This window comes from Lacticaseibacillus zeae subsp. silagei (assembly GCF_030770335.1).
GTDB classification, from domain to species: domain Bacteria; phylum Bacillota; class Bacilli; order Lactobacillales; family Lactobacillaceae; genus Lacticaseibacillus; species Lacticaseibacillus zeae.
This window is the reverse complement of the sequence record NZ_CP132484.1, coordinates 2,478,464-2,593,806: the sequence shown is the minus strand read 5'-3', so window position 1 is coordinate 2,593,806 and position 115,343 is coordinate 2,478,464. Positions and strand designations below refer to the sequence as shown.

The 115,343-nt window shown below is 48.3% G+C and carries 93 protein-coding genes, 10 tRNA genes, 3 rRNA genes and 1 pseudogene (1 of these 107 cut by a window edge); 92 read left to right on the top strand and 15 right to left on the bottom strand.

Annotated features, from left to right (window positions below; genetic code table 11):
• Window positions 1-196: 196 nt before the first annotated feature.
• The 4 genes from acpS (at window position 197) to LACZS1_RS12035 (ending at window position 2,446) form a co-directional block, all read left to right on the top strand.
• Window positions 197-571: a holo-ACP synthase gene (gene acpS, locus LACZS1_RS12050; RefSeq protein WP_039639939.1), complete on the top strand. Its 375-nt coding sequence runs from the start codon at window positions 197-199 to the stop codon at window positions 569-571.
• Window positions 558-1,697, top strand: coding sequence for an alanine racemase (gene alr, locus LACZS1_RS12045; RefSeq protein ID WP_070650655.1), 1,140 nt, complete (start codon window positions 558-560; stop codon window positions 1,695-1,697). Before acpS ends, alr begins: the two co-directional genes overlap by 14 nt.
• A gap of 98 nt (window positions 1,698-1,795) precedes the next feature.
• Window positions 1,796-2,044, top strand: a complete 249-nt coding sequence (locus LACZS1_RS12040; protein ID WP_010491246.1) for an antitoxin — start codon at window positions 1,796-1,798, stop codon at window positions 2,042-2,044.
• 18 nt (window positions 2,045-2,062) lie between these two features.
• Window positions 2,063-2,446: a type II toxin-antitoxin system PemK/MazF family toxin gene (locus tag LACZS1_RS12035; protein ID WP_005686631.1), complete on the top strand. Its 384-nt coding sequence runs from the start codon at window positions 2,063-2,065 to the stop codon at window positions 2,444-2,446.
• 69 nt (window positions 2,447-2,515) lie between these two features.
• Here LACZS1_RS12035 and LACZS1_RS12030 read toward each other — a convergent pair whose 3' ends face one another.
• The 4 genes from LACZS1_RS12030 to LACZS1_RS12015 all read right to left on the bottom strand — a co-directional run bounded on the left by LACZS1_RS12030 (window position 2,516) and on the right by LACZS1_RS12015 (window position 7,101).
• Window positions 2,516-3,214, bottom strand: coding sequence for a L,D-transpeptidase (locus LACZS1_RS12030; protein ID WP_070650654.1), 699 nt, complete (start codon window positions 3,212-3,214; stop codon window positions 2,516-2,518).
• A 322-nt stretch (window positions 3,215-3,536) separates the two neighbouring features.
• Entirely contained in the window at window positions 3,537-4,202 is a 666-nt protein-coding gene (gene cbpA, locus LACZS1_RS12025) for a cyclic di-AMP binding protein CbpA (RefSeq protein ID WP_010491258.1), read from the bottom strand.
• 214 nt (window positions 4,203-4,416) lie between these two features.
• A complete protein-coding gene (locus LACZS1_RS12020; RefSeq protein WP_070650653.1) occupies window positions 4,417-5,787 on the bottom strand; it encodes a L,D-transpeptidase family protein in 1,371 nt (456 codons plus the stop codon).
• A 306-nt stretch (window positions 5,788-6,093) separates the two neighbouring features.
• Window positions 6,094-7,101, bottom strand: a complete 1,008-nt coding sequence (locus LACZS1_RS12015) for an L-lactate dehydrogenase (protein WP_003662706.1) — start codon at window positions 7,099-7,101, stop codon at window positions 6,094-6,096.
• 475 nt (window positions 7,102-7,576) lie between these two features.
• On the opposite strand from LACZS1_RS12015, the gene pth reads away from it, so the two are divergent.
• The 9 genes from pth (at window position 7,577) to ftsH (ending at window position 19,002) form a co-directional block, all read left to right on the top strand.
• Window positions 7,577-8,134 carry an aminoacyl-tRNA hydrolase gene (gene pth / locus LACZS1_RS12010; protein ID WP_070650652.1) on the top strand — a complete coding sequence of 186 codons (558 nt, stop codon included), beginning with the start codon at window positions 7,577-7,579 and terminating at the stop codon, window positions 8,132-8,134.
• A 73-nt stretch (window positions 8,135-8,207) separates the two neighbouring features.
• Window positions 8,208-11,735 carry a transcription-repair coupling factor gene (mfd, locus tag LACZS1_RS12005; protein WP_070650651.1) on the top strand — a complete coding sequence of 1,176 codons (3,528 nt, stop codon included), beginning with the start codon at window positions 8,208-8,210 and terminating at the stop codon, window positions 11,733-11,735.
• A gap of 71 nt (window positions 11,736-11,806) precedes the next feature.
• Window positions 11,807-13,381: a putative polysaccharide biosynthesis protein gene (locus tag LACZS1_RS12000; protein WP_070650650.1), complete on the top strand. Its 1,575-nt coding sequence runs from the start codon at window positions 11,807-11,809 to the stop codon at window positions 13,379-13,381.
• Between the two features lie 4 nt (window positions 13,382-13,385).
• Complete coding sequence (locus LACZS1_RS11995; protein WP_070650649.1) at window positions 13,386-13,649, top strand: RNA-binding S4 domain-containing protein; 264 nt, start codon at window positions 13,386-13,388, stop codon at window positions 13,647-13,649.
• Window positions 13,650-13,741: 92 nt separating this feature from the next.
• The gene (locus LACZS1_RS11990) at window positions 13,742-14,143 is read left to right on the top strand and encodes an FtsB family cell division protein (RefSeq protein WP_010491291.1); all 402 of its coding nucleotides are present in this window, start codon (window positions 13,742-13,744) and stop codon (window positions 14,141-14,143) included.
• Between the two features lie 208 nt (window positions 14,144-14,351).
• Window positions 14,352-14,837 (top strand): S1 domain-containing RNA-binding protein, encoded by a 486-nt coding sequence (locus tag LACZS1_RS11985; protein ID WP_010491293.1) that lies wholly within the window; start codon window positions 14,352-14,354, stop codon window positions 14,835-14,837.
• 103 nt (window positions 14,838-14,940) lie between these two features.
• Complete coding sequence (gene tilS / locus LACZS1_RS11980; protein WP_070650648.1) at window positions 14,941-16,248, top strand: tRNA lysidine(34) synthetase TilS; 1,308 nt, start codon at window positions 14,941-14,943, stop codon at window positions 16,246-16,248.
• Complete coding sequence (hpt, locus tag LACZS1_RS11975) at window positions 16,248-16,793, top strand: hypoxanthine phosphoribosyltransferase (RefSeq protein ID WP_047107160.1); 546 nt, start codon at window positions 16,248-16,250, stop codon at window positions 16,791-16,793. The genes tilS and hpt overlap by 1 nt, the downstream gene beginning before the upstream one ends.
• Window positions 16,794-16,854: 61 nt before the next feature.
• Complete coding sequence (gene ftsH / locus LACZS1_RS11970; protein WP_093997945.1) at window positions 16,855-19,002, top strand: ATP-dependent zinc metalloprotease FtsH; 2,148 nt, start codon at window positions 16,855-16,857, stop codon at window positions 19,000-19,002.
• A gap of 63 nt (window positions 19,003-19,065) precedes the next feature.
• Here the strand turns inward: ftsH and LACZS1_RS11965 are convergent, their stop codons facing one another.
• Window positions 19,066-19,719: an NADPH-dependent FMN reductase gene (locus tag LACZS1_RS11965; RefSeq protein WP_070650646.1), complete on the bottom strand. Its 654-nt coding sequence runs from the start codon at window positions 19,717-19,719 to the stop codon at window positions 19,066-19,068.
• Window positions 19,720-19,988: 269 nt separating this feature from the next.
• On the opposite strand from LACZS1_RS11965, the gene hslO reads away from it, so the two are divergent.
• The 20 genes from hslO (at window position 19,989) to rpoC (ending at window position 40,797) form a co-directional block, all read left to right on the top strand.
• The gene (gene hslO / locus LACZS1_RS11960; RefSeq protein ID WP_047107163.1) at window positions 19,989-20,873 is read left to right on the top strand and encodes an Hsp33 family molecular chaperone HslO; all 885 of its coding nucleotides are present in this window, start codon (window positions 19,989-19,991) and stop codon (window positions 20,871-20,873) included.
• A 62-nt stretch (window positions 20,874-20,935) separates the two neighbouring features.
• Window positions 20,936-21,937, top strand: coding sequence for a tRNA dihydrouridine synthase DusB (gene dusB / locus LACZS1_RS11955; RefSeq protein WP_010491304.1), 1,002 nt, complete (start codon window positions 20,936-20,938; stop codon window positions 21,935-21,937).
• Between the two features lie 148 nt (window positions 21,938-22,085).
• The gene (gene lysS / locus LACZS1_RS11950) at window positions 22,086-23,585 is read left to right on the top strand and encodes a lysine--tRNA ligase (RefSeq protein WP_172493483.1); all 1,500 of its coding nucleotides are present in this window, start codon (window positions 22,086-22,088) and stop codon (window positions 23,583-23,585) included.
• A 416-nt stretch (window positions 23,586-24,001) separates the two neighbouring features.
• A 16S ribosomal RNA gene (locus LACZS1_RS11945) occupies window positions 24,002-25,571 on the top strand.
• A gap of 90 nt (window positions 25,572-25,661) precedes the next feature.
• Window positions 25,662-25,735: transfer RNA gene (locus LACZS1_RS11940), tRNA-Ile, on the top strand.
• A gap of 34 nt (window positions 25,736-25,769) precedes the next feature.
• Window positions 25,770-25,842, top strand: a tRNA-Ala gene (locus tag LACZS1_RS11935).
• A gap of 161 nt (window positions 25,843-26,003) precedes the next feature.
• Window positions 26,004-28,921 (top strand): 23S ribosomal RNA (locus LACZS1_RS11930).
• A gap of 199 nt (window positions 28,922-29,120) precedes the next feature.
• Window positions 29,121-29,237: ribosomal RNA gene (rrf, locus tag LACZS1_RS11925) — 5S ribosomal RNA — on the top strand.
• Together the 16S, 23S and 5S rRNA genes with 10 tRNA genes alongside form the textbook arrangement of a ribosomal RNA operon.
• Window positions 29,238-29,245: 8 nt before the next feature.
• Window positions 29,246-29,318, top strand: a tRNA-Val gene (locus LACZS1_RS11920).
• 2 nt (window positions 29,319-29,320) lie between these two features.
• A tRNA-Lys gene (locus LACZS1_RS11915) sits at window positions 29,321-29,393 on the top strand.
• A 15-nt stretch (window positions 29,394-29,408) separates the two neighbouring features.
• Window positions 29,409-29,491 (top strand) — tRNA-Leu (locus tag LACZS1_RS11910).
• A gap of 69 nt (window positions 29,492-29,560) precedes the next feature.
• Window positions 29,561-29,632, top strand: a tRNA-Gly gene (locus tag LACZS1_RS11905).
• A gap of 11 nt (window positions 29,633-29,643) precedes the next feature.
• Window positions 29,644-29,729 (top strand) — tRNA-Leu (locus tag LACZS1_RS11900).
• A gap of 10 nt (window positions 29,730-29,739) precedes the next feature.
• A tRNA-Arg gene (locus LACZS1_RS11895) sits at window positions 29,740-29,813 on the top strand.
• Window positions 29,814-29,866: 53 nt separating this feature from the next.
• A tRNA-Gly gene (locus LACZS1_RS11890) sits at window positions 29,867-29,938 on the top strand.
• Between the two features lie 4 nt (window positions 29,939-29,942).
• A tRNA-Pro gene (locus LACZS1_RS11885) sits at window positions 29,943-30,016 on the top strand.
• Between the two features lie 125 nt (window positions 30,017-30,141).
• The gene (locus LACZS1_RS11880; RefSeq protein ID WP_010492678.1) at window positions 30,142-30,609 is read left to right on the top strand and encodes a CtsR family transcriptional regulator; all 468 of its coding nucleotides are present in this window, start codon (window positions 30,142-30,144) and stop codon (window positions 30,607-30,609) included.
• A 38-nt stretch (window positions 30,610-30,647) separates the two neighbouring features.
• Window positions 30,648-33,155 carry an ATP-dependent Clp protease ATP-binding subunit gene (locus tag LACZS1_RS11875; RefSeq protein WP_047105387.1) on the top strand — a complete coding sequence of 836 codons (2,508 nt, stop codon included), beginning with the start codon at window positions 30,648-30,650 and terminating at the stop codon, window positions 33,153-33,155.
• A 349-nt stretch (window positions 33,156-33,504) separates the two neighbouring features.
• Window positions 33,505-37,107, top strand: coding sequence for a DNA-directed RNA polymerase subunit beta (gene rpoB, locus LACZS1_RS11870; RefSeq protein WP_010492660.1), 3,603 nt, complete (start codon window positions 33,505-33,507; stop codon window positions 37,105-37,107).
• 12 nt (window positions 37,108-37,119) lie between these two features.
• Window positions 37,120-40,797: a DNA-directed RNA polymerase subunit beta' gene (gene rpoC / locus LACZS1_RS11865; protein ID WP_070652012.1), complete on the top strand. Its 3,678-nt coding sequence runs from the start codon at window positions 37,120-37,122 to the stop codon at window positions 40,795-40,797.
• A gap of 168 nt (window positions 40,798-40,965) precedes the next feature.
• On the opposite strand, the gene LACZS1_RS11860 is transcribed toward rpoC, so the two are convergent.
• The gene (locus tag LACZS1_RS11860; RefSeq protein ID WP_070652013.1) at window positions 40,966-41,463 is read right to left on the bottom strand and encodes a prepilin peptidase; all 498 of its coding nucleotides are present in this window, start codon (window positions 41,461-41,463) and stop codon (window positions 40,966-40,968) included.
• Window positions 41,464-41,841: 378 nt separating this feature from the next.
• On the opposite strand from LACZS1_RS11860, the gene LACZS1_RS11855 reads away from it, so the two are divergent.
• The 8 genes from LACZS1_RS11855 to LACZS1_RS11820 all read left to right on the top strand — a co-directional run bounded on the left by LACZS1_RS11855 (window position 41,842) and on the right by LACZS1_RS11820 (window position 59,590).
• On the top strand, window positions 41,842-50,106 hold the full coding sequence (locus tag LACZS1_RS11855) for a SpaA isopeptide-forming pilin-related protein (RefSeq protein WP_306402865.1): 8,265 nt from the start codon (window positions 41,842-41,844) through the stop codon (window positions 50,104-50,106).
• Window positions 50,107-50,592: 486 nt separating this feature from the next.
• Window positions 50,593-51,009, top strand: coding sequence for a 30S ribosomal protein S12 (rpsL, locus tag LACZS1_RS11850; RefSeq protein ID WP_010492654.1), 417 nt, complete (start codon window positions 50,593-50,595; stop codon window positions 51,007-51,009).
• Window positions 51,010-51,142: 133 nt separating this feature from the next.
• Window positions 51,143-51,613: a 30S ribosomal protein S7 gene (gene rpsG / locus LACZS1_RS11845; RefSeq protein WP_003567577.1), complete on the top strand. Its 471-nt coding sequence runs from the start codon at window positions 51,143-51,145 to the stop codon at window positions 51,611-51,613.
• Window positions 51,614-51,702: 89 nt separating this feature from the next.
• Window positions 51,703-53,805 (top strand): elongation factor G, encoded by a 2,103-nt coding sequence (fusA, locus tag LACZS1_RS11840; protein WP_010492653.1) that lies wholly within the window; start codon window positions 51,703-51,705, stop codon window positions 53,803-53,805.
• Window positions 53,806-54,002: 197 nt separating this feature from the next.
• Window positions 54,003-54,848: a Fic family protein gene (locus LACZS1_RS11835; RefSeq protein WP_070652015.1), complete on the top strand. Its 846-nt coding sequence runs from the start codon at window positions 54,003-54,005 to the stop codon at window positions 54,846-54,848.
• A gap of 144 nt (window positions 54,849-54,992) precedes the next feature.
• Window positions 54,993-56,039: a helix-turn-helix transcriptional regulator gene (locus LACZS1_RS11830; RefSeq protein WP_070652016.1), complete on the top strand. Its 1,047-nt coding sequence runs from the start codon at window positions 54,993-54,995 to the stop codon at window positions 56,037-56,039.
• 150 nt (window positions 56,040-56,189) lie between these two features.
• Entirely contained in the window at window positions 56,190-56,753 is a 564-nt protein-coding gene (gene ahpC / locus LACZS1_RS11825; protein WP_070652017.1) for an alkyl hydroperoxide reductase subunit C, read from the top strand.
• A 335-nt stretch (window positions 56,754-57,088) separates the two neighbouring features.
• Window positions 57,089-59,590 carry an SEC10/PgrA surface exclusion domain-containing protein gene (locus tag LACZS1_RS11820; protein WP_070652018.1) on the top strand — a complete coding sequence of 834 codons (2,502 nt, stop codon included), beginning with the start codon at window positions 57,089-57,091 and terminating at the stop codon, window positions 59,588-59,590.
• Window positions 59,591-60,011: 421 nt separating this feature from the next.
• On the opposite strand, the gene psiE is transcribed toward LACZS1_RS11820, so the two are convergent.
• On the bottom strand, window positions 60,012-60,449 hold the full coding sequence (psiE, locus tag LACZS1_RS11815; protein ID WP_047105400.1) for a phosphate-starvation-inducible protein PsiE: 438 nt from the start codon (window positions 60,447-60,449) through the stop codon (window positions 60,012-60,014).
• A gap of 402 nt (window positions 60,450-60,851) precedes the next feature.
• Between psiE and rpsJ the strand changes: the two genes are divergently transcribed.
• The 34 genes from rpsJ (at window position 60,852) to truA (ending at window position 79,674) form a co-directional block, all read left to right on the top strand.
• Window positions 60,852-61,160, top strand: coding sequence for a 30S ribosomal protein S10 (gene rpsJ, locus LACZS1_RS11810; protein WP_005686699.1), 309 nt, complete (start codon window positions 60,852-60,854; stop codon window positions 61,158-61,160).
• A 24-nt stretch (window positions 61,161-61,184) separates the two neighbouring features.
• Complete coding sequence (gene rplC / locus LACZS1_RS11805; protein WP_010492633.1) at window positions 61,185-61,817, top strand: 50S ribosomal protein L3; 633 nt, start codon at window positions 61,185-61,187, stop codon at window positions 61,815-61,817.
• A 22-nt stretch (window positions 61,818-61,839) separates the two neighbouring features.
• Complete coding sequence (rplD, locus tag LACZS1_RS11800; RefSeq protein ID WP_070652019.1) at window positions 61,840-62,463, top strand: 50S ribosomal protein L4; 624 nt, start codon at window positions 61,840-61,842, stop codon at window positions 62,461-62,463.
• Window positions 62,463-62,765, top strand: coding sequence for a 50S ribosomal protein L23 (gene rplW, locus LACZS1_RS11795; protein WP_010492629.1), 303 nt, complete (start codon window positions 62,463-62,465; stop codon window positions 62,763-62,765). Before rplD ends, rplW begins: the two co-directional genes overlap by 1 nt.
• A 28-nt stretch (window positions 62,766-62,793) precedes the next feature.
• A complete protein-coding gene (gene rplB / locus LACZS1_RS11790; protein ID WP_039639959.1) occupies window positions 62,794-63,630 on the top strand; it encodes a 50S ribosomal protein L2 in 837 nt (278 codons plus the stop codon).
• Window positions 63,631-63,669: 39 nt separating this feature from the next.
• Window positions 63,670-63,951, top strand: a complete 282-nt coding sequence (rpsS, locus tag LACZS1_RS11785; RefSeq protein ID WP_003567557.1) for a 30S ribosomal protein S19 — start codon at window positions 63,670-63,672, stop codon at window positions 63,949-63,951.
• Window positions 63,952-63,968: 17 nt separating this feature from the next.
• On the top strand, window positions 63,969-64,322 hold the full coding sequence (gene rplV, locus LACZS1_RS11780) for a 50S ribosomal protein L22 (protein ID WP_003567555.1): 354 nt from the start codon (window positions 63,969-63,971) through the stop codon (window positions 64,320-64,322).
• Between the two features lie 13 nt (window positions 64,323-64,335).
• Complete coding sequence (gene rpsC, locus LACZS1_RS11775; protein WP_010492622.1) at window positions 64,336-64,998, top strand: 30S ribosomal protein S3; 663 nt, start codon at window positions 64,336-64,338, stop codon at window positions 64,996-64,998.
• A gap of 3 nt (window positions 64,999-65,001) precedes the next feature.
• The gene (rplP, locus tag LACZS1_RS11770) at window positions 65,002-65,436 is read left to right on the top strand and encodes a 50S ribosomal protein L16 (RefSeq protein WP_005686719.1); all 435 of its coding nucleotides are present in this window, start codon (window positions 65,002-65,004) and stop codon (window positions 65,434-65,436) included.
• A complete protein-coding gene (gene rpmC / locus LACZS1_RS11765) occupies window positions 65,426-65,620 on the top strand; it encodes a 50S ribosomal protein L29 (RefSeq protein WP_005686721.1) in 195 nt (64 codons plus the stop codon). The genes rplP and rpmC overlap by 11 nt, the downstream gene beginning before the upstream one ends.
• 20 nt (window positions 65,621-65,640) lie before the next feature.
• Window positions 65,641-65,904, top strand: coding sequence for a 30S ribosomal protein S17 (rpsQ, locus tag LACZS1_RS11760; RefSeq protein ID WP_005699404.1), 264 nt, complete (start codon window positions 65,641-65,643; stop codon window positions 65,902-65,904).
• 31 nt (window positions 65,905-65,935) lie between these two features.
• Window positions 65,936-66,304 carry a 50S ribosomal protein L14 gene (gene rplN / locus LACZS1_RS11755; protein WP_010492614.1) on the top strand — a complete coding sequence of 123 codons (369 nt, stop codon included), beginning with the start codon at window positions 65,936-65,938 and terminating at the stop codon, window positions 66,302-66,304.
• A 29-nt stretch (window positions 66,305-66,333) separates the two neighbouring features.
• Window positions 66,334-66,645, top strand: coding sequence for a 50S ribosomal protein L24 (gene rplX, locus LACZS1_RS11750; RefSeq protein WP_010492612.1), 312 nt, complete (start codon window positions 66,334-66,336; stop codon window positions 66,643-66,645).
• Between the two features lie 24 nt (window positions 66,646-66,669).
• Window positions 66,670-67,212: a 50S ribosomal protein L5 gene (gene rplE / locus LACZS1_RS11745; protein ID WP_003567542.1), complete on the top strand. Its 543-nt coding sequence runs from the start codon at window positions 66,670-66,672 to the stop codon at window positions 67,210-67,212.
• Between the two features lie 14 nt (window positions 67,213-67,226).
• Window positions 67,227-67,412: a type Z 30S ribosomal protein S14 gene (locus LACZS1_RS11740; protein ID WP_306402864.1), complete on the top strand. Its 186-nt coding sequence runs from the start codon at window positions 67,227-67,229 to the stop codon at window positions 67,410-67,412.
• A gap of 25 nt (window positions 67,413-67,437) precedes the next feature.
• Window positions 67,438-67,836 (top strand): 30S ribosomal protein S8, encoded by a 399-nt coding sequence (gene rpsH, locus LACZS1_RS11735; protein WP_010492608.1) that lies wholly within the window; start codon window positions 67,438-67,440, stop codon window positions 67,834-67,836.
• A 30-nt stretch (window positions 67,837-67,866) separates the two neighbouring features.
• Window positions 67,867-68,397 carry a 50S ribosomal protein L6 gene (gene rplF, locus LACZS1_RS11730; RefSeq protein WP_010492606.1) on the top strand — a complete coding sequence of 177 codons (531 nt, stop codon included), beginning with the start codon at window positions 67,867-67,869 and terminating at the stop codon, window positions 68,395-68,397.
• A 37-nt stretch (window positions 68,398-68,434) separates the two neighbouring features.
• Complete coding sequence (gene rplR / locus LACZS1_RS11725) at window positions 68,435-68,794, top strand: 50S ribosomal protein L18 (protein ID WP_005686733.1); 360 nt, start codon at window positions 68,435-68,437, stop codon at window positions 68,792-68,794.
• Between the two features lie 22 nt (window positions 68,795-68,816).
• Window positions 68,817-69,320: a 30S ribosomal protein S5 gene (gene rpsE / locus LACZS1_RS11720; RefSeq protein ID WP_010492603.1), complete on the top strand. Its 504-nt coding sequence runs from the start codon at window positions 68,817-68,819 to the stop codon at window positions 69,318-69,320.
• A gap of 11 nt (window positions 69,321-69,331) precedes the next feature.
• Window positions 69,332-69,517, top strand: a complete 186-nt coding sequence (rpmD, locus tag LACZS1_RS11715; RefSeq protein WP_005686735.1) for a 50S ribosomal protein L30 — start codon at window positions 69,332-69,334, stop codon at window positions 69,515-69,517.
• Between the two features lie 32 nt (window positions 69,518-69,549).
• A complete protein-coding gene (gene rplO, locus LACZS1_RS11710) occupies window positions 69,550-69,990 on the top strand; it encodes a 50S ribosomal protein L15 (protein WP_005692118.1) in 441 nt (146 codons plus the stop codon).
• Entirely contained in the window at window positions 69,990-71,315 is a 1,326-nt protein-coding gene (gene secY / locus LACZS1_RS11705; RefSeq protein ID WP_047105401.1) for a preprotein translocase subunit SecY, read from the top strand. Before rplO ends, secY begins: the two co-directional genes overlap by 1 nt.
• 157 nt (window positions 71,316-71,472) lie before the next feature.
• A complete protein-coding gene (locus LACZS1_RS11700) occupies window positions 71,473-72,129 on the top strand; it encodes an adenylate kinase (protein WP_010492594.1) in 657 nt (218 codons plus the stop codon).
• A gap of 143 nt (window positions 72,130-72,272) precedes the next feature.
• On the top strand, window positions 72,273-72,491 hold the full coding sequence (gene infA, locus LACZS1_RS11695; protein ID WP_070652020.1) for a translation initiation factor IF-1: 219 nt from the start codon (window positions 72,273-72,275) through the stop codon (window positions 72,489-72,491).
• Between the two features lie 27 nt (window positions 72,492-72,518).
• Entirely contained in the window at window positions 72,519-72,635 is a 117-nt protein-coding gene (gene rpmJ, locus LACZS1_RS11690) for a 50S ribosomal protein L36 (protein WP_003567518.1), read from the top strand.
• Between the two features lie 33 nt (window positions 72,636-72,668).
• Window positions 72,669-73,034 (top strand): 30S ribosomal protein S13, encoded by a 366-nt coding sequence (gene rpsM / locus LACZS1_RS11685; RefSeq protein ID WP_010492591.1) that lies wholly within the window; start codon window positions 72,669-72,671, stop codon window positions 73,032-73,034.
• A 20-nt stretch (window positions 73,035-73,054) separates the two neighbouring features.
• Window positions 73,055-73,444 carry a 30S ribosomal protein S11 gene (gene rpsK / locus LACZS1_RS11680; RefSeq protein ID WP_003567514.1) on the top strand — a complete coding sequence of 130 codons (390 nt, stop codon included), beginning with the start codon at window positions 73,055-73,057 and terminating at the stop codon, window positions 73,442-73,444.
• A 74-nt stretch (window positions 73,445-73,518) separates the two neighbouring features.
• Window positions 73,519-74,457, top strand: a complete 939-nt coding sequence (locus tag LACZS1_RS11675) for a DNA-directed RNA polymerase subunit alpha (protein WP_047105402.1) — start codon at window positions 73,519-73,521, stop codon at window positions 74,455-74,457.
• 23 nt (window positions 74,458-74,480) lie between these two features.
• The gene (gene rplQ, locus LACZS1_RS11670) at window positions 74,481-74,861 is read left to right on the top strand and encodes a 50S ribosomal protein L17 (RefSeq protein WP_010492577.1); all 381 of its coding nucleotides are present in this window, start codon (window positions 74,481-74,483) and stop codon (window positions 74,859-74,861) included.
• Window positions 74,862-75,639: 778 nt separating this feature from the next.
• Window positions 75,640-76,311, top strand: a complete 672-nt coding sequence (locus LACZS1_RS11665; protein WP_274804381.1) for a hypothetical protein — start codon at window positions 75,640-75,642, stop codon at window positions 76,309-76,311.
• A gap of 134 nt (window positions 76,312-76,445) precedes the next feature.
• Window positions 76,446-77,282: an energy-coupling factor ABC transporter ATP-binding protein gene (locus tag LACZS1_RS11660; RefSeq protein ID WP_083311632.1), complete on the top strand. Its 837-nt coding sequence runs from the start codon at window positions 76,446-76,448 to the stop codon at window positions 77,280-77,282.
• A complete protein-coding gene (locus LACZS1_RS11655; RefSeq protein ID WP_010492570.1) occupies window positions 77,258-78,124 on the top strand; it encodes an energy-coupling factor ABC transporter ATP-binding protein in 867 nt (288 codons plus the stop codon). Before LACZS1_RS11660 ends, LACZS1_RS11655 begins: the two co-directional genes overlap by 25 nt.
• The gene (locus LACZS1_RS11650; RefSeq protein ID WP_070652023.1) at window positions 78,117-78,914 is read left to right on the top strand and encodes an energy-coupling factor transporter transmembrane component T family protein; all 798 of its coding nucleotides are present in this window, start codon (window positions 78,117-78,119) and stop codon (window positions 78,912-78,914) included. Before LACZS1_RS11655 ends, LACZS1_RS11650 begins: the two co-directional genes overlap by 8 nt.
• Window positions 78,915-78,930: 16 nt before the next feature.
• Window positions 78,931-79,674: a tRNA pseudouridine(38-40) synthase TruA gene (gene truA, locus LACZS1_RS11645; protein ID WP_010492567.1), complete on the top strand. Its 744-nt coding sequence runs from the start codon at window positions 78,931-78,933 to the stop codon at window positions 79,672-79,674.
• 117 nt (window positions 79,675-79,791) lie between these two features.
• Here truA and LACZS1_RS11640 read toward each other — a convergent pair.
• The 4 genes and pseudogenes from LACZS1_RS11640 to LACZS1_RS11625 form a co-directional block, all read right to left on the bottom strand.
• Window positions 79,792-80,307, bottom strand: a pseudogene (locus LACZS1_RS11640) (TipAS antibiotic-recognition domain-containing protein); the annotation flags it as partial.
• 59 nt (window positions 80,308-80,366) lie between these two features.
• On the bottom strand, window positions 80,367-80,588 hold the full coding sequence (locus LACZS1_RS11635) for a P8 family protein (RefSeq protein ID WP_003567496.1): 222 nt from the start codon (window positions 80,586-80,588) through the stop codon (window positions 80,367-80,369).
• 123 nt (window positions 80,589-80,711) lie between these two features.
• Window positions 80,712-81,422, bottom strand: a complete 711-nt coding sequence (locus tag LACZS1_RS11630) for an ABC transporter ATP-binding protein (protein ID WP_306402863.1) — start codon at window positions 81,420-81,422, stop codon at window positions 80,712-80,714.
• 1 nt (window position 81,423) lies between these two features.
• Window positions 81,424-82,485, bottom strand: a complete 1,062-nt coding sequence (locus LACZS1_RS11625; RefSeq protein ID WP_070652025.1) for an ABC transporter permease — start codon at window positions 82,483-82,485, stop codon at window positions 81,424-81,426.
• Between the two features lie 80 nt (window positions 82,486-82,565).
• Here LACZS1_RS11625 and LACZS1_RS11620 point away from each other — a divergent pair, with 80 nt between their 5' ends.
• The 10 genes from LACZS1_RS11620 to LACZS1_RS11575 all read left to right on the top strand — a co-directional run bounded on the left by LACZS1_RS11620 (window position 82,566) and on the right by LACZS1_RS11575 (window position 93,390).
• The gene (locus LACZS1_RS11620; RefSeq protein WP_070652026.1) at window positions 82,566-83,165 is read left to right on the top strand and encodes a TetR/AcrR family transcriptional regulator; all 600 of its coding nucleotides are present in this window, start codon (window positions 82,566-82,568) and stop codon (window positions 83,163-83,165) included.
• 130 nt (window positions 83,166-83,295) lie between these two features.
• A complete protein-coding gene (locus tag LACZS1_RS11615; RefSeq protein ID WP_306402862.1) occupies window positions 83,296-85,473 on the top strand; it encodes a peptide cleavage/export ABC transporter in 2,178 nt (725 codons plus the stop codon).
• Window positions 85,474-85,478: 5 nt separating this feature from the next.
• Window positions 85,479-86,849, top strand: a complete 1,371-nt coding sequence (locus LACZS1_RS11610) for an HlyD family secretion protein (RefSeq protein WP_070652028.1) — start codon at window positions 85,479-85,481, stop codon at window positions 86,847-86,849.
• Window positions 86,850-87,025: 176 nt separating this feature from the next.
• Window positions 87,026-87,472: a 50S ribosomal protein L13 gene (gene rplM, locus LACZS1_RS11605; protein ID WP_005686771.1), complete on the top strand. Its 447-nt coding sequence runs from the start codon at window positions 87,026-87,028 to the stop codon at window positions 87,470-87,472.
• Window positions 87,473-87,485: 13 nt separating this feature from the next.
• Window positions 87,486-87,878, top strand: a complete 393-nt coding sequence (gene rpsI, locus LACZS1_RS11600; RefSeq protein ID WP_010492533.1) for a 30S ribosomal protein S9 — start codon at window positions 87,486-87,488, stop codon at window positions 87,876-87,878.
• A 430-nt stretch (window positions 87,879-88,308) separates the two neighbouring features.
• Entirely contained in the window at window positions 88,309-88,896 is a 588-nt protein-coding gene (locus LACZS1_RS11595) for a type IV toxin-antitoxin system AbiEi family antitoxin domain-containing protein (protein ID WP_070652029.1), read from the top strand.
• Window positions 88,897-89,545: 649 nt separating this feature from the next.
• Complete coding sequence (locus LACZS1_RS11590; protein WP_070652031.1) at window positions 89,546-89,851, top strand: hypothetical protein; 306 nt, start codon at window positions 89,546-89,548, stop codon at window positions 89,849-89,851.
• A 283-nt stretch (window positions 89,852-90,134) separates the two neighbouring features.
• On the top strand, window positions 90,135-90,479 hold the full coding sequence (locus LACZS1_RS11585) for a YxeA family protein (protein WP_010492525.1): 345 nt from the start codon (window positions 90,135-90,137) through the stop codon (window positions 90,477-90,479).
• A gap of 325 nt (window positions 90,480-90,804) precedes the next feature.
• Window positions 90,805-91,563: an ABC transporter ATP-binding protein gene (locus LACZS1_RS11580; protein ID WP_070652032.1), complete on the top strand. Its 759-nt coding sequence runs from the start codon at window positions 90,805-90,807 to the stop codon at window positions 91,561-91,563.
• A 12-nt stretch (window positions 91,564-91,575) separates the two neighbouring features.
• Window positions 91,576-93,390, top strand: coding sequence for an FtsX-like permease family protein (locus tag LACZS1_RS11575; protein ID WP_070652033.1), 1,815 nt, complete (start codon window positions 91,576-91,578; stop codon window positions 93,388-93,390).
• 130 nt (window positions 93,391-93,520) lie between these two features.
• On the opposite strand, the gene LACZS1_RS11570 is transcribed toward LACZS1_RS11575, so the two are convergent.
• The 3 genes from LACZS1_RS11570 to LACZS1_RS11560 form a co-directional block, all read right to left on the bottom strand.
• Window positions 93,521-94,339 carry a Cof-type HAD-IIB family hydrolase gene (locus tag LACZS1_RS11570; RefSeq protein ID WP_070652059.1) on the bottom strand — a complete coding sequence of 273 codons (819 nt, stop codon included), beginning with the start codon at window positions 94,337-94,339 and terminating at the stop codon, window positions 93,521-93,523.
• Between the two features lie 270 nt (window positions 94,340-94,609).
• The gene (locus tag LACZS1_RS11565; RefSeq protein ID WP_070652034.1) at window positions 94,610-95,347 is read right to left on the bottom strand and encodes a hypothetical protein; all 738 of its coding nucleotides are present in this window, start codon (window positions 95,345-95,347) and stop codon (window positions 94,610-94,612) included.
• A 428-nt stretch (window positions 95,348-95,775) separates the two neighbouring features.
• Window positions 95,776-97,014 carry a YncE family protein gene (locus tag LACZS1_RS11560; RefSeq protein WP_070652035.1) on the bottom strand — a complete coding sequence of 413 codons (1,239 nt, stop codon included), beginning with the start codon at window positions 97,012-97,014 and terminating at the stop codon, window positions 95,776-95,778.
• 264 nt (window positions 97,015-97,278) lie between these two features.
• Between LACZS1_RS11560 and LACZS1_RS11555 the strand changes: the two genes are divergently transcribed.
• Window positions 97,279-97,755 carry a Dps family protein gene (locus LACZS1_RS11555; protein ID WP_025012590.1) on the top strand — a complete coding sequence of 159 codons (477 nt, stop codon included), beginning with the start codon at window positions 97,279-97,281 and terminating at the stop codon, window positions 97,753-97,755.
• A gap of 167 nt (window positions 97,756-97,922) precedes the next feature.
• Here the strand turns inward: LACZS1_RS11555 and LACZS1_RS11550 are convergent, their stop codons facing one another.
• Complete coding sequence (locus LACZS1_RS11550) at window positions 97,923-99,113, bottom strand: CPBP family glutamic-type intramembrane protease (protein ID WP_070652036.1); 1,191 nt, start codon at window positions 99,111-99,113, stop codon at window positions 97,923-97,925.
• A gap of 315 nt (window positions 99,114-99,428) precedes the next feature.
• On the opposite strand from LACZS1_RS11550, the gene LACZS1_RS11545 reads away from it, so the two are divergent.
• The 6 genes from LACZS1_RS11545 to LACZS1_RS11520 form a co-directional block, all read left to right on the top strand.
• The gene (locus LACZS1_RS11545) at window positions 99,429-100,436 is read left to right on the top strand and encodes a Gfo/Idh/MocA family protein (RefSeq protein WP_070652037.1); all 1,008 of its coding nucleotides are present in this window, start codon (window positions 99,429-99,431) and stop codon (window positions 100,434-100,436) included.
• A 238-nt stretch (window positions 100,437-100,674) separates the two neighbouring features.
• Complete coding sequence (locus LACZS1_RS11540; protein WP_070652038.1) at window positions 100,675-102,192, top strand: glycosyltransferase; 1,518 nt, start codon at window positions 100,675-100,677, stop codon at window positions 102,190-102,192.
• A 13-nt stretch (window positions 102,193-102,205) separates the two neighbouring features.
• Window positions 102,206-103,762, top strand: coding sequence for a glycosyltransferase family 4 protein (locus tag LACZS1_RS11535; RefSeq protein ID WP_070652039.1), 1,557 nt, complete (start codon window positions 102,206-102,208; stop codon window positions 103,760-103,762).
• 839 nt (window positions 103,763-104,601) lie between these two features.
• Complete coding sequence (locus LACZS1_RS11530) at window positions 104,602-112,719, top strand: Ser-Ala-175 repeat protein (protein WP_306402861.1); 8,118 nt, start codon at window positions 104,602-104,604, stop codon at window positions 112,717-112,719.
• Window positions 112,720-112,780: 61 nt separating this feature from the next.
• Complete coding sequence (locus LACZS1_RS11525; RefSeq protein WP_070652040.1) at window positions 112,781-115,192, top strand: KxYKxGKxW signal peptide domain-containing protein; 2,412 nt, start codon at window positions 112,781-112,783, stop codon at window positions 115,190-115,192.
• A 9-nt stretch (window positions 115,193-115,201) separates the two neighbouring features.
• On the top strand, window positions 115,202-115,343 hold the 5' portion of the coding sequence (locus LACZS1_RS11520) for a bacterial Ig-like domain-containing protein (protein WP_070652041.1). 104 nt of this gene lie beyond the right edge of the window; the window shows 142 of its 246 coding nt (coding positions 1-142); the start codon lies at window positions 115,202-115,204; its stop codon lies off the right edge, out of view.

Sequence of the window (115,343 nt, the reverse complement as noted above, 5' to 3'; positions counted from 1 at the left end):
AAAATAAAACAAGCACTGGGGCTGATCGAGTCCCAGTGCTTTTTTAATAGAAAGAAAATTGGTAGCACCAAAGGGACAAACCATCTGCAGCTAACCAAGCCAAAATAAGCAGATGAACTCGGCAATTTGCCGAACATGGCCGATTTTTAATCAAAGCATGCTAAAATGACTTTATCAAATGTATTGGAGGCCAAGTATGATTTATGGTATCGGGGTTGATGTGACAGATTTAGACCGAATTCAAGCCGCTCAGGAAAAGAACCATGGATTCGCCGCGAAGATTCTGACACCCGTAGAATTAGCAAACTATCAACAATTGGATGGCCGCCGTGCTGTTGAGTATCTTTCTGGCCGGTTTTCGGCTAAGGAATCTTATTCCAAAGCTTTTGGCACCGGATTGGGCAAAGTCGCTTTGCAGGATGTTGAAATTCTGAATAACGAACTTGGCAAGCCGATTCTGACGAAACACCCATTTGCCGGCAATGCATTTGTTTCCATTTCCCATAGTGAAACTTTGGTGTTCACCGAGGTAATTTTAGAAAAAGAAGGTCCTGAACGTGACGATCGGTAACTTCCGACCAGCAACAGTTTTGATTGATGAAACAGCTATTTTGCATAATGTCCAGCATGAGGTGGCGCGGTTAAAAAAGAAGACCCAACTTTTTGCCGTCGTCAAAGCGGATGCCTATGGCCACGGCATGTTGCGCGTGGCACGGGTTGCGAAGGCCGCTGGCGCAAGCGGCTTTTGTGTGGCGTTACTTGACGAAGCGTTAGATTTACGGGATGCGAATTTTGTTGAGCCGATTCTGGTTTTAGGCATTGTGCCAAGCCAGTATGCTGCGATTGCTGCGGCACAAACGATTTCGTTACCGATTAGCAGTGTCGAATGGCTCGAGCAGGCGTTACCGGTGTTGGAAGCCCAACCGGAGTTGCCGCGTCTACGCATTCATCTTGCGTTGGATACCGGCATGGGGCGGATTGGTTTCACGGAGGATCAGGCACTTTTGGATGCTCTTAAATTCATTCAGGCGCATCCGAAGCAACTTATGGTTGAGGGCATTTTCACCCATTTTGCCACAGCGGATGATCCAGACGATGCTTATTTCAAACAGCAAGTGGCCAAGTTTAATCACATGGTGGACTTATTGCCAACCCGGCCCCGGTACGTGCACGTCTCGAACTCGGCGACCAGTCTGTGGCATGCAGCATGTAATGGCAACATGATTCGCTATGGTGTGGCGATTTATGGCCTGAATCCATCTGGTGATGCGATTCCGACAACACCTTTCCCGCTGGAACCTGCCTTGTCACTGGAAAGTGAATTGACTTACTGCAAGCAGGTTCATGCCGGTGACGGTATTTCCTATGGTGTCACCTATCGCGCTAAAGGTGACGAGTTTATCGGTACCGTTCCAATTGGGTATGCTGATGGATGGCTGCGGCGGCTGCAAGGGTTCCATGTGTTGGTTGACGGCCATGCGTGCGAAATCGTCGGCCGAATCTGCATGGATCAGTTCATGATACGTCTGCCAAAAGCCTATCCGGCAGGCACTAAAGTCGTTTTAATCGGGCAAAGCGGCGATCAGGAAATCACGCTCTTAGATGTCGCCAAGTATAGCGACACGATTCATTACGAAATTGCCTGCAATTTGACGCCGCGGTTAAAACGGCAAAGCATCAATCCGATCGGCAAATAACAAGGCAGTTTTTCAGATGATTGGCTAAGTGCGGTAGCTCCTGAATCGATTTTGTGATAAAGTAGCAACATGAACTTGGGAAGTTGGAGGAAGTTGTCATGAAGAAGCAAACGTCAGTAACGGTAACGTTTGATGCTGCTATTAAGGCGCGGTTAGATGCCTATTGTGAGTTGAATGACACGGATACTCAAGATGTGATCACGACAGCAGTGGCCAAATTTTTGCAGTCACAAGCACCCGATATCAACCAGCTGATTTCCGGCTACGTTGCCATGGGACAGATCAATACAGAGATCAGTCATGCTTTCTCCGCCTGCGAAAGTGAGGCATACGCCCATATTCGATAAGCAACGGGGGGCAAAAGCATGGATGTAACCGTAAAACGCGGAGATGTATTCTTCGCCGATTTATCGCCGGTTGTCGGATCCGAACAGGGTGGCAATCGACCTGTACTTATTATTCAAAATAACGTTGGTAACCACTACAGCCCTACGGTTATTGTGGCGGCCATTACCTCCAAGATTCAGAAACCCAAGATGCCCACTCATGTTGGCTTACGGGCAAAACAAGATGGGGTTGAACGTAACTCGGTGATTTTGCTAGAACAGATTCGCACCATCGATAAGCAGCGATTACAGGCGCGCGTGACGGCTTTATCAAGCGCAAAAATGGCGGCCGTTGATCGTGCGTTAGCAATTTCAGTAGGGCTGGTTAGTTTGCCCAAGCCAAAAACATACAATAAAAATTAACGCAATATTTTGGCAAAAAACCGCACCCATCTCAGTGATAATTTGACTGAGATAGATGCGGTTTTTGGTTTATTCGATAACAACTGGCGTACCAGTTGGAACAGTTTCAAAAATCCATTTGGCATCCGGAATACTGAGGCGTACACAGCCATGTGAACCGGGTTTCTGGCCCAACTTGGCCGCTTCAGCTTCAATATATTGACCGTTGATGTCAGTCGGCACGGTGTGGAACAAATAGGTGCCGTGTAAGTAAAAGCTCGTGTAATAATGCGCGCCCATTTGCTCTTCAGGATTGAAAAAGTCATAGCCGCGTTCAGACTGAATCTTAAAGTGCCCATGCGGTGTCGAGTCGTCGATACCGGTTGAAGCATACATGGTGTAAAGGGTTTTAGCACCATCTTTAACAAATACCCGTTGCTTGTTCAAACTGACAACCAAGGAAAGATTAGGGTGTTGCGTCAAGTCGGGATAAGGCTGATCTTCAGACGGAGCTTGCCAGTCGATTTTCTTTGTAACGTTAAGCGCGACTTTGCTAGTAGGCTGATGTGAAGACTGGTTAACCTTCGCGAGTGTTGTTCCGGTGCGAAAAATGGTAGCAGCAGGAACCGGTTTTTCTACATGTTGGCCGGTGATGATGGTGACCAAACACACTGGCACCAAGACGGCGAAGAAAAACAGCTGCTTGCGAAATTTTGATTTGAAATGATGGCTACGAAGGAAACGAACAGTGAAGACGATTCGATCCCAAAAATGCGTCAGAGTTTTCATGCGAGGTTTTCCTCCCCCGTGTCACGATCATTAGACCTGGATACTTATGCCAACGTATTATAAAGGATCTGCACTGCTTAAACCAGTAAACCGAATTGGCGCCAATGCTAATAGGCGATCTAAGCAGCGAGAAATGCGCGCCATACGCGTTCACCGGCACAGAAGCTTGCGTGTGTAAGGACCTTGAAGCCTAGATGGCCAAAGCCCAGCCATTTAAGCTTCAAGGCCACTTACGTTCCAGCTTCTGACCGCGCCGGTTCACGCTCACCATATAAAAAAGCTCGGCAGTGGTCAAAACGTTGCCGGGCTTTTTAAAATCAGATTACAGTTCTTCATCTACCCGAATCGGCTGTCCGGATTGCAGATCGTCGATTTCAACCACGCGGAAACTCTTTTTCTCCAGGCGTGAGACAATTTCATTTAACGTGTTTTCATCGGTCCCTGCAGGTAATGTGAACAAGGTACGGCGGACGAATTCGTCGCGTTTGGCATCCAAGGTGATACAACCGGAAATGGACACATACTTAGCCAAAATCTTGCTCATTTTTGCCAGGTCGCCGCGTTCGCCGGTGGACATCACGGTCAGAACATAGGAGCCAACGTCAACGTTCCAAGCTTCAGACAGCATCCCAAGCAATTTGGCATGTGTGAGAATCCCGTAAAAGTTGGCATTTTCGTCCAAGACCGCGATGTAAGGCAGATCCTTGATGTTGAAGAAGACTTTGAAGAATGGGGCGTTCACCGGAATCGTCTTGGTTGCATTCTTCAGCAGATAAGTAACCGGCAGACTCATATCGCCGCCTTGGGACTTATGGCGATAGATATGCATCTTGTAAATATTGCCGCGGAAGATCGTGCCGCTTTCATCCAAGATCGGCACACAACGAAAGCCGGAGTCTTCAAGGATCTTCAATGCTTCTTCAAGGGTGACTGTTTCCTTGACAGTGGTCAGGAATTCCTTTTTTAATACTAACGACTTAATTAACATTCGTTTTCCTCCATCAAAGGTGCACACTTTATTAAAATGTTCTAATCTTGTCCTATGATACCATAGTTTTTTGACGGTGTAACGGTCTTTCCGAGTAAAAAGTCACCGCCGGATGCTGCTTCACAATTGGGTACAAAAAATCGGCTCAGCAGACGGGTGCGTCGCATGAGCCGATGTTAATTGTTGCTGACTAAGATGATACAGAGTAGAAATCTTAATAAACGATAACCGGCGTTCCTTCATCAACTGCGGCGTATAACTTCGCCATGAAATCAGGCGGGTTGTTGACACAGCCGTGAGAGCCGTGTTCCTTGTACCAGTCGCCACCGTATTTAGGTTGCCACGGGCTGTCGTGAAGACCGACACCCGTGTAATCGATTGGCATCCAGTAAGAAACCGGGCTGGCATAGGAGCTGCCGTCATCATTTTTACCGCGCAACGTTGCATTACGTTGCTTCGACCAAACATAGAAGACACCGGATGGGGTTTCCTGGCTCGGCTTACCGGTTACGATATCGGAATCCATGACGACCTTGCCATCTTTAATGAACCATTCGTGTTGTTTCTCTTTTGAAACTTCAACGTAGGTATTGCCGATGTCACCGTCAGTCGCATAACCAGAACCGCTGTGGATGATTTCTTTGTTAAGATCTTGCCCGGCTTTTACGCTGGCAAGAATCATCGCTGCAGTGGCGCTGACATTAATGCTCCAGCCATACGTGCCAGCGGGAACCGAAACTGTCCCTTGCTGTTGCGAGTTAAACTGACGGGTCTTATTAATGGTGCTGTACTGCTGTGATAGCGTCGAGACATAATTGGTAATGGCCTGACTGGAGACTGTTGCCTTGCCGTTGTCGTTGGTAACCCAGCTCATCACGGTTGCTTGAGGAACTGTGACGGTCTTGGACTGAATCTGCAAGGATACTTTGGTTCCGGCAAGCTTATTCATATCCCGTTCTGTCGTTTGCAGACTACTGTCAGACGCCTTAACGGTCGGCTTTTTGTACGTATCCGTTAAATTAACGGTTTGCCGATGATTATCCAAGGCGGTCGTTACCGTCTTGGCGAGCTTATCGGCGTCAATCTGATTACCGTTGACTTCTTTTTGAATCTTGAACTGGGTGCCATCTGCAACGAGTTTGGCATTGACCGGTTCCTGGCGTCCTTGGTTCAGTTTATTGGCAGTGGTGTCCGCAAACTGTTTTAGGGCAACACTGTTAATCGAAGGATCCTCATCAGCATGGGCTTTTTGACCCGCAAAAATCGAAGTGGTCCACAACCACGGATTTTGCTTATTCAGTGCCTGATTGAGACCCTTTTTGAAATCCTGGCTTAGCCCCAAGGCGCGGCCTTTGACCTTCATGACTTTTTTATTGCCTTCAACAAACGTATATTGGCGCTCATTGAACTGTTGTACCAGCTTCTTATTGGCCGCATTAACCGATTGACCTGACACATCAATTCCCAGAATTTCCGTGTTAGGTAAAAAATGATCGCGATAGTGCATGCTCCGGACGATATAAAAACCGCCTAGAAGAACGACTAGCGCGCCGACAACGAGGAGCCACCGTTTATTCTTATTCACTGATCGCTGCCTCCTGCTCCTTGTGTGTTCCTGTTTCGTAGCAAGCACTTCCTCAAAAAATGACATTGTTTCTGCTTATTATAAGGTAACAAGCCAAGAATTAAAAGCGGCACGCCTCGTTCAGCTACAGGCATTGTGGGGGCACCGCCCTTTAATGAAGCGGCATCTGGGAACTTAAAAAAAACATTATACTTTTACGTTGCTGCCAAGTGAAAGGAATCCCCAAAAGTTCTTAATTGTTTTTCGAGATTAAAAAAGAACAACCGGGCAGTTGCCCGGCTGTTCTAGACTCAGTCATGATGATGATTACTGACGGGTTTCGATGTCGTTCTTCGCGAAGGCATCAGTCAGAACCTTCTTCAATTGTGAAGCAGATTTCTGCATGGATTCCTCTTCGTGGTCGGTCAATGGGATTTCCAGAATGTTCTGGATACCATTGCGGTTGATCACAGCTGGGGTACCGATGTAGATGTCGTTCAAGCCATATTGACCATCCATGTAAACGGACAGTGGCAGAACAGCATTTTCATCGTTCAGGATAGCCTTGGAGATACGTGCCAAAGCAGTTGCGATACCATAGAAGGTTGCGCCCTTGAGTTTGATGATTTCGTAAGCAGCGTCACGAACGTCTTCAAACATCTTAACAAGCTTGTCTTCCTTGATTTCCGGATGTGCTTTAACCCATTCAGCAATGGTAACGCCACCGATGTTAGCGTGTGACCATACAGGGAATTCAGTGTCACCATGTTCACCCATGATGTAAGCGTGGACCGAACGTGCATCAACGTTAACCATTTCAGCAATGGACTGACGGAAACGTGCGGTATCCAATGAAGTACCTGAACCAACAACCCGGTTCTTCGGGAAGCCGGAAAGTTTCCAAGTTGCATAGGTCAAGATATCAACTGGGTTGGCAGCAACCAAGAAGATACCGTTAAAGCCGGAATCCACAATCGGATCAACAATGGACTTCAAGATCTTCAAGTTCTTGTTAACCAGATCCAAGCGGGTTTCGCCTGGCTTCTGAGGAGCACCAGCAGTGATAACAACCAGATCAGCATCCTTGGCATCGCTGTATTCAGCAGAATAAATCTTCTTTGGGCTGGTGAATGGCAGCGCGTTGCTTAAGTCAATCGCGTCACCCTTCGTCTTGTCCTTAAAAATGTCAACGATCCCGATTTCTTGTGCAATACCTTGCAATACCATTGCATAGGCATAACTTGAACCAACGGCGCCGTCACCAACGAGAATAACTTTTTGGTGATCCTTATCCGTAATACTTGCCACGGTGATATCATCCTTTCTTATGTGCATGCAAACTGCATTTCATTGTGAGTATAACACATTATCAATTCACCGAAACAAAATTGACAGACTTTTTCATAATTTTGCCATGGTTAAAAAGTCGCGCTCAGCCTTACAATAGCAAGGATTGTGAATCCTGCGACAAGCTCGCTTTCAGGAACGAAAACGCTTGCATGATCGATTTTCACGAGGGCCAAAAGCTTAACAGTTCACAAAAGAAATGTGCACAGTTAATCAGTTCTGATGTGTTATACTGCATACTAATAGAAATTCACGTCCCAGTATGTGGATGACGGCGTATAGCGAAGTGACACCAAGCACTTAACCTTGTGATGTTGGTTAGTGTTTGGTGTCCTTTGCTTGGCTTGGTTACGCAAGAATTGGCGCGTGAAAAAAGGCGGTAGCTTGCTGGTGTTGCAAAAAAGGTGCCAGTCGCGCGTAACCGGTAGCCGTTGAGAGAAAAGCTTTAATTTAAGGAGACAAAATGAAAATGATCGTTGGTCTGGGTAATCCCGGACGAAAATATGCAGGAACCAAACACAACATGGGTTTTATGGTCGTTGACGAATTGGCTAAACGTTTGGGACTCAAACTTGATAAGCTCGAATTTGATGCTGCCACGGCGACTACGCGGATTCATGATGAAAAAGTGTTTTTGGTGAAACCCCAGACTTATATGAACGCTTCAGGGCGAGCCGTACGCGAACTGATGATGTTTTATCAAATTCGGTTAGACGAAATCCTGGTGGTTCATGATGACATGGATCTGACGCTAGGCAAATTGCGGTTGCGGCAACGTGGTTCAGCTGGTGGCCATAATGGGATCAAGGATATTATCAGCGCGACTGGCAGCGACGAATTTTACCGGTTGAAAATCGGCATTCAACACCCTCAACGTCAGCGGGTTGTTGACTGGGTGCTCACGCCCTTTTCCCACGCCGATCAGCAAACGATCGATGAGGCCATTACCAGAGCAGATGATGCGTTGGAAGACTGGCTAAATGGCATGCCGTTTCCGCAACTGATGAATAAGTTTAATTAAAAGTCGGTGGCTTGATCGTGATCGCACGCGGCTGATTAGGTAAACTTAGTAGAAGAAAGAAGTAGGTGAAGCGATGAATTTGATCGACATGGTGCAGGCAGATCCAGAACTGTCGGCATTATGGCCTAAACTCAAAACCGGCCGTCATTTGGTGACAGGGCTTTCGGGTTCCGCCAAGACGGTCTTTTTTGGCGCGCTCTTGCAACAACGTCAACAACAGCTTCTGATTGTCGAGAATAATCGTTTTCACGCTGACGAATTAGCGGCAGACTTGAGCAGTTTGTTAGGCGATGCGCTGGTTTATGATTTTCCGGTTGAAGACGTGCTGGCTGCCGAAGTTGCAGTGAGCTCACCGGAGACCCGCAATGATCGGATTAATGCACTAACTTTCTTGCAAAGCGGTAAGCCTGGCATTATTGTGACCAGCCTGGCTGGGTACAAGCGTATTTTGCCGGCGCCAGCGGTTTGGGCGGCTAGTGAGCTGGTCATCGATATGGATTCAGAGCTTGAGCCACAAAATGTTGCCAAGCAACTGATTGCGATGGGGTATCGCCGCGATTCACTGGTTAGCGCGCCGGGGCAATTTGCCATTCGCGGTGGTATTATTGATACCTATCCACTCAATCAGGATGATCCGATTCGCATTGAATTATTTGATACGGCCATCGATTCGATTCGTACGTTTGACATTGCCACGCAACGTAGTTTGAAAAAGCTAACGCGCATCGTGATTTCACCGGCGACCGATATGATCGCATCAGATCAGGTACTGAGTGCGACTGGTGAGCGTCTTGTCAAGCAGGCAACGGCTTACAAGGCCAAGGTTAAAGATGCTGATACCAAGCAAGCGATTACCGACGGACTGTTAACCACTGGCCAGCAGTTGCAGGCACTGGAGCGGCCGGAGAATCTGGCTCTGTATGCACCGGAACTTTATCCGGAACATCAGCGCATCACTGACTACCTCACATCGGATGCACTCGTTGCTTTTGACGATTACAGCAGGTTACTGGATAGCGATACCCATTTAGTTCAGGAAACTGCAGAGTGGTACGCGCAATTGCAAACAGAAGGCCGACTGCTGCCCAAGACACCGAATCCTAAAATTCAAGAACTCAACCAGCACGAACCGCATCCGCGACTGTATTTGAGTCTTTTTCAAAAGGGAATGGGACAATTGCGGCTGGATAGCCTGACTAATGTTCCGAGTCGCAATGTCCAACAGTTCTTTAGTCAGATGCCATTGCTTAAAACAGAAACCGATCGCTGGGTGAAGCAAAAACAAACCGTGGTTTTCCTGATCGCAGACAAGAATCGGCTAGATAAGCTGAGCGGGACGTTGAAAGATTTTGAAATTAGCAATGTTCTGACCGAACCCAACCATTTGCTTCCGGGTCAAGTTCAATTGACGGAAGGCAGTTTGAAGAATGGCTTCGAGCTGCCGGACATGAAACTGGTCGTCGTCACTGAGCACGAGTTATTCAATGCACGGCAGCGACGGCGGGCACGGCACCAGACATTGGCCAATACGGAGCGGTTACGCAGCTACAATGAGCTGAAGCCTGGCGATTATGTGGTGCACGTTAATCATGGGATTGGGCAGTATACCGGGATGGAAACGATGGAAGTCGACGGGGTTCACCGCGACTACATCACCATCGTTTATCGGAATAACGACAAGCTCTTTATTCCGGTTGATCAGCTGAATCTGGTGCAAAAATATGTCTCCGCTGACGGCAAGGCGCCAAGCGTCAATAAGTTAGGCGGCACCGAATGGCAGAAGACCAAACGCAAAGTGGCGGCTCGCATTGAAGACATTGCGGATGAGTTGATTGATTTATACGCCAAGCGTGAAGCGGAAAAAGGCTATGCATTTGGGCCGGATGATGATTTGCAGCAGAAATTTGAAGACGAGTTTCCTTATCCGGAGACCCCGGATCAGTTGCGATCGGCCAAAGAAATCAAACGCGACATGGAAAAACCGAAGCCAATGGATCGCTTACTCGTGGGTGATGTCGGCTTTGGTAAAACCGAAGTTGCGTTGCGGGCGGCATTTAAAGCGATTGATTATGGCAAACAGGTAGCCATTTTGGTGCCCACGACGATTTTAGCGCAGCAACATTTTGACACCATGAAAGAGCGCTTTGCCGATTTTCCGATTAAAGTCGGGCTACTGTCCCGTTTCCAGACGCCGCATCAAAATAAAGAGACCATCAAAGGCCTGAAAAATGGCACGATTGACATTGTCGTCGGCACGCACCGGCTGTTGTCAAAAGATGTGGCTTTTCGTGATCTTGGTTTGCTGGTCATCGATGAAGAGCAGCGTTTTGGTGTTAAGCATAAGGAGCGTATCAAGCAGCTGAAAAGCAATGTGGACGTCTTAACGTTAACGGCGACTCCCATTCCGCGTACCTTGAATATGTCGATGCTGGGCGTGCGCGATCTGAGTGTCATCGAGACACCGCCGACCAATCGTTACCCGATTCAGACGTTTGTCATGGAGCAAAATCCCGGGGTGATTCGTGAGGCAATTGAACGCGAAATGGAGCGCGGCGGCCAGGTCTTTTACCTGCATAATCGGGTGGAAGATATGGAGCGCACCGTGAGTCAGTTGGAAGAGCTGGTGCCAGATGCCAGTATCGGCTACGCGCATGGGCAGATGACCGAAACGCAGCTGGAAAACGTCATTTATGATTTTCTGCACGGTGCCTATGATGTGCTGGTCACAACGACGATCATCGAAACCGGCGTTGATATGCCAAATGCAAATACGTTAATTATCGAAAATGCCGATCATTACGGCCTATCTCAGTTGTATCAACTGCGGGGACGGATCGGCCGATCGAGTCGGGTAGCGTATGCCTACTTCATGTATCAGCCGATGAAGGTGCTTAATGAGGAGGCGGAAAAACGACTGCAGGCGATTAAAGATTTTACGGAATTAGGCAGTGGCTTCAAAATTGCGATGCGTGACCTGTCGATTCGCGGTGCCGGTAATCTGTTGGGCAAGCAGCAACATGGCTTCATCGATTCGGTTGGCTATGATCTGTACACCCAGATGCTTCAAGAAGCGGTGAATAAACGGCGCGGGATTAAAACGGCACAGAAAACCGATGCTGAAATCGATCTGGGCTTGGAAGCTTATTTGCCGACCGACTATGTAGCTGATTCGCGGCAAAAAATCGAATTGTACAAGCGCATTCGTGAAGCGGATAGTGATGAAGCTGAAACGGAAATCAGCGAAGACTTGATTGATCGCTTCGGTGATTATCCGCAACCGGTGACTAACTTGCTTGCGATCGCGCACCTCAAACGGTTTGCCGACTTGGCTTGGGTCAATAGCGTACAAAAGACGGATCAAAAAATCGCAGTTGTGTTATCGCCGCAAGCCACCACTAAAGCGCAAGGCGAGCCGATTTTTAAGGCGTTGGCTGCAACGACGCTTAAAGCTCAGGTTGCGATTGCTGATGGTAAGCTGACCGTGACGTTGACAGTTCCTAAAACCATGCAGGCCGAGACCTGGTTGGCGCAACTGACAGCCTTTATGCAGGGATTGGTCAACGTTGTCAATCCCCAGCCGGAGAAAAAGCCGGCAGCTTAATGCCTCATGATTGGCCAGCCGGGTTTCGCGAATCGAGCGGTCAGCTGTGACCATGTTAACAGGAGACCACCATGCATAATCAACAAATGAAGTATTTAATGCGCGGTGCGTGGATCTTGAGCCTCAGCTCACTGATTGCCAAGATCCTCAGCGCAGTTTACCGGGTGCCATTTCAGAATATGGTTGGCGACACGGGGTTTTATGCTTATCAGCAAATCTACCCTATCTACGGGTTAGGGATGACGTTTGCGTTGTCCGGATTTCCGGTTTATATTTCCAAACTTGTTGCGGAAGCTGACGGTGACGAAGCCAAATTAACGGTGGCTCATCAAAGCAATGTGATTTTGAACTGGGTTTCATGGGCGTTGTTTTTGGGGCTTGAGTTTTTTGGTGAAGAAATTGCCCGCGCGATGGCTGATCCGGAACTATTACCGTTAATCCAAATCGTGGCGTTTATGTTCCTGACGATGCCGGTTTTGGCGACGGGACGCGGTTATTTTCAAGGGACGTTCGATATGGTGAAAACAGCCACGAGTCAGGTTGTTGAGCAGATTGTTCGGGTTGGCGTGATCTTATTGGCCGCGTGGTGGTTCGTCCAATATCATTGGAGCGTCTACCAGATGGGTGCCATTGCCATGAGCGGTGCCTTTTTTGGCGGCTTGGCAGCAGTGCTGACATTGTGGCGGCCGTATCACCGGATTTTTGGACACCGTCGCTTTCGTTTTCCTGGCGTGCAGGCATATGCCCACCTGATTAGTCGCTTCGTCAGGGAAGGCGGCGCGATTACACTGTATGCCGCACTGTTGATTTTGCTACAATTGGTTGACAGTTTCACAGTAACAAAGGGTTTGACCAGTTCCGGTATCGCTATGGCAACGGCCAAAAGTTTAAAAGGGGTCTACGATCGTGGCCAGCCTCTTGTTCAGTTAGGGCTTGTGGTGGCGTCCTCGTTATCCACGACGTTACTCCCTAGTTTGACGCAAGCACGCCAGCTACAGCAACGCCGCCAGTTTATTCAACGGGGTGCAGAATTGGTGCATTTTAATTTGGCCTTTGCCCTTGCAGCGACTTCCGGACTGGCGGTTTTGATGCCGGCAATTGATTTACTGCTGTTTGGCGATACTGCCGGCGCGTTTGTTTTACAACTGTATGCCATTGCGATCGCTGTTGTTGCCATGATCAATGCCTATAATGCCATCTTGCAGAGCCTAGATCGGTACAAGGGTATTAGCGTGGCGCTGCTGATCGGTATTTTGATCAAGGCCGGAATTAACCAGCCGCTGGTTGCTCGGTTTGGGACGGCCGGCGCCAGTGGTGCGACAATTCTTGCATTAGGTGTGATCCTTTGCTTGATTTATTATGCCGTTCCTGAGACGATCAAAGGCAGAAGCGCTCTGCGGCTGTTTGTGCCTAAATTGCTTGTGGTGACGGGGCTCATGGTGTTGACGGTTTACCTGGCAGTGGGGTGGATTCCGTTGAGTTCCCGGCTAGTTGCGCTTGGCGTCACCTTATTGGGCGTGATTCTTGGCGTCATCGTCTTCTTGCTGATAGGCACCTGGTTCAAACTCTTAACATTACGCGAAGTGCTTGACCTGCCTGGCGGTAAAAAGTATTTAAAATTTGTACGAAAAATAAAAGCGAGGTAACGATATGCGGTTAGACAAGTTTCTCAAAGTTTCCCGAATCATCAAACGACGCACTGTGGCAAAAGAGATTGCCGACAAAGGACGCATCACGATTAATGGTAAAGTTGCCAAATCCAGTACCGACGTCAGTGTAGGCGACACGCTGGTCATTAACTTTGGCAACAAAACACTGACGGTGCGCGCCGATGATTTGGTCGAAACAACCAAGAAAAACGATGCGGCAGACATGTACACGGTGCTGAAAGAAAATTATAAAGAAACATTTTAATGCGGATTTGTTGGTCTGTAGCCCCTTTGATTTGTTATACTTGATTTACTGAAGTCGTAACACGTAGCTGGTGAAAACGAGGGTGCGATCAGATGGCGAAGAATAATATCAGTCAATTAAATAATGCGTATACGCGTGAGCACACAGCAAAAAAGCAGCGTGCGCCCAAATCCCGGGCACACGCGGTACATATGAAACGCATTCGGAATTTGCTGATTCTGATGGTGGCAATTCTAGGGCTGGGCGGGTTTAGTTTGGTTCGCACCCAAATGACATTAGGTGAGACCAATCATGCGGTGACAAAGGCCAAAGCCAATTTGAACAAGCTGAAAGCCAACAAAGCGGCACTTAAAGTCCAGGTTGATCAGCTTCACAATGATGACTACACGGCCAAATTGATTCGGGAGAAATATCTGTATTCAAAACCCGGTGAGGTGATTTTTAACTTGCCGGATAAAGCCAATAAGATTCCGAATCTGAACGTCAGTCAATGAGCTTTTTGACCCTGATTGGCGCAGCTTTTGTGTCGACGAATGGATGTTGGCAGGTTTCGGTAGTTTGTTGGTTTGTGATTGAGTGGTATGCTTGATGGGTGCGCGAGTGGCATACAGTTTTGATTGTGACGGGTTCACGCGCTGCTTGCGTGTCTTGTTACCCATGCTATACTTATAGACACATTTAATTAGGAGGACTTCTTTTTTTATGGCAGTTGAAGTTGGTACGAAAGTGACTGGTAAGGTCACCGGGATCACGAAATTCGGTGCATTCGTTGAGTTGGGCGATGGCAAAACCGGATTGGTGCATATCAGCGAGGTCTCTGATGCTTATGTCAAAGATATTCACGATGTGTTGCATGTTGGCGAACCGGTGACGGTTAAAGTTCTTTCGATCCAAGATGGTAAGATTGGCCTGTCTATCCGGAAAGCGGTTGATAAGCCGCAACAGCGTGAACATGAGAATAATCATCATGAGGGTCGGCACGCACCGTCAGCGCATCCGGGCAATAATCGGTTCCAGGGTGGTGCTCGCAATGGCGGCAATCATTTTGGTCATAAAGCGCAACAACCGGCCAAAGGTGATTTTGACGCGATGATGTCTGGTTATTTGAAAGAAAGCGAAGATCGGTTAAGCGTTCTTCGCCGTAATACCGAAGGCAAACGCGGCGGCCGGGGCGGTCGGCGCAGTTAGAAATCGGGTCTGGGACAAATTATGATTTGTTCTGGGCCTATTTTCTTGGATTGCCTTGATTAGCTGATTTAATCGTGAAACGAGGTTAACGTGGAGGAGACTTATGAGCCCGAAACTTTTTCAAACATTCGGTTTTGCACCGCATACCCGGGTGCTTGTGGCCGTTTCCGGTGGCGTTGACTCGATGGTGCTGTTGGATCTGGCGGTTCGGGCACCGGATCTGGATGTGGTTGCGGCCACTTTTGATCATCGCTTGCGGCCGGAAAGTCAGCAGGAACAGGCATTTGTAGCGGCGGCTGCAGCGCAGTATCATGTTCCCGTTGTCACCGGGGTGTGGCACCGCAAGCCAACGGATACCGTGAGCGAAGCGGCAGCACGACAGGCACGCTATGATTTTTTGGCGGCAAGTGCCGAGACGCAACAGGCAGCTGTGGTCATGACTGCCCATCATGTCGATGACCAACTAGAGACAGTCTTATTTCGGCTGGGACGTTCCGGTGATCCGGCCGCGTTGGTTGGTATTCGGGCGGATCAGCCATGGCACGGAAAACGGCTGGTTCGTCCCTTGTTAGGCTATAGTAAGGCTGCGATTCAGGCGTATGCACAGGCGCACGACATTGACTTTCGTGATGATGTCTCAAATAACGATACGCGTTATGCCCGCAACCAGTTGCGCCATGAAGTCATTCCCGCTTATAAAAAGCAAAATCCGCAGTTGTTGGCGCATATACAGCGATTTACGGTGGAGCAAGCAGGGATGTTGGCACTGGCAGATGCTGAAGTCAGTCGATGGCAGCAGCGGTTGCAAGTGGATCCGGTGACGATTGACTGGCAAGCAGCGACGCGTGTGCCAAAAGCGGCACAGCTTGTGCTTTTAAAAAAGATGTTGCGGCAGTGGCAACCGGAAGTTGACGAAAAAATACTGCCAGAGGTTATGCACCATTTGTTTGCTCAAAGTGAACACCACTTTGACCTTGGCGCCGGTGTCACCATTGCCGTTCAGAACGGCCGTATCAGGGAGCTGGTTTTACAACCGGCAATGACCCCGGTGACGTTTACGCACATCGGCCAAACTGTAAAAACCCTGCGAGGAACGTTTAGCTTGCAGGCAGAAGCATCGCGGGATGACGGCGTCCCGGTACGGGTACAGTTGCCGGTGACATTGCGTACCCGTCAAGCCGGTGATCAAGTTCGGCTGCCAAATGGGGTGATCCAGAAATTGCGGCGTTTTTTTATTAATGAAAAAGTGCCGGCAAGTCAACGTGATCAATTACTTTTATTGGCGCAGGACCATCAGGTTTTTTGGATTGAAGGTCAGCCTTTAGAACGATTGTCGCCCCCCGCTCAAACTGATATACTCCATGTTGTACTGGTGCACTCGCCAGATGTTGACAGAAGTGAGGATAGATGATGAACCCCGATATTTTAAAGGTGTTGTACTCTCAAGACGACATCCATGCCATCACGGCGCGGCTCGGCGCTGAACTTAAGCGCGATTACGCAGGGAAGAATCCCTTAGTGGTGTGCATCTTAAAAGGTGCCATTATGTTCATGACTGATCTTGTCCGTGAGATTGATGACTATATGGAACTTGACTTTATGGATGTGTCTAGCTATGGTGACGCGACCGAATCTAGCGGCGAAGTCAAGATTATCAAGGATCTTGACGCAAGTGTGAAGGATCGGAACGTTTTGATCGTAGAAGATATTGTCGATACCGGTCGAACCCTGAAATACTTAACCGATATCTTTAAAACCCGTCAAGCGAAGTCTGTGCGGATTTGCGCCTTGATGGACAAGCCGGAGGGACGCGTGGTCGATGTTCAGGCAGATTACGTGGGAACCACCGTGCCTAACGAGTTTGTGGTCGGTTATGGTTTGGATTACGCAGAACGTTATCGTAATTTGCCTTATATTGGGGTATTAAAACCAGAAGTCTACGCGGCAAAATCTTAATCTGTGCGCCGGGTTTGTGGTAGTATATAAGGTACTAATTGAATGTTGCCGGAGGTTCTAAATGAAGAAAAAACAAAACGGCCTGTTCAGTAGCACACTAACGTATATCATCATTTTTGTGCTGCTGGTCACCGGTTTTGCGTATTATATGCGCGATAATGGGACAACATCGTCCCAAGAAATTGAAACAAGCACCTTCATGTCCGAATTAAAGAAGGACAATGTCAAGAGTTATTCGCTCCAGCCATCTGGCGGTGTTTACAAAGTCAGCGGTGAATATAAGAAGGCCCAGAAGTCTTCCGGTGCGAATAATTCACTGAGTTTATTTGGCAATCAGACGACCAAGGTGACGAAGTTCTCTACCTATATTCCGACGAACGACGCGACTTTGAGTCAGATTCAGAAGATGACCAGTGCTAACAATGTTAAAACGGATACCCAGGAAGAATCACAGTCCGGGGTCTGGTTTAGCCTACTGATCACGGTTGTGCCGATTGTCATCATGATGATCTTCTTCTACATGATGATGAATCAGGCCGGTCAAGGCGGTGGCTCTGGTCGGGTCATGAGTTTCGGCAAGTCACGTGCTAAGCAGGCAGATAAAAATGCCAACAAAGTGCGGTTTTCCGATGTTGCCGGTGCTGAAGAAGAGAAACAGGAACTGGTTGAAGTGGTTGAGTTCCTGAAAGATCCGCGGAAGTTCTCGGCATTGGGTGCCCGCATCCCAGCCGGTGTGCTGCTTGAGGGTCCTCCTGGTACTGGTAAAACCTTGCTAGCCAAGGCGGTTGCCGGTGAAGCCGGTGTACCGTTCTTCTCGATTTCCGGTTCTGACTTCGTTGAAATGTTCGTGGGTGTCGGGGCTTCCCGTGTTCGTGATCTTTTTGACCAAGCCAAGAAAGCAGCGCCTTCGATCATCTTCATCGATGAAATTGATGCGGTTGGTCGTCAGCGTGGTGCCGGAATGGGCGGCGGCCATGACGAACGTGAGCAGACATTGAACCAGTTGCTGGTTGAAATGGACGGGTTTACCGGTAATGAAGGCGTGATTGTCATTGCCGCAACCAACCGTTCCGACGTCTTGGATCCGGCGTTGCTGCGTCCAGGCCGATTTGACCGGAAGATTCTGGTTGGCCGTCCGGATGTTAAAGGCCGTGAAGCAATTTTGAAAGTGCACGCGAAGAACAAGCCGCTTGCACCGAATGTTGACCTTAAAGAAATTGCGCGGCAGACGCCTGGTTTTGTCGGCGCTGATTTGGAAAACCTGCTGAATGAAGCGGCCTTGGTTGCTGCAAGACGAAGCAAGAAAGCCATTGATGCTGCCGATGTGGATGAAGCGGAAGATCGGGTCATTGCCGGCCCAGCGAAGAAAGACCGGGTCATCAGTCCAAAAGAACGCAACATGGTGGCCTTCCACGAAGCCGGACACGCGATTGTCGGTCTGGTCTTAAGCGACTCGCGAACTGTGCGTAAGGTCACGATTATTCCGCGTGGCCGTGCTGGCGGATATGCGATTATGCTGCCAAAAGATGATCAATTCTTGCTGACCAAGAAAGAATTGACCGAACAGATTGTCGGCTTGCTTGGTGGCCGGACCGCCGAAGAAATTATCTTCGGGGTTGAATCCACCGGGGCGTCCAATGACTTCGAACAGGCAACCCAAATTGCCCGGAGCATGGTCACTCAGTACGGGATGTCCGATCGCCTGGGAACGGTTCAACTCGAAACCGAGGGCCAGCCATTCCTTGGTGCTCAGTATGGTCAGACACCACCGTATTCTGAAACCACCGCGACGGCGATTGATGATGAAGTGCGGCGGATCATTGACGAAGCTCATAAGCAGGCTTACGAGATTATTCAGGCCCACCGTCAGCAGCATAAGCTGATTGCTGAAGCTTTACTCAAGTACGAAACCTTAAACGAAAAGGAAATCCTCAGCTTGTTCAACGATGGCAAGATGCCAGAACGCGATCAAGTCGAATTCCCAAGCGAAAAGGCCGCTACTTTCGAAGAATCCAAAGCAGCGCTTGAGCACAAAGATAAAGAAAAGCAAGCGGATGAAGAAGCCAATGCTAAGTCCGAATCTGATTCCCAGGCCAGCCAAGATCAGGCCAGCCAGGATGATGATACAGGCGGTGTCGAAAAGCCAGACGATACGTCGGCTGACAGCGGTTCTTCAGACAACAATGAACATCAGGATCCGCAAGCGTAACAAAAAACACTGCCAATTTGGCGGTGTTTTTTTGTTACGCACCATTAGGACAAATTCCGGTAGTCAGCTATGCTTTGATTCACTTTGGCGCTGAGGTGTTTGGTTAGCTGATGAATCGTTACCTAGTGGTTGGTACGGATGTTCCTTAAGTAAGCGTGTGTAAAAGCCAATATCATGCATCGTCTCGTGCAAGCGTCGAGCAAAATGCTGGCTGTTCTCGGCAGCGGAATTGATCTGCCCGTTTTCGTCAAAACAAGGATCGGCCGACCAAAGTAACGTCGGGGTAGGGAGGACGATCATTTTCAGCATTTGTAAAATCGGCACTAAACTGGCTGCTGCCAGCATCCCGCCATCAGAAAAATGCGAATACCCAATGATTTGAACAGGTTTATGCTCAACTTCCGGACCGATTAGATCCAAGGCATTTTTCAAACCGCCGGGTAGCGCGTGATCGTATTCTGGTGTTAATATCACGTAACCATCCTGGTTGGCAACCGCGGTTAACCATTTTGTCTCAGTTGCCGTTGGCGCTTGAATCGGATCTTCAAGTGGTGTTTCGGGGTGGTCATAAAGCGGTAACGGATAATCCCGGAGATCAAGCCACGTGTAATGAACCTCTGATGTGTCGGGAAATGTTTGTTTTAAATAATTGAAAATGCGGGCACCTAGCGCATTTTTTCGGGTTGTACCTAGGATAACGCCGATATGACTGATCAAAAATACCAAGTCCTTTCAAGGTTAATTAATAATTTTATTTTACGCGTTTTTCGAAATCGAGAAGGCATTCGGCGCAATTTTCGTGATGAAGATTGACATAGTGCGCATAGGCATCGCCAATGGGGAAAAACGTGTAAACCCGAAACCTACTTTGACTTAAATGGTGCCGTTGGGCTTCAATCGGGCAGGCTAATGAGTACACTGACTTTTCAATAGCGCACAATTTTGGTAGAATAGCCACGTTTAACTTTCAGAAAAGAGGATCCAACATGAGTGACTATATCGCGAGCGCATTGTCGCGTGATACCCATTTTCGAATTTTCGCTGTCGATGCGACGGAGACAGTACGCGAGGCGCAACGCCGTCATGATACTTGGAGTGCGGCGTCGGCGGCATTGGGGCGGACCTTGGTCGCAACGGCGTTATTGTCCGCTTCCGGATTAAAAAACCGTGATGACATGCTGACGGTGCGCATTAAGGGAGATGGCCCGGTTGGTTCTATCATCACCGATGGCACAGAGATCGGCACGGTTCGCGGCTATGTGCAAGAGCCCCACGTCAATTTGCCGCTCAACCTTGTCGGAAAAATCGATGTCGCCCGTGCTGTCGGTAAACATGGCATGCTTGCGGTCACCAAAGATATCGGGATTGGTGAACCATTTACCGGCCAAGTGCCGCTGGTATCAGGCGAATTAGCCGAGGACTTCACGTATTATCTGGCAAAATCCGAACAAATTCCTGCTGCAGTAGGATTATCGGTTTTCGTCAACGCCGACAACTCGGTTCAGGTCGCTGGCGGCTTCATGTTGCAGGCATTGCCAGGCGCCGATGACGCAGAACTAGCCGCACTGGAAGCCAACGTCAAAACATTGCCGCTTGTATCAGAACTCTTAAAAAGCGGCCTGACACCGGAGCAAATTATTCAACGTATCGCTGGGGATGCACCGGTGCAATTCCTGGATACCCAGTCACTGCGGTTTGCATGTAATTGTTCCAAAGCCCATTTTGGCGATATCATGGCAACCTTGCCGCATGAACAATTACAGGAAATGATTGATGAAGATGGCGGCGCGGAGACGACCTGCAAGTTTTGTGGTAATCAGTATCATTACAGCGTTGCGGATCTTAAAGCGTTAATCGCCCGACATGAATAGTTGCGATTTTTGCTTATTTTAAGTAAAGTTAGCATCGCGAAAGCAAGAAAGAGGTGGCTTGTATGTGGCATATTGCCAATGTTGAAATTCCCAATCGACTTGTTGTTGCCCCGATGGCCGGGGTTACCAATGCAGCCTTTCGGGTAACCGCCAAAGAATTCGGTGCGGGTCTGGTTGTGTGCGAAATGATCAGTGACCGTGGAATTATGTACAAAAATAAGAAAACGTTGAGTATGATGTTTGTGGATCCACGGGAACATCCAATTTCGATTCAGATTTTTGGCGGCACCAAAGAAACGTTAGTCAATGCGGCAAAATTTATCGACCAAAATACCGCGGCTGATATTATTGACATTAATATGGGTTGCCCGGTTCCAAAAGTCACTAAAACTGACGCAGGTGCCCATTGGTTACTGGATCCAGAAAAAGTTTATGAAATGGTGGCGGCAGTCACTGACGCCGTTTCCAAACCGGTCACCGTCAAAATGCGAACCGGCTGGGATGAAGACCACATTTATGCGGTTCAAAATGCGTTGGCTGCTGAGCGCGGTGGTGCAGCGGCATTGGCGATGCATGGGCGTACGCGTAAACAGCTTTATTCTGGACATGCGGATTGGAATATTTTAAAAGAAGTCAAACAACATCTGACGATTCCATTCATCGGCAATGGCGATGTGCGGACACCGCAAGACGCCAAACGTATGCTTGAAGAAGTTGGCGCCGACGCAGTGATGGTCGGCCGCGCGGCGTTAGGGAATCCGTGGGTCTTGAAACAGATGGCAGCATATCTGGATGACGGCGAGTTAATTCCGGAACCAACGCCTCGAGAGAAAATCGCGACCGCCAAGTTGCAGTTGCAACGGCTGGTTGACTTACACGGTGAACATCAGGCTGTGCGTGAATTTCGAATGCAAGCTGCCTACTACTTGAAAGGTATTCCGCGTTCGGCGAAGACCAAGGCTGCTGTTAACATGGTTGATACGCAGGCTGAAGTAAATCATATTTTTGACGATTTTGTTGAGCAGACCGAAGCGCGCGCCCGCGAGCGTCAGCGCAGTCATTAACTTACTAGAGCTTTAGACGAAAAAGACGTTCTGCGATGATTTGTTGGCCAATCAATCATTGAGAGCGTCTTTTAATGCGTAGAAGGTTGCTTTTTCGCAGTAAAATTGTCATCATCAAAGAGTGCTATAAATTGGAACGGAGGAACATGTGTTGGCTAAGGAAAACGGACAGCAACCAGAAATGAACGATCAGATGATTGCACGGCGGGAAAAGATGGAAGCCTTGCGTGAGGCAGGGATCGATCCATTCGGTCATCGGTTTGATCGAACCCACTCGGCAGCGCAAGTGCGCGAAGATTTCGGTGAAGACGACAAAGAGACATTACTTGAGGAAAAACCGAAAGTCACGATCGCCGGACGCATGATGTCCAAACGTGGCAAAGGAAAAGTCGGATTTGCAGATATCCGTGATCGTAGTGGCAAAATGCAGATCTACGTTCGTAAAGATGTTGTCGGCGATGAGAACTATATGATTTTCAAGAAGGCCGATCTTGGCGATATTCTTGGCATCAGTGGCGAAGTCATGAAAACCGACTCGGGCGAGCTGACGGTCAAAGCCAACCACGTTACCCATTTGGCTAAAGCATTACGCCCATTACCGGACAAGTGGCACGGCTTGACGGACGTTGAGCAGAAATACCGCAAACGTTATTTGGACCTTATTTCCAACCCTGACAGCTTTGACCGGTTTGTTAAGCGCACAAAGATTGTGAGTGCTGTTCGTGAATATCTAGATAACCATGGTTTCCTTGAAGTTGAGACGCCGGTGTTGCATAACCAAGCCGGTGGCGCCAATGCTCGTCCGTTCATCACGCATCATAATGCACTGGATATCGATCTTTATCTACGAATTGCCCTTGAACTGCATCTGAAACGCCTTATTGTCGGCGGTATGGAACGAGTTTACGAAATCGGCCGGGTATTCCGTAATGAAGGCATTGATACCAAACATAATCCGGAATTCACCGAGCTTGAAACCTACGCAGCCTACTGGGATCTGACCGATGTTATGACTGAAACCGAGGGCATTTTCCGTTTTGCTGCCCACAAGGTTCTTGATTCGGGCAAATTAACCTATCAAGGCATGGATATCGATTTGGATGCGCCGTTTGCCCGCATTAACATGGTCGACGCCATTAAAGACAAAACCGGCGTGGACTTTTGGCCTCAAATGAGCGTTGATGATGCGCGCAAGTTGGCAGACGAACATGATGTCCATTACGAACCTTATTGGAAGGTCGGTCACATTATCAGTGCCTTCTTTGACCAGTTCGTTGAATCAACGCTGATTCAGCCGACTTTCATTACCGGGCACCCAATCGAAGTGTCCCCTCTCGCAAAGAAAAACCCTAAGGATCCCCGTTTTGTCGAGCGATTCGAACTTTTCGTTGGCGGTGGGGAATACGCCAATGCCTTCACTGAATTAAACGATCCAATTGATCAGCGCAAGCGTTTTGAAGCCCAGGCCGCAGAAAAGAGCGCAGGCAATGAGGAAGCGCAAGGCATTGATGATGATTATGTTGAAGCATTGGAATACGGCATGCCGCCAACCGGTGGCTTAGGCATCGGAATCGATCGTCTTGTCATGCTGTTGACAGATGCGCCTTCAATTCGCGATGTCCTTTTGTTCCCGACGTTGCGCCCATAACCTAAACTTATGTGTCGCCATTTTGGCGGCACTTTTTGTTTTCCGAAAGATTGCGCCATGAGAAAGTCTATTATGGGCTTATTCACGAATGAAAATGATTAATGGAACATGTAATATCCGGAAGGCATTTTTATTTAAAAAAGTTGTTGACGATGGCGTAAACCGTTGGTATGATAATAAGCGTCGTAAATGAGCAACGCTGATGTGCTTCAAAACATCAGAAAAAGTTATTGACAGGTATTGCTTGCCTGTGATAATATATCAAAGTTGTCTTTTGACAAGGTCGTCCTTTGAAAACTGAACAAAGTTTCGTTTAAATGTGCAGGGTCCTTGATACTTCGGTATCGAGGCAAAAAGTAACATTTGCGAAGTCAATTCGCTAGAACAACAAATCGAGCTATTCGAACAGCTCATATTTATATGAGAGTTTGATCCTGGCTCAGGATGAACGCTGGCGGCGTGCCTAATACATGCAAGTCGAACGAGTTTTGGTCGATGAACGGTGCTTGCATCGTGATTCAACTTAAAACGAGTGGCGGACGGGTGAGTAACACGTGGGTAACCTGCCCTTAAGTGGGGGACAACATTTGGAAACAGATGCTAATACCGCATAAATCCAAGAACCGCATGGTTCTTGGCTGAAAGATGGCGTAAGCTATCGCTTTTGGATGGACCCGCGGCGTATTAGCTAGTTGGTGAGGTAACGGCTCACCAAGGCCATGATACGTAGCCGAACTGAGAGGTTGATCGGCCACATTGGGACTGAGACACGGCCCAAACTCCTACGGGAGGCAGCAGTAGGGAATCTTCCACAATGGACGCAAGTCTGATGGAGCAACGCCGCGTGAGTGAAGAAGGCTTTCGGGTCGTAAAACTCTGTTGTTGGAGAAGAATGGTCGGCAGAGTAACTGTTGTCGGTGTGACGGTATCCAACCAGAAAGCCACGGCTAACTACGTGCCAGCAGCCGCGGTAATACGTAGGTGGCAAGCGTTATCCGGATTTATTGGGCGTAAAGCGAGCGCAGGCGGTTTTTTAAGTCTGATGTGAAAGCCCTCGGCTTAACCGAGGAAGCGCATCGGAAACTGGGAAACTTGAGTGCAGAAGAGGACAGTGGAACTCCATGTGTAGCGGTGAAATGCGTAGATATATGGAAGAACACCAGTGGCGAAGGCGGCTGTCTGGTCTGTAACTGACGCTGAGGCTCGAAAGCATGGGTAGCGAACAGGATTAGATACCCTGGTAGTCCATGCCGTAAACGATGAATGCTAGGTGTTGGAGGGTTTCCGCCCTTCAGTGCCGCAGCTAACGCATTAAGCATTCCGCCTGGGGAGTACGACCGCAAGGTTGAAACTCAAAGGAATTGACGGGGGCCCGCACAAGCGGTGGAGCATGTGGTTTAATTCGAAGCAACGCGAAGAACCTTACCAGGTCTTGACATCTTTTGATTACCTGAGAGATCAGGTTTCCCCTTCGGGGGCAAAATGACAGGTGGTGCATGGTTGTCGTCAGCTCGTGTCGTGAGATGTTGGGTTAAGTCCCGCAACGAGCGCAACCCTTATGACTAGTTGCCAGCATTGAGTTGGGCACTCTAGTAAGACTGCCGGTGACAAACCGGAGGAAGGTGGGGATGACGTCAAATCATCATGCCCCTTATGACCTGGGCTACACACGTGCTACAATGGATGGTACAACGAGTTGCGAGACCGCGAGGTCAAGCTAATCTCTTAAAGCCATTCTCAGTTCGGACTGTAGGCTGCAACTCGCCTACACGAAGTCGGAATCGCTAGTAATCGCGGATCAGCACGCCGCGGTGAATACGTTCCCGGGCCTTGTACACACCGCCCGTCACACCATGAGAGTTTGTAACACCCGAAGCCGGTGGCGTAACCCTTTTAGGGAGCGAGCCGTCTAAGGTGGGACAAATGATTAGGGTGAAGTCGTAACAAGGTAGCCGTAGGAGAACCTGCGGCTGGATCACCTCCTTTCTAAGGAAACAGACATTAAGTCTGACGGAAACCTGCACACACGAAACTTTGTTTAGTTTTGAGAGGATGACCTCTCTTTTTACGCCTATCGGGCCTATAGCTCAGTTGGTTAGAGCGCACGCTTGATAAGCGTGAGGTCGATGGTTCAAGTCCATCTAGGCCCATCAAGCGTTCGCTTGTTAATTGAACAACCCTTATGGGGGATTAGCTCAGCTGGGAGAGCGCCTGCTTTGCAAGCAGGAGGTCATCGGTTCGATCCCGTTATCCTCCATTGGCCGTCAGGCCAGTTCACCGACGCAAGTCGGCGACTTTGTTCTTTGAAAACTGGATATCATTGTTGTAAATGTTTTAAATTGCCGAGAACACAGCGTATTTGTATGAGTTTCTAATATAGAAATTCGCATCGCATAACCGCTGACGCAAGTCAGTACAGGTTAAGTTACAAAGGGCGCACGGTGGATGCCTTGGCACTAGGAGCCGATGAAGGACGGAACTAATACCGATATGCTTCGGGGAGCTATAAGTAAGCTTTGATCCGGAGATTTCCGAATGGGGGAACCCAGTACACATCAGTGTATTGCCTGCAAGTGAATTCATAGCTTGTCGGCGGCAGACGCGGGGAACTGAAACATCTCAGTACCCGCAGGAAGAGAAAGAAAACTCGATTCCCATAGTAGCGGCGAGCGAAGTGGGAAGAGCCCAAACCGAGAAGCTTGCTTCTCGGGGTTGTAGGACTGGACATCGGAGTTACCAAAGTTCGACGTAGTCGAAGTCAGCTGGAAAGCTGCGCCATAGAAGGTGAAAGCCCTGTAAACGAAACGGCGGACCCTCCGTCCAGGATCCTGAGTACGGCGGAACACGTGAAATTCCGTCGGAATCCGGGAGGACCATCTCCCAAGGCTAAATACTCCCTAGTGACCGATAGTGAACCAGTACCGTGAGGGAAAGGTGAAAAGCACCCCGGAAGGGGAGTGAAACAGTTCCTGAAACCGTGTGCCTACAATTAGTCAAAGCCCGTTAAGGGGTAATGGCGTGCCTTTTGTAGAATGAACCGGCGAGTTACGTTTGCCTGCGAGGTTAAGATGAAAAGTCGGAGCCGGAGCGAAAGCGAGTCTGAACAGGGCGAATGAGTAGGCAGATGTAGACCCGAAACCAAGTGACCTACCCATGACCAGGTTGAAGGTGTGGTGAAACACACTGGAGGACCGAACCCATGTATGTTGAAAAATGCTGGGATGAGTTGTGGGTAGCGGTGAAATTCCAAACGAACTTGGAGATAGCTGGTTCTCTCCGAAATAGCTTTAGGGTTAGCCTCGGAGGATGGATCATGGAGGTAGAGCACTGTTTGAACTAGGGGCCCATCAAGGGTTACTGAATTCAGATAAACTCCGAATACCATCGATCTTACTCCGGGAGTCAGACAGTGAGCGATAAGGTCCATTGTCGAAAGGGGAACAGCCCAGATCACCAGTTAAGGTCCCTAAATTTATGCTAAGTGGAAAAGGATGTGGCGTTGCACAGACAACTAGGATGTTGGCTCAGAAGCAGCCACCATTTAAAGAGTGCGTAATAGCTCACTAGTCGAGTGGCACTGCGCCGAAAATATACCGGGGCTAAGCATAATACCGAAACTGTGGGTGCACCCGTAAGGGTGCGCGGTAGGAGAGCGTTCTAAGGGCGTTGAAGGTCGATCGTGAGGACGGCTGGAGCGCTTAGAAGTGAGAATGCCGGCATGAGTAGCGAAAGATCAGTGAGAATCTGATCCACCGTATGACTAAGGTTTCCTGGGGAAGGCTCGTCCTCCCAGGGTTAGTCGGGATCTAAGGCGAGGCCGCAAGGCGTAGTCGATGACAAGCAGGTTGAGATTCCTGCACTAGTTTATTTTGTTTAAGCGATGGAGGGACGCAGGAGGCTAAGGAAAGCGCACGGCTGGAAAAGTGCGTCCAAGCCGCAAGTCTGGTGGCGAGTGAAATGCTTGCGACCATAAGGACAAGCGGTGATGGGGAGCGAAATTAAAGTAGCGAAGTTCCTGATGTCACACTGCCAAGAAAAGCTTCTAGTGAGAAATAAACTACCCGTACCGCAGACCGACACAGGTAGTCGAGGAGAGTATCCTCAGGTGAGCGAGCGAACTCTCGTTAAGGAACTCGGCAAAATGACCCCGTAACTTCGGAAGAAGGGGTGCTGACCGCAAGGTCAGCCGCAGTGAATAGGCCCAAACAACTGTTTATCAAAAACACAGGTCTCTGCTAAATCGAAAGATGATGTATAGGGGCTGACGCCTGCCCGGTGCTGGAAGGTTAAGAGGATGAGTTAGCGCAAGCGAAGCCCAGAATTGAAGCCCCAGTAAACGGCGGCCGTAACTATAACGGTCCTAAGGTAGCGAAATTCCTTGTCGGGTAAGTTCCGACCCGCACGAAAGGCGTAATGATTTGGGCACTGTCTCAACGAGAGACTCGGTGAAATTATAGTACCCGTGAAGATGCGGGTTACCCGCGACAGGACGGAAAGACCCCATGGAGCTTTACTGTAGCTTGATATTGAGTGTTGGTACCGCTTGTACAGGATAGGTAGGAGCCGTAGAGATCGGAACGCTAGTTTCGATGGAGGCGTTGGTGGGATACTACCCTAGCTGTATGAACACTCTAACCCGCGCCACTGATCGTGGCGGGAGACAGTGTCAGGTAGGCAGTTTGACTGGGGCGGTCGCCTCCTAAAATGTAACGGAGGCGCCCAAAGGTTCCCTCAGAATGGTTGGAAATCATTCGCAGAGTGTAAAGGTAGAAGGGAGCTTGACTGCGAGACTGACAAGTCGAGCAGGGACGAAAGTCGGGCTTAGTGATCCGGTGGTTCCGTATGGAAGGGCCATCGCTCAACGGATAAAAGCTACCCTGGGGATAACAGGCTTATCTCCCCCAAGAGTCCACATCGACGGGGAGGTTTGGCACCTCGATGTCGGCTCATCGCATCCTGGGGCTGTAGTCGGTCCCAAGGGTTGGGCTGTTCGCCCATTAAAGCGGTACGCGAGCTGGGTTCAGAACGTCGTGAGACAGTTCGGTCCCTATCCGTCGCGGGCGCAGGAAATTTGAGAGGAGCTGTCCTTAGTACGAGAGGACCGGGATGGACGTTCCGCTGGTGTACCAGTTGTGCCGCCAGGCGCATCGCTGGGTAGCTATGAACGGAAGGGATAAACGCTGAAAGCATCTAAGTGTGAAGCCCCCCTCGAGATGAGATTTCCCATTCCTATATGGAAGTAAGACCCCTGAGAGATGATCAGGTAGATAGGCTGGAAGTGGAAGTGCAGCGATGCATGGAGCGGACCAGTACTAATCGGTCGAGGACTTAACCAAGTAGAGCGTGAGCAGGAGCGCTTAGAAACCGGAGCATAAGCGGGCCTGAGTTCGTTGGCCGGGTTTTGGCCAATGGACTCAGGGTCCTTATGTGGAGGTTTCTGCGACTGCGAACGCGTTTCGATGAAATACGCCGATTCTCAGCAAAGTAAACAACCAACAATGATAGCCAGTTTTGAGAGCGCAAAGTTCTCATAAGTGTGGTGGCGATAGCAAGAAGGATACACCTGTTCCCATGCCGAACACAGAAGTTAAGCTTCTTCACGCCGAGAGTAGTTGGTGGGAAACTGCCTGCGAGGGTAGGAAGCTGCCACGCTTACATATGGAGGATTAGCTCAGTTGGGAGAGCGTCTGCCTTACAAGCAGAGGGTCACAGGTTCGAGCCCTGTATCCTCCATTGAGCCGTTAGCTCAGTTGGTAGAGCAACTGACTTTTAATCAGTGGGTCGACAGTTCGAGCCTGTCACGGCTCATTTAACCCACCTTTTGCGGGTGTGGCGGAACTGGCAGACGCGCTAGATTTAGGTTCTAGTGGTTTTTGACCGTGGGGGTTCGAGTCCCTTCACCCGCATCGTATCTTGAATGGAATGCTCGGGTCTTTGAAGGCCGCTCCTCGGTCATAATTGAATAGGTTTGATATGCGGAAGTAGTTCAGTGGTAGAACATCACCTTGCCATGGTGGGGGTCGCGGGTTCGAATCCCGTCTTCCGCTTTTCACTTTATGCCGGGGTGGCGGAATTGGCAGACGCACAGGACTTAAAATCCTGCGGTCAGTGATGACCGTACCGGTTCGATCCCGGTCCTCGGCATTTTGTTGAAGCACCCATAGCGCAACTGGATAGAGTGTCTGACTACGAATCAGAAGGTTGTAGGTTCGACTCCTACTGGGTGCATCGTCGATCGCCTATGAAGCTAAGCTGGCGCCGATCAATTGAATATGCGGTATGCGGAAGTAGTTCAGTGGTAGAACATCACCTTGCCATGGTGGGGGTCGCGGGTTCGAATCCCGTCTTCCGCTTTACCGGGAAGTAGCTCAGCTTGGTAGAGCACTACGTTCGGGACGTAGGGGTCGCAAGTTCGAATCTTGTCTTCCCGATTCTTGGATCACGAAAAATCGTGGTCCTTTTTTCGTTTTCAAATGCAGAAATTTGTATAAACTGACCAATGCCAGTATAATGTGTAATAGTCAAGATTGGTCAAAGTCAAAAAGGATTGAACGACATGCAGCGTGAGAATATTTCGGACATTATTGAGGCTTATCTAAAAACGATACTGGCACAGGAGGCCGCCGTTGAAATACGGCGAGCCGAGATTGCGCGTCGTTTTAATTGCGTTCCTTCGCAAATCAATTATGTCATTAAGACCCGGTTCACACCGGCTCGCGGCTACATTGTCGAGAGTAAACGTGGTGGCGGGGGCTACATTCGCATCGTGAAGGTCAAATTGACAGATGATCAGGATCTCATTCAAATCATGCGGCAGCACATTCCCAAGCGCTTGCGGTTACGCGATGCACGTGATTTGATTCAGGAACTGTTTGACAATGGCCTTATTTCCCAGCAATCAGGTAATTTGTTGTTGGCGGTCATGAATCATGAGACTTTGGGCATTCTTGATCAAGGGACAGAAGAGCATTTACGGTCGCGCATGTTCCTTGCATTTTTGGATCGTTTGCGGTATGAAAGATAGAACAGTTTATAATTAGTTTTCTAAAAAGGAGCGTGCTTATGGACAACTTATTTACCCCTAGTGCTAAAAATGTTTTGCTTTTAGCCCAGGAACAAGCGAAGTATTTCCATCATCATGCTGTAGGCACTGAACATTTGCTTATGGCGCTGGTTATGGAAAAAGATGGAATCGCTGGTAAGACGCTGCGTCAGTTAGGGGTCACAGAGAATGATGTCCATGACGAGATCGAGCGCTTCACAGGGTATGGAACTGTTGATGCCGCCGGTCAAGCTAGCGATAGTTATTTGCCTTATTCACCTAAAGGTAAGGAAATTCTGGCGTTTGCCGGCGACGAAGCAAAGCGCTTAGGTGCTTTGAAGATCGGCACCGAGCATATTCTGCTGGGGTTGCTTCGTGAAGACGATATTTTAGCCGCGCGGATTCTCCAGAATCTGGGGCTTAGTCTTTCGAAGACGCGACAAATGGTGTTTAAGAAGATGGGCATTGCGGACACGGCTGCCAAACGCCGACCAATGGCGCGTGGCGGTGCCCGCCAAGATAGCCAAGGGACCCCGACACTTGACGGCCTTGCGCGCGATTTGACTCAAATGGCGCGGGAAAATCGGATGGATCCGGTGGTCGGCCGCGAAAAGGAAGTTCGGCGTTTGATTCAGATTCTGGCCCGGCGCACCAAGAACAACCCTGTGTTGATTGGTGAACCAGGTGTCGGGAAAACCGCGATTGCGGAAGGCTTTGCCGAAAAGATTGTCGCGGGCAAAGTTCCGGATGACATGCTGAATAAGCGACTGATGATGCTTGATATGGGCTCACTGGTTGCTGGCACGAAGTATCGTGGTGAATTTGAAGATCGCCTGAAGAAAATCATTGATGAGATTTATAAAGATGGCAATGTCATTTTGTTCATTGATGAATTGCATACGCTAATCGGTGCGGGGGGTGCTGAAGGTGCCATTGACGCTTCCAACATTCTCAAGCCGGCCTTAGCTCGTGGCGAGTTGCAGTTGATCGGGGCAACAACCTTAGACGAATATCAAAAGTATATTGAAAAAGATGCTGCTTTGGAACGGCGGTTTGCGACCATCCAAGTCGATGAACCAACGGAGGAAGAAGCAGAACAGATTTTGAAAGGGCTGCGTCCACGGTATGAGGCGCATCATGGCGTCACCATTACTGATGAAGCTTTGCATGAAGCAGTTGTTTTGTCCTCACGTTACATTACAACGCGCTTCCTGCCTGACAAGGCGATCGATTTAGTTGACGAAAGTGCTGCCAAGGTACGATTGGACAAAGCTAATGTCGAAACCAAATCCGACAAGCTTCAGGACGAATTGGCTAAGTTAGTCGCCGACAAAGAAGACGCGATTGATCATCAAGACTTCGAAACAGCGGCGACCATTCGCACCAAGGAAGCGGACGTTAAGGCCAAACTTGCCGATACGCCGGAACCCGTGAACGAAAGCGGCGTTCGGACCGATATCAAAGTGACAGGCGCCGATGTGGCAGAAGTTGTGTCACAATGGACCGGTGTGCCGGTTACCCAGTTGCAGAAGAAGGAATCCGAGCGTTTGGTTAACCTGGAGAAGATTCTCCATCAACGGGTTGTCGGTCAGGATGAAGCTGTTTCCGCAGTTGCACGGGCCATCCGCCGGGCACGTTCCGGTTTGAAAGATCCTACCCGCCCAATTGGGTCCTTCATGTTCCTTGGCCCAACCGGCGTCGGGAAAACCGAGCTGGCGAAAGCCCTAGCTGAAGCGATGTTTGGATCAGAGGATGCCATGATTCGGGTTGATATGTCCGAATACATGGAGAAATTCAGCACCAGTCGTTTGATTGGCGCCGCACCGGGTTATGTCGGCTACGATGAAGGCGGCCAGTTGACGGAAAAGGTTCGCAACAAGCCATATTCTGTTGTGCTGCTGGATGAAGTCGAAAAGGCGCATCCGGATGTCTTTAACATCTTGCTTCAAGTCTTGGATGATGGTTACCTGACCGATGCGAAGGGTCGTCGGGTTGATTTCCGTAATACGATTTTGATCATGACCAGTAACATCGGGGCAACCGCCATTCGTGACGATAAAACGGTTGGCTTTGGTGCCAAGGACCCAACCGCAGACTTCAAAGCGATGAAGAGCCGGATGTTAGATGAATTGAAGAAGAGTTTCCGTCCTGAATTCCTGAACCGAATTGATGAGACGGTTGTCTTCCATAGCCTGAACAAGGAAGAGCTGCACGAGATCGTCAAGATTATGACCAAAACCGTGCTTAGTCGCATTAAGGATCAGGGAATCGACGTCAAAATTACGCCAGCAGGCATTGATGCCATCGCGGCTGCCGGATTCGATCCTGAATACGGGGCACGTCCGATCCGCCGCGCTTTGCAAACGGATGTTGAAGATCAACTGAGCGAACTTTTGTTGACAGGACAAGCTAAGACCGGTGATTTGATCCAAATCGGTGCCAAAAAAGGCAAGCTAACGTTTACTGTCAAGGAAAACAAAGGCAAGCATAAAGAAAATGGCGCATCGAAGGAACCGGTTAAGGCGTAACTTTAGATGATAAAAAGTCGTAATCAACTGTGGTTACGGCTTTTTTGAATGTGCGATATGCGAAAGGATTTGTGAGTCTGAGACGGAAAATTTTGCCGCTTGACTTTCTTGACACCACCGCGTATTATTAAATCAATCGCATTTCGGTTTGGACAGGCTGTCAGGACGATCTATTGTCCGTTCTGGCTAATGGAAAAAGCAAAAACAGCAGGCTGGTTGAAGGCTGATCTGTTTTTGGTTTTTTTTTGCTCAAAATGTCTGCGGGATCGTCATTGTCATGTAAATTTAACAAAATTTACATTATTTTTACAATCGACCAAGCCGGAAAATCTTACAAGGGGTGAATAATTTGGCAGGACACTTAGTGAATTATGGTAAGCACCGGACACGCCGGTCTTATGCCCGGATCAAGGAAGTTTTGGATCTTCCTAATCTGATCGAGATCCAAACGAATTCTTACCAATGGTTCCTCGATGAAGGTCTTAAAGAAATGTTCGACGATATTATGCCGATCGATGACTTTCAAGGGAAACTGTCACTGGAATTTGTCGGCTATCAACTGCTGGAACCGAAATATACTGTCGAGGAAGCACGCCAACACGATGCAAACTACTCTGCACCTTTGCATGTAACCTTACGTTTAACGAATCATGAAACCGGTGAAATCAAGAGCCAGGATGTTTTCTTTGGCGATTTTCCACTGATGACCAAACAAGGGACTTTCATCATCAACGGGGCGGAACGGGTTATTGTTTCGCAGTTGGTTCGTTCACCTGGTGTTTATTTCCATAGCGAAACCGATAAGAACTCACGGGTTACCTATGGCACAACTGTCATTCCTAACCGTGGTGCTTGGCTGGAATATGAAACAGACGCCAAGGATATTGCTTATGTTCGGATCGACCGGACGCGGAAGATTCCATTGACCGAACTGGTTCGTGCTTTGGGCTTCGGGTCTGATCAAGATATCATCAACATGTTCGGCGATAACGATTCGCTGATGCTCACACTTGAAAAAGATGTGCATAAGAACACGGATGATTCCCGTACCGATGAAGCCTTGAAGGATATTTATGAACGCCTACGCCCAGGCGAACCTAAAACCGCTGATTCGTCACGGTCACTTTTGTATGCGCGTTTCTTTGATCCGAAACGTTATGACTTAGCTTCAGTTGGTCGTTATAAGGTTAACAAGAAGTTGAGCTTGAAGACGCGCCTGTTGAATCAGGTCTTGGCTGAAACATTGGCTGACCCGGATACCGGTGAAGTTATTGCCCAAAAAGGGACCAAAGTTGACCGTCAAGTGATGGACAAGTTAGGTGCTTATTTGGATCGGGATGATTTCAAGACCGTCACGTATCAACCTTCCGATCAAGGCGTTGTGACGGATCCGATTGTGCTGCAAAGCATTAAGGTCTACTCACAAGTAACACCGGATAAAGAAATCAACTTAATCGGCAACGGCCACATTGGCAAGAAAGTTAAGCACATTGTTCCGGCTGATGTTTTGGCATCCATGAACTATTTCCTTAACTTGCAAGAAGGCCTTGGCTCAGTCGATGATATCGATCACTTGGGCAATCGCCGGATTCGTTCCGTCGGTGAATTGCTGCAGAACCAGTTCCGGATCGGGCTTTCCCGGATGGAACGGGTTGTGCGTGAGCGGATGTCGATTCAGGACACTGCTACCGTGACGCCGCAACAATTGATCAATATTCGTCCGGTGGTTGCTTCGATCAAGGAATTCTTTGGCAGTTCCCAACTGTCTCAGTTCATGGATCAGACCAACCCGCTTGGTGAATTAACCCACAAGCGTCGGCTTTCTGCCCTTGGACCTGGTGGCTTGACGCGTGATCGTGCGGGTTATGAAGTTCGAGATGTTCATTACACCCATTATGGTCGGATGTGTCCGATTGAGACCCCTGAAGGCCCGAACATCGGGTTGATTAACAGCTTGGCTTCTTATGCGGTGGTTAATCCTTATGGCTTCATCGAAACCCCGTATCGCCGTGTTTCTTGGGATACGCATAAGGTTACCGATAAGATTGACTATCTGACCGCCGATGAAGAAGATAACTACATCGTTGCGCAGGCAAACTCGCCATTGAACGATGATGGTTCTTTCGTTGACGATACCGTTTTGGCGCGTCACAAAGACAACAACATTGAAATTTCTCCGGACAAAGTTGACTACATGGACGTTTCACCTAAGCAGGTTGTTGCGGTTGCGACGGCATGCATTCCATTCTTGGAAAACGATGACTCCAACCGTGCCTTGATGGGTGCGAACATGCAGCGTCAGGCGGTGCCATTGATCAATCCGCATGCCCCACTTGTTGGGACCGGGATGGAATACAAGGCGGCGCATGACTCCGGGACAGCAGTTCTGGCTACAAATGCCGGGACGGTTGAATATGTTGACGCTAAGCAAATTCGGGTTCGCCGTGAAGACGGTGCCTTGGATTCCTACAACTTGATGAAATTCAAGCGTAGTAACGCCGGCAAGAACTACAACCAGCGGCCGATTGTCACGATTGGCGATCACGTTGATGTTGATGAAATCATCGCTGATGGGCCAGCCATGCAAAACGGCGAACTGGCATTGGGCCAAAACCCAATCATCGCCTTCATGACTTGGAACATGTACAACTACGAAGACGCGATTGTGCTGTCTGAACGGTTGGTTAAAGACGATGTTTACACGTCCATTCATATTGAAGAGTATGAATCCGAAGCACGTGATACCAAACTTGGGCCTGAAGAAGTGACTCGCGAAATTCCAAACGTCGGTGAAGAAGCCCTCAAGGATCTTGACGAGTTCGGTGTTGTTCGTGTCGGCGCCGAGGTTCGTGATGGCGACATTTTGGTCGGCAAGGTGACACCTAAAGGGGTTACCGAGCTGTCTGCTGAAGAGCGGTTGTTACACGCTATTTTCGGTGAAAAGGCTCGTGAAGTCCGCGATACTTCATTGCGGGTACCTCATGGCGGCGGTGGGATCATTCAGGACGTCAAGATCTTCACTCGTGAAGCGGGCGATGAATTGTCTCCTGGTGTCAACATGATGGTTCGTGTCTACATCACCCAGAAGCGGAAGATTCAGGTCGGCGATAAGATGGCCGGTCGTCATGGGAACAAAGGGACGGTTTCCGTCGTGGTTCCTGAAGAAGACATGCCATACTTGCCAGATGGGACACCGGTTGACATCTGCCTATCGCCAATGGGTGTGCCAAGTCGTATGAACATTGGCCAGGTGCTTGAACTGCATCTGGGCATGGCCGCACGTAACTTGGGTATTCACGTGGCAACCCCTGTTTTCGATGGTGCCAACGATAAAGATCTGTGGTCAACCGTTAAGGAAGCCGGCATGGCCTCCGATGGTAAGTCAGTTCTGTATGATGGCCGTACCGGTGAACCATTTGAAAACCGCGTATCTGTAGGAGTTATGTACTACATGAAGCTGTCACACATGGTTGATGATAAGATCCATGCTCGTTCAATTGGACCTTACAGTTTGGTTACCCAACAGCCACTTGGTGGTAAAGCACAATTTGGTGGCCAGCGGTTTGGTGAAATGGAAGTTTGGGCCCTTGAAGCTTATGGCGCGGCCTACACCTTGCAGGAAATTCTGACCTATAAGTCAGATGACGTTGTCGGGCGGGTCAAGACCTATGAAGCCATTGTCAAAGGCGAACCGATTCCAAAGCCAGGTGTACCGGAATCCTTCCGAGTGCTTGTTAAGGAATTGCAAGCCTTGGGTCTGGACATGAAGGTGCTTGGCGCGGATAAGAAAGAAATTGAATTGCGGGATATGGATGACGACGAAGACGACGTTGTTTCAGTCGATGCTTTGGCGAAGTTTGCAGCCCAGCAAGAAGAAAAGAAGGCACACGAAGCCGCAGCTCAAGCGAGCGACGGTAAGCCTGCCGATAACAGTACCGACGATAAAAAATAGGAGGTTAGCCCTTTGATTGATGTCAATAAGTTTGAAAGTATGCAAATCGGCTTAGCCTCGCCGGACAAGATTCGCAGTTGGTCGTATGGGGAAGTCAAAAAGCCCGAAACGATCAACTACCGAACCTTAAAGCCTGAGCGGGACGGCTTGTTCGATGAACGCATCTTCGGACCGACTAAGGACTGGGAATGTGCCTGTGGTAAGTACAAGCGGATCCGCTATAAGGGGATTGTTTGTGATCGCTGCGGGGTTGAAGTGACACGTTCCAAGGTTCGGCGTGAGCGGATGGGCCATATCGAATTAGCCGCACCGGTCACCCACATCTGGTACTTCAAGGGCATCCCGAGTCGGATGGGTCTGGTACTGGATATGTCGCCACGGTCACTTGAAGAAATCATCTATTTTGCTTCTTACGTTGTGATTGATCCAGGCGACACGCCAATGGAGAAAAAACAACTTCTGACCGAACGCGAATATCGTGAAAAACGGGAAGAATACGGCAAAACCTTCAATGCCAAGATGGGTGCTGAAGCCATCAAGGAATTGTTGCAGGATGTCGATCTCGACAAAGAAGTTACTGAATTAAAAGACGATCTGAAGTCAGCGCAAGGCCAAAAACGGACGCGCGCGATTCGGCGGTTGGACATTTTGGATGCCTTCAAGGAATCCGGTAATGATCCAGCATGGATGGTCATGGATACCATTCCGGTCATTCCACCGGATCTGCGGCCAATGGTTCAGCTCGAAGGCGGCCGGTTTGCGACGTCTGATCTGAACGACTTGTATCGGCGGGTCATCAACCGTAACAACCGTCTAAAGCGCCTGCTTGACCTGAATGCACCAAGCATCATTGTCCAAAATGAAAAGCGGATGCTGCAGGAAGCGGTTGACGCTTTGATCGATAATGGTCGGCGTGGTCGTCCGGTTACCGGCCCAGGCAATCGTCCGCTTAAGTCCCTGTCACACATGCTGAAAGGGAAACAAGGCCGGTTCCGTCAGAACTTGCTTGGTAAGCGGGTTGACTACTCTGGTCGTTCCGTTATCGATGTCGGCCCATGGCTGAAGTTTTATCAGTGTGGCGTGCCGCGTGAAATGGCTTTGGAGCTCTTTAAGCCATTCGTGATGCGTGAACTGGTTAAGCGGGACATGGCAAGCAACATCAAGAATGCCCGGCGCAAGATCGATCGGCAGGATGATGACGTTTGGGATGTGCTTGAAGATGTTATCAAGGAACGGCCGGTACTCTTAAACCGTGCGCCTACGCTGCATCGACTTGGTATTCAGGCGTTTGAACCTGTTTTGGTTGATGGGAAATCCATTCGGTTGCACCCACTGGTCTGCGAAGCGTATAACGCGGACTTTGACGGTGACCAAATGGCGATCCACGTACCGTTGTCTGATGAAGCGATGGCTGAAGCACGGATGCTCATGCTTGCGGCACATCACATTCTGGCGCCAAAAGACGGCAAGCCAATCGTTACCCCTTCGCAGGACGTTGTGTTAGGTAACTATTACCTGACCATGGAGCAAAAGGGTCGCGAAGGCGAAGGCATGATCTTCAAGGACACCAACGAAATCCTGATGGCACTGCAAAATGGCTACGTTCATTTGCACAGCCGGGTCGGCGTTGCGGCTAACTCCTTCACTGACAAACCATTCACAGATGATCAAAAGAAGAAGATCATGGTGACAAGTGTCGGCAAGGCGATCTTTAACGAGATTATGCCAAAAGACTTCCCGTATCTGAATGAGCCGACGCAAGACAACATCGTCAATGGTGTGCCTGATAAGTACTTCATCGATAAAGGTGAAGACATTCACGCTTATCTCGCGGATGCACCTTTGATCGATCCGTTCAAGAAAGGCTTCCTGTCTGATATTATTGCGCAGGTCTTCAAGGTTTATAAAGTTCAGCGAACCAGTGATTTACTGGATGACATGAAGACTTTGGGCTATACGCAATCCACCAACTCCGGGTTAACTGTCGGGATTGCCGATATCACCAATCTGAAGGAAAAGCCGGAAATTGTGGCTGCTGCCCATAAGAAGGTTGCAACTGTTTCTAAGCAGTTCCGGCGTGGGTTGATCACTGATGATGAACGCCATGATCGGGTTATCCAGATTTGGAACGACGCCAAAGATGAAATTCAGCAAAAGCTGGTTGATTCTTTTGACCCGAATAACCCAATCTCCATGATGTCCGATTCCGGAGCTCGTGGTAATATCTCGAACTTCACTCAGCTTGCCGGTATGCGTGGTCTGATGGCTGCGCCTAACGGTGGGATGATGGAAGTGCCGGTTATCTCGAACTTCCGTGAAGGCCTGACTGTTATGGAAATGTTCATGTCCACTCACGGTGCTCGTAAAGGGATGACCGATACGGCGCTGAAGACGGCTGACTCAGGTTACCTGACGCGGCGGCTGGTTGATGTGGCGCAGGATGTCATTGTTCGTGAAGAAGACTGCGGCACCGATCGTGGTTTGGTCGTTCGCGCTATCCGTGAAGGTAACGAAATGATTGAACCACTGTATGATCGCCTTGTCGGTCGGTTCACCATGAAAGACGTTCTTGATCCTAAGAGCGGCAAAGTCCTGGTTAAGCGCAATACCTTGATGGACGAAGATATGGCACAGAAGATTGTGGATGCCGGTGTTGAAGCCGTCACCATCCGTTCGGTCTTCACCTGCAATACCAAGCACGGTGTTTGCCAGAAGTGCTACGGTTGTAACATGGCAACCGGCGAACAGGTTGAAGTCGGCGAAGCAGTCGGAACTGTTGCTGCTCAGTCAATCGGTGAACCAGGTACCCAGTTGACCATGCGTAACTTCCATACCGGTGGTGTTGCCGGTGGCGAAGATATTACCCAAGGGCTGCCTCGTGTTCAGGAAATTTTTGAAGCACGGAACCCTAAAGGTGAAGCTGTGATCACGGAAGTAACCGGTGAAGTAACCGCTATTGATGAAAATCCGGCTGAGCATACGCGTGAAATTACGGTGAAGGGTGAGACTGATACCCGAACCTATAGCGTGCCGTATGCATCTAGTGTGGCGGTTGCGGAAGGCGACCATGTTAACCGCGGCGAACGACTGACAGGCGGGTCAATTGATCCTAAGCAGTTGATCAAAGTGCGCGATGTGATGGCAACCGAAAACTACCTGCTTTCTGAAGTCCAGAAAGTTTACCGTATGCAGGGTGTTGATATTGGTGATAAGCACGTTGAAGTCATGGTTCGGCAGATGTTACGCAAGATCCGCGTCATGGATCCGGGCGATACAAACATCTTGCCAGGAACATTACTCGACATTGCGGACTTCAAAGAGAAGAACACGCAAGCGATCATCAGTGGCGGCATTCCAGCTACCGGCCGTCCGGTGCTGTTAGGGATTACCAAGGCTTCCTTGGAAACCAACAGCTTCCTGTCAGCTGCATCCTTCCAGGAAACAACGCGGGTTCTGACCGATGCTTCTATTCGCGGCAAGAACGATCCGTTAGTTGGCTTGAAGGAAAATGTCATTATCGGGAAGATTATTCCGGCTGGTACCGGGATGGCAACGTATCGTCACGAAGAACCAAAGAGTGTCGGTACCGTTTCCGACAGTGTCTATTCGATTTCTGACATTGAAAAGCAAATGAAGGAAAAAGACAGCCAGCAAAAAGACGACCAACAAGATGATACTGACAACAAGTAATCATCCTGTTAGCTGCCAAGCTAATTGAATAATCTAGTTACAAACAAGCACGGCGTAAGTGTCCTTTAAGGGCGTTTACGTCGTGCTTTTTTGTTGTGAGCGCGAACCGACTCTTGCGCCGGTTCGCGCGTTATGGATGGTCACGTTTTTACGGCACCCATCAGCGTCTCAAAACAGCCAATGACTTGCTAGCTGCACACAGCCATAACCAACCGCTAAATGACTAATGAGCGGGAGGGACGATGGATGGGCAACTAACCAGTGGATGGCAGCACTGATACATGCCGTTAACGTGATGAAAAGTGCGGTTTCAAGTTGAAGAACGCCACCTAGCACGGCAATGAGGATCACATCGGCACTGCCGAGTCCGTGTGAGACAATTGCAAGCCCACCAACCAAAACAGCTAGCAAAACCAGGTTAAACCACTCGCAAGGAAAGCGGATGAGGAGCAGGGAACACCAGCCACCAAACCAAACGGCAGACACCGCCCGCTCCCGCCAATCAGCCACACTAAAAATCAATAAACCCACACTCAGCAGTAACGTTAGCCAAGTTTGGGCAACTATCCCTAAAAGCACAGCCAAGCAACAGTGGAAATACCGGTTATCTGCCGTCAAGTCCATGGTGAACTTCGCAACACCAAGTAACATTATTCCTGGAATCATAGCGACAATCCTCCTTCATAAGGTAGATTCCGCTTAAAAAAGTAAAAGAACTTAGAAAATAATAATGGCACTAACTTTTAAAAAGTGAGTAAGCCATTTCGATGACGATAAGTAAGCAAAATAACGTACTTATATTTAGTTAAGGGATTATATTGTTTCTTTTTAAGATTATGTACCTTGTTTTAAAAAAAAACCTATAAACACACAAAAAATTAAATGTATATTTGATGAGGATTTTTGTTAACCGCTTCAATATTTATGGCAATGTTATACAATAGCAGTGGGTGTAGTTTTAGTTAATGTATTCATAATTCACAAGTTAATGGTTTCGCTGGGGAGTTGCCATGAAAGTCTTTTAGAAGGAGGAGTGGGAACATCATGAAGGAGTTGGGTGTCAAAAAAGTCAGGCACAAGCTGTTCAAGATTGGCGTTTATTTTACTGTCATTCTTGGCATGATTGTGCAGTTGCTTTCGCCAGCGCTGACCCTTGCCGCCGAGAATCCGACACAAGCAGTGACTGGTACACTGACGATTAAGAACCAGGATGAGCAAGGCAAGTCGCTGAATGGCGCAAAGTATGAGGTTCGTAATGAATCCCATCAGGTTGTGGCTAACAGCGCCATTAGCAAAGACGGCCAGACAACTATACCGAATCTGCCCGTCGGAAATTATACGGCTACCGAAACGCAGTCTGCTTCAGGTTATACGGCCATTGAGCAGACCAAGAATGTGAGTGTCACGGCGTCAGGCACTGAAACGCTGTTGTTTAAGAGTCGTGCATCCGCAACGATCACAAGCAGCAGTAGTAGCAGTCGTGTTGTGGCGTCATCAGCAGCGCAGACAGCCAGTGCGCAGGAACCGGCTAAAAGTGCCACGCCAGCTGCAAAGGCTGACACGACATTGCCAAACATTTTCACGAAGGTCGTATTAAAAGACGGCAACGGACAACCGTTGGGTACCGAAGTTAATCAACAAAGTACCGTGAAAATGGAATTAACGTTCACGTTACCGGAAACCAGCACGCCGTTTCCGGCAGGCGCTTCGTTCACCACGCAGCTGCCAAAAGATCAAATTGATTTTCCACCAAGCAGTACCGGTGTCTTCGATGGCGGTGTTGCAGAGTATCAGTTTGATCAAACAACCGGAAAGTTGACGATCAAGCTTTTGAAGGCCACGGATAATGGCTCATGGCGGGTCAATATTACTGCGAGTTTTAAAGCACTGACCGCCAATGACTCATTGAATCAGACGCTGGTTTTCCATACAAAAGACAATGATACCAAGTTCCCAATTACGTTCCGGTCGAACGCAAAGCCAGTGGTGGTGAATGCGCCAAAAGTCACACCACAGAACTTGAATCCAACCGGTATTTCCGGAAGTGCCAAGTTTAATTTAAACGGTGCCGAAAGTGATAAAACGAACCCGCCTAAGTGGGAAAGCGATCCGGCCGAGCGCTCCAAGAATGCCGACATGGAGTTGACCGTCACTGCGCAAGGTAGCGGGACGACTTATGCGAAGTCACTGACGTTTAGCGACAGTGATCTGGCAAAAATCAAAGTTTCTTCTGCTCCGGTTAATGTCTTAGGCGACTTTTCCGAAGCGTTGAAGCCATTGGTTGCTGGTCGGGATTACCATGCGGTTTTATCAGATGACAAACGCACGGTCAAAATTTATTTGACTGATGGCCTCAAAAAATCAACCGGCTATCAGGTCGATTACACGGCCAGTATTGATCGCTCTTTAGACGATACCGGTAAAGTCGGTAGTGCTTTGGCTGAAGGCTACCGCTTTTTAACTGGCACCAAGAGCAATGATGGCTATGATTACCGCAGCGTGACCATGCGAAATTCCGGGGTCGCGATCACCAAGGCCGGAGACATTACGAATAACTTCCGCGCGTTAAAGTGGAAGATTAATTGGAACTACAGCATGGACACCATGAAGGCCGGGGCGACGTTGACCGACCATTTTGGCAAGCAAGTTGGCGGAACCGACGATCATGATCAGCCGAAAATCGAGGAGGATGCTAATCAGTCACTCGATACCAGCTCGCTGAAAGTTTTCCAAGTTACTTTTGACCAAAATGCATCACCAACAGTTTCTGAAGACAACATTGCCAAATATTTTAAGCTGACAGACAAAGGTAATGGCACCTTCACATTGACGTATCTCGGTGGTGCAAAGCTGCCGGATAATGCGTCATTCCAAGTGCAATACCAAACCAAGCTGAAAACGACGCCAGCTAATGGGACTAAGCTAACCAACATTGTTAATGATCAGAAGAATCATTATGCCAATGCGACTTATCAGGTTAGTTTACCGAATAGCATCGACAAGACAGCTGGGAACATTGATACTTACAATGCCCAAATGATGTGGCGGATCAATGCTAACCAAACGTTCCGTGAGATGCGTAACGGCAAGATTTTTGATTTGTTCCCTGATGGCGTTGATAAATTAGGCAACGATCCAACCGCTGCCGATATCAATACGATCAATGGCGAAAATGCGTCAACAGATGATCAAGATGGCAGCAATGACGGGATTTTGGTTTATGCGCAGGATCCCGATGGCAAGCGCACGCTGCTGAAGTCTGGTACCGATTATGCGATGAGCACAAGTGATAACGATGTTCAGACGGCAGTTAAGCAGTATAACGCTAAAGACAAGGAAAATCCGATTGATGCTGATGGCCAGACCAAAGGCATTCGCGGGTTTGTCGTAACCCTCAAAGGCAAGTATGCAGACACCGATTCCCAGATTGTGATCTACACGCATACCAAACTGGACATGTTAAAACTGGGGCAGGTCGCCAATGATCCGGATGCATTGAAAAAGGCTTTGAACAACCGGACCTTCTTCTTTTTTGATTTACCACCGGGCAGCGATGATACTGCCAGTGGTTCCAGCAGCAATACGCCAACTCCTGAAGAGGGTGCGTTTAGCGGGGCCTTGAAGAATTCGTGGAGTGATACACCAGACACCCAGTATTGGGGCGTTTTGGTGAACCGCTTGGGCATCAAATATGGGCATCTGCATTTGACGGATATTCTGCCGAGATTTGACGGGGTCAATTATGAGCTGATTCCTGATTCGATTAAGTTCTATGAAGTAACCGGATCAGGTGGTATCGATCCCACAAACACTGGCGATCCGACCACATCGGGTGACGTCAAAGAAATTAAGACCAATCCTTATTACGGCACCAGTGGCTGGTCAACAACCGCGCTGAAGGCGAATGACGCCGCGCAGCAAAATCTGTTGCCGACCAACACACCGAATACTTGGTTGACGGACAATAAAGATTTAGCGCAACAGTTAGATTTTGATTTTCCTAATATTGGTAACGGCCGGGTCTGGATTGTCTTTGAAACGAAGCGAGCCAACCAGTGGAGCTATAACGATCCTAACTTCACCAATACGGCGACCGTGACAGACAAGAACCAAGCAACCACCGACATTCCGAAATTCACGCCGTCTGCTTCCAAGTCGGCGCAGAGCTATTGGACGCCAATTAATAAAACTGTTAGTCGGGACTCAAAACTGAAAAATGTCCTAAACTGGCATGTTCAACTGGAGAATATCCAAGACAAGTACCGGCCGATGGTGAACCCGGTTATTGAAGATACGCTTGATCCAGCTGGTACTGGTGCGGAAATCAATGCCACTAGTTTCAAGGTTACCTTGCAGGTTGGATCAGCCAATGAAGTCACGTTGAAACAAGGCAAGGATTACGATCTTGCCTTGAACGGCGATAAATTTACCGTCACGTTCCACCGGACTTTTGGTAATCTGACGCAAACGGATGGCAGTCCGCTAAATAATTATCACGTCAACGTTTACTACGCCACTAGCAGCAAGAATGCCGGTTGGGTTTACAACACCAGCAAAGTTTCATGGAGTGGCGATGAGACCACCCATCAACCTAGCGACGGTGTTCCTGAAAGTGGCCGAACGGCGTCAACGCAGGGCTATCTGTCATCTTGGGACTCTGGCATAAGTGGTGAAACCATCACGCAGCTGGCTAACTTAGTGGTTGAGAAAAAAGATAAAGTCAGCGGCGCACCGATTCCGGGTGTCAAGTTCAGGTTGAGTGACGGTACCCATACTTTTGAAGCAACTACCAAACTCGATGATCAAACGCACAAGGCAACCGCAACGTTCCAAGGCTTGCCAATCGGCGTGGATTATACCTTGACAGAACTCAACACACCTGCTGGCTACAAGCCGTTGGCGCCACAGAAAATTCGACTGAAAGCGACTTCTGATACCGGCACGGCGATTCAGAATGAAGCGGTTGAAAATGAGCCTTATCAAATTACCCTTTCAAAGTATGACAATCGCGCAAAAGGTCAGTCGGAAGCCGACAGTAAGCAATATCGCTTGTCTGGTGCAACCTATGACCTCATCGATACTGATAACCAGCAGAAATTACTGTCAGGGCTGAAGACCAATGATGACGGTCAAATCACGGTTGGTACGGCAACCAGTTTTGCTGGCAGTTACGCTGATGATAAGTTCAAGCCTGATTTGAAAGCCGGGCAATATGTCCTTGAAGGGCTAAAACCCAGTCACTACCGGTTGGTTGAACGCGAAGCACCGACCCATTACCGGGGAGATGCGCATGATCAGGCAACCGTGACAAGCGGGCCGGACAAGCAACTCTGGATTGATAGCCTCAACGCTGGCAGTGTCAATGCCACCATTGATGACAAAACGCCAAACGCGCAAGTCACAGCATACAACCAGAAGAAGCCCGGTCAACTGGCCATCAAGAAGCAGGCAGAAATCATCAGGGACGATCATTTTCCGGATCGCCAGCCAATGACCGGTGCGACCTTCAAGCTTTATCGGTATGGTGATGACGGCAAGCTTGACTATGACAAATCATGGGATGCAACCGTCACGAACAATGACGGAACCGTTTCGTTTTCTGATAATGACTTATATGAAGGCAAGTATCAGCTGATCGAGACGAAAGCACCTGAAGGCTACGTTATTCCTAATAACTTGGCTAAAGGCGTCGACGTTAACATCACCGGCGATCAAACATTGACGTATCCAACGATTGAAGAACCGGTTTTCCGACGCACAGTCGTTTTGAAAAAGAGTGATGGCAACTTTGGCAATCCGATTGCCGGGATTACCTATGCGCTCTATCAAGAAGACGGCACCGAACTTGCCAAAGATCTGGTCACCAATAAGGATGGCGAGGTTGCTTTACCATTTGACTTGCCAGCCGGACAATATTATTTCAAAGAAACTAAGACGCTGCCGCCTTATCGGCTGAATACCGATAAGCATGCGTTTACCATTAAACAAACCGATCAAACGCAAACCGCAGCCGCATTAGCGAGCGACAACAAGCAGAAGCCAGTCACCGTGAACGTTACGAACTGTCAAGTCAAAACCTTGAACGTGAAGAAAGTTGACCGCACTTATGCCAAACATGCATTACCGGGCGCGGTCTTCCGGCTTACGAACAGCACGGGCTACAGTCGCGATGTCACCACGGATGAAAACGGCGTTGCCTCATTCGGCGATTTGCTGTTGGGTCGCTATTCACTGACTGAAGTAAAAGCACCAGCAGGCTACCGACTTGATACCACGATCTATCCGATTACGTTGACATCCGCGGCCACGCCTAGTGCGATCACCGTCAACAAAGAAATCGCCGACGATCCATATCAAGTCACCTTAGCCAAGTACGATAACCGGGTTAAGAAGACCGATGATGCGGCCACACTCAAGAAGTATCTGTTGCCAGGCGCAACGTACAAACTGGTCGATGAAGTTACCGGCAAGACGCTGAAAGCTGACATGAAGACGAACGCGGACGGTCAATTGACCTTTGGTGCCGCAAGTAGTTTTGATACGCCGCTTAAAGCGGGGGAGTATGCAGTTGAAGGCTTGAAGCCGGATAACGCCTATCGTCTGGTTGAAACTGAGGCACCTGAACATTATCGTGGTGATGCCAAGGATCAAGCAAACCTGACAAGCGGTGCGGATCGGCAGTTGTGGGAAGACAGCTTAAAGGCTGGGAGCCTGGACTTTACAATTAAGGCTGATCAGACGCAGTTATCCTTAACTGCAACTAACCAAAAGAAGCCGGGGCAACTGGCGATTAAGAAGCAAGCGGAAACGATCAAGGACGATCATTTTCCAGATCGCCAGCCAATGACCGGAGCTCAATTTAAGCTTTATCGTTATGATGAGGACGGCCAAGTTGATCACGATAAATCGTGGACAGAGACGATCACTAATAACGATGGTGCACTTACTTTCAAGGACAATGACTTGTATGAAGGTAAGTACCAGCTGGTTGAGACTAAAGCGCCAGAAGGTTACGTCATTCCGAATTATTTGGCTAAAGGCGTCGATGTCAATATCACCGGTGGTCAAACACTGACGTTCCCAACAATTACCGAACCGGTTTATCGGCGGACGGTGATGTTGGAAAAGACGGATGGTAATTTTGGCAATCCAATTGCCGGCATTACCTACGCACTTTATCAAGAAGATGGTACCGAACTCGCCAAAGATTTGGTGACAGACAGCAAGGGACAGGTTCATTTACCATTTAGTTTGCCAGCAGGTTCGTATTACTTTAAAGAAACCAAGACATTACCGCCTTACAGACCCAACACGGATAAACATGCCTTTAAGGTCGAACAGGCTGATTTGACGCAGACGGCAAATGCGCTAGCAACAGAAAATAAGCAGAAACCAATTGCTGTCAATGTTACCAACTATCAGATTAAGACTCTGAACGTGACAAAAGTTGACGGCACTTATACGAAACATGTATTACCGGGTGCTGTCTTCCGCCTCACTAATAGTACTGGATACAGCAAGACTGTTACCACAGATGCAAATGGGGTTGCCTCATTCGGTGATCTCTTGTTAGGTAACTATTCCTTAATGGAAGTCAAAGCGCCATCTGGTTATCGGTTGGATACAACGGTTCATCCGATCACCCTATCTTCCGCGGTAACGCCGACGCCAGTCACAGTCAACAAAGAAATCGCCGACGATCCATATCAAGTCACCTTAACCAAGTACGATAACCGAGTTAAGAAGACTGACGATGCCGCCACACTCAAGAAGTATCTGTTGCCAGGCGCAACGTACAAGCTTGTCGATGAAGTTACCGGCAAGACGCTGAAGGCCGACATGAAGACGGATTCTGACGGGCAGTTGACCTTTGGTGCCGCAAGCAGTTTTGATATGCCACTTAAGGCTGGCCAATATGTGGTTGAAGGCTTGAAGCCGGATAACGCCTACCGTTTGGTTGAAACCGAAGCGCCTAAGCACTACGAAGGCGATGCGACTGATCAAGCGCGTGACACAAACGGTACCGCTAAACAATCTTGGCAGCAGAGTCTAGAAGCTGGCAGCGTCGATTTCACGTTGACAGTCAATCAGGCCCAGCTTAAGTTAACGGCCACCAACCAGAAGAAGGCTGGCCAAGTTGTTATTACCAAGAAAGCAGCCACCACGCATGATGACCGCTTCCCAGCCAAAATGACGATGATTGGCGCTCAGTTTGCGCTTTATCGTTATCGCGATGACGGTACGGTTGATCACAGCCGGTCATGGAAGGCAACAATTACCAACCAAAACGGCATTGTGACCTTCAACGATCACGATCTTTACGAAGGTAAATATCAGCTAGTTGAAACCCAAGCGCCACGCGGATATGTCATTCCGGACAACTTGGCTAAGGGGATTGATGTGAGTGTGAAAGGCGACCAAAAGATCGACCTGGATCCGATCATCGAGCCTGAATTCAAGCGTAGTGTTCAGTTACAAAAGACCGATGGCGATTTTGGCAATCGACTAGCCGGGATTACCTTCAACTTGTACGGTAGCAGCGGGAATATCCTGGCCAAGGATCTGGTAACCGACAAGAGTGGGCAGATTGATTTACCATTTAACTTGCCAATCGGTGATTATTACTTTGAAGAGACGAAGACCTTGCCGAAGTATGCATTGACCACCGATAAGATTCGCTTCAAGGTTGAACAAACCAGTTTGACCCAGACAGCCAGCGCCTTAGCTACCCAGAATAAGCAGCAACCGATTACCGTTCAGGTTGCCAATTATCAGATTAATTCGCTTATCATCCAGAAGGTGGACACGGCCGATCAGCAGAAAGTATTGGCCGGCGCAGTCTTCCGGTTGACCAACGATCAAGGCTACAGCAAAGAAATCACGACTGACGCAAAAGGCTTAGCAACCTTTGACAATTTGAGGCTGGGTCGTTACTGGCTCACTGAAATCAAGGCGCCAAGTGGTTATACGATTAATTCGGATTATGCGAAACCGGTCGCTGTTGAAATCAAGAGCGGTGATGCCGTCCGAATGACCATCGCCGATCAACCGCACAAAACATTGCCAGATACAGGCGGTAATGGTGGGAACAACGGTGGTGCGGCTAACCCGAGTGGCACGCCAAGCACGCCAAGTACCCCAAGCAGCCCGAGTACTCACAGCAACAATGTTCGGCACGAACAACCGTCACGACGACTGCTCTTTGGCAGCTTTGGCGATCGGGACGCCATGACGTTGATCCTTGCAGGCGTTTTGATTCTTATCATTGCCGGCAGCACGGTCATTCTGCGGCGGCGTAAGCAGTCGTAATGGGTGAGATGCTAGTCAGTTAGTATCAGATTGAAAAATAGTTCCGCGAAGTAAGCTCTGATGAGGGCTTGCCTTGTGGGACTATTTTTGTGCTGAAACGCGCTCACTGGCGCAGAAGCTTGCGTGTAAGGACCTTGGGCGTGATGGCCTAAGCCCGGGCCATCACGCCCAAGGCCACTTACACTCCAGCTTCTAACCGCGCCAGTTCACGCTCTTGTTCTGAGTCAAGACGCTTGCTTTGTAGAGCAATTTTGTTATGATTAGGAGTTGTTAGTTAACCTGATCTAGTTCAGGTTACGCTTGACACTGATGCGTACAGGATAGTACACTATCAAAGGTGCTTTTTTCCAGTTTATTCGGGTTATCCGGACGTGCTGACTGGGTTAAGAGCCGTCGCCGTTCGGTTGGCCATTTTTTTATCAGAAAAAATGAACCGCCTGGATGTGTGGACTTAAAAATGATGCAAAATAAGGAAGGAGAAGCTTAATGCCTACTATTAATCAATTAGTTCGCCAAGGTCGTAAATCCAAAACAACCAAGTCAGACTCTCCTGCGTTGAACTTCGGTTACAACAGCAAGAAGAAGAGCCTTACCAGTAATCCAGCACCGCAAAAACGTGGGGTTGCTACACGTGTCGGCACCATGACACCTAAGAAACCTAACTCTGCTTTGCGGAAATATGCCCGTGTTCGTCTGTCCAACTTGATCGAAGTGACAGCTTACATTCCGGGGATTGGCCACAACCTGCAGGAACATAGTGTTGTCTTGATCCGTGGCGGCCGTGTTAAGGACTTGCCAGGGGTTCGTTATCACATTGTTCGTGGTGCGCTTGATACTGCCGGTGTTGACGGCCGGATGCAAGGTCGCTCCAAGTATGGTGCAAAGCGCCCTAAGAAGAAGTAAAACATTGATCGCGGTTTAAATCGCAGATGATCATGATAAAAATTTTCTAGTGCCGCTTTGTGCGGTTATAAGGAGAGCGTGATCGGGAAGTTTGTCTTTTCCGAGAACGCGTTTAAAGAGGAGGCCAAAATACATGCCACGTAAAGGCAGTGTTGCAAAACGCGATGTATTACCTGATCCAGTTTACAATTCAAAACTGGTGACTCGCTTGATCAACCACTTGATGATTGACGGCAAGCGCGGTAAGGCATCAACAATTTTATATGATGCATTTGATATGATTAAGAAACAAACCGGGAACGAACCATTAGACGTTTTTGAAGAAGCAATGAAGAACGTTATGCCGGTCTTGGAAGTTAAGGCTCGCCGTATCGGTGGTTCTAACTACCAGGTGCCGATTGAAGTTCGTCCGGATCGTCGGACCACACTTGGTCTTCGCTGGATCGTTCAGTATTCCCGTCAACGCGGTGAACACACGATGGACGAACGGTTGGCTAAGGAAATCATGGACGCCGCTAACAACACCGGCGCCGCAGTGAAGAAGCGTGAAGATACCCACAAGATGGCAGACGCCAACCGGGCATTTGCACATTATCGTTGGTAAGATGATTTGGCTATTATATCCGCGGCTTGGTATATAGTAGCCATTCTTTGTATAAAGCCAGTTGAAACAAGAGAGGAGCAATACGCCACATGGCCAACAAACGTGAATTTCCGTTAGACCGTACCCGTAATATCGGGATCATGGCTCACATCGATGCCGGTAAAACGACCACGACTGAACGGATTTTGTATTATACCGGTAAAATTCATAAAATCGGTGAAACTCATGAAGGAGCTTCACAGATGGACTGGATGCCACAGGAACAGGAACGTGGGATCACCATCACCAGTGCTGCTACTACGGCTTTCTGGAAGGATCACCGGGTCAACATCATCGATACCCCGGGGCACGTTGACTTCACCATTGAAGTTGAACGTTCGCTGCGTGTGTTAGATGGTGCGATCACCGTTTTGGATGCCCAATCCGGTGTTGAGCCGCAGACTGAAAACGTTTGGCGTCAAGCGACAACTTACGGCGTTCCGCGGTTGGTTTTCGTTAACAAGATGGATAAGATCGGTGCGGACTTTAACTATTCCCTGCAGACTTTGCATGACCGTCTGCAAGCCAACGCCCACGCTGTTCAATTACCAATCGGTGCTGAAGATAAGTTCGAAGGGGTCATTGACCTGATCGACATGAAGGCCGATTTGTATGATGAAGATGAACTCGGCACCAAGTGGGATACGGTTGACATTCCTGATGATTACAAGGAAGCAGCCCAAAAGGCTCACAACGAACTGATTGAAGCCGTTGCTGATGTTGATGATGGCATCATGGACAAGTACCTTGAAGGCGAAGAAATTTCCAATGCTGAATTGAAGGCAGCGATTCGTAAAGCTACCATCAACTTGGAATTCTACCCGGTTCTTGCCGGTTCTGCTTTCAAGAACAAAGGTGTTCAGATGCTACTGGATGCCGTTATCGACTACTTGCCATCACCGCTGGATGTTCGGCCGTATCACGCAACCGATCCTGAATCCGGGGATGCTGTTGAGTTAACAGCAGGCGACGACAAGCCGTTTGCAGCCTTGGCCTTTAAAGTTGCGACTGATCCGTTCGTTGGCCGTCTGACCTACATCCGGGTATACAGTGGCACACTGGAAGCCGGTTCGTATGTCTTGAATGCAACTAAGGACAACCGTGAACGTGTCGGCCGTCTGTTGCAGATGCACAGTAATCACCGTGAAGAAATTCCTGAAGTGTTCTCCGGTGATATTGCTGCGGCGATCGGCTTGAAGAATACCACAACCGGGGATTCCTTAACTGATGTTGATCATCCGTTGATTCTTGAATCCTTGGATGTTCCGGATCCGGTTATCCAGGTTTCCATCGAACCTGATTCCAAGGAAGACCAAGACAAGCTTGATGTCGGCTTGCAGAAGCTTTCCGAAGAAGATCCGACCTTCAAGGCGGAAACCAACCCTGAAACCGGTGAAACTTTGATTGCCGGCATGGGCGAACTGCACTTGGATATCATGGTTGATCGTTTGAAGCGTGAATTCAAAGTGGCTGCCAAAGTCGGCGAACCACAAGTTGCTTATCGTGAAACCTTCACGAAGGAAGCATCTGCTCAAGGTAAGTTCGTTCGTCAGTCTGGTGGTAAAGGTCAGTATGGTGATGTTTGGATCCAATTCACACCAAACGACGAAGGCAAAGGCTTTGAATTCGAAAATGCGATTGTCGGTGGGGTTGTTCCGCGTGAATATATCCCAGCCGTTGAGCAAGGTCTGAAAGAAGCCATGGCCAATGGTGTTCTTGCCGGTTATCCATTAATCGACGTTAAAGCCAAGCTTTACGATGGTTCTTACCACGAAGTCGATTCTTCCGAAGCTGCCTTTAAAGTGGCTGCTTCCATGGCGCTGAAGAACGCTTCAAAGAGTGCGGGTGCGGTTATTCTTGAACCAATTATGCACGTTGAAGTCGTTGCACCTGAAGAATACCTTGGCGATGTGATGGGCCAAATCACGGCACGTCGCGGTCGCGTTGAAGGTATGGAAGCTCGTGGGAATGCTCAATTGGTTAACGCCATGGTGCCACTTGCCGAAATGTTCGGTTATGCAACCACCTTGCGTAGTGCGACCCAGGGCCGTGGTACCTTTACCATGACCTTCGACCACTACGAACCAGTACCAAAGAGCATCCAAGCAGAAATCATCAAGAAAAATGGCGGCGGTGTCGCAACCAAGGAATAATCCTTGAATGCCCAGCGTCAACATTGAATAAAAGCACGGCAGACAGTCAACTGATCAGATTGACATGTCTACCGTGTTTTTTTGTTGGCTGACTGATATGATAAAAGCGAATGAGTAGCAGCAGCATTTTCTCTACCACGTTAAAGTAAACTTTGTTAACAGTTCAGAAGGGAAATATGTTTGTGAGGAGGGAGACCATGGATATTGACGAGATATTGAGCGAACTGACAGAATTGCACGATGAAATGCAACAATATCGCCCGCTAGATGCCACCCAGGCTAAAATGTTGCGGCAACAGATTAAAGTTGACCATGTCTGGTCGTCAAATGCGATCGAAGGCAACAGTCTGAGTCAGGCGGAAACCGAGTCGATTCTGGATGACGGGTTGACGATCCATGGCGCACCAGTGAAAGACATTCTTGAAACGCTTGACCTCAGTGAAGCATATGATTTTGTTGAGAAATTGGCGATTGGCAATGAGCCGATTAGTGAACGGGATATTCGCGATATTAACCGCATTGTAACCTTGCAAACAGTCAGACAGCGCAGTGAGGCCGGTCAGTTTCGGACGCTGCTTGTTTGGCCGAGTGGGGCAAAAGATCGACCGTACCTTGAACCGTTCGAAATCAAACCGGCGATGGCGACGTTGATTCAGTGGATGAAGCAAGCTGAAAAAGAGTCGCATCCGGTTTTGTATGCTGCCCAGCTTCATGCCAAGTTTGTCGCGATTCACCCGTTTTTTGATGGCAATGGCAGAACCGCACGCCTGTTGATGAACATGGTCTTGACGCGACACGGCTATCCGGTAATTAATATTCAGCCGGATCCAAAGGCACGATCGGCGTACATGGATGCATTGGAGATAAGCCGCAGCAAGCACGATATGGAACCATTCGCACGACTGGTCGCGGCATATGTCAAAAAGGCTTTGCAGGAGCGGATCGCCATCTTGAAATTGCACGAACAGAATGTCGCCGATGCGAAAACCGCGGAAAGTCAGAGCCCACTGAAAGATTTTTTTAAGCGATTTGAAGATGATTAGGCTACCATCACAAGCATTCATGACTTGCGATGACAGGGATGCCGCCAGTTTCGGATAATCAACCACAAAAATCACCTCCCGCTCTGTGCGGCAGTATAGTATACTCGACGTTATATAATAACCTTTGCATTGGAGGTAGGTTGGGTGTCGAGTCAGGAACGGATTGTCACGATTTTGTTACGCTTGCTGCGCGGGGATGTATTGACCAAACAGGATTTGATGGCGGAATTTGGAAAAGACGAATCAGCCATTCGGCGGGATATTGCCGCAATCAGACGGCTGTTTGACCGGGAGCTGGACGAGCCAGATGCCTTTGCCAAAATGCCGGCCGGGCACTATCGCTTGCAGTCGGACTTGCGTGCTCAAGGGACCAAGTTGACGGACGGCCAGTTAATGGCGGTCGGCTTGATTTTGACGGCTAGTCGTGGCTTGGCAACCGATGAGATGAAATCGTTGTTGCACCAGCTCATGCCAACCGGTGCCGATCATAAAGGCAGCGTTGCAGTGATGCGGAATCCGATCTTTGAATATCGCGGTGTCCCGAAGATGCCGTTGAGTGACCGGTTGGAGCGACTCAGCCAGGCGATTGTCAATCATGAACTGATCAGCTTCGACTTCACGTATCATGGTGAGCAGCATCATTTTGACCATAAACTGCCGACAGGGCTCTTCTTCGGCGACCTGTTCTTCTATCTGATCGTCGATGGCAGCGACGAACAATTTGAAAACCCCGATCACGGTAAGTTTGCCAAGTTTCGCTTGGATGCCATCAGCAACCTGAAATTCTATGGCCATCATCCGACCCACAATCACGATGACCGGTTCCAAGGCGGGCGGCTGCAAGTGCACACTTGGTATCCGTATCTGGGTAAGCCTATCAACCTGGAAATCGAATATGCTTATGACCCGACTTATGTGACCGACCGCTTCCCGCAAGCCAAGGTCGACCCCAAGCCGATTCGTGTGGATCCAGACAACGCCAATCCATACGCGCGGCGAGTTTACCACATTGAAATTGCAGTCAACGATGGCTTCGGTATTCGCATGTGGCTGCTAGGCCAAGGCGGACTGGTCAAAATACTAGCGCCAAAATATCTGCGCGACTACGTGGTTTGGGTTTTTGCTACGTCACTCAAAGAACGCTATGGGATTTCTGACTTATCACATTACAACCTATCAGATGACATGTAGCCATCCGCAACCAGTGAGATAGTTCAAACTGGTTGCGGTATTTTTTTGGCCATTTGGACCACCATTGCCCAAAACGCTCTTGTCAAAAGCCTCACAAACGGCTATCCTTAATACGTAGATGATAATCATTCTAACATTGGAGGCAATATTATGAGCTTTATTGGACAAAAATTACCGGCGTTCAGCTTGACCGCCTATCAAAACGGGGATTTCCACACGGTGACCGATCAAGACATGCGCGGCAAGTGGGCCGTGATCTGTTTCTATCCGGCAGACTTCTCCTTTGTTTGCCCAACCGAATTAGGCGATTTGCAAGATCATTATGACCAGTTCAAATCAGTCGGTGCTGAAGTCTATTCAGTCTCTGAAGATACCGAATTTGTGCATATGGCTTGGGCAGAAGCAAGTCCGACCATCAAGAAGGTTGAATATCCGATGGTTGCCGATCCAGCCGGCACCTTGGCCAGTGCGCTTGACGTACGCGATGCCGCAAGTGGCCAAGCCTTCCGCGGCACTTTCATCGTTGATCCGGATGGCGTCATCCAAACATATTCCGTCAACAACTTCGGCATCGGCCGCAATGCGAATGAAATTCTCCGTACCTTGCAAGCAGCCCAATTTGTTGCAGCCCATGGCGACCAAGTATGCCCCGCAAACTGGCAACCAGGCGAAAAGACATTGAAGCCGGGTGCAGCGCTGGTAGGGAAGATTTAATCACCAGTTAATTGTATTAAGTTAAAAAGCCGTTTATGTCACCAACACCTAAATTGAGGTGTCTGGCGACATAAACGGCTTTTTGTTGTCTTGTAGAAGGTTTTCTGTTATCAATGACAAAATTGAAATGAACAATTTTGAAAGGATGTCGCTAGTAACAGCTTGAGAAAAGCGGAGAGACGCTCAAAAAATGCTAGTTCCCGACTACTGCCATGCTGGGATTTGCATGAAAATGATGGTTGAAAAGCTTCACTAGGTATAACACGCCTAATTGTTTCGTATAATTTTTATTGTTCATGGATCCACGAGTACATACATGAATTGGAGGGGACACAATGTTATACAATCGATTTGCACAACATGTGGTAGATGATAAGAAGAAAATGTATAAACGCGGTAGCCAATGGGTGGTAGCTTCAGCATTTGCGTTGGCGATTGGTGGTTTTGGCGTGACCCAGACACAAACCGTCCGGGCAGCGGAAACACAGCCGCAGTTGACCGTGCAGTCAATCAAAGAGGTTCATAAGACTGACGCCGCAACACCTTCTTCAGCTGCTTCAAGTCAGGCAGCACAGGCTCAGGAAGCAACGGTCTCAACGGCGCAGACTGCAGCGCCGGCGGGACAAAAAGTGGCATCAACAACTTCCGTTCAAGTTGCACAACCGGCCAGTGCTGCGGCAAAGGCTGCTACTGCTGCGGTGCAAACCAATGCACCAGCACCTTCTTCGGCAAGTATGACAGATGAGCAGTGGAAGGCAGCTAAGGCTAAGTATGATCAGGCAAAGGCGGATGCGGCAAAGCAGGAAGCGGATGCGAAAACTAAAACAGAAGCGGCTAAAAGTGCTTATGGGGACAACGTTGTTAGCCAAGCAGAAGCTCAAAAAGAAAAAGACGATGCAGAATTTGAAAAACTTCAATCTGATGGGCCAGTTAGTTTAGCTGCAAAAAAAGCAGCCCAAGCAAATAGTTACGCTGCAGCAAGCCAAGCTGCTGCTAATGAAATTAAAGATTTGAATTCTCAGAGAGTTACGCCAAATATTCAAGTTGGAGATGGTGGCACATTTAATTATGTGGCTCGTACAGGTGCTTGGAGCAACATCGTATCACCAAATGATGAGCAAAATAAGACTTGGAATGGAGGTTACTTAGTACAGAATTTGTCAGTGTTCACAGATGATCAGGTGAACAGTATAGACAAGTTAGATCCCCTTTCAAATCCTGCTGACAGAAAGCCATTTGATAACTATTCGGATAAAGCTGATCTGGAACATATGTCGGATGATGTGAATACGCCGTCATGGGTTCTTTCTGATACAGTTCAAAACGATCAGTTAAGCGCAGCTCAAAAAGCCGAAGTTAATCAGTATGCTATGATGCTGATTAACAATTATCGTAAGGCGCTTGGCATAGCATCATTGGTCTCCACTGAGAGCTTTTTGGCACTGGTTCAAGAGCGTAGTGATTCTATGCGTACAGACACAGACATGCACCATAATGCCGAAGCAATTAAACGCATATTCGCTCAATATGGTGGGGGAGCTTCTGAGTGTATTGCAAATGCTAATCCCAATGGTTATAAAGGGACGCGTAATGGTTCACTGACAATGGTGGAAGTTTTGCAGGCTGTTGCTGATGATATAAATGGCATGCTGAATTGGGATGGCGATTCCAACGAGGGACACCGAGAGATTCTTCTAGGTGAAGACGGTGATGTAACAGGCGGTTTTGCCATTCAAAAAATTGCTGATAATGAATGGGTTCTCAATTTTAATGGGGTTCGCTATTCAGCCGATGGAAAGAATATAGCTACTGTTCCGGAAAAAGATACCTCACTTCCAGTAGATAACAACCACGAAATAGATACAAAGATTGAACAGATAAAAGACAATCTCGCAAAGCTTCAACAGCAACAGGCTAAAGATTATCAATCCGCGCAACAAGCTTATGTTGATGCGCAAAAAGTAATTTATGCGAGGATTGCAAATGATGACGTAATACTGATGAACTTACCTCAAAAAATTAGGAATTATAATGCACAGCAAGATGCTGCATTAGCAGAGTTGATCAATAGTATTGAGGCACGTGTTGCCCAACTGGATCCAGGCCCAGAACCGAACACGCCAGCAAGTGGCGGTAGTTCTTCAACCTCCGGCTCTAATAGTTCCAGTGCATCAAGTGCAGCCAGTTCCGCTACTTCTAGCGCAGCAAGCTCGGCTGCTTCCGGTTCATCAAGTTCTGCGGCATCTAGTGCCAATAATTCTACTGCGTCGAGTGCTGCCAGTTCCGCGACCTCCAGCGCCGCGAATTCAGCTGATTCAAGTGCATCAAGCTCAGCGACGTCTAGTGCTAATAGCTCCAGTGCCTCCAGTGCCTCCAGCGCCGCCAGTTCAGCAACCTCAAGTGCAGCCAGTTCAGCCGCTTCAAGCGCTTCAAGTTCTGCTACCTCCAGCGCGGCGAGTTCAGCGGCCTCTAGCGCAGCCAGTTCCGCTACCTCCAACGCTGCGAGTTCCGCTGCCTCAAGTGCATCGAGTTCTGCTGCTTCCAGCGCCAATAGCTCAGCTGCCTCCAGCGCCACGGGCCCAGCTGCTACTACGCCGGCAGGTTCGAATGCCCCTAAGTCTGCTACCGGCCCCGCTAAAGCTGCAACAGTAACGCCATTAGTCAAGACGGAGCCTGCCAGCGCGCAACCACTTAGTCGCATGATCCAAAAGTATGGGAAACATGCTTACCCAGCAACAGGTGAGAGTCAAAGCGGTATCGTTTTGACCGAAGCTGGCGCGCTGATCATTGCGGTTTTGGGCTTTGCGGGTGTTCGTAAGTATCGCCACGCAAAATAGCGATAGACAATATTGCGGTAATTGAAAATCTTGTTAGTGACGATCGTGGGGATGGCCACTGGCATTGATACATCAGTTAGGTTGGCTAGTTTAATGAGTCGGGTAAACACATCGGATGTTTGGGTGCGAGTCGTACGCGATGATGTGGTTTTGGGGATTGCATCATTCTAGAGATGGCTTTGCGTTCAACATAATGCAAGACAAGCTGTTGAGAAGTTTGTCGTGGGGATAAGGCTCTCAGCGAACGGAAAAGAATCATGGCAGCGTTGTTCTGTCGAAAAGTGAATAACAAAAGAAAGCACGGCAGACCGTCAACTAAGATTAGTTGACGTGTCTGTCATGCTTTTTTAAATAGAGCAAGACTTTCGGGAGATTCTTCAGCAGATCGATCAAAATTAACGGCCAACAGGAGCACTAAGCTCTAAAAATGCTGGTCAATATCCACATCTTTTTCATCGCGCGAATGCTTGAAATCGCCACTGACATACGAGAAAACGGTCAGAACCCCAGCTAGCACGAGAATGGCGAGCGTCAGTAACAAAGTTTCCGTACCGCGATCATGAAGAACCAGCAGTTGACGCAGGATGGCCGTCATCGAAATCAGGATAAGGTAGCGGATGGGAATGTGGTGGCCTTCTTCAATGTAACGAATGAGCATGATCACGAACTCGAACAGCATGAAGAAGCTGGTGACTTCCTGAATGACCTTGCCAAATAGGTCGGCTGAAAGCGGCCGGAGGATCATGCTGCCGATATCGATGATGTAACGGAGCATGAAGACAACGACAACAATAGCAAGCAAGCCGAGTAGAACGTCTAAGGCTGCGTTGACAATTTTTTTATAGTGGTCAAATTTCATGATTGGGCTCCAATCCGTTGTCGAGATTAACGTACTTTCATTGAATGTAGCACAGACGGCTTCGTGAGAAAACAAGTTTGCTTAGATCAGTACGTTACGTGCTGGCGGAGCCAAAAGAGCTTACCGATGAAATGATTGACTTGTATTATAGAAGAAACAGATCGTAGCGCGCATGTTTTTTCTGCAAACCACAAGAAATGCTTGTAATGCCATGAATGTTTTTGTATACTATCAAGAGTGCTGTTTCTCGAAGGGGATAACTGTGCACTTGGTTCCAAAGGTGAACCAGAGTAGCGTGGATGTGAGAGGTTGCGACACGCCCGGCCGCTTTGCCACGGCAGCGAGTTGGTAATTTTCACGGAGCTAGTCTACTAACTGATAATAGACGAAGGAGGTCACACAATGGCAAAACAAAAGATTCGGATCCGGCTGAAGGCTTATGAACACCGGATTCTCGATCAATCCGCAGACAAGATCGTGGACACTGCAAAGCGCACTGGCGCAACAATTTCAGGTCCGATCCCGCTGCCAACAGAACGCACAATCTATACGGTGCTGCGTTCCCCGCATAAGTACAAGGATTCACGTGAACAATTCGAAATGCGGACACATAAACGTCTGATCGATATTGTGAACCCAACACCGAAGACAGTCGATGCTTTGATGAAGCTCGACTTGCCAAGCGGCGTCGATATCGAAATCAAATTATAATCTATAGAAATAGGAGGTGTACCCATGGCACGTAAAGGAATCTTAGGCAAAAAAGTTGGCATGACGCAGGTCTTCACCGAAAACGGCGAACTTGTTCCCGTTACCGTCATCGACGTAACGCCCAACGTTGTAATGCAAGTCAAGACCGTTGAATCTGACGGTTACGAAGCAGTTCAGCTGGGCTACGGCGATATGCGTGAAGTCTTGACGAATAAGCCAAGCGTCGGTCACGCCAAAAAGGCTGACACGACCCCTAAGCGCTTCGTTCGCGAAATCCGCGATGTAGCGCTTAGTGATTATGAAGTCGGCAGCGAAGTGAAAGCTGACGAATTCGCAGCAGGCGACATTGTGGACGTCACCGGTACTTCCAAAGGTCACGGTTATCAAGGTAACATCAAGAAAGATGGTCAGTCCCGCGGTCCTATGGCTCACGGTTCTCGTTACCATCGTCGTCCAGGTTCTCTTGGCGCCATCATCAACAAGGTCTTCAAGGGTAAGAAATTGCCTGGCCGGATGGGTAATCGTACCCGCACCATGCAAAACCTGCAAGTCGTTGCTGCTGACACAGATCACAATGTTCTGTTGATCAAAGGTAATGTCCCAGGGGCAAACAAGTCCTTTGTTACAATCCGTTCTGCTGTTAAAGCAGCTAAATAATACGAAGGGAGGACAATAACTAATGGCTAACGTTACTTTATATAAGCAAGATGGCTCAGAAAACGGCACAGTTGAACTCAACGATGCCATCTGGGCAGTCGAACCAAATGAAAACGTCGTGTTTGACGCAGTCGTGATGCAACGAGCTTCCCTTCGTCAAGGTACTCACGCCGTTAAGAACCGTTCCGCTGTTTCCGGTGGCGGTCGCAAGCCTTGGCGCCAAAAGGGTACCGGTCGTGCCCGCCAAGGTTCAATCCGCAGTCCGCAATGGCGTGGCGGTGGGATCGTCTTTGGACCAACCCCACGCAGCTATGCTTACAAGCTGCCTAAGAAGGTTCGTCGTTTGGCGATCAAATCCGTACTTTCACAGAAGGTTCTTGATAGCGACCTTGTCGTTGTTGATGGCTTGAACTTTGACACACCAAAGACTAAGGCATTCCAAAATGTTTTAGACGGTCTCAAGGTTAACGAAAAGGCATTGGTTGTGCTCGAAGACGGCAATGAAGTTGCTGCCAAAGCGGCACGCAACCTGCCGAATGTGAAAGTTGTTCCTGCAGAGGGTATCAACGTCTTGGACGCTATTGATTACAAGAAATTGATCTTAACCCAATCTGCGCTCCAAAAGATTGAGGAGGTGCTTGCATAATGGAAGCACGCGATATCATTTTACGTCCGATCGTCACCGAGCAATCGATGGCTGAAATGGATAACCGTAAATACACATTCGAAGTTGCGCTCCATGCAACGAAGCAACAGGTTCGCAAGGCTGTTGAAGAAATCTTCGGCGTGAAAGTGGTCAATGTCAACATTGCTAACGTTCGCGGTAAGAAGAAGCGTCAGGGCCGTTACGAAGGCATGACGCGTCGTCGTCGCAAGGCCTTAGTTGCCTTGAGCGCCGATTCTAAAGAAATCAAGATCTTCGCTGATGAAGATAACGATAACAAGTAACAAAAATTCGTTATAGGAGGTAAAACACGTGGCGATTAGAAAATACAAACCAACAAGCAACGGCCGGCGTAACATGTCCGGTTCCGACTTTGCTGAAATCACCAAGACAAAGCCTGAAAAGACTTTGCTGGTCAGCCAAAGCCATACGGCAGGACGTAATGCCCACGGCCATATCACGGTTCGTCATCGTGGCGGCGGCCACAAGCAATTCTACCGTGTGATTGACTTCAAGCGGAATAAAGATGGCATGGCCGCAACGGTTAAAGCCATTGAATACGATCCAAACCGGACCGCAAACATCGCTTTACTGCATTATGAAGACGGGGTTAAGTCCTACATCTTGGCACCAAAAGGTCTCAAGGTTGGCGACAAAGTTTACTCCGGCGAAAATGTTGATATCAAAGTCGGCAATACGCTGCAGTTGAAGAATATCCCGGCAGGTACCACGATTCATAACATTGAATTAAAGCCAGGTAAAGGTGCTCAGCTAGCCCGTTCCGCCGGTGTTTCTGCTCAGTTACTGGGTAAAGACAACGACAAGTACGTGACCATCAAGTTGGCTTCCGGCGAAGTTCGCTTGGTTCTGGGTGAAAACCGTGCCACAATCGGTGCTGTCGGCAACGAACAACACGAATTGATCAGCATTGGTAAAGCTGGCCGTAAGCGCTGGTTAGGCTTCCGTCCGACGGTTCGTGGTTCTGTTATGAACCCTAACGATCACCCGCATGGTGGTGGTGAAGGTAAAGCGCCAATCGGTCGTCCGTCACCATTATCACCATGGGGCAAGAAGACCTTGGGTAAGAAGACCCGGGATCACAAAGCTAAGTCCGAGAAGTTCATCGTTCGTCACCGCAAGACGAAGTAAACACATTAATGTGTTACATCGATTAAAGGAGGTCACACAATGGGTCGCAGTCTTAAAAAAGGACCTTTTGCCGACGCTCATCTCCTGAAGAAGATTGAAGCGCAGGCAGATAACGACAAGAAGACCGTTATTCGTACATGGTCCCGTCGTTCCACTATTTTTCCAAGTTTCATTGGTTACACCATCGCCGTTTACGATGGTCGCAAACATGTCCCGGTTTTCGTGAGTGAAGACATGGTTGGTCACAAGTTGGGCGAGTTTGTTCCTACGCGTACCTTCCGCGGTCACAACACCGATGACAAGAAGACAACAGCACGCTAGAAAGGAGCACAACATTCATGGCTGATCAAATTACGTCTGCAACGGCAACGGCCAAGACAGTTCGGATTGCTGCTCGCAAAGCGCGCTTGGTAATCGACTTGATTCGTGGTCGCGATGTTGCTGAAGCTCTGGCAATTCTTGAGTTTACCCCTCGATCCGGTTCACCGATCATCGAGAAAGTGCTCAAATCTGCTATTGCAAATGCAGAACATAACTATGACTTAGATGCACAAAACCTTTATGTAAGCAAAGCTTATGTCAACGAAGGCCCGACCCTCAAGCGGTTCCGTCCTCGTGCCAAGGGGAGCGCATCACCGATCAATAAACGGACAAGCCACGTCACCGTGGTCGTATCCGAAAAAGAAGCATAAGGAGGGATAACGCGTGGGTCAAAAGATTAATCCAACCGGTTTCCGTGTCGGTGTCATCCGTGACTGGGATGCCAAGTGGTATGCAGACAAAGACTTTGCTGACTACTTGCATGAAGACATTGAAATCCGAAACTTCATCAATAAGAAGCTTTCAGAAGCTTCCGTATCACGTATCGAAATCGAACGTGCCGCAAAGCGCGTCAACATTTCCATTCATACTGCTAAGCCGGGTATGGTTATCGGCAAAGGCGGTTCTGAAGTTGAAAACTTGCGTAAGCAGCTTAACAAGCTGACCGGGCGTCAAGTTCACATCAACATCATTGAAATCAAGAAACCTGATCTGGATGCCAAGCTTGTCGGCGAGAACATCGCTCGTCAGCTTGAACAGCGGATTGCATTCCGTCGTGCAATGCGTCAGGCAATGCAGCGGACCATGCGGGCAGGTGCCAAGGGGATCAAAACCCAGGCTTCCGGTCGTTTGAATGGTGCCGACATTGCTCGTCGCGAACATTACAACGAAGGCTTAGTACCGCTGCACACCTTGCGTGCCGATATCGACTATGCATGGGAAGAAGCAGCAACCACTTATGGCCGGATCGGGATCAAAACCTGGATCAATCGTGGTGAAATTTTACCTGAAAAGCCACAGCAAAATAGTGCGAAAGGAGGGAAATAATCAATGTTAGTACCTAAGCGTGTCAAGCATCGTCGTGAATTCCGTGGGAAGATGCGCGGTGCAGCCAAGGGCGGCAAGAACGTTGACTTCGGCGAATATGGTTTGGAAGCATTGGAATCCCATTGGATCACCAACCGCCAGATCGAAGCAGCGCGTGTTGCGATGACCCGTTATATGAAGCGTGGTGGGAAAGTATGGATCCGCATTTTCCCTCACAAGTCCTACACCAGTAAAGGTGTCGGCGTCCGGATGGGTAATGGTAAAGGTGCACCGACCGGATGGGTTGCAGTCGTTAAACGTGAGAAGATCATGTTTGAAGTCGGTGGCGTATCCGAAGCAGTCGCAAAGGAAGCTTTGCGCTTAGCATCCAACAAACTCCCAATCCGCACCAAGATCGTTTCACGCGAGGAAGTAGGTGGGCAATCAAATGAAGGCTAAAGAAATTACTGCATTAACCACTGCTGAGATGCTCGACAAAGAGAAGCAATATAAAGAAGAACTGTTCAACTTGCGCTTCCAACAGGCGACTGGCCAATTGGAAAACACCGCTCGCTTGAAGCAGGTTCGCAAAAACATTGCACGGATCAAAACGGTCCTTCGACAACAGGAACTCAATAAATAATCGGAAAGGAGACATTTACCTTGGCAGAACGTAATTCTCGTAAAGTTTATCAAGGCCGCGTGGTCTCGGATAAAATGGACAAGACCATCACCGTGGAAGTCAGCACATACAAAACACACCCTGTTTATGGCAAGCGTGTTAAGTATTCCAAGAAGTTTTATGCGCATGACGAAGACAATAGCGCTAAAGTTGGCGATATTGTGCAAATCGCGGAGACTCGTCCTTTATCACGCAATAAGCGTTTCCGTTTATTGAACATTGTCGAAAAGGCAGTTATCATCTAATCATTTTTAGAATGAAAGGAGGACCAAATCCGTGATTCAGCAAGAAAGTCGTCTTAAAGTAGCAGATAACTCAGGCGCACGTGAAATCCTTGTTATCAAGGTACTTGGCGGCTCATACCGCAAGACCGGTAACATCGGTGATATCGTTGTCGCAACTGTAAAACAAGCAACACCAGGTGGCGTTGTCAAGAAGGCTGATGTTGTTAAGGCTGTCATTGTTCGGACCAAGTCCGGTGCTCACCGTGCCGACGGTTCCTACATCAAGTTCGATGAGAACGCAGCTGTCATCATCAACGCTGACAAGAGCCCACGTGGGACTCGTATCTTTGGACCTGTGGCACGTGAATTGCGTGACGGCGATTTCATGAAGATCGTCTCCTTAGCGCCCGAAGTGCTTTAATCATTCTGACCAAATAGGAGGTGCGATACATGAAGTTCAAAACTGGTGACAAAGTGCGGGTTATGCGTGGCAAAGATGCCGGCAAAGAAGGCCAGATCACAAAGGTCCTGAAAGACGCTGATAAAGTTGTCGTTGAAGGTATCAACATGATCAAAAAGCACCAAAAGCCGAACAACGCCAATCCGCAAGGCGGTATCATCGATAAAGAAGCACCTATTCACGTTTCCAACGTGATGCTTCTGGATCCTGAAACCAACAAGCCGACCCGGGTCGGTTCTGAAGTTAAAGATGGCAACAAAGTGCGGATTGCTAAGAAGTCTGGCACCGCAATCGATAAATAATAGGGAAGGAGGACAAACTTTTTCATGGAGAATCGTCTTGAAGAACGTTATAGCAAAGAAATCGCCCCTGCATTGGTAAGCAAGTTCAACTATAAGAGCACCATGCAGGCACCTAAGATCGAAAAGATCGTGTTGAACATGGGTGTTGGTGATGCAACCCAGAATGCTAAGTTGCTGGATGAAGCTGTTGATGAATTGACACTGATCTCTGGCCAGCATCCGCTGATCACCAAGGCCAAGAAGAGTATCGCGGGCTTCCGTCTGCGTGAAGGCATGCCAATCGGCGCAAAGGTGACCCTGCGTGGCGAACGCATGTATGATTTCTTAGATAAGCTGATCAATGTCTCCCTGCCGCGTGTGCGTGACTTCCATGGTATTTCCCCTAAGTCCTTCGACGGCCGCGGGAACTATACGTTGGGTGTTAAGGAACAACTGATTTTTCCAGAAATCGATTACGATAAGGTTAATCGGGTTCGTGGATTGGATGTTGTTATTGTCACAACGGCAAATACTGATGAAGAAGCACTCGAATTGCTTACGCAAGTCGGGATGCCATTCGCCAAATAAGGGAGGTCCGCTACTTGGCTAAGAAGTCAATGATCGCTAAAAACAATCGGCCTGCAAAATTTGCAGTCCAAGAATATACGCGGTGCCAACGGTGTGCCCGTCCGCATTCCGTATATCGTAAATTCAAACTCTGCCGGATTTGCCTTCGTGAGTTAGCACATGCCGGCCAAATTCCAGGCATGCGCAAAGCTAGCTGGTAATCACTAGACAAAGGAGGTTAAATCAATGGTCTTGACCGATCCAATCGCAGATTACTTGACCCGGATCCGTAACGCTAATATGGTGCGTCACGAGTCCTTGGTCGTACCTGCATCAAAGATGAAGAAAGACATTTCTGAGATTCTTAAACGTGAAGGGTTCATCCGTGACTACGAAGTTATCGATGATGACAAGCAAGGCATGATCCGCATTTTCTTGAAGTATGGTAAGAACAATGAACGGGTTATCTCTGGCTTGAAGCGGATCTCCAAACCGGGTCTGCGCTCATACGTTAAGAGCGATGCTGTTCCTAAGGTTCTGAATGGTTTAGGAATTGCAATTATCTCAACTTCCGAAGGTGTTATCACCGATAAGGAAGCTCGCGCCAAGAACGTCGGCGGCGAAGTACTCGCTTACGTTTGGTAATTCATTACATCAAAAAGGAGGTGCCGATAAGTGAGTCGTATTGGTTATAAAGTCATTAAAGTCCCAGCCGGTGTCACTGTCACCAAAGATGGCGACAACATCACGGTTAAGGGTCCTAAAGGCGAATTGACGCGTCATTTTGTCCCGGAAATCGAAATGCATCAAGAAGGCGACGAAATCAGTTTCACCCGTCCTGATGATTCGTATAAGGCTATCCACGGTACCATGCGTGCCAACTTAAACAATATGGTCGTCGGGGTTACCGAAGGCTACAAGAAAGAAATGAAACTGGTCGGTGTTGGTTATCGTGCCCAAAAGCAAGGCGAAAAGCTTGTTTTGAACGTCGGTTACTCACATCCAGTTGAAATGACCGCACCAAAAGGGATTACTGTTGAAGTTCCAAGCACCACTCAGATCATCATCAGTGGGATCTCAAAACAGGTTGTTGGCCAATTCGCAGCCGTTGTTCGTTCCGTCCGTGCACCTGAACCTTATAAGGGTAAAGGGATTCGTTACGTTGACGAACATGTCCGTCATAAGGAAGGTAAGACTGGTAAGTAGTCGTAACCTTCAACAAATTTAACAAGAGGTGAACATTGTGATTTCAAAGCCAGATAAGAACAAGACTCGGCAACGGCGTCACGCCCGCGTACGAGGCAAGATTTCTGGTACGAGCGAGCGCCCACGCTTGAACGTTTTCCGTTCCAATAAAAACATCTACGCGCAATTAATTGATGACGTAGCGGGTGTGACGCTAGCAAGTGCCTCCACTCTTGATAAGGACATTAAAGATCCTGAAAACAAGACCGACGCTGCTGCACAGGTTGGCGCATTGATTGCCAAGCGCGCTGTTGCGGATGGTCATAAAGTTGTGGTCTTTGACCGTGGTGGTTATCTGTACCATGGTCGCGTTGCTGCGTTAGCTGAAGCAGCACGTGAAAATGGCCTCGAATTCTAGTAAAAAGGAGGATAACCAACACATGGCATCATTTATCGATCCAAACCAATTGGACTTAGAAGACCAGGTCGTTGCCATCAACCGTGTTACAAAGGTTGTTAAAGGTGGTCGGCGCCTGCGTTTTGCTGCAATTGCAATTGTCGGTGACAAGAACGGTCACGTCGGCTTTGCAACCGGTAAAGCCCAAGAAGTACCTGAAGCAATCCGTAAAGCTGTTGACGCAGCCAAGAAGAGCCTCATCGAAGTACCGATCGTGGGAACAACCATTCCTCACGAAGTTATTGGTCACTTCGGCGCTGGTGAAGTGCTGTTGAAGCCTGCTGAAGAAGGTTCCGGGGTTGCTGCTGGTGGCGCTATCCGTTCCGTCATGGAACTTGCCGGCATTGCCGATATCACCAGTAAGTCTCTCGGTCGGAATACGCCAATCAACATGATTCGCGCAACTATGGACGGCCTTTCACAATTGCGGACTCGGGAACAAGTTGCTGAATTGCGCGGCGTTTCTGCGTCATCGCTTGAAGACTAGGAGGTAAACACATGGCTCAATTGAAGATTACTTTGACCCGTAGTGCTGCCCACCGTCTTCCTAAGCAACGTAAGATTGTGAAGGAATTAGGTTTAAACCGGGTAAATAGCTCGGTAATTAAGCCAGACAACGCAGCCACTCGCGGTGCGATTTTCCAAATTTCACACTTGGTTTCTGTTGAAGAAATCAAGGATTAATACATTATTTCGACAAGGAGGTGCCCAAGAGTATGCAATTGCACGAATTAAAGCCGAGCGTCGGCTCCCGTCATGCCCGCAAACGTCTGGGCCGCGGTACTTCTAGCGGTCAAGGTAAAACAGCCGGTAAAGGGACAAAGGGTCAATTGGCACGTCAGGGCGGCAAGACGCGTCTTGGCTTCGAAGGTGGCCAGATGCCATTGTTCCGGCGGATGCCTAAACGCGGTTTCAACAACATTAACCGCAAAGAATACGCAATCGTTAACCTTTCCGATCTTAACCGCTTCGACGATGGTGCCGAAGTAACACCAGCAGCCTTGATCGACGCTGGTATTGTTAAGAACGAAAAGAACGGTGTCAAGTTGCTGGCAGACGGCAAACTTGAGAAAAAATTGACCATTAAGGTTGCAAAAGCTTCAACCGCAGCAAAAGCTGCCGTTGAAGCAGCTGGCGGTTCGATTGAGGTGATCTAATGCTGAGGACCCTAAAAAACGCGCTCAAGGTTAAAGACATCCGTAACAAGATCCTCTTCACTTTAGCGGTTTTATTGGTCTATCGATTAGGTACACTGATCGCGGTGCCGGGCATTAACGCAAAGGCACTGCAGTCAATTGGCTCGACAGGCTTGATCTCACTGCTGGATACCGTCAGTGGTGGCGGACTTGCTCAGTACTCCATCTTTTCGATGGGGGTTTCGCCGTATATTACGGCGCAAATTGTGGTTCAGCTGCTGCAAATGGATATCGTTCCGAAATTTGTTGAGTGGAGCAAGCAAGGGGAAGTCGGTCGGCGTAAGCTGAATCAGGTCACCCGTTATCTAACCATCATTTTTGGGTTCTTTCAGGCAATTGGGATCACGGCCGGCTTTCAAACGTTAAGTTCGATGGGCTTGGTCAAGAATCCATCTGTTAGCACCTACATTACGATCGGTATCATCCTTACCGGCGGCACGATGTTGCTGACCTGGATGGGTGAGCAAATCACCGATAAGGGGCTTGGTAATGGTGTTTCGTTGCTGATCTTCTCAGGGATCGTTGCACGCCTGCCTTCAGGTCTTCAAGAGTTATATCGGGACAATGTTCAGGTGTACTCCGGCGCCGAGATCTGGAAAGGAATTGCGTTCTTGGCCGCCTTGGCAGTGATTGTGATTATCGTGATCACTTTCGTTACTTGGGTACAACAAGCAAACTACAAGATTCCGATTCAGTATACCCGCCGCGTTACCAGTGCAGGTAGCAATAGTTACCTGCCACTTAAGGTGAACGTTGCCGGTGTTATTCCGGTTATTTTTGCGAGTTCTTTCATTGTAACCCCGCAGACAATTTTAATGGCTTTTCAGAAGAATCATGGTAGTGATGGCTGGTATCAGGTCATGACCAACATCTTCAATATGCAAAAGCCTGCCGGAACTGCGATCTATACGATTTTGATTATCCTGTTCACATTCTTCTATGCGTTCGTTCAGGTCAATCCCGAAAAGGTCGCAGAAAACCTAACCAAACAAGGCAGCTACATTCCCGGTGTTTGGCCGGGTAAGGAAACCGAGAATTATATCTCGCGACTGCTTATGCGTTTGTCAACAGTCGGGGCATTATTCCTTGGTTTGGTTGCCTTATTACCGCAACTGGCCGCTAACATTTGGGGTTTGCCACAATCAATTGGACTTGGTGGTACCAGCCTGCTGATTGTTGTCATGACTGCGATTGAATTAGTTCGGCAGTTAGACGGCTTGCTCATGAAACGTGAGTATGTCGGCTTTATCCGTGGTGATTTGGTTAAGGATGATCAGAAGAAGTAAACAAAATCGTACGTTAATCGGTTCGATTTTCGAATCGGCTAACGCGGCAAAAGCAGTGTATGGGCTAGTGCACCTGGCAGTCAAAAGATTCAGACATTTAGTTTGAATCTAAGGCTTTGCTGTTGCGCTGGCGTGTATATTTAGAGGAGGATGCAACGTGAATCTCATTTTAATGGGACTTCCCGGTGCAGGGAAAGGCACGCAGGCAGAACGGATTGAGGATACTTATCCGATTGCACATATTTCTACTGGGGATATGTTTCGAGCTGCAATGGCTGCTGGCACGGCATTGGGTAAAGAAGCAAAGGGGTTTATTGATAAGGGACAGTTGGTACCGGATTCCGTGACCAACGGCATTGTCAAAGAACGTCTTGCTGAATCTGATACCGACGCCGGTTATATGCTTGACGGCTTTCCGCGCACCATTCAACAAGCAGAGGCACTCGAAACGATCACAGCTGATCTTAAGAAGCCGTTAGATGCTGTTATCAACATTGATGTTGCGCCTGCAAAATTGGTTGACCGTTTGTCTGGTCGGTTTATCTGCAAGACATGCGGAGCAACTTATCACAAAATCTACAACCCGCCAAAGGTTGCCGGCACTTGTGATCGTTGCGGCGGTCACGAATTTTTCCAACGTGAAGATGACAAGCCGGCAACGGTTAAGAATCGGCTTAAAGTAAACATCGAGATGAACACGCCGTTATTGGACTTCTATAAGAAGAAGGGCCTGCTGCACACGGTTAATGGCGACCAGGACATCGATAAGGTGTTTGCCGATATCAAAGCGATTTTGGCGACTGTGGCAAAATAAGTGCTTGGACGATTGCACGCCCCTCATGACTGTTTTCAAAGTCGAAGAATTATGGTACAATATCGCGGTATGCGGTGAGTGCCAATCGGCCTCACCCTTTTCGCGCGTTAATAGAACCAATAATTTTTAGGAGGAAACACTTCGTGGCAAAAGACGATGTAATTGAGATCCAAGGCACCGTGACGGATACCTTACCCAACGCGATGTTCAAAGTCAAACTTGAAAACGGTGCGGAAATTCTCGCCCATGTTTCCGGTAAAATTCGTATGTACTACATTCGGATCTTACCAGGGGACAAGGTAACGGTTGAATTGTCACCATACGATTTGACCAAAGGCCGGATCACCTACCGTTTCAAGTAGTTGCCAACTCAAGGAGGCTAAATTCTCATGAAAGTACGTCCATCTGTTAAAAAGATGTGCGAGCACTGCAAAGTGGTCCGTCGTAAGGGTCGGGTCATGATTATCTGCTCTGCAAACCCAAAGCATAAACAGCGTCAGGGATAATACAAACTAAAACAATAGGAGGTGTCATTGTACATGGCTCGTATCGCAGGTGTCGACTTACCACGTGGTAAGCAAATCGTCATTGCCTTAACCTATATTTATGGTGTTGGCAAGACAACCGCTCAAAAGGTTCTCAAGACTGCCGGTGTTCCGGAAGACGTTCGTCAAGATGACCTGACCCCAGAACAAGAAGACAAGATTCGTGCAGCTTTGGATTCATACAAAGTTGAAGGCGATCTCCGTCGTGAAGTGAACTTGAACATCAAACGTTTGATGGAAATCGGTTCATATCGCGGCATCCGTCATCGTCGTGGCTTGCCGGTTCGTGGGCAAAACACCAAAAACAATGCTCGCACCCGCAAAGGGAAGAAAGCAAGCATGGCAGGTAAGAAAAAATAATTAAAGGAGGTCATTGATCGATGGCAGGTAGAAAAACTACGCGGAAGCGCCGTGTCCGCAAGAACGTTGAATCTGGCGTGGCTCATATCCACTCAACCTTCAACAACACCTTAGTAATGATCACGGACCCTCGCGGCAATGCGATCGCTTGGTCCTCTGCTGGTGCACTCGGTTTTAAAGGTAGTCGTAAGTCAACGCCGTTTGCTGCGCAGATGGCAGCTGAAGCGGCTGCGAAGGAATCAATGGAACATGGCATGAAGTCGGTTGAAGTTGCGGTTAAGGGCCCTGGCTCTGGTCGTGAAGCTGCAATCCGTTCGCTTCAGGCAACAGGTCTTGAAGTTACTGCGATCCGTGATGTTACACCGGTTCCGCATAACGGTTCTCGTCCTCCAAAGCGTCGTCGTGTTTAATTGTTACCCTTCGACCGTTATGGCGGTCAGGCAGACAAATCTTCACTTCTCGTTTTGAAAGGGGTACAAACTAGATGATCGAATTCGAAAAGCCGAACATTACCAAAGTTGATGAAAGCACCAACTATGGCAAGTTTGTGGTTGAACCGTTGGAACGCGGCTACGGTACTACGTTAGGTAACTCGTTGCGGCGGATCCTTCTTTCTTCATTACCGGGCGCAGCTGTCAGCAGCATCCAGATTGACGGGGTACTTCATGAGTTCTCGACAATTGATGGTGTGTTGGAAGATGTCACCCAAATCATTTTGAATATCAAAAAATTGGCACTCAAGATGAATACCGATGAAGATAAGAACATCGAAATTGATGTCAACGGTCCGGCTAAGGTAACTGCTGCTGATATCGTCACTGATCCTGATGTTGAGGTCTTAAATCCTGAACAGTATATTTGTACTGTTGCAGACGGCGGGCACTTCCATGTACGTATGACTGTTAAAAAGGGTCGCGGGTATGTGGCAGCTGACCAGAACAAGTCTGATGACATGCCAATCGGTGTTTTGCCGATCGACTCGATTTTCACCCCGATCAGCCGGGTTAACTATCAAGTTGAAAGCACCCGTGTTGGCCGTCGGAATGATTTCGACAAGTTAACGCTGGATGTTTGGACTAATGGCTCAATCTCACCACGTGAAGCCATCAGCTTAGCAGCGAAGATCCTGACCGAACACCTGGATATTTTCGTCAATCTGACGGATGAGGCTAAAAACGCCGAGATTATGGTTGAAAAAGAAGAAACGCACAAGGAAAAGATGCTTGAGATGACTATCGAAGAGCTTGACTTGTCGGTTCGTTCTTACAACTGCTTGAAGCGTGCCGGGATCAACACGGTCCAGGAGTTAACCAACAAAACAGAAGCCGATATGATGAAAGTGCGCAACTTAGGCCGGAAGTCACTTGAAGAAGTTAAAAACAAGTTAGCTGATCTTGGCTTAGGTTTGCGTAAAGAAGACTAAAATTTCGAAAAGGAGGCCAATCCATGAGTTACCGTAAATTAGGGCGGACCAGCTCACAGCGTAAAGCAATGTTGCGTGATCTGACAACTGATCTGCTGATCAATGAACGGATCGTCACAACCGAAGCCCGCGCTAAGGAAGTTCGTTCGACTGCTGAAAAAATGATCACTTTGGGCAAGCGTGGCGATTTACATGCACGCCGCCAAGCAGCAGCTTATGTCCGCAACGAAATTGCAAGTGTCGAGGAACAAGAAGACAGCGTTATTGTGAAGTCCGCTTTGCAAAAACTGTTCAGTGACCTGGCACCAAAATACGCAGATCGCAACGGCGGCTACACCCGCATCTTGAAGACTGCGCCACGTCGCGGTGACGGTGCCCCAATGGTTATCATTGAGCTCGTCTAAACACAGTTAAAAAACCGGCTGGCCCTTGAAGGTCAACCAACTTTGATCATTTGATCGATGGAGCGTTACGATGGTGGCAGGCCCAGTCCTGCTTAGTCTAGCTTGAGAGCACCGGGCAACCGGTGTCTCCATCATTAAATGATTTTTTTGTGTGAGCGCGAACCAACGCGGTTAGAAGCCGGAATGTAAGTGGCCCCAGACCACGAATGGCTGGGCTTTGGCCATTGTTGGTCTGGGGTCCTTACATGTAGGCTTCTGCGCTGGCGAGCGCGTTATAGAAAGCGGAAGCTAATCCCCCACGAACCCTAAATAGCACAAGTGTCAAAGAATAGGTCTTTGGCCATTTAGGCTTGAGGTCCTTACACGCAGATTTCTGCGACTGCGAGCGTGTTATAGAAATCGGAAGTCAAACCCATACTTTGCCTTCGATAGAATAGACTTTCAGCACGGAGGGCGCGGCTATTTGGCCATTGCGACCAAGGTCCTTACATGCAGGCTCCTGCGCCAGTGAACGCGTTATAGAAGAAATCCACACCTGCCTTCAATAGCACCTCCAGTAAGCCAAATAACACAAACACACCCAAGTGGCAGTAAAAAGCAATCGCCCAGACCTGAAGCGATTCCTTTTTACTGCCACTTTTCTTATTGCCTAGTCGCCCTCGACCTTTCCATATTCACGATACTGTTGGCTTCACGATGCTGTCGGCAAAAAAGTCACTACCGATCCAGCACAGCCGTCATTTTTCCTGTATACTGCACAATATCGGAGGTGAATGGCATGCACAATTGGTTGAAACAACGCGCACCATGGCAGATAGGATTATTGGTGGTCGGCTGTTGGCTGGTACTGTCTTTAACCTTTGTCACTTTGCTAATCAGTATGACGCCCACGGGTGGCATTACCGGTGGGCCATTTGTTCCGAGTGTTTACCGCGCTGCCAATGGCGATGTGACCGTGACGTGGTTAGCCGACGTGTGGATTTTTGCGATTGTTTGCGGCTACTTGACTGGCAGACAGTATCGCAAACGCCAACAGTCGCGACGTCTGATTAGAACATTGATGCCACTTCTTTTCATGTGGGTGATTTTGATTGCTTTGACCCAGTGGCACCCGCTGGCAACTCAAACATTTCCAAATTCAACCGCGGGCTTTTTCTTAGTTGTGATGCTGAGCTTTTTATGCATTTTTCCAGCAGGGATCATGTCTGCCTACATAGGACTATTTCGAAAAGGAAGCCGGTGGATTTGGGCGGTATTCTTTATCTTCTTGATGCAAATGCAGCGTCCGTATCTATGGATTGTGAATGGCAAAAGTCACGTCGGCATGACGTTGATGCATGGGGATCCAGTGAAATGGGAAGCTTGGATTTTGACGGTACTTGGATTGATCTTCGTTGCTTTTTTTGCCTTTATGAGTACAGATCCTGAGATAGTTAAGAAGGAATTTTAACCGAATACTTTTTGCTATGTTTTTCATTAAAAAGGGCTATCTGCAAAGGGGTTATTTGCAAGTGCTTATTCCCAACAACTCAGTAAAATATGGTATTATTGTTCGGTATACAAAGCGTAGGAAGAAGGGTCGTCGTGGGCAACGTCATTCGCGTTCAACATTTGAATTACACTTATCCCGAGGCAAAACATCAAGCACTGACAGATGTTTCTTTTGATGTAGCTAAGGGTGAATGGCTCGCCATTATCGGGCATAATGGTAGCGGCAAAAGTACGCTTGCGAAGAATCTGAATGGGTTGTTGGCGCCCGAATCAGGCACGGTCGAAGTCGCCGGAATGACGCTTAGTGAAGAAACTGTCTGGGATATTCGCGCCAAAGTTGGGATTGTTTTCCAAAATCCCGACAATCAGTTTGTTGGCGCAACGGTGGCTGATGATGTCGCGTTTGGTTTGGAAAATCGGGGGGTTCCCCGTGATGAAATGGTTAAACGCGTGGATGAGTCACTGGAACGGGTTGGCATGACAGCGTTTGCCGATCGGGAACCGGCGCGATTGTCAGGTGGTCAAAAACAGCGGGTCGCAATCGCCGGGATTATTGCCCAGCGGCCGGAGATTATTATTTTGGATGAATCGACATCCATGCTGGATCCGGCTGGTCGCCAGGAGGTATTAGGGGTCATTCGTGAGTTAAAAGACGAACTTAACCTGACTGTCTTGTCGATCACGCACGATATTGACGAAGCCGCGGTTGCTCACCGGATTATTTTGCTTAACGATGGTAAAATCAACGAAATTGGGACGCCAAGCGAGATTTTTGCCCATGGGACAGATTTGTTGCGCCTGGGATTGGACGTTCCGTATTCGGAGAAGCTGAAAGATGCCTTGATTCAGCGCGGGGTGACAATGCCGAAAGCATATTTGGACAATGAAAGGTTGGTAGACTACCTGTGGACATTACATTCGACCATGTGAGCTTCACCTATCAGGCAGGTACACCTTTCGCCGGTGACGGCATTAAAGATGTTTCTGGCACGATTCATGATGGCAGTTATACCGCGATCATTGGCCATACAGGTTCTGGCAAATCAACGATTCTCCAGCATTTGAATGCGTTGCTAAAACCGACATCCGGCACGGTGACGATTGGTGACAAGGTGATCACCAATGAAACGAATAATAAAAACCTGAAACCATTACGGCAAAAAGTCGGCATGGTGTTTCAGTTTGCCGAAAACCAGCTGTTTGAACAAACCGTTGCCAAAGACATTGCGTTTGGTCCGCAGAATTTCGGTGTGAGTGAACAGGACGCTTTGGCATTGGCTGACAAAATGGTCGCCATGGTTGGCTTGCCGCATGATGTGCTGGAAAAGTCGCCTTTTGACTTATCTGGTGGGCAAATGCGGCGGGTTGCCATTGCCGGGGTATTGGCCATGCAGCCTGAAGTCTTGGTTCTGGATGAACCAACGGCTGGATTGGATCCAGCCGGTCGCCACGAGATGATGACGATGTTTGAACGACTGCATCGGGAACAAGGCCAAACCATCGTCCTTGTGACCCATCAAATGGATGACGTGGCTGATTATGCCGACACCGTCTGGGTGATGGCTAAGGGACGTCTGATTAAAACGGGCACGCCGCGGGAAATCTTCAGTGATCCAGAATGGTTGAAAGCCAACCAGCTGGGACTGCCTAAAACCGCCCAGATGGCGCAACAGCTGACAGCAAAAGGATTCCATTTTGATCCGCAGCCGTTAACCGAGACTGAGCTGGCTGATCAGTTGTTGCCGCAGATTGGGGGTGGCCAGCGTGGATAAGCTTTTACTTGGCCGGTATATTCCGGGCCATTCATGGATTCATGAGTTGGATCCGCGGACTAAATTGATGGCGAGTTTCTATTATATTGGCATTGTTTTCCTCGCCAACAACTGGCAGACATATTTAATAATGTTTGTTGCGACCTTATTCATGATCTGGCTATCCGGTATTCGGATTGGTTTTTTCCTGCGTGGGGTACGCCCGTTAATTTGGCTGATTCTGTTTACCGTTGCTCTCCAGGTTTTATTTGTTCGTGGCGGAACGGTTTACTGGCATTGGGGCTGGCTATGGATTACGAAGCTTGGGCTGATCAACGGTGCTTTTATTTTCGTTCGGTTTGTGTTGATCATTTTCATGTCGACCTTATTAACCTTGACGACGCAACCTTTGTCGTTAGCGGATGCGGTTGAAAGTCTGCTCAAACCATTACGCGTGATTCGGGTACCCGTCACCGAATTGGCACTGGTTTTGCAGATTGCCTTGCGTTTCGTACCGACTTTAATGGATCAGACAACTAAAATTATGAATGCGCAGCGTGCACGCGGTGTTGATTTCGGTGAAGGTAACATTTTCCAGCAGATGAAGGCTGTCGTACCATTGCTGATTCCACTGTTTGTTTCCAGTTTTACCACGGCAGATGAACTGGCCACGGCGATGGAGGCACGTGGCTATCAAGGTGGCGATGATCGCACGAAGTATCGGATTTTACGTTACCATCAGCGCGATTGGATTGCTGCTGGCGGGATGGCTGTTTTGACTGGGCTGTTGCTTTTGCTGCGGGCGTATTAGAAAGGAAACATGGTTTTTGACGCATTATAAAGTGACATTGGCTTATGATGGCACCAATTTTGCCGGCTATCAGGTTCAGCCAAAACAACGAACGGTTCAAGGCGTGTTGCAAAAAGCCTTGACCAAAATGACGAAGGGCCAACCGGTGCATGTGGATGGTTCTGGGCGGACCGACTCAGGCGTCCATGCTTTAGGTCAGGTGATTAGCTTTGATTACCCGGGAAATATTCCTGCAGAGTCAATGCTGCGGGCGATGAATTCGTTGATGCCACTGGATATCGAGATTTTGAAGGCAGAAATTGTCGCCGCTGATTTTCATGCGCGTTACTCGGCTAAAGGTAAGCGTTATATGTATCGGGTTGCACGCGGTTATTATACGAATCCGTTTAATCGGCTGTACACCGGCCACTATCCCTATAAGCTGGATGTTGCCCGAATTGAGATTGCCTTAAAGGATCTCGTCGGCACCCACGATTTTACGAGTTTTGCAGCCAGTGGCGGTGTGATTAAGGACAAGGTTCGGACGATTTACGAGGCAACGGTTCGCGAAGATACGACGACAAATGAATTGATTTTTGAGTTTTATGGCAATGGCTTCTTGTACAATATGGTACGGATACTGGTTGCCACGGCGCTTGAGATCGGCAACGGCCGACGTGAAGTTCATGACTTTCAACGGTTGTTTGAAGTTAAGGACCGGCAACAGGCGAGAGGAACAGCGCCGGCTTCAGGATTGTATTTGAAGGAAGTTTACTATTAAGCTTAACAAAAAGGGCGGTGACACTGTGTCACCGCCCTTTTTGTTAAGCTTGATTTCATACTTGCGTTTGATGATTGTCTTCAAATGCAGAAAACATGATTGTCAAACTTTTCCAAACTACCGCGTATAGTGGCGAATAATGGCATTGAGCGTTTCGGCGGCACCTTTTTTGCCGGTGCCATCTTCATAATACTTACTGAAGCGGGGATCCGAGACATACATGGCAGCGAGACCGCGATGGGCTTTTGGTGAGTATTGTTCGGATGGCCAGGTGAGCTGCAAAAATTGTTTATGCAGCTTAAAGAGATGCTTGGCTTCTGGCGTGTTGAAGTCGGTCGTGCCGACAAGCGGTTTTAGTTCGTCGAGGATCTTTTGCTGCAATGCAGTGAGCTGTGCCACCTGTGCTTGCGACATTTTGCGGAATTTCTCGTTACTGGCGTTCACAATGTCCTCACCGTATTGTTCGCGGACTTCTTTGCCGTACGCCTGTTCATTTTTGTTAATGGCTTGATCTTTGAACGCTGCAAATTTTTCATCGTCAGTCATAGTGTCGACTCCTTTTTCTAAAGTTTGATCCAAGGTTTGCAGCAATAAGCTCAGTTGGTCGCGTTTTGCCATGATCAGTTCGCGCTTACACCAAAAGAACCGCGGCCCGGGGCTGCGGTTCGCGGTTCATGATGTTCAGTTTTTGATTACTTCTTGAGAACCTTTTCTGCCAATGCCTTGACTTCATCGTCGGACATGTCGAGGACTGGTTTCATTTCTTCCTCGGTCTTGATGGTGTCGCGGCTGTTCTTTTCCATGTAATAATCCCACAGCGCGTCACGAACAGGTGCTTCGCTGTCGCTCCAGTCAAATACCTTGTTCATTGGTTCATCGAGAAACAATGTCTTTTCAGGATCTACTGATGCCATAATGAATTACCTCCATGATTTAGACTCAATTTTGATACAGGTTCATTATAAGCCTTTTACCGGTTAATGATGCAAATTTTTAGCACTGTTTTTAATTGAGTGCTAAAAATTAAATAATTTTGACTAAATCGCAGTTTCCTGAATTTTTTCCAAGCTGGACTTGGGAAGGGCTTTAAGGTGGCCGTCGCGCATTTCATAAACGGTGTCGACAGGATCAAGCAGGCGGGTATCGTGGGTGATCATGATGACGCCGCGGTCGGTGTTGTGCGCAATGTCGGCGAGTTGTTGCACGACTTGCAGTGCGCGCTTGGTGTCTAGGCTCGCGGTCGGCTCATCGGCCAAGACGATAGGCGGGTCATTGTACAACGCCCGAGCGATGGCCACTCGCTGCCGCTCACCGCCGGAAAGTGCAGCCGGGTAGTTGTCGGCAAGGTCGGTGATGCCCAGCATGTCGAACAACTCGCTTTTCGACATTTTGTGCGGTTTATGGTGATTGAACCGATCGACTAAGGCCAGCTGATCTTTGACAGTTAAAAAGGGAATCAGATTGCTGGCTTGCAAGATGAAGCCGAATGTGTTGAAGCGCAGTTCAGTTCGTTGACGCTCTGTAAAATGTGTGGTGTCTTGATGATTGATGATGACCTTGCCGCCACTAGGACGCTGTAAATTACCGATAATTGTGAGCAGCGTGGTTTTTCCCGAGCCTGAAGGACCGATAATCGCGGCAAATTCACCGGCTTTCAAAACAAAATCGGTTGGTTGCAAGGCTGTGACCGCAGTGCGGCCGCTGCCGTATATTTTCGTTACTTGGGTTAATTCAACGAGATTGGTCATGCTATTCGCCTCCTCCGATGGCAGCTAATGGGTCAACTTTAATAATGCGGCGTAGTGAGAACAGGCCACCGACTAATGACATGACAATTAGGGCAGCGGCAATACTTGAAAAGAGTGCGGGGTTAGCATAGAACGGCATCGTTTTTGGCAGAATAAACTGCGTGAGTCCAAGCAATCCGGCGCCAATGCCAACTCCGACAACGGCAAGGATCAGAATCTGCCAGAACAATGCAGCAATAATAGATCGGGTACGAATACCTTGTGCCCGCATGACACCGTACATCGAGATTTTTTGAATCGTCAAAATATACATAAAAATGCCGATAATCAATAACATAATCCCGATCATGGCGCCAATCATCAGCGCAAAGGTAGACGTTTCGGCGGTATAGCCAGGGATGTTGTTAATCAAGGTCGCCCGATCAATTTGTTGGGTTTTGGCGGGAATCGTCTTAAACGGGCGACTACTGATGACGATTGAAACATTGGCCGCGTTGGCTTGGCCATACTTTAATTGGCGAAAAGTCGTCAAAGTTGTATAAAATACAGGTACAGTGTAGAAGCGGCGATCATGGGTGAAGCCGACAATTCGGTACTTTTGGTCACTACCATTGAGCGTAATGCGGTCACCTTTGTGCAGGCCTTCATTGGTCACACTATCGTCGGCCAGAACCTCATGATTGTTTCTTGGCATGCGGCCACTGGTGACATTCGGCTTCAACTTGCCGGCGAGGTTAATCCCAAAAACGTTGCTATTGACTTTCTTATCCGTGCTAGTATTCTCGGCGACCACTGAAACCTGGCCGAGCACGGCGGTGTGCTTGTTAGCAACTTTATCGACCTGCTGTTTGGTCAGGCTGGAGCTCAGCAGGTTTTTGTTAGCGTATTTGGACATTAACACATAATCACCGGGCAAGGCGTCAATTGCAGTGCGGTTGTTGCGCGCCAGTCCGGTTGCCAGACCCGTCAAGAAGAAGACCAAATAGGCAATGAGGACAAACGTGACGACAACTAAAAGATAGCGCGCTTTGTTGTGCAGAATTTCTTTAATGGCAAGAAACATTTCGATCACCTCCACTTGAATTTTGTAAAATCATTATAGCACTCGTTTATCAATTGATAAATAAAAAGGGCTTGGTAAAAATGAATCAACGAGAACAGCGAAAAAAGGCGACCATTGCACGCATTTTGGCCGCAGCACAGACTTTATTTATGACCAACGGCTATGCCAGCGTTACCACGCGGATGATTGCTGAAGCCAGCAATGTGCAGCAACCGTTGCTGTATCACTACTTTGGCACCAAAGAAAAACTGTACTTGGCAGTGGTGATGCAGGTGAGTGACACCATGGCGGCCAAAATTGCATCGACGCAAACCGGCAGTGGTAGCCTAGCCGCTAAGGTGAACCATTTAGGGCATGTTTTAACCGATGACAATGATATGAACTTGCAGATGGTGATCCACGATATTGCTAACTTGAAGGCTAGTGCGCGGGGACGGGTTTTCAAAGCTTGGCAGGACAGTTTGCTCGCACCATTAGACCGCTTTTTTGCCGGTTTTCAATCTGAATTACTGGAGGTGTATCAGCCTCGGGAAGTCACGTTATACTTTTTAAACGTCTTGGCCGTTTATTTGCGACCGGCTAATACCGCAGAAAACGGCGGCTTCCAGCAACAACTGCCACTTGATCGGGCATTGCAGATGTTTTGCACTGGCGTTAGCCGAACGGAAGAAGAAAAGTGATGTGGGTACATCTTTTGTTTATGAGATTAATGACCTTATCCGTCTTTTAAATAACGAATATTTTAATTTTTGTGATAAGCTTAGTATTAATTAAAGGTTGATCAAGCATAGCAACAAGGGGAGTACACGCATGAGGGTTACCGGGAATTTTTGGGTGAGACACTTCAATCGGTGTGACTATGTGCCACAAGCTGATCCGCGGGAAAGCGGGGTTGCAGCTTTGAACATGGTTTTGAAATTTTATGAGGCAGAGATATCACCGACGCGTTTGCGGGCACTGGCTGAAGTGGACCAGACCGGGACGACATTAGATGACCTGATGCATGCTGCCGAAGCACTTCATTTCACAACGAAAAGTGTTATCAGCATCACCCCGAAGCGTTTAAACGAAACGCCGCTTATTGTGGCAAGCCGAGGGGGACAGGCTGGCCAGCAGCGCTTTGCCGTTGTCTTCAAAATCACCAAACGGCATTTGTTGGTAGCGTATCCTGATGTGACGGTTGGTGTTAAGTGGTTATCGTATCAACAATTCAGCCAAACGTGGGCTGCGGCTGGGGTCAGTGTTAAGCCCAGATTGGATCATGCAGCCGGTAAAATACCTTCATCACATTTACAGACGATTAAAGCGTTGATTTTGCAGCAAAAAGCGGCTTTGGTGCATGTAATACTTGCGATGCTAGCGACAACAGGTATCAGTGTCGCGGGAGCCTTTTTTCTCCAGATCATTGTGGATACTTATCTGCCGAATAGATTAATGACGCCGTTAGCCATCATGGCGCTTGCACTAATGGGGGCAGGTCTTTTTGCAGCGGCGTTGACATGGGGCTGTGAACTTTTGTTAGGCATGTTGGATCAGCGGCTGATGATTGATGTGGCGTTGGCTTATGTCCGCCGGTTATACGCAATGCCCTTGCCTTTCTTGAACCATCAGCGGCAAACGCTCACTGCCCAAGTGGTTGAAATGAATCGGCTCATGGGGGTTGCTGCCAAAACGCTTGTGACTCAGTGGCTTGAAACGTTTGCTGCGACAATATTACTTGTTTTACTGGTCGTTATAAACTGGAAGTTGGCGCTATTAGCCGTTTTGGCTGTATTTGGGGATGCTTTACTGATGTGGCTTTTCCGTGATCGCTTGCAGGCAGCCGGCTACGCTACGAGTCAGTCCAGCGTGGCAGTTAACAGCGAAATTGCTGAAGGTCTTCTGGACGTTGAAGCAATGAAAACATTACGTGCCGAATCGGATCTGTTTCGGCGGGTTGATCAGGCGTTTGCCGATGATTTACATAAAAAGTTTGCCCAGCTGCAGTTTGTGCAACTTCAACGAGCGGTGCAGCACGCGTTTCATTTCATCTTAATAGTCGGTCTTTTATGGTTAGGTGCCAGCATGGTCTTAACGCAACAACTTAGCCTCGGCCAATTGGTAGCATTTGCTGCGTTGTTTGTTTACTTTGTCGGACACTTGACACAAGTAGTGCGATTGCAGCCGCAACGGCAATTGATCGCTGTTGCCGACAGCCGATTGAGCGATCTTCCGTCAAGCAGTGCGGCTGATCAACAACGGCGCGTCAATGAACCGGCACAAATTGCCGGGGAGATTAAATTAAATCAAGTTACATTTGGGTATCAGGTAAAGCTCCCTGTTTTACAAAAGATTGATTTAACGATTCTGCCAAATCATAACATGGCAGTCGTTGGCGCAAGTGGCGCTGGTAAAACGACTTTGGCACGTTTGATTGATGGCTTATGGCCACTCGACAACAGAAGTGGAACGATCACTTTTAACCAAACGAATATTAATGACATTCGCTTGTCGCTACTACGCCAATATGTTGCCTATGTTCCAGAACGGCCGGTGATTTTCTCCGGCTCCATCCTTGACAACCTGCGTCTTGGCAATCGCTCAGACGTGTCCGATGATGATATGGATGCTGCTTGTGAAACGGCCGAAATTGCCGATGACATTACAAACCTGCCAAATCTAGTCTACACACTGGTTGATGCCAATACCGAAACGCTGACAGCAAGTCAAAAGCAGCGGCTGGCAATCGCCCGGGCGTTACTATCGCCAGCAAAAGTGCTTATTTTTGACGGGACTTTTAGCCAGATCGAAAGTGCCATGGCTGAGCGAATTCTTAATCGCCTGTTTGCGATCAAGGACCGAACGATTATTTTAATGACGCAACAACCACAGCTAGCGCGTCATGCCGATAAGATTGTTGTGTTGGTTAATGGTCGCATCGTTGAGCAGGGAAGCTATCCGATTTTGTTTGCCAAGCACGGGTATTATGCCCAAATGCTGAGGAGGTAGTCGCCATGAGTCAAAAAGAAAATCAATGGGTGACGGCTACTGATTTTGCCCGGCGTTTCAAGCATTTTAAGCGTTGGATCGCCTTACCATTCATCGTGTTTGTTTGTCTCCTCGTTCTGTTTTTGGCCTTTACCAAACAAGAAAAAACCATTCAGGCAAATGGCATCATGGCTACCAGTCAGCGAGGGCGGGCGCTTTATGTACAAGGCCCGGCGACTATCACCCGAGTCATGATGCAGGTCGGCCAAAGGGTTCGCAAAAATCAGCGTATTTTGGTTTATCGCGTAACCGCTGACACTGATCGAATTGACGATCTTGCCAGTCAGATAACCGACCTGAAAAAACAGCAAAAGCAGTTGCAAGTGCTCGAACAAAGCGTTGACCAAAATAAAAATCTTTTTTCAAAAGCCGATCAATATGGTTATCAACAGGCGTTACAGACTTATCTGAACCAACGGCAAATGGTGACGCAGACGTTATCTGGAAATGCGGCGGCGAGTGACAACCAGGCGCTTACTAACAAAAGGCAGGAAGTTGACCAGCTGCTGACAACGATGATCGCTCAGACGGCAAACGAGATCGGCCAGATTCAAGTTGCTGAGGCCGCCATTCGTGGTCTGGGGAGTGTGGCCGCCGACAATCCTTATGCTGGCTTTTATCAACATTACCAGCAGGCAGTCGCCACCGCAGATGCAGGGGGGAAGGCGGTCATTCAAACCCAAGATCTTGCCCAACTGCAAGGTCGATTAAATGATCGGCAAAAACAACTTGCTGCCTTGCAAGCACAGCAGCAAGAGAATCAACAAACGACAGGAACTGGCCAGGCCAGCGCAGAAACCTTGCTAACGACTTTGCAAACCATAACTGAGCAAACAGTCGCAGCGGACGCGAAACGCATCCAGCAAACCCTTGGAAAGCTTGAGGCAAAAGACGAGGGCTTAAGGCACGCTAGCCAACCGCAAACCATTAAAGCACCGGTAACAGGGCTGCTCTATTTGCGCCAGTTAGCGGCTACAGATCAGCAAATCGTTGGTAAAAGACAGGTGATCGGCCGGATTTTACCTGAGAAAAATCACCAATCTTCAATCAGCTTCAACTTGAAGGTCGCGAAAAAGGACGTTCCTAACGTTAAACGTGGTCAACCGGTGCGTGTAAAAGTCGAACCAAATGCTGGGGACACACTTATACTTGGCGGAAAAGTCACGCAGATACCGTCAGCAAACCAGTTGCAGCAAGGAAACTTGCAGATAACGGTTCAGAGTCGGGTTAGTCAATCGCAACTTGCCCGGCTTCATGACGGAATAACGGTACATGCTTCGATTGTTGCTGGCTCGCAATCTTCCTGGCAGACATTGGTGCGGAAACTTGGGGTCTAACGGCAGGAGTTTTGTGATGATGCTAAAAACCTACCGACAAGCTCGCTTGTGCTGTAATTTAACATTGACTTGAGCCTGAATCGTTGGTATTCTAGTAGCTGGTATTGTTTGCCCCACGATAAGCCCCGGAAACTTAACGTGTTCAAACAAGCACAGAATTATGGAGGAAACAAATCGTGCGTACAACATTTTTGGCTAAGCCAGGTGAAATCGAACGTAAATGGTATGTGATTGACGCAACTGATATCGCGTTGGGTCGTCTGTCATCTGTCGTTGCTTCGATCTTGCGTGGTAAGAACAAGCCGCAATTCACCCCAAACGTTGATACCGGTGACAATGTGATCGTTATCAATGCTTCCAAGCTAAAGTTGACTGGCAAAAAAGCCTCAGACAAGATTTACTATCGTCACAGTCAGCATCCAGGTGGTTTGAAACATGAAATTGCTGGGGATCTCTTGCGGGATAACCCGGCACGTCTGGTTGAATATTCTGTTAAGAAGATGCTCCCGACCAAGAACACACTTGGCCATCAGCAATTCTTGAAGCTTCATGTCTATGCTGGGGAGGAACACCCGCATTTGGCACAGAAGCCAGAAGTACTCGACATTTCAAACTTAATCTAAGGAGGCAATTACTGTGGCACAAGTACAATACGCAGGTACAGGTCGTCGCAAGAACTCCGTTGCTCGGGTCCGTTTGGTTCCCGGCACCGGCAAGATCACGATGAACGGTAAAGACGTTCGCGACTACCTTCCATATGAAAACCTGATCACCGATTTAACTCAGCCATTTGGCATCACCGAAACCACTGGCAGCTACGACGTTCTTGTTAACGTCAATGGCGGCGGCTTCTCTGGCCAAGCTGGCGCAACTCGTCACGGCATTGCCCGTGCCCTGTTGACCGTTGATCCTGACTTCCGCGGCCCACTTAAGAAGGCCGGCATGCTGACCCGTGACCCTCGTATGAAGGAACGGAAGAAGTATGGTCTGAAGAAGGCTCGTAAAGCTTCACAATTCTCCAAGCGTTAATCATTCGATCAATATTTGGAGTATCGACACTTTCCCGAAGTTTGGGAAGGTGTTTTTTTGTGGCAAAGCACGGTAATAGTATTTTGTCTTTTTACTTTGACGAAAATACATAACTTGTAATTCGATAATTATATTTACCGGAATATACCTTAAGTATGCAGTTAATGACCACGTACAAACATGGTGTTGTGCTGTCACTATGTTTGTACGTGGAAAGAGAATGCATATCAATAAGAGCGTAACAGATGATAACACAATGGACAGGCGAGCTCATTGCTATGACGTAACTTTATTTTCTTCTGGAGAGTTTCAATAAACTGGATCTGGTTGTAACTTGAATATTTGGATATTGCTAAGGTTTAAAAGCATTTATTCACTTATTACACATAGTCTCATGCTATAATTGTGTGTGCTAGGTGAGGTGATATTCATGATTGATGCCGTTAAAGCGTTCATGGAAGAAAATAACGGTCAGGTAACCGTTGCGGATATGAAACGTCTTGGGTTAGATCCACATTCACTCGCTGATTTTGCCAACCGTGGGCAATTAGAGCGGGTAGATCGGGGAGTTTATATTGATCCAGCAATATTTGAAGATGACATGTACATTCTGCAATATCGATTCAGTCGTGGCATTTATTTTAAAGACAGTGCGCTCTTTTTACATCATATGATTGATCGCACGCCTGATCGATATCAAATGAATTTTCCGCTTGGCTACCATTCACCAGCGATCAAACGATATCCGGTTAAGGTTTATAGGCAGAAAAGCGAATGGCACGATCTTGGAGTGGAAATAGTAAAAAGTCCAGGGCAGCATATGGTGCGCGCGTATAACGTTGAGCGGACATTGTGCGATATTATAAGGACACGTGATTCGTCAGACGCAGAAACGATAAAGCAAGCAATGGTATCATTTTCACAGATGAAGCGTAAGGACCTGCATCGTCTGAGTGAGTATGCAGATATTTTTAAGGTGAAAAATAAAATTCGCGCATACATGGATGTACTGCTATGAGATTAAGTTTGCTGCAACATCAGCAGTTCGCCCCAAAAGTTGTTCAGTCGGAAAAGGATTTTATTTTTATTTAAAACAATTGATGCCGTGATTTTACACACTTATTACTACAATGTGTGTAAAATCGCGGCATTAAAACTCGAAGAAAACAATAAGTGCCACTTTACAGAGAGTAGCAAAAAGGCTAGCTTAATTGTCATAAAATTGGCTTTCCGGGTGGACCCCGGGTTTTGGTTAACGCGAGGATTGATAATATGTTTACATTGGTGCTCGGCATTATACTGGTAGTTTATGGCATCGTCTTTATTGTGGCCTTCTTGACCTTACCTGAAAATAGCACACGAACAACACTAGAAGAGGTGTGGCCTGATTCTGTCATTCTTATGGTTCTGATGCTCGGATGGGTTTTAAAGCGTGTTCGAGTTAATGATCCATATCGGCTTGCTTCACTAGTATTAGGTATTTTTATGATGCCTGTATCTTTGCGATTAATCATAACTGGACTGCAACAGGTCCTGCCGTAAAACGTTCCCTATAACGTAACAATCACAAACAAAAGTCCGCCATCCGCTTCATATTCTGAATTTCCAAAGACCATGTTAAAATGGTAACAAGTACGATCTCTCAACTAACCAAAGAAGGCGGAAGTTTGAATCATGATACATTTAAAGAATATGTGATGTCCCATTGCCATGCCGTGCGCGATTTTCGACAGCGCGCGGTTGTCTACCAGCGGCTGAAACATGCGACGGGTAAGCGAGATCCTGTGATGGAAGAAAAGGCCGTTGAGACGATGGTGGAGCGATTTGTGTGCAGCGCTTATTGCAACTTGAAACGCTATATTAAAGAGGAAGATCAAGATTCGCGGCAAGCTTGGATCACTTTCATCCAACAGCAAGACGTCTTGGCTAGCTTGGAGGTAAGTGCCAGCCAGATAGTTTTGCACGACGAGTGAGTGAAGTTTAGTTGTGCTTTGCTGGCGGTCAATGAGCATTCAAGTGGTCAGCATATCCCCGCTGGTGCGCCGCGCTATTGAGCTGCACAGCTTTTTTCCCGTCGAAAAGTCGTAACAGTGAACTTGCTTACAAACCCGTTAGTTACGTCTTGTGATTTGTTAGACAATTCTATTTTCAGTATGGACGCCCGCTTGATAAACTAGCTGAAAGCCTGAGAGCTATGGGAACAAACCTCTCTTTGAATAGCTGGAGGCTGGAAATTAAAAAAGGGGCGAAACGACATTGAAAAAAATGCTAATCGGATTGGTTGTCCTGATTGTGCTGGGATTCGGTGCCATGAAAGCTTATCAACATTTTAGCTACGGCGGGCCGAGCTACTATACGAAGATTACCGAGAATGGTAAAGAATCAAATGACAGCGAAGGCAACAAGGTGTTTGACTATAAGCTGACCGGTTATGATGAAAAGGGTCAAGCCAAGCAACTCAAATTTAAAGTTTATCGTAATCGGCCTTTGAAGATGAATGCGTATCTAAAGATGACTTATAACAATAATCGTGGGGTTACTCGCTGGGAAAGCGTTCCTTCTAAAGACGTACCGAAAGCGGCAAGAGAAAAGTTAAATTAAGCAGCTGCTCTTTGGTCAATAATGCGAGCACGCACAAGTGGCAAGGTTTCGATTGATGGGATTTTAAAAGATCAAGACCTTGTTTTTCTTTTGCCACGATATGCTCAGTTAGACACAACCGCCCGCGCGACGCTGATACCCTTTTTGTCAAGGCAGTCAAAACCAGCGCAGGCGCGAACAAAAATAGAAGTAAAGAAAAGTTAAAGTGGCTTACAAAGACGTTAGGTTCGCGCAGACGTTTGTTAGCCCATTATCAGGAAATGCCGGTGTAGAGCCGGTATGATGACATTATTCAAAAAAGCAAACACGCAAATGGAGGATTATCATGGACAAACAACCAGTCGTAACGGTTGAAAATGTGACCAAGACCTATGGCAAACGCGGTGAAAAGCAGACGCCAGCATTGAAAGGCGTTAATTTCCAGGTTGAACCCGGTGAATTCGTTGGGATTATGGGTGCGTCTGGCTCAGGTAAAACGACCCTGTTGAACATTCTCAGTACACTTGACCGCCCGACTTCTGGCGCGGTTCGCATCAAGGGCCAAGATGTGACGAAGTTAAAAGGCAACGCACTTTCGGATTTTCGGGCAAAGAAAATCGGCTTCATTTTCCAGGACTTCAATTTATTGGAGAATCTGACCGGCCGGGAAAATATTGCCTTGCCGCTGGCGTTACAAAATGTCAGTGCCAAAAAGCAGCAGGCGGCGGTTGATCAAATTGCAGCAACGCTAGGGATTACCGCGGTGTTGGATCATTATCCGACCGAGCTATCCGGCGGCCAAAAACAGCGGGTGGCTGCAGCCCGGGCCTTGGTTCAGCAACCGGACATTTTGTTTGGGGATGAACCGACTGGTGCCTTGGATTCAAAAGCAGCGCGCGAATTGCTCGACACAATGGATGACCTAAATAAAAATCACGGGGTTTCGATTTTACTCGTGACGCACGATCCGTTTTCCGCTAGTTATGCAAGTCGGATTCTTTTCATCAAAGACGGTCAAATCGGATCTGAGTTGGTGCATGGGGATAAAAGCCAGGAAGCGTTCTATCAGGAAATTTTGGAAACGCTTGGCACATTTCAAAAATAAGGAGCGGCATCTATGTTAAGCAAACTTGCACTTGGCGGCTTAAAGAACCGCTTCCGCGACTATGCGGTGTTATTTTCTGGTCTGGTGATTGCCAGTGCTGTCTTTTATATGTTCATGGCGTTGGCAACGAACACCAGCTTCTTAAAACAAAATTCGCCGATTAGCTACACACCGTTTATTTTTGGCTTTGGGGCAGTGTTGTTGGCAATCATCACGTTTGTCTACATTGTTTACGCCAACAGTTTTCTGTTGAGTATGCGGCAACGGGATTATGCAATGTTTATGATGCTCGGGGCAAAAGGGCGTAAGATCGGGCAGCTCATTTTCCTTGAAACGGTTGCGATTGGATTTTTCGCAACATTTGCTGGCGTCTTGATCGGGTTAGTCGGCACCAATTTTATCGGTAAATGGTTGATTAATGCGCTGCATGCCAAAGCAACCGGCTTTTCGGCTTTCTGGTTGCCGGCGATTTTATGGACATTCGGATTTTTCGTTGTTTTGTTCATTTTATCGGCGATTTACAATACGGCTAAGTTGCTAAAAATGCCGATGATGCGGCTATTGCGGCAGGCGCAAACGCCGAATCGGGTTAAGCAAAAAAAGATCTTCTTCGCATTGCAGATTGTTTTAGGCTTGATTTTGCTGGCTGTCGGGTATTACTGCATGGGTAATGCGCTTCATATTGGTATCAAAGCCATCCCGACTGCTTTGGTTACCATTGTGATGGGGACGTACTTCTTATTCAATGCCGTTTTTGTGGCCTTGATTGCTTTGTTGAAGCGCAACCGGTCCTTTGCTTCTAAGCAGCTGCATACCTTTACATTGTCGCAATTGAGTTTTCGGATTCGCGACTATACCCGGATCCTGTCTGTTGTATCCATTTTGGTGGCCTTGGCACTTGGGGCAATTACCGTTGGGCTAGGGTTTACCCACGATATTCCGGTGCTGGCCAGTCAGTACACGGCTTATGATTTAACGGTTGCATCGCCAAATGCACAAACCAAAGCTGAGATGAAAAAATTGCAAGGCGTCACGGAAAAGCAGCAGTATACGCTCAAGTCAGATGCTAAAACGGTTTATCTCAGTCAGCGCGAACTTGACGCGCAGCCTTTGAAGGTGCCGATCCGCGATCAAAGTATGAATGTTAAGTTGCGCTCGGTCACGTTAACCAGTCGCAACTTTAACAAAATTGCCGCGCAATATTCAGGCTCTTTGGGCATTTTTGTTGGTAATAACCGCGGGAAGCAGATGCGAGTCACTGACAATGCAACATTTGCCAAGTTAGGGAATGCGGAGACGTTAACGACTTTTAGAGTCAAAAACTTCAACCAAAATTATGACGTTATCGAAAAGATCGTGACGTTGCAGAAAAAGCAATATCCAAAATTGTGGAACACTGACACTGATCAGAAATTCGTGTCGTATTCCATTCTCAATGGGATGTACTCCGGCCTTGCCTTTATGGGCTTCTTCTTAGGGCTGTCGTTCTTGGCGATGTTGGCTTCAACCTTGATGTTTAAGATTTTGTCCGGCGCCAACTATGACAAGCGCCGCTACCTGATGTTGCAGAAAATCGGTGCTCGTCCTCAAGTGTTACGCCGGTCCATTCGTCAGGAAATCGGGGTGCTGTTCCTGCTGCCAGGCATTGTCGGCATGATCCACGTTTTGTTTGGATTGCAACTCTTCAAAATGATTCTTCAGGCACCTTATGACAACCTAATCGTGCCGTTTGGTGTCTTCATCGTGCTTTACGGTTTATACTATCTGATCACCACTTGGATGTATCAGAGTATCGTGATTAACAAGGATTTGGCGGCTAAGGGCTAAATTTGATACTTGCTGCCAATCAGTCAAATTCACTATTAAGGGCGCTAGTTTTCGAATTAGGAAAACTAGCGCCCTTTTCGCGGCCGTTTTTTTACTTATCAGTAATTTGTTGTAAATTCTGGACTGGTGCTCAGCGGCTTTTGACAGCATGCCGTTGATCGGTTGTGAGCAGTGTCTCCATAAACTTTAAAACGCCTTGTTCTTCATTGCTTGTCGTTGTGGCATCAGCGACAGCGGCCACGCGCGGATCGGCATTGGCCATGGCCACACCTAAGCCGACTTCCTGCAGCATTTCCAAGTCATTTCCGCCGTCACCGAAGGCACACATTTCGGACAAGTCGATCCCGAGCTTTTGCCCCAGCAGCGCAAGTCCTTGTGCTTTGTTCACATTAGGGCGAATCAAATCAATGTCGCCGTGACCGCTGCTAGTCGGAGTTGCAACGCCAGCCAACGCGCTCCGTAATTCAGCAACGATCGCATCCGTACGTTCCGGTGGACAGCCGATGGAGAACTTGAGAATGTTGTCATCGAGTTCATGGTAATCGCGCAGTAGCGTTAGCTTAGGATAATATTTTCGCATGATGGCTAGATGAGCCGGATCCATGGTGTCCAGTGTGTAGGCACCGGCCTGGCCACTGACGGAGACTTTTAAGTCAGGAATCTGTTCAAGTTGCGTTAAAATCGGGTGGATAATCGAAGGCGTGAAGGCATTCAAGGCATAGATGTGATTGGCATCACGAATGTAGGCGCCGTTTTCCGCGACAAAAATGGTTTCGGGATAGTCTTCAAAAAAAGATTGCAACTGAAAGTACTGGTTGCCACTGGCGATGACCCAATAGACGTGGTGCGCCTGTAGTTGGTGATAAAGTCGATTGAACCAGTTGCGATCGTAGCTCATATCATTCCGCAAGAAAGTACCATCCATGTCGGTTGCGATTAGTTTAATCATCATCAATCCTCCGTCAGTCTTGTGCGTTGATTCCGGCAGATGACCGTCGCCAATGCCGGTAGCCAGCCATTTGTCACTGAAAGTTGCGGCAAATCCGCATTCATCCTTCCATGACAATGGTACCTTATTTGAGGATGGTTAATCTAGAGCCGACTTAATTCGAGGCAGCAAAAGATAAACAATCGCATCATTCATTAATCACTTTTTCGACTAAATAAAATTGGCAAACTTGTAATAGACTATATTCAAATGAGATAGGCATACGCAAAACTAAACGCCATCTGGATTGCGGCCTTTTTCCTTAACCGACTGCAACATATACATATCCTCCCCAACGGCCTGCTTAGCGCCTTGTTGCCAAAGCCGCCCGTTGACGTGATGCATCAATATCTTGGCAGTCTGATGATCCACCAGCACTGTGTGTTCATGCTGCGGATCGTCAGCTAACGGTGCGTGGCCTGCGCTGATTCGGGCCAGTTGTTCCGTCACATCCATCAAAAGCCGACTGCCTGCTAGAATTTCTGAAAAATGCGCGGCGTGATAAGTTGTCGGTAAAGTCATTTTCATATTCCCGCAAAATTTGACGGTAATGATCTGCTTGCCTCCGCGGCGCTGAATGGCATGGTCAACTAGGTGATGGGAAGCAACCCAAATGACACTGCGATGATCAGGCGCAGATAGCGGAATAAATGCATAGCCGGGTCCGGCAAGCATCTTCGGCAACTTTTCCGTGTTACCATGATATAATTTCGTCACGATAACTTGATGTACCGATTGCGAATAAATAGATTCGTCTTCGTGATAACGGACAAAGCTTAAAGAGGTATTCGGCAACAGATAGTTGGCAGTTGCTGTTAGCGCCAGCATTTTCCCGGTCAGAAAATTGTCTGGCAAAGGGAGAATCGCAATAATTTCCCTTAGCGGTAATTGTACGCCATCCGAAACCAAAGCCTCCGCGGCAAGTCGTTTAACGAAACATTCATGTTCTTCATTTATGGCTTCGTCCATAGAGCGTTATGTATAGCTTGAATATTATCGTAAACGTTTTCAAAAAGAAAGCCAAACGACTTACCGAGTTAACATATTGATCCGCTTTAGAACGCTATCCATAGGAAAACTATTTGACGCGCGGCATTATCCGATTACTGCCACCTAAAGACAATCAAGCCAAGTTGGTGGTGATCAAGTTATGTATAGGTTGATCCTGCGTGAGCGGTAAACGTGAGACATCAAGTTAGGCAGGGGATAGTTGATCAGGCACAATGATCTTAGGATCGTTGTGTTTTTGTTCGCCGATCGTTTTCCGTGACGCAGATGATGCCGTTAAAATTATCCGACTTAAAAATAAACAGCCGTAACCTCCCGCAGTTTTTGAACTGACGAATAGGTTACGGCTGTTTTATGATTTCCAATCACTAATGTTCAGGCAAAATGCCCTAAACGGTTAAAGGTAAGTACATGATCCGATCCATGTAATGCGGCCGGTGGAAGAACCAGCCTTCTTCACGATAAGCCTTTGCGCCACTTTCGAAAATAAGAAGTAACTCATTTTGATCAGGGTTAAAGCTGATTTCCTCGACAGAGTTCGGCACATTGATCATTTTATCGCCAGCTTTTGGTGCTTTAAAATCTAACTTTTCCCACCCTTTATCCACGGCCATCCGGATCCAAATTTTGCCTGGTGCGCTGCCGTTTGACTGGCTGAACAACGTCACACCGTCTTTGGCAATCGCAACGCCTTGCAATCGATCCCACGCAGGATTGTAAGAGTTGATGATTTTCTTTTTGATGAGGGTTTTGAAAAGAATGTCTAACATTTGGGTCGTGCTTTTATGTTGCGTCTGCGGGGCGAGGTCGGTGACGATCTTGTCAAACTGTTTTTGCGTGATCGCATTTGGCAGGTTCTCGTCATTTAGGGGCAACGCAATCAGCGAACGTCCGGTCGTCTTTTTGCCGTACTTCACCAAGACCAATTGATGGTTGTAAAGGGTCATGGCCGAGGTGCGGTTGGCCAGATGGAATGGAATCCGCGTTGAGGCCAGCGGTGCCTGGTTGACTTGCGGCTGATAGGCGTCAATTTCGCGTTGTGCGGCATAGCTGATGCCAGCGCCGCCCGCTTTTGAGTTATCATCCGACCAAAGCAGTCGCTGCTTGTCGAGATCGTAAGTAATGCCGCCGACATGCGCCTTGGAGCGTAAAATAAGCGTCTTATTGTAACGCCCGGTTTTGGCGTCAATTTCGATAATAATGGAATTTAACCGATGATCACCATCATACATACTGACATAAAGCGCTTTTTTAGACTGCGTAACGCCTTGTGGTACCCAGTTGGTCCCAAAGGCCGCTTGCCGGGTTTTGTTGTCGATTGACCACGCGCCTCGTAACCCCGGGATCACCGCCATCTTCGTCTTTTTTGCCAAGTGCACACCAGACGACGGTTGCCGAATTTCGGTAATGCGTTTTTGTGCTTCACTTTCAGACTGCAATGGCCGCGGATCCGCTTCCCATTTCTTGACGTCAGTCGGCTGATCAACCAGTTGCTGATAATGATAATGGTCAATTAACCACCATCCGCCGATACCAAGTGCCGCCATGCTCACAAGGGTTCCGATTGTCACCCAAATCCATTTTTTCAAAAGGCTATGCTCCTCTGTTTTGTGATTGCTAATAAACATCTTTATTTATTGATGCCATAGTGGCGAAATCAAGTCAAACATTTTGCTATGGCAGGCAACGGTGATTTACATCAATTCTTGATAAGCTACGATGGTCAAAACTGTTGAATAGATTTTCGAAAAAATGATTTTCATTCCTGCGACAAGAATGATTTTTATTTATTGTAGGTGGTTCCGAGCTTTTTGCTAGAACCTCACAATTCCTCTGTGCCATAATGAAGTTGTTGTTGCAAACCATGTGCCAAACACAAGGAGGAATGATTGATGTCTGATGTTAAGTATCCGCAAACCATTGACCAGCTTAATCAATTGATTGCGGATTTGATGCAGCTTCAAACAAATGTGCAACAGATTCACTGGTATATGCGCGGTCATAATTTCTTTCGTCTTCACCCATTGATGGATGATTACAAAGATCAACTAGCCGAAGCATTGGATGCGATTGCAGAACGGCTCATTGCTTTGGGCGGATCACCGTACGCGACCACTCATGAGTTCATCGAACATACCGGTCTGCCTGATGAAAAAGTGGCATTTGGCCAGTACACGTTGGTGGAGCTGATGCAACGTCTCGTCAAGCAGTTTAAGTATTTGGCCGACCAGTATCAGAAAGCTATTGAAATCACTGATCAGGAACGCGACTTCCCGACCCAAGATATGATCAACGGGTACAAGGAAGAAACGGATAAAAACATTTGGATGTTAAATGCTTACCTGGGAAAGGGCCCGCTGGATGACTAATTTGCCATAACGGCTTTTGATAGTGACGACATAAAAACGCCGGCATGCGTTCCACACGTTTATGGTGGAAAGTATGTCGGCGTTTGACGTTATGTGGTTTTATTGGCGTAAATCTGGTTGAATTTGACGAATAGACAACAGCTAACCACGGCAGAAACGCGCAAAGGTTAAATTGTTAACGCTCCCTGTTTCGGCATAATCCGATCCAGCGTCCATTGCATGGTTTGGCGTCGCCGTCCAGTCAGCAACCAAACAGTCAACCCGATCATGACAACTTCCACAATAGTTTGGAATAAATAAACCGTTATTGATCCGGTGATTGAAGCCTCGGTGTTGCTGACGACCATGCTGAGAATATCAATGGTCGCGTGGACAAGCATCGGGATACTAAAGGAACCAACGTAAAGATAAACGGCGGCGATAAACCACCCGAAGACAGCAGCAAACTGAATCTGCGAAAGCGTGTCAAACCAATTTTGTTCACCCAAAACGTTGATCAAGTGGGAGGCGCCGAAGAGCAGACCGGTGATGAAGATGCCGCCTGATAATGCCAACCGATGCCGGCTCAACCAGACTAGCAACAAAGTTAAGACCATATAGCGGTACTCCCATTCCTCGGCAATCCCCGGCTCAAGTCCTTGAGCAAACCAGTTAAAGGTTAGGGGATTTGAATGCCATGACCAGATGAACAGGCTTTGAAACGAATCGTTCGTGCTAAAAGCATTCCAGAGCGTAAAGTAAATGATAAAGACAACCAAAACAATCAAGACACCGGCTTGCATATTCGGGTTGAACCGCCAGCTAGGAAGCGGCAGACCCCACTGACGCATCGCGATGGCGCCGACTAGCACTGAGACAATCGCTGCCAAAACGCCGGCTTCCGCAAAACTCCAAAGCGGCGAAGCAAAAGCTGATTTGGTCAAACCTTCAGTAAAAGTGGTCCCTGCGTAAATAACCATAAACGCGACTAGCATGGTTGTGATAACTCGCGTCAAATAATGCTGGTCTGGCGTGAATAGAACTTTTGCAAAAGGAATATGAGCCAGTAAAATCAACACCGCGATCAGAATCAAACTTAAATTGCCTGGCAAAACACGCAAGAATTGCTGACCGCTGTAGAAAACAATAAGCGGATACACAATAAGTTGAATCAAAACTGCCAGCAGTTTGAATAAGCGGCTGATCCAATGCTTGGGTGCCGAAATGGCGCTTACCAGTAACAAGCCACCTTCGATAATGGTTAAGACAAGCGCCCATAACCAAAACTGTGCGCCTTGAGCCGCTAGAAAATAACCGGCTGTTAATATAAGTCCCTGGACAAAGTACCACCAAAACCAGGGGGAGCTGTATGCTTTCATGTGATTAAATACCTCCCGTTGTTGTTGGTCTACATGTTAGCACAAGTCTATGCAAGGACGGTAAAATTAGACATCGAAATCTTGATATTGGGCTATCAATAAATACTTCATTGACTATTGGTATATGAGCTTTAGTTGATAGGCTCAACAATTCATCTGGTTGGTGGGACAGCCTCATTTATGAATAAAATGATCAAGACGTGCATATCGAACACTTGACACTCATTATAAAATGCCGAATATAATAGCTTTATTAAATGTTATCTTTAGGTTATGCTGTACGCTTATACGACGTGTTTTTGGAGGAGAATGCAAATGATACATTACGGTCTTATTGGCACGAACCAGGCAACTGACGATTTCGTGCAGGCGGCAAATGTGACGAACAAATGGGAGCTCGGCGCTTTGTATGCCAGCGATGTTGATCAAGCAGATCAGTATGCCAAAAAATATGGTACGAATCAGACTTTTTTTGATATTACTGATTTTTTTAAGAACGGCAATTTTGATACGGTTTTCATTGCCTCTCCCAATGGCGATCACTTTAGCCATATTAAGCAGGCAATTCAGGCTGATAAGCATGTCATTGTGCAGCCGCCAGCTTTGACAAATCCCACTGAGTTTGCCGAGGTGGAACAGTTGTTGATCGATCATCCCCGAGCTTTATTTTTTGAAGGGGCTTATCCGATTCACATGCCAAACTTTAAAAATATTGAAGCGGCGGTTGGAAAAATGGCCATGGTTCAAGGGGCTACTTTGGTTGCGATGCGGGAACAACCGGAGTATGACGCCATTTTGGAAGGAGCACAACCTGAAGGCTTTACCTTGGCATCCTTTGGTGGTGCGCTGCAGCAAAAAGGAGTTTATGCCATCTATGCAGCTTTGAAGCTATTTGGCCGGCCGAATTCGGCAACATACTTTGCGACAGCTGTTGAGACGGGAGTTGACGGCACAGGTGTTGCTTTCCTTCAATATGACCATTTTTATGTGACGCTTCACTTTGGGTTTACCACGGATTCATATATGCCCACGGAAGTTAATGGCCACCATGAACTGATTCAGGTTGATGATTTAACCGAAATGCATCTGGTTCAGCATTATGATGCCCAAAAGAAGATCACGCCGCTGATGTCAGCTGATTATACGTATCACTTTACTGGCGAGTTATTGGCTTTTACTGAAGTGCTGGAACACCCGTATACGGCGGAAAATCGTAAAAAATATCGAGAATGGTTGCAGTTAGCAGAAGATGTCAACAATGTGGTGTATCATTTGCGCCAAATGGTGGGGATTAAGTTCCCGACCGATATGCCGCAAAAGTAAGACGGAAGACCGACGTGGTGGGTTTTCAAAACGACCTGATGACAAATTTATTTATAATATCGAGTCTTCATAATTTTGTCATCAGGATGGGTATGTTATATTAAGCTTGCGCTATATGAGAATCGCTATTGTTATATAGCCATGTTCAACTTCGAAATACAGATCAGCGGGTGATGATCTCAGGTTGTTGAGCAGATGATGCTTTGTCAATATTGATTTGGGATGGTGGAGGAGAAAAATGATTTTTTTCTTGGATGAGTATTTATTACAAAAGAATTCGAGCGTTGAACACGCGGCGGTTAAACGCTTGGCTTTATTCAAGCGATTCAACCAACCGGCTGTCATTTTGACCCGGGACTTTGATCGGTTAAGCGTGCGAACGTTGGAGAAAATGAAGATTGCGCAAACGGACGTGTTGAACATGTTTGATTACTTTCAACATATTCCCAGCGATATGCCGGAAAAAACGGTGCTCAACGATGAAATGAATTTGCCAACACTTGACGAGGTATCGGTTGATGCTAATCAGAGTCAAGTGACCGATGGTGATCGGCTTCGTCGGCAAGTAGGGTACATACCGGAAACATATGGGCACGTTTTTTATCAGAATTATTTGGATGATCAGGGCAATGAAATTGAACGTGACTTATGGGATGCGCGCGGTTTTCGGTCTGCTACGCAATATTTTGGTCGTGACGGGCTGCTGACGTTTGAGCGCTACTATGATTTGGATGGCAAGCCGGTCATTGAAACTTATTATGCCGGTAATCAGGCTGATCAAATGCAGCTCACTCGGGTTGTCTTGAAAGGCAAGACGATTCTTGATGATCGGGAGTTTGATGATCTAGACGGCTTGTTTACACATTTCCTAGATGAATTGGCGGATGCAGATCCGGGTGAAACCGTCTTTATCAGCGACCGCCCGGGTGTTGGTGTTTTGCCATTAATGAATATGCAGCAGGCGGCTAAAAAGTTCATTTACGTTCCGATTAACCATGTCGTGAATAACGGCAATCAGCAAACGGATCCTGTAGATGGTTATCTGAAACCTGCTTTTGCCGATCCAGCCAAAATCGATGGCTTCATCGTTCAGACGCCAAGTCAACGCGATGCTATCGTAAAGCGGTTTCCGACGGCAAAAGTGACGGCTATTCCAGCAGTCACAATCGATCCCGATACGTTACCGCAAAAGCCTGATGAAGCCACAACTGATGTTAATAATAAAAAGTTAATGTACGTTGGCCGAATTGCTGAAGAACGGCAGCTTGATCAAATGATCCGAGCGCTGGGTTTGGTCAACAGTAAGATTCCGGGCGTTGAATTGGACTTGTACGGTTATGGGGATGCTGATTACCAAAAGAAGCTTGAAGCGTTAACCAAAGACTTAAAACTTGATAAGCAGGTTCATTTTAAAGATTACGTGACTGATTTGGATCAGCGATATGAGCAGTACACGATGCTGCTGAATACAGCGGCAACTGACGGTGGACCGCTGGCAATTTTGGAAGCACAGACGCATGGGCTTCCAGTTATCAGCTATCGGTTCCATTACGGCCCAAGCGATGAAATTGCCAACAAAGAAGACGGGTATTTGGTTCCGCAAAATGATTTGGCAATCATGGCAAAGCTCATTGTTGATTTATTGCAACATCCGGAAAAGCGCGCGGCGTTTGGGCAAAAAGCGTTGGAAAATGTCAGCCAACGTTTGGATGAAGCCAGCGTCTACAAGCAGTGGCAGCAAGTCTTAGGTCTGTAATGGAGGTTGGGTTATGTATTATTTTTTAAATGAAAATATGCAGTTTGCTAAATCAGGCATTGAAGGCGCGGAAATTCAGCGACTGAACTTATTCAATCAGCATCAGGTTCCGGCGAAAATCGTCACGCGGGTTTTTGCCATGAATTTGCATGATGTGACCGCCGATGCCAAGATCAGCGACGATCATTTTGTAAATCTGTTCGATTATTTTTGCGGTACCACCCATGTCGAAAAGAATGTGACCATAGTTGATGATGTCATTGCTGTTGGAGATGACGTCACACAGAAGGCCGAAGACAACAAAGTCACGTATTTTAAGAACAACAAACTTTATCGGATTGCCTATCTGCGTCAAGGCGCCGCAAATCCACGTGAAATCAGTAATGTTCAATATTTTGATGCAACCGGTCGTACGACGAAGATGAGCTGGTGGAATTCCCGCGGCTTTCTTTGCCTGAACCAGTATTTTGACAATGCCGGTAATATCTTCCAAGAACATTATCTGGACTTGGAAGGGAACGTTAAGATCGAAAAACTCCATTATCTCAATCGGGCAAACAAAGAGAAGTTTTCGTACAAGTTAGATGATTTTGAAGGCGTGGACTATTTGTTCGATGGCCTACATGATTTGACGCGGTTTTTCTACGATCAGCTGAATAAAGTTGATGGTGGGTACAATGTGTTTATTAGCGATCGAACTACGGAGACTGGCTGGGGATTACGACATATGGAGACGACAGCATTTAAAGTGTTGCATTTACACAACAACCATTTGGCTGATGACAAAGATATCATGCATGACCGATTGAACAATTTCTATGCCAGCTCACTGAACAATCTTGATAAGTGGGACGGTATTATTGCGCCATCTTCGCAGCAGAAAAAGGACGTGGAGGCACGATGGGGAACCAAGCCGCCAGTCTTTAATATTCGGGTTGCATTTGTTAAGGCCACAGATGTTGAAGCCAATAAAGTGCCGTTTGCACAACGGGAAAATAATCTCGTCGTTCATGTCGCTCGCCTAGCACCAGAGAAGCAGCAAGACAGTTCAATCAAAGCCTTCGAAAAAGTACTCAAGGTTATTCCTGATGCTAAGCTCGAATTGTGGGGTTACGCTAACGGTGATGTGGGTGATAAGATGCGCGCCTTAGTCAAAGAACTGCATTTAGAAGATAGCGTACTATTCAAAGGGTACACAGGCAACATTGCTGAAGTTTATAATCGTGCACAAGTCGGGTTATTGCCATCAAGAGCTGAGGGTTTTCCACTAACCTTGATCGAAGCTCAATCGCATGGATTACCCATGATTGCAAATGATATTCACTATGGGCCGGCAGACATTCTTGAAGATGGTAAAAGCGGCATTCTGACTAAAAACGGCGATATTGATGGCTTGGCAGACGCCATCATTGATTTGCTTACGCATAAGGACAAGCTGGCAGCCTTCAGTGAAGAAGCTTATCAAAACGCGTTGCGCTTTACGGATGATAATACGTTTGAACAATGGCAGACGCTGTTCGACTACGCCGCGAAAAAGCGCGCGAAAGTGTTAGCTGCAGAAGCACTATAGTTCCAAAATTGAGGAACCTTTAGGATTGAATTGTTAACGCATGGAAGAGATGGCAATGACCATCTCTTTTTTTGACTCAAAATTTGAAGCAAATGAGTAATCAACTAGAATGCGGAATCGGGTAGATCAAATGGCACCAAGAATTCTAGATAGTCAAAAAGTTGAAAAAATAACGATCGAGTAAGATTCTGATATTTCAGATTTTGAGATATTAATAATTACAAAATAGTGACTTTGGTGGATTTTTTAAGGACCTTTGAGAGCGCAAAAAATCGTAAAAGGTTCGTAAATAGCCATATAACGGTCTTTATTGTCATTTTTTGACAATATTTTTTAAAGCAAATAACACGTTATCAAAATACTAAAAAATCTTTTTATAACATTGGAGTTGTGATGTCATGAGAAATGTTATAACATGTGAATGCGTCAAAATAACAGGCATAATATCTGGAGGTGATCGTAATTACAGGCAAATGAATAATGACCTGCCTGTCATCAAATTTTAAACGAAACCACAAATGCAATCATCAAGCTGTCTGACGTACGCCGGCTCTTGGGTGGGTTGCTGTGGCCTTGCTGATCGCCAAATGCTAGCAATATTGGTCATTCTAGAACGCCAATACCTGACTAGCCTTTTTCGGATTTTAAAACATCACTTAAAACTAATGGTGGTCAGCAGGCTTAAGTCAGTATTTCAGCAGCTTTTGTAAAAAATGGTAAATCGAACTTGAGACTCGGTTTTGCCACTGAACCACAGATTTATGCGACATCGTTTTCACATTTTTAATCAGAAATGTGGCTAATGATGTCCCAATTTTTTAATTAAGTGGGGCGAGCAAATGGAAAAGTTCAATAAAAAGCAGAAGCTCGTAAAGAAAAATACGAACTTCAAAATGTATAAGGCAGGAAAGCGTTGGGTATTTGCTTACAGCATTCTCGCATTCTTAGCCGGCGGTGCTGGCGTCGCTATTTCTGAATCGGCGCCCGTTCATGCGGACTCGAATGTTGAGCAGTCCATTGCGGCAGCAGCGGCACTCAGCAATACGTCGACGCCAACATCATCTGTTGCACAACAATCAGTTGCTTCCATCGCGCAGAGCAGTGCGCCGCAAAGTGCTGTTGCCCAACAGAGTCAGGCTAATGATGCCGCGGTTCAGGCAAGCGTTCAGGTTGCTTCCCAGGCACAAGCTGCTGCACCAAGTTCAGCAGCTACTACCAATGTGCAGACACAAAGTACGGCGCCACAAGTGCAAACAGCAACGACTCCGGCATCTGCGTCGGCTTCATCAGCAGCTGCAAGTTCAGCAACTGCAAACCCAGCAGCCGCAAGCTCGGTTACGCTGGCTTCGGGGTCTGTCGCGAGTGATAGCGGTGATTTTCCTAAATCATTGACCATGGATCAAAATGGCGATAAGTCTGTTTTGATGACTGCCAACAACTTGACGATTCATGCGGGGGACGCAGCTTTCAAGAGCGCCTTTCCTGATAATGCAGTCGCCAGTGCTGCAACACAAGGTCAACAACTTGTAACCTTTGAATTAGGTAATGGGGTAACGCTCAGTGCAAGTTTAGCGGAAGGTGTCATTGACTATTCGCAGACTACCGATGTCGGTGATGGCCAGTTTCATGGGCCATTTGCGGCAATCACGCCTTTACCTAAGATCAGCACAGAGCTTGCCAAGCAAGTTGGCCGTCCAGAGACAGATGCCAATATTCCAGTATGGAACAGTGTTGAAGACTACAACAAGCCGGGTACGTATGCAGTTGTTTATACCGTTCAAGCTGCACAGGCAACCGGTGCGACAGAATTTGTCGGAGCCTTTACTGGGTATTTCTTTATTCGGGTTATCCCAGCTGCAGACACAACGAAACCAATGTCTGATGCTTCTACAGCAAGCACTTCAGCAAGCCAAGCAACGGTGACGGCAAATTCCGCCGCTGATATTGCAAACACGGCAAGTACAGCTGCCAGTTCTGCGTACGCCTATACCTCTGGTGCTGCATCAAGACATCCAGATAACAAGGACCTAGCAGATCTCAATAGTGTTGCGTCTGCTGCTAACACTAAGACAGCAGGACTTGCATCAGCAGCAGCTAGTGACGCTGCGGGCGCTAAGGGACTGGCTACTTCGGTTGCGGATGCAAATAAGGCGGTTGAGAGTGCAGTTGCTCAAGTAGATGCGGCAAATAAAGCTGGCAACTATGATGCTGCTGGTTCGTATGCTAACGAAGCAGCAAAAGCAGCAAGTAACGCCTCGTCACTTGCTGCCAAAGCAAACGAACAAGCTGCAAAAGCTTTGCAAGAAGCTAATGATGCATCTGATGCCGCCAAGGTTGCAACTGATGCTATGAACAAAGCTAAGACAATTGCCGCAGCTGCAGATGCAAAAGATTTTGCAAGTAATGCTAAGAAATCTGCAGAAGCGGCATCGGATTCAGCAAGCCAAGCAAGCACTGACGCTAAAAAGTATCCTTCCGATACCTTGATTTCTAATGCGGCAAGCACTGCATCTTCTGCAGCGGCAAAGGCTTCTGATGCTGCAACCCAAGCTTCTGATGCGGCAAAGAACGGCAACGAATCAGCAGCATCTAATGCAGCGAGTGACGCGGCGAGCGACGCAAAAATTGCTTCTGATGCAGCTGCCACGGCCCATAACCAGGCAAATGCCAATGAGGCACGAGGCTATGCCGACAATGCTAAAGCTTCTGCAAATCAAGCCTCGGCATCTGCAAGTCAGGCAGATAATTTTGCCAAAGAGTATCCTTCTGATGCGAAGGTTTCCACAGCTGCTGCCAAAGCAGACACCGCTGCCAAGGCAGCTTCTGATGCAGCAAAGGCTGCAGACGAAGCCGCTTCAAAGACCGATCCGCATACTGCGTTCAGTCAGGCTGCTATTGCTTCCCAAGCGGCTGCAACAGCATCTGATGCGGCGGCTGAAGCGGCAAAAGCAGCGTCTGCAGCATCAGATGCGAATAGCAGTGCTGCCGTTACCGATGCCGGAAAGTTTGCGGATGCGGCTAAGAAGTCTGCCGATGATGCTGCTACTTCCGCCAAACAGGCAGGATCGACGAAAGATAAGTATCCAAGCGATCCACTGATTGTTCATGCTGCGGATACCGCAAGTAGTGCTGCAGCTAAGGCTTCCGATGCTGCTACAGCGGCAGCAACCGCCGCCAAGAACGGCAACGTTTCCGGTGCATCTGACGCGGCTAGTCAGGCTGCTGGGTTTGCAAAAGATGCTTCCGATGCTGCAAACTTGGCTACAAGTGAAGCTAATGTGGTGCGAGCAAAAGAATTGGCTGGTCAGGCAAAGAATTCTGCTGACCAAGCCGCGGCCCCTGCGACTAAAGCAGAAGGTTATGCAAAACAATATCCTTCTGATGCAGCAATTTCTAAAGCCACAAGTACTGCGACCTCTGCTGCCGCTGTTGCATCCACTGCAGCAAGTGATGCAGCGACTGCCGCTGAGAGTGGTGATGTGCCAACCGCTCTTGAGAAAGCTTATGATGCTGCCAATGCTGCTCAGGTAGCTAGTGCAGCTGCTAGTGACGCTGCGAAAGCAGCTGCTGCATACGGTGGTGGTGGCAATGATAGTGGCGGCAGCGGTTCTAATTCGCAGGCAGGTATCTATGCTGATGCTGCTAGAAGGGCTGCCAATGCCGCATCTGATTCTGCAAAACAGGCGGAAGCAAATCACGACAAGTACCCTTCTGATAGCACTGTCTCTACTGCAGCAAGCACAGCAAGTTCAGCGGCTGCCGACGCTGCAAAAGCAGCTGATGCTGCAAGTGATGCTGCCAAAACGGGGGATGTTGCAAAAGCAAGTAATGCCGCAAGTACAGCAGAAAGTGATGCGCGCATTGCTTCCGATGCTGCTAACACAGCGGCTAAAGCTGCAGAAGCTGCTGACCAAGCTGCTTCTAAAGCTGCAATCGATGCCGCAAAAGTAGCGGCAAATGATGCAGTAAAGGCTAGTGACGCTGCAAAGAACGCTGCAAGCGATGCTGCAAACAACCCGTCTGATGCTAATATCCAGAGTGATGCAGACAAAGCAAATGCGGCGGCAAGCCAGGCAAGTACAGCAGCTGCCAAAGCGAGTGACGCGGCAAGCAAGGGCGATAGTGCAACTGCTTCAAAAGCGGCTGCTGACGCTTCAAACGCTGCCAAGACGGCGAGTGAAGCCGCAAACGACGCTGCATCACGTGCAGCAAACAATGCCGCAAAAGCAGCGGCAGATGACGCCGCCAAAGCTAGCGATGCAGCCAAGAAGGCAGCAAGTGACGCGGCGAACAACCCGTCTGATGCTAATATCCAAAGTGACGCAGACAAAGCAAACGCAGCGGCAAGGCAAGCAAGCACTGCGGCAGCCAAGGCAAGTGATGCAGCAAGCAAAGGCGATAGTGCAACTGCTTCAAAAGCGGCCGCGGATGCTTCAAATGCTGCCAAGGCAGCGACTGACGCAGCAAGTGACGCTGCATCACGCGCAGCAAACAATGCCGCAAAAGCAGCGGCAGATGATGCAGCCAAAGCTAGTGATGCAGCTAAGAAGGCTGCGAGTGACGCTGCTAACAACAGGTCTGATGCCAATATCCAAAGTGACGCAGACAAAGCAAGTGCGGCAGCAAGCCAAGCAAGCACTGCGGCGGCCAAAGCAAGTGATGCCGCAAGCAAGGGCGATAGTGCAACTGCGTCAAAAGCAGCTACTGACGCTTCGAACGCTGCCAAGACAGCAAACGACGCAGCTAGCGATGCTGCATCACGCGCGGCAAACAATGCAGCGAAAACAGCGGCAGATGATGCAGCCAAAGCTAGCGATGCAGCCAAGAACGCAGCTAGTGACGCTGCTAACAACAAGTCTGATGCCAATATCCAAAGTGATGCAGACAAAGCAAGTGCGGCAGCAAGCCAAGCAAGCACTGCGGCGGCCAAAGCAAGTGATGCCGCAAGCAAGGGTGATAGTGCTACGGCTTCCAAAGCAGCCAATGACGCTTCAAATGCTGCCAAGACAGCGACTGACGCAGCAAGTGACGCTGCATCACGCGCAGCAAACAATGCAGCAAAAGCAGCGGCAGATGATGCAGCTAAAGCTAGCGATGCAGCTAAGAACGCAGCTAGTGACGCTGCTAACAACAAGTCTGATGCCAATATCCAAAGTGACGCAGATAAAGCAAAAGCAGCGGCAAGCCAGGCAAGCACAGCAGCTGCCAAGGCAAGTGACGCTGCAAGCAAAGGCGATAGCGCAACTGCGTCAAAAGCGGCCGCGGATGCTTCGAATGCTGCCAAGACAGCGACTGACGCAGCCACTGATGCTGCAACCCGCGCTGCAAACAATGCCGCTAAAACTGCAGCCGATGACGCGGCCAAAGCAAGTGATGCTGCTGCTAGTGCCGCTTCAAATGCTTTTGATAATCCGTCAGATGCCAATATCCAAAATGATGCAGACAAAGCAAATGCAGCGGCAAGCCAGGCAAGTACAGCAGCTGCTAAAGCTAGTGATGCCGCCCGTAACGGTGATAGTTCGACAGCTGCCAAAGCAGCCACGGACGCTTCAAACGCAGCTAATGCTGCAGTGAAGGCTGCGAGTGACGCTGCATTGCGTGCGGCAAACAATGCCGCATCCGATGCTCACAAGTCGGCTGACGCAGCCTCTGATTCAGCGAGTCAGGCAAGCGACTTTGCAAATAATTATCCTGACAATGCTGCTGTTTCAAATGCTGCCAAGAAAGCAGCTGATGCTGCAGCCGATGCGGCAAACGCAGCTAAAGATGCCGATAGTGCTGCCAAGAACCATGATGCAGCCAGCGCTTCTGAAGCGGCAAAACGCGCCGCAAATGCTGCCGCGAAAGCAGCAAATGCCGCAAACGACGCCGCAAAAGCAGCACAACGGGCTTCTGAAGCAGCTTCTCAGGCAGCTAAAGAATATGCTGGTGATGCGCATAGTTCGGCAAACGATGCCGCAGCCTCCGCAAGTCAGGCAAGCGATTACGCCAACAAGTATCCAGATGATGCGGCTGTCTCAACTGCTTACAAGAAAGCCTCTGACGCTGCATCTGATGCTGCCAAAGCTGCTCAAGCCGCTGACAAGGCTGCTAAGAGTGGTAATGTTTCGGACGCGTCTGATGCAGCAAGTCGTGCCGCGGACGATGCGTTGAAAGCATCCAATGCAGCAAACGACGCGGCCAAGGCAGCCGCCAAAGCCTCTGAAGCAGCATTGAATGCTGCAAAAGGTTACGCGGATAATGCCCACAGTTCAGCGAATGAGGCTTCCGACTCGGCAACCCAGGCTAACGATTATGCAACCAAGTATCCTGACGATTCTGCTGTTTCGAAGGCTGCCAAGAAAGCATCTGACGCAGCTGCCGATGCCGCCAAGGCTGCTCAAGCTGCTGACACAGCTGCAAAGAATGGCAATGTTTCTGATGCTTCTGAAGCAGCAGATCGTGCCGCGGCTGATGCTGTGAAGGCATCTAATGCTGCAAGCGACGCAGCCAAGGCAGCCGCCAAAGCTTCTGAAGCAGCATTGAACGCGGCCAAAGGTTACGCGGATAATGCCCACAGTTCAGCGAATAATGCTTCCGACTCGGCAACCCAGGCTAACGATTATGCAAGCAAGTACCCTGACGATTCTGCTGTTTCAAATGCTGCCAAGAAAGCATCTGACGCTGCAGCCGATGCGGCCAAGGCTGCTCAAGCCGCTGACACAGCTGCCAAGAGTGGCAATGTGGCGGAAGCATCCGACGCAGCAAGTCGTGCAGCGGATGATGCTGTGAAGGCTTCTAATGCGGCAAATGATGCAGCCAAGGCAGCCGCCAAAGCTTCTGAAGCAGCATCGAACGCAGCAAAAGGTTATGCAACCGATGCTCATAGTTCTGCAGATAAAGCAGCAGATTCAGCAAAACAGGCTGCCAACTACGCGAATGAGTATCCTCAAGATTCGGATGTTTCAACCGCGTATAAGAAAGCTTCAGACGCAGCGACCGATGCCGCCAAAGCTGCTCAAGATGCTGACGTGGCTGCCAAGAGTGGCAACGTTGCTGATGCGTCAAACGCGGCAAGTCGTGCAGCAGATGATGCTGTAAAGGCTTCTAATGCAGCAAATGATGCGGCCAAGGCAGCCGCCAAGGCCTCTCAAGCTGCATTGAACGCGGCTAAGGATTACGCAGCTAACGCCCACAGTTTTGCAAATCAGGCATCTGATTCAGCAAATCAGACAAGTGATTACGCTAATAAGTACCCTGATAATGCAGTTATTGCTGATGCGCTCAAGCAGGCGTCTGCTGCTGCGGCTGATGCTGCCAAAGCAGCGCAGGCCGCTGACACAGCTGCCAAGACCGGCGATGTTTCAGGTGCCTCGAACGCAGCAAGTCGTGCTGAAGCCGATGCCGTGAAAGCCGCCAATGCGGCAAAGGATGCCGCGAAGGCCGCTTCGTCAGCAGGCAATAGTGGCACAAGCACGGCCGCAAATGGCTATGCCGATGCTGCAAGTAAGTCTGCTAAGGATGCATCTGATTCCGCTAAGCAGACTGGTTCATATGCAAATGAGTATCCAAATGACAAGACGATTGCGGACGCAAACAAGACTGCTTCCGATGCTGCCAGTCATGCGGCTGATGCTGCCAAAACTGCTGAACAAGCAGCTAAGGCAGGCGATGCAAGCAAGGCCAGTGATGCAGCGAGTGTAGCAGCTAGTGATGCCAAGACGGCAAGTGATGCGGCACGTACAGCTGCTAAGGAGGCAGCTAACAATGCTGCAAAAGCTGCCGCCAACGATGCCGCGAAAGCCAGTGATGCTGCAAAGAATGCCGCAAATGATGCAAAGAACAACCCGTCCGATGCGGCCATCAATAGTGATGCCGCGAAAGCGAGTGATGCTGCCTCAAATGCAGCCGATGCTGCTGCCAAAGCAAGTGATGCAGCATCTAAGGGTGACGCGTCTGCAGCTTCTCAAGCAGCGAGTGACGCAGCCCAAGCAGCAAGTACGGCAACCAATGCGGCGAATGACGCTGCGGCCAAAGCAGCGAACAATGCTGGCACGACGCAAGATTATGCCAGCGCAGCAGCAAATGCTGCAGAAGCTGCTAAACAGTCCGCAGCCTTGGCTTCTGATGCTGCAGCATCCACTGCTGCAATTGCAAAGACTCGGCCAGGCAATCAGCAGATCTCGTATCTAAATGCTGATGCATCAACAGCTAGTTCAAATGCTGCATCTTATGCAACGGACGCCGCGGTCAATGCTAATTCAGCTAAAATTGCCCAGTCCCTGGCTGGTGTCTTCAAAGAAGCAGGAAAAGCAGATGAAGCGGCTAAGTACACTGCGGCTGCTAAGGGCTATGCGGATACTGCGATTGCTGATGCCAACAACGCCGCAAGTGCTGCAAGTCGTGCTGAAGCTGATCGTGACCTTGCCAAGGATCTTGCTGCCCAAGGCACTAATGGGACGCTTCCTGATACTAATGGCAATGGAACGAGCGGTAACGGTACTAACAACGGTGGCAATGGAAACAATGCCAGCGGCAACGGAACCGACTCAAATGGATCTGGCACTGCTGGAACCGGCGCTAATGGTACGGGTACCAATGCTAATAACAATGGCAGCAATGATGCAAATGGTGGCAATGGTCAAGGAGCTGGTAATAGTGGTACGGGTGCTAATACGACCAACAATGGTGGTAGTGGAACCAATGGTACTGGAACTGGCCTGAATGGCAATGGCACGAATGGTAGTGGTTCAACAACCGGCGCCAAGAGTGTGGGTAAATTGTCGACAACGGGCGCTACGAATGGATCAGTCGCAAACAATGGAAATCAGTTTGGGAATGGTTCTACTAGTGGCGACCATTCACTACCACAAACAGGCGAAGATGAAGCTGCGGGTGCTATTGCATTAGCCGGCGTTGGCTTGATGGCTGCATTATCCCTTTACGGTGCAACCCGTCACCGTCGTCATGACGCGTAATGCAGTTTGAATTCGCTTGAATGGATTAAGGGCAAACTATGAAAAAGTGGGGCCGAATCATATGAAGAAAAATTTACAAAGACAAAGGGGGAGCGAAAAAGCGCAAGTTAAAAATACGCATTTTCGTTCTTGGAAGAAGGGTAAGAAGTGGTTATTCGCTTCTTCGCTGGTGGTTTCAATTATCGGTGCGGGCGCCTTAGAATCAGGGAAAACAGTTAAGGCCGACGTCACAACCGACACGATTCAAGTGGCACAGCAAGTCGACCAAGCTGCAGCAAGTGCTAAAGCTGCTTCATCGGCGGCTGTCCAAAGTGAGGCTTCAGCGGAGACAACTAAAAACGTTGAGCAGCCTTCTGCGCCATCAGTGGCAACAGAGACAGTCAAAGCAGTGGAAAGTTCTGCAGCAGCGCTAGTCGCAACTTCGACACAGGCGCAGAGTGCAGCAGCTTCACAAGCAACTGTTGCAACCGCCGCAACACCTGCACCTGCAAACAGTGGCGCAGCAACCACGACCAATGCGGCATCCTCCGCTGCTGCGGTTGCTGCTACAAAGGCAGGAATGGACTTTGCAGCATCAATTGATGCAACAACAGCAAGTTCCAGTGCACCAACGTCGCAACAATTTGCTGATCTCTTATCATCAGCGGCATCTTACGCGAAAACGCCAGCTGGCAGCGCTGCTTTTGCCCAGCTTGGCGATAAGCTCCAGAGTGCAGCAAGTCTTTTGAGTGAAGCTGGCTCGTTGGCGAATGACCCTGCTGTTTTGGCTTTTAAGAAGCAACTTTCAGATGCAGCTGCTGATCCTGCCAAGCAACGGGCATTAATTGCGGAATTTAACACAACGTCACAAGGCAAGGCGTTAAATTCGTTAGCAGCAGTCAAAGCATCGTTAGAATCACTGGCAAGTACGCCTGAAGCAAAAGCAATGCTGAACTCACTGTCATCGAGTATTTCGGCGGCATCTGCTAACGCTACTAAAAAAGCAGCCGCTAATTCTGCTGCTGTCGCTGAGTTCATGAAAACCGACGCCGGCAAGAAGCTTCTTGATGAAGCTAAGCTGGCAGCCGATTCGGGTGCTGCTCAGAGTTCTGCGGCTGTGACGGCATATCTGCAGACTGCTGATGGTAAGGCATTATTGGAAACCTTGAAGTCGTATGCAGATATTCCTGAGTTTGCCGCGTTCAGCAAAGCCATGACGGCAGCAGAAAAGGCTTCCGATGCGACAGCCATTCAATCCTTAGCTGCATCGTTCTTTGCAACAGATATCGGTAAGGCATTTGCGGATGATTTGCAGAAATACGAAGCCAAGGATTCTTATAAGGCGATGACCAAGCAAATTAATGATGCACAGGATGCAGTTGCCAATGAGCTGAAGTCGTCCATCTCGAAGGCAAGCATGTCAACTTCACTCGCTGGGTTTGATTTAGGCGGGATTGTGAGTGGCATTACCGGAACGATCTGGAATGTCGTTTCATGGCTGGCGACGAATATCAATCCAGTGCGACTGGTTCCGGATCTGACGGGACTTGGTGAAATCGGTAAGTTTGTTGAATCGTTGGTCGGCGGTGCCATTGGTAGCACGTTCTATGGCACAATTGCAACAGGCGTCGGTGGCTTTGGTGCCTTTCTGGTTGCCGGGATCCCTGGAACGATTTTGAACTCGATCCTTGGGTTAATTCCAATCGTCGGGATTGTCGCCAATGCAAGTACCGCTGGTGATATTGGTTGGGCGCCAGGGATTACGGGGTGGTTAGCCGGTTTGATCGGTGCTCCGCTTGGTGCTTACTACGGCGCCACCTCGGGTCCTGGTTTAGCTGATAAAGACGGTAACCTTGACACCGTTGTCAGTGGTACGGCTTTAGGATCTGCAATCGGTGCGCTTGTTGGCGAAACCCTAGGCGACTGGATCATTTCGTTCCCTATTGGCACACTTGTTGATGGGATCGCTGGCTTCATCGGTGGTGTTATTGGTGTCATCGGCCTTGGGATTATTGTCGATCCAATCATGTTCCTCGTAGTCGGCTGGGTTACTGCCTTGACGGATACAATTGCAACGCTGGTTGGTACACCAATTGGATCAGTTATAGGCGGTGCCATTGGTGGCGGTATCGGCGCTGTTGCAAGTCTCCTTGGTTTGAACCTTCATTTGCCAAACCTTCAGTTGCTGATCAAGGATGTTGGCTCATTACCTGGCATTTCTGACTTGATCAACACCGTCCAGAGTCTTGCTTCCAAGGCTGGCAAGCTAAAGACAAAAGACATTAAGTTGTTCCGTGGTGCTCGTTTTAATCCTTTTGATGCGATTGTCAGCGCTCAGGATGGTAATGGTAAGGATATTTCAAAATCTAACATCAAGGTTGAAGGAAATATCTATACTAATTTGCCAGGTAAGTTTTATGTTAAATACTCCTTCGTTAACGAAATGAACGATAACGAGGTGGTTACCGGTTACGCGACAGTCACGGTCGCCTAGGTGATATTTATGCAAGAAGAATTGAAACTAAAACCAATCTCGCTGCCAGTTGGATTGCGGTTTGATCCAAGCGATGTCGTTGTGAATGCTACGTATTCAGATGGTGCCGGTGTACCAGCGGCTAAGCTTGAATACGAAGGTCAGGTTTGGC

Coding starts and splice junctions, on each gene's coding strand:
- LACZS1_RS11550 (WP_070652036.1), bottom strand. CDS start 99,113: ATGAAAGCATACAGCTCCCCCTGGTTTTGGTGGTACTTTGTCCAGGGA.
- rplX (WP_010492612.1), top strand. CDS start 66,334: ATGAAGTTCAAAACTGGTGACAAAGTGCGGGTTATGCGTGGCAAAGAT.
- LACZS1_RS11675 (WP_047105402.1), top strand. CDS start 73,519: ATGATCGAATTCGAAAAGCCGAACATTACCAAAGTTGATGAAAGCACC.
- LACZS1_RS12015 (WP_003662706.1), bottom strand. CDS start 7,101: ATGCACATAAGAAAGGATGATATCACCGTGGCAAGTATTACGGATAAG.
- LACZS1_RS12000 (WP_070650650.1), top strand. CDS start 11,807: ATGCATAATCAACAAATGAAGTATTTAATGCGCGGTGCGTGGATCTTG.
- LACZS1_RS11580 (WP_070652032.1), top strand. CDS start 90,805: ATGGACAAACAACCAGTCGTAACGGTTGAAAATGTGACCAAGACCTAT.
- rpsJ (WP_005686699.1), top strand. CDS start 60,852: ATGGCAAAACAAAAGATTCGGATCCGGCTGAAGGCTTATGAACACCGG.
- LACZS1_RS11535 (WP_070652039.1), top strand. CDS start 102,206: ATGTATTATTTTTTAAATGAAAATATGCAGTTTGCTAAATCAGGCATT.
- rplQ (WP_010492577.1), top strand. CDS start 74,481: ATGAGTTACCGTAAATTAGGGCGGACCAGCTCACAGCGTAAAGCAATG.
- LACZS1_RS11880 (WP_010492678.1), top strand. CDS start 30,142: ATGCAGCGTGAGAATATTTCGGACATTATTGAGGCTTATCTAAAAACG.
- rpmJ (WP_003567518.1), top strand. CDS start 72,519: ATGAAAGTACGTCCATCTGTTAAAAAGATGTGCGAGCACTGCAAAGTG.
- acpS (WP_039639939.1), top strand. CDS start 197: ATGATTTATGGTATCGGGGTTGATGTGACAGATTTAGACCGAATTCAA.
- LACZS1_RS11665 (WP_274804381.1), top strand. CDS start 75,640: ATGCACAATTGGTTGAAACAACGCGCACCATGGCAGATAGGATTATTG.
- LACZS1_RS11565 (WP_070652034.1), bottom strand. CDS start 95,347: ATGGACGAAGCCATAAATGAAGAACATGAATGTTTCGTTAAACGACTT.
- cbpA (WP_010491258.1), bottom strand. CDS start 4,202: ATGTTAATTAAGTCGTTAGTATTAAAAAAGGAATTCCTGACCACTGTC.
- LACZS1_RS11990 (WP_010491291.1), top strand. CDS start 13,742: ATGGCGAAGAATAATATCAGTCAATTAAATAATGCGTATACGCGTGAG.
- mfd (WP_070650651.1), top strand. CDS start 8,208: ATGAATTTGATCGACATGGTGCAGGCAGATCCAGAACTGTCGGCATTA.
- LACZS1_RS11560 (WP_070652035.1), bottom strand. CDS start 97,014: ATGTTTATTAGCAATCACAAAACAGAGGAGCATAGCCTTTTGAAAAAA.
- fusA (WP_010492653.1), top strand. CDS start 51,703: ATGGCCAACAAACGTGAATTTCCGTTAGACCGTACCCGTAATATCGGG.
- LACZS1_RS11610 (WP_070652028.1), top strand. CDS start 85,479: ATGAGTCAAAAAGAAAATCAATGGGTGACGGCTACTGATTTTGCCCGG.
- ftsH (WP_093997945.1), top strand. CDS start 16,855: ATGAAGAAAAAACAAAACGGCCTGTTCAGTAGCACACTAACGTATATC.
- LACZS1_RS11575 (WP_070652033.1), top strand. CDS start 91,576: ATGTTAAGCAAACTTGCACTTGGCGGCTTAAAGAACCGCTTCCGCGAC.
- LACZS1_RS11570 (WP_070652059.1), bottom strand. CDS start 94,339: ATGATTAAACTAATCGCAACCGACATGGATGGTACTTTCTTGCGGAAT.
- LACZS1_RS12030 (WP_070650654.1), bottom strand. CDS start 3,214: ATGAAAACTCTGACGCATTTTTGGGATCGAATCGTCTTCACTGTTCGT.
- LACZS1_RS11835 (WP_070652015.1), top strand. CDS start 54,003: ATGGATATTGACGAGATATTGAGCGAACTGACAGAATTGCACGATGAA.
- ahpC (WP_070652017.1), top strand. CDS start 56,190: ATGAGCTTTATTGGACAAAAATTACCGGCGTTCAGCTTGACCGCCTAT.
- rplE (WP_003567542.1), top strand. CDS start 66,670: ATGGAGAATCGTCTTGAAGAACGTTATAGCAAAGAAATCGCCCCTGCA.
- rpsS (WP_003567557.1), top strand. CDS start 63,670: ATGGGTCGCAGTCTTAAAAAAGGACCTTTTGCCGACGCTCATCTCCTG.
- LACZS1_RS11985 (WP_010491293.1), top strand. CDS start 14,352: ATGGCAGTTGAAGTTGGTACGAAAGTGACTGGTAAGGTCACCGGGATC.
- rpsK (WP_003567514.1), top strand. CDS start 73,055: ATGGCAGGTAGAAAAACTACGCGGAAGCGCCGTGTCCGCAAGAACGTT.
- LACZS1_RS11820 (WP_070652018.1), top strand. CDS start 57,089: ATGTTATACAATCGATTTGCACAACATGTGGTAGATGATAAGAAGAAA.
- LACZS1_RS11625 (WP_070652025.1), bottom strand. CDS start 82,485: ATGTTTCTTGCCATTAAAGAAATTCTGCACAACAAAGCGCGCTATCTT.
- rpmD (WP_005686735.1), top strand. CDS start 69,332: ATGGCTCAATTGAAGATTACTTTGACCCGTAGTGCTGCCCACCGTCTT.
- rplP (WP_005686719.1), top strand. CDS start 65,002: ATGTTAGTACCTAAGCGTGTCAAGCATCGTCGTGAATTCCGTGGGAAG.
- rplW (WP_010492629.1), top strand. CDS start 62,463: ATGGAAGCACGCGATATCATTTTACGTCCGATCGTCACCGAGCAATCG.
- LACZS1_RS11875 (WP_047105387.1), top strand. CDS start 30,648: ATGGACAACTTATTTACCCCTAGTGCTAAAAATGTTTTGCTTTTAGCC.
- LACZS1_RS11630 (WP_306402863.1), bottom strand. CDS start 81,422: ATGACCAATCTCGTTGAATTAACCCAAGTAACGAAAATATACGGCAGC.
- LACZS1_RS11530 (WP_306402861.1), top strand. CDS start 104,602: ATGGAAAAGTTCAATAAAAAGCAGAAGCTCGTAAAGAAAAATACGAAC.
- LACZS1_RS12035 (WP_005686631.1), top strand. CDS start 2,063: ATGGATGTAACCGTAAAACGCGGAGATGTATTCTTCGCCGATTTATCG.
- LACZS1_RS11620 (WP_070652026.1), top strand. CDS start 82,566: ATGAATCAACGAGAACAGCGAAAAAAGGCGACCATTGCACGCATTTTG.
- LACZS1_RS11555 (WP_025012590.1), top strand. CDS start 97,279: ATGTCTGATGTTAAGTATCCGCAAACCATTGACCAGCTTAATCAATTG.
- LACZS1_RS11615 (WP_306402862.1), top strand. CDS start 83,296: ATGAGGGTTACCGGGAATTTTTGGGTGAGACACTTCAATCGGTGTGAC.
- dusB (WP_010491304.1), top strand. CDS start 20,936: ATGTGGCATATTGCCAATGTTGAAATTCCCAATCGACTTGTTGTTGCC.
- LACZS1_RS11545 (WP_070652037.1), top strand. CDS start 99,429: ATGATACATTACGGTCTTATTGGCACGAACCAGGCAACTGACGATTTC.
- pth (WP_070650652.1), top strand. CDS start 7,577: ATGAAAATGATCGTTGGTCTGGGTAATCCCGGACGAAAATATGCAGGA.
- rpsM (WP_010492591.1), top strand. CDS start 72,669: ATGGCTCGTATCGCAGGTGTCGACTTACCACGTGGTAAGCAAATCGTC.
- hpt (WP_047107160.1), top strand. CDS start 16,248: ATGAACCCCGATATTTTAAAGGTGTTGTACTCTCAAGACGACATCCAT.
- rpsH (WP_010492608.1), top strand. CDS start 67,438: ATGGTCTTGACCGATCCAATCGCAGATTACTTGACCCGGATCCGTAAC.
- rpsL (WP_010492654.1), top strand. CDS start 50,593: ATGCCTACTATTAATCAATTAGTTCGCCAAGGTCGTAAATCCAAAACA.
- LACZS1_RS11855 (WP_306402865.1), top strand. CDS start 41,842: ATGAAGGAGTTGGGTGTCAAAAAAGTCAGGCACAAGCTGTTCAAGATT.
- rplC (WP_010492633.1), top strand. CDS start 61,185: ATGGCACGTAAAGGAATCTTAGGCAAAAAAGTTGGCATGACGCAGGTC.
- LACZS1_RS11635 (WP_003567496.1), bottom strand. CDS start 80,588: ATGGCATCAGTAGATCCTGAAAAGACATTGTTTCTCGATGAACCAATG.
- rplV (WP_003567555.1), top strand. CDS start 63,969: ATGGCTGATCAAATTACGTCTGCAACGGCAACGGCCAAGACAGTTCGG.
- rpsG (WP_003567577.1), top strand. CDS start 51,143: ATGCCACGTAAAGGCAGTGTTGCAAAACGCGATGTATTACCTGATCCA.
- LACZS1_RS11595 (WP_070652029.1), top strand. CDS start 88,309: ATGATTGATGCCGTTAAAGCGTTCATGGAAGAAAATAACGGTCAGGTA.
- LACZS1_RS11525 (WP_070652040.1), top strand. CDS start 112,781: ATGAAGAAAAATTTACAAAGACAAAGGGGGAGCGAAAAAGCGCAAGTT.
- rpsE (WP_010492603.1), top strand. CDS start 68,817: ATGGCATCATTTATCGATCCAAACCAATTGGACTTAGAAGACCAGGTC.
- hslO (WP_047107163.1), top strand. CDS start 19,989: ATGAGTGACTATATCGCGAGCGCATTGTCGCGTGATACCCATTTTCGA.
- tilS (WP_070650648.1), top strand. CDS start 14,941: ATGAGCCCGAAACTTTTTCAAACATTCGGTTTTGCACCGCATACCCGG.
- LACZS1_RS12040 (WP_010491246.1), top strand. CDS start 1,796: ATGAAGAAGCAAACGTCAGTAACGGTAACGTTTGATGCTGCTATTAAG.
- secY (WP_047105401.1), top strand. CDS start 69,990: ATGCTGAGGACCCTAAAAAACGCGCTCAAGGTTAAAGACATCCGTAAC.
- rplD (WP_070652019.1), top strand. CDS start 61,840: ATGGCTAACGTTACTTTATATAAGCAAGATGGCTCAGAAAACGGCACA.
- LACZS1_RS11860 (WP_070652013.1), bottom strand. CDS start 41,463: ATGATTCCAGGAATAATGTTACTTGGTGTTGCGAAGTTCACCATGGAC.
- psiE (WP_047105400.1), bottom strand. CDS start 60,449: ATGAAATTTGACCACTATAAAAAAATTGTCAACGCAGCCTTAGACGTT.
- LACZS1_RS11540 (WP_070652038.1), top strand. CDS start 100,675: ATGATTTTTTTCTTGGATGAGTATTTATTACAAAAGAATTCGAGCGTT.
- LACZS1_RS11995 (WP_070650649.1), top strand. CDS start 13,386: ATGCGGTTAGACAAGTTTCTCAAAGTTTCCCGAATCATCAAACGACGC.
- rpmC (WP_005686721.1), top strand. CDS start 65,426: ATGAAGGCTAAAGAAATTACTGCATTAACCACTGCTGAGATGCTCGAC.
- rplO (WP_005692118.1), top strand. CDS start 69,550: ATGCAATTGCACGAATTAAAGCCGAGCGTCGGCTCCCGTCATGCCCGC.